A 97,169-nucleotide genomic window follows, 5' to 3' on the forward strand; every position below is an offset into this window, starting at 1 on the left:
CACACCTGCCGTACGGCGATGTTGACGCTCACGAACAGCGGGGGGCGGGAGGGGTGTTCGAGCTGCCAGGCTCTCGCCTGCCGGCAGGCGGTGCGCAGCACCCAGGTGCCGAGCTGGACGATGGAGCCGTCCTCCTCGGCGAGACCGATGAAGCGGTTCGGTGTCAGCCGGCCGAACTGCGGGTGGTCCCAGCGGACGAGGGCCTCCACACCCTTGGGCTCCCCGTCCGTCAGGTCCACCAACGGCTGGTACTCCAGCAGGAATTCACCGTCGTCCACGGCGGGCCGCAGCGTGGACGACAGTGCCTGACGGGTCATCCGGTGCGCGTTGCGCTCGGGGTCGAAGAGCGTCCAGCGCGCCTTGCCGTCCGCCTTCGCCCAGTACAGCGTGGTGTCGGCGTCCTGCATCAGGCCGGTGGCGCTGGTGCCTTCGGCGAGCCGCTCCACCACCCCGATCGACGCGGAGACCGAGAGCCGCTGACCGCCGAGGTCGAACGGCTCCTGGAGCGCGGCCAGTACGGAGGCCGCGAGGCCGGCGAGCTGCTCGGTGCCGGTGGAGTCCTCGACCAGCAGGGCGAATTCGTCCCCGCCGAGCCTGGCCACCAGATGCCCGCTGCCGCCGCTGTCCTGCCCGTGGCCGGACTGGTCGGCGCAGTCGGTCAGCCGGGCGGCGACGACGCCGAGCAGCCGGTCGCCGAAACGGTGGCCGAGCGTGTCGTTGACAGCTTTGAAGCCGTCGAGGTCCAGATAGCAGAGCCCGATCCGCCCGGTGCCCGGCCGCTCACGCGCCGACGGGTCGAGGGCCGCCGACAGCCGCTCGAAGAAGAGGGTGCGGTTGGGCAGCCGGGTCACCGGGTCGTGCATCTGGAGGTGGCGCAGCCTGGCCCGGAGTTCCCGGCGGTCGCTGACGTCGGCGACCGAGAGCAGTACCTGCGAGCTGTCGGGGAAGGGGGCGACGCTGACCTCGGCCCAGAGCGAGTGGCCGTCGGCGTGCTTGAGGCGGCGGGTGCAGCGGAAGCTGGAGCGGCGGCCCCGGAGCACCTCGCGGTACGCGGCCCAGGTGCGGGTGTCCGCCGAGAGGTCCACCAGGCGGGCCGCGGTCTGCCTGGCCAGCGCTGCGGGCTCGGCCCCGAGCAGCCCGCCGAGTGCGGCGTTGGCGGATACGACCAGCCCTTCGCGGTCGACGACGGCCATGGCGAGCCGCGCGGTGTTGAAGGCGGCGCGGTAGTCGTTCAGCTCGGCCGCGGTTCGCCCGATGGCCTGACGCTCCGTGACCGGCGGCCGGACGGACCCCGGCGCCGGGCCGCGTCCTTCAGGGGTTCCGTTCACGGCTGGCTCCCGTGGTGCAGTCATCTCGAAAGGTGGGCTCAGGGTCTGTCGGCCGGGCGGTGGAGAAACGCCGGATGCGCGTGTCCACAGGGGAAAGTGTGCCGATCATAGAGGTTGAAGCAAGGACCGTTCCAGCCTCGTTGGCGCACGGTGGTCGCTCCCGCGCCCAAGGGTGATCGTTTCTGCGCGGCTGTGGTCCGGGGGCTTTCTGACGTGATCGGTTGTGACTTTCCGTAAAGGTCCGGGGTGTCGGCCCGGTCACTCGCCTGGGGCAGCTGGACAGGGCATAAACATATAAATCGGCCCAGGGTGGGTGGGGTGTCCCGCATCCCGAACCCGGAGGTCCACGTGCAGCGTGCGCAGGCGCCTGTGCGAGTGGACCGACGCCGTCTGCGGCAGGCCGGCGCCATCCTGGTCTCCTTCATGGCGCTCGCCGCGACCTCCCTGGTCGCCGGGCCGGCGGTCGCCACCGTGGGCGGCGCCGGACCGTGCGCGCTGCCGCGCGCCGACGTCCACCACTCGGTCGGACTCGACAGCTGGAACTCCGCCTACCCCCGCCCTGTCGGCGCGCTCGACGCCGTCATGATCTTCCTGTCCTTCCCGGGGGCCGTACCGGACACCACCCCGCAGGAGCTGGCGGCCGACTACTTCCCCGCGACCACCACCTTCTTCCGGCGGGCCTCGTACGGGAAGTTCACGCTGCGGCCGCATCCGATGCAGCGGTGGACGATGATGCCGAAGCCGGCCTCCGCCTACGCGATACGGCGCGACTGGAGTGCGGGCGAGCGCGACGCGTATCTGCGGGACGCGGTGGCCGCGGCCGATCCGGCGGTGGACTTCAGCAAGTACGACCTCGTCTATCTGATCGCCGACCCGGACGCACCGGGCGTCGACTCGGACGCCACGAAGGTGGTCAACCTGGATGTCCCCCTGCGCGCCGACGGTACGGACATCCGGCGCTTCGTCACCGGCTTCGAGCGGCATCCGCCGGACCGCAATGTGCTGGCCCACGAGACCGGACACGTCTTCGACCTGCCGGACCTATACCACCGTCCGTCGGACGACAAGGGCGACTGGGACACCTATGTGGGCGACTGGGACGTCATGGGCAGCCAGTTCGGGCTCGCGTCCGACTTCTTCGGCTGGCACAAGTGGAAGCTCGGCTGGCTGGACCGGCGGCAGATCGGCTGTGTACGGGGGACCGCCCCCCAGATGTTCACCCTGGAACCACTGGAGGAGGTCCCGGCGCCCGGTACCGACACGACCGGGACCCGGCTGCTCGTGCTGCGGACCGGATACGAGAGCGCCCTCGTCATGGAGGCGCGCACAGCGGCCGGCAACGACGCCTCGACCTGCTCGGAGGGGGTCCTCATCTACCGGGTGAAGGCGGAGCTGGCCTCCGGTGACGGGCCGATCCGGGTGGTCGACACCCACCCGCACAGCTCGGGCTGCTGGGGGCAGTCGGTCTACCCGCCGCTGGCCGACGCACCGCTCGGGGTCGGTGAGACCTTCACTGTCCCCGGCAACGGGACCACGGTGGAGGTGGCGGACCGTACGCCGTCGGGAGCCTGGACCGTCAAGGTCACACCGGTCGTATGAGGCGTCGGTGGTACGTGCGTACCTCGCCCGCCCCCGTCACAACACCCTCGTCACAACACCCCCGTCACAACACCTTCGGCGCAACGAAGAAGCCCCCCGCTTCCGCGAGGGGCTTCTTCCGTCTGTGCGCCGCCAGGGACTCGAACCCCGGACCCGCTGATTAAGAGTCAGCTGCTCTAACCAACTGAGCTAGCGGCGCCTGCTGACGTCGTAGACCTTAGCACCCTGACCGGCGCGGGGAAAAATCGATAAGCCGCCCGCACGCACCGCCGGAGCCGCGGCCGCGCGCGCCGCGCGGACGCAGGCCCAGAGCAGCACCTCGGGGCCCGGCAGCCAGGGGTGGCGGGTGTCGGGAGCCACCAGCCAGCGGGGGCTCGGCCCGGAATCGGGGGAGGTCAGCGACGGTACGGTCACCGCGTCCCCGGTGCCGTGGCAGAGCAGCGGCGGCACCGCGTCGCCCCACTCCTCCCAGTGCAGCAGGGACGGCAGCCGCTGGGCCGTGCCGGGGGCGGCGAAGAGCAGCGTCCGGCCGCGGTGACCCGCGACCGGGCCCGACCCGGGGCCCTCCGACCACAGGGTGTCCAGCATCCGGCGGCCGAAGATCGCGGGCACATTGACCACGTCGAAGACCGAGCCGCAGTCAAGCACGGTCGGAACGGTGGGCCGGGACTCCCAGAGCGAGAGCGCGCTGCGCGGGTGCGGGGCGGCGGAGGCGAGCCATGTGGCACCGGCCGGGGTGACCGCCGTGGCGTGCTGCCCGTCCTGCTCGTCCAGGATCCGGCTGAGCCCCGCGGCGGCACGGCTTCCGGAGAGACGGATGGCCGAGCCCTGTGAGTCGGCGCCCCCGGCGCCCGGGACCTGGAAACCGAAGCCGCCCCCGGTGCCGGGGCCCCTGCTTCCCGGGCCGCCGCTCTTCGGGACCCTGTTGCCCGTGACCCTGTTCCCCGTGGCCCTGCTTCCCGGGCCCCGGAGGCCCTGACCTCTGCCGGAGGGGTTTCCTGCGCCGTTGTCGTCCCGCTGCCATGCGCTCATGCCGACCAGGTCTACCCGGAGTGAGGGCGCCGCTCCGCTGGGTTGGCGGAAATCGGGACAGGCGGGGGCGGGAAGGCGTATCTTGCCCCACTCCCTTGCCTAACTCCCTTGCCCACCGGTCTTGCCTGCGGGCCCGGTCCACGGGCATATGACCCGGCGGCGCGCTGGGCGTCGGCCTCGCGTGGGGTCGGCCCCGTGCCAGGTCGGCCCCGCGTCAGGGGCGGGGTACCGGCCCCTCGTCAGGTCGGCAGGCCGCGCAGCAGGTCCCGGCCGAACTCGACCATCTTCTTCGCGTAGTCCTCGGTCCACTGCGCACGCTCGGCGATGTCCGCCGCCGTCAGCCGGTCGAAGCGGCGCGGGTCGGCGAGCTGCGCCGCGGCCATCGCCTGGTACTCGACCGCCCGGTCCGTCGCCGCGCGGAAGGCCAGGGTCAGCTCAGTGGCACGGCTGAGGAGCACCGCCGGATCGTCGATCGACTCCAGGTCGAAGAAGTGCTCGGGGTCGGCGGTCGCTTCGGAGGGCTCGAAGAGCAGCGGCGCAGGCCGCGGCTTCCGCTCACGCTGTTCTGGCTCCGCCATAGGTGTCTCCTGCTCTGCCGTGCCGTGCCGTTTCGTGCCGTTCGGTGCCGTGCCGTGCTGTTCCGTGCCATGCCGTGTCTTCCGGCGGCCCAGCGGCCCGGCGGTTCCGGTCTCCGGGTGGTGGTGCGGTGCGCGGTTCTCCGTCGTTGGTTTCCGGCCACCGTCCATTGTCCCGCCCCGCGCAAGAGGCCGTCCCGCATTGACGACAGGCCCAGCACGGCAACACCGGCCCTCAGGGCGCCGCCCACCGCACCTGGTGCTCCGCGAGATGGTGATACGGCTGGTAGAGCATCGCAGTTTGCGCATGAGCCGCCAGGTTTTGAGGGTGGCCATGGCCTGTTCGACGAGTGCACGGATCTTCGCGTGTGAGCAGTTGACGGCCCGCTGACCAGGGTCGGCGGCGATCCGGTCGATCGGCGGCAACGTGCCGTCCAGGATCACGAACGCTTTGCCGGAGGCTGTCCTCACCGGGTCGGTGGGGGTTGGAGCCAGAGCGGCCAGGATGTCGACGGCCTCGGCGACGTACCGGTAGGCGGTGGTGGTGCCCACACCGAATCCGGCGGCGAGCTGGGCATAGATATGGCCGCATCGTAGATGAGCCAGCACGAGCAGCGCCTGCCGTCCGGCGGCCAGCCGGCGCCATCGTGTCCCTTGCGCAAGACGACGTGCGACACCGATCCATTCGTGTCCGCGTCGTGCTCGGCTACCTGTGAGCCGGGCGCGAGCTGGATTCGGCCGAGCTCGCGGCGCAGGGTCGACTCGGACTGCCTCCGGTGTGCTCAGGCGTTCCTCGACCACCCCGCTCCGTTCTTCGACCCCCTGACCACCGTCCGAGTGCCCTCGTGGTCCCGCGGACGGGTCGTACTGCTCGGGGACGCTGCGGCGGCGACAGCCCTGCTGGGCGACGGGTCCAGTATGGCGATGGCGGGCGCGTACGCCCTCGCGGAAGAGCTCGCCGCCCATCCCGGTGATCACGCCCGCGCCTTCGCCGCCTACGAGTCGCGGCTCCGCCGTGAGGTGGGTCCGCGGCAGCGACGCGTCGGTCTGCTCTCCAGGCTCATGGTGCCCCGCACCCGGCCGGGCCTCGCGGTGCGCAACACGGTGGCCGGCGCGGTCGGCCGCACGAACCGGATCGCCTCTCGCGAAACCGCGAACCGGTAGACCGAGCCCGCACCGACCGGTCACCGCTCGGTGCACAGCTCCGCGACAGCTCTCAGCCGGGTCGGCGCCGCCACGCCCGACGAGGGCGGCTCGGCGTGGTAGGTCATCGCCGATGCGGCAGGTCGAGCGTGACTACACACAGCGCGCCACGGTCGTTCGGATTAACGCTTACCGCCCCGCACCCGTTCGGGCCCCCGCACCCGAACCGGCGAAGGGGGCACCCGCTCCCGGCCCCGCCGTTGCGGACAACCCGTTCCGTGCCTTGCTCTGAACCCGGTCGAACAAACCAGAGAACGCCCCTGCTGATTAAGGCGGGGGCGTTCGTTTGTTGCTCAGCGACGGAGCTCCCGGAATGCGTCCAGCGTCCGTAGCGCTGACATACGCATCGGCCGGTATCCGGGGCAGCTTCGCTCAGTTGGCAGTTCCCACACTTTCCAGCACGACAGGCAGCGCGCCACTCCGGAGTGCTCCGGATCGTGCTCCACGCTGCCACCACACTGGGGGCACTGCTGCATGATGACTCCCTACGCGGCTACGTCGAACTCCCCCAGCTTGGCACCGCTCAGGAAGTCGGTCCACTCGGAGGCCGTGAACTCAACAGTCTGGCCGTTCACGGTGCTACGGACTGCCACCTTGCCGGGGACGTTGGTCGCGACCTCCACACAGCGAGGGTCGTTGTTGTTGTACTGGCACGCGCTGGACGTGTGGAACTCGAATACGGGAACGGACATACGTGGTGCCTCTCTTCGTTGGAGTGGTGCATTGCACTTGCGACCGCCCCGGCGGCACTCGGGCTGTCCTGGATCGTGATCCAGCGGGGCGGGGCTTACGCCGCCCCTGCGGGATTCCGAACAGAAACGGGGGAGAGCCCGTTGCGGTTGAATCCAGCAGAGACGGAGAACGGGGTCAGCCGGTCTTCGGAGCGCCGTTGATGCGGTCACGCATCCGGACAAGAAGATCAGCCTTCTGGGCGTGTTGTTTGTTGGTGTTCGCGTCGTCCTTGTCGCACAGGGCGTTGTTCTTCGTGCTTCCCTTGGGCTTACGCACATGAAGCGGCCTGCTCATGACCCTGCGCCTTTCTGCCGAAGGCGAAGGCGGGCCCTGCCGCCCGACCAAGAAGCCATCTCACCATCGGGTCGGATCCAACTCCCCGCCCGCACACACGGGGCAGGCGGCCTTGAATGCGCGGCGGCATGTGGGACATCCCTCGAACCCGCAGCAAACCGGGCACCAGATCGAACGGTGACCCGTGCACACCCCGCAGTAGCTCGCCGGAGCCCTGGAGGGCTCCACAATCCGGAGTGGCTGTCCGGCTTGCCGACGGACACGAGGCTCCTCCGCCGCCTGTGCGAGAGGGGCGGTCACTTCTTCCCCGCCATGCCCCTGTGCGGATGTCGCCGCATCTCCACATTGCAGTCAGAGACTTTCGAGCCATCACCGATCGCGTGAGCCGCTGCCCGTTCCTTTTCCAACGCCTCGCATACGTCGCATCCCTTGGCAGGCTCCGCAGGATCGGAAGGTGGCTGCAAATAGATCGGACCGCTCATCGTCGTGGTATTCATCTGGTCCCCTCGCTTCGCGTGGAAACCATTCTCAACCCATTTCTAAGTGTTAAGCGCCATCAGTCACGTTGTTGCATAAAGTCGTCTGAAGCATTCCTGAGGAACGCGGTTGCTTCAGCATCTCTCAGTGCATGACTAAGGAACAGGTCAAACAAATCGAGGTGTTGGGAGATGTCCCGAGGGTCACGCATGACGACTTCCCCGGAGAATAGTTCGACGGTCACCAGGCGGTCGTCATAGATCACGAACACGTTCAGCGGAGTGCCCGGGACCTCGGCGCTCTGCGGAACAATCGCGATCTCTACGTTCGGCTTCAGGGACACATCCGCCATGTGGGCACACTGCGCGGACATAGCGGCAGGGGTGGCCCGACGCCACCTCACGGCCTGCTCAGTCAGCAGGAATGCGAACGAACGGGAGCGGTCGTCCAAGACCGTCTGCCGTTCCATTCGGGCCTGTACGGCCCTCTGCACGTCCCGAGCGGGATCACTGGAAACAGTCTTGGAAAGGGTTTGTTCTGCGTACGCGCGGACGTGTAGGAGCGCGGTGGGAATCGCGGGGAGGAAATGCCTCATGACCCGCGACGATGCTTCAAGTGCCTTCAGCTCAGCTTGCTTCTGATACAGGCCGACGCGGGCATGCGTACGCCAGGATGCGTAACTGACGTTCGCCCGGCGGGCCATCCGGAGGAGTTCCCCGGCCACCTCCCCGGGCACTTCAAGGGCAGTCAGAATCCGCTCTACGTCGATCACGGTCGGTAGAGCGCGGCCGGTCTCAATCCGGCTGACCTTTGTTTGGCTCATATCGCAGCGAACGGCCAACCGTTCACCGCTCAGGCCGGAAGCCCGGCGGAGCTCCCGAAGGGCCTCCGCCAAGTCCTTCCGCTCTCTTGCTTGATGCTCAGGCTCGATACTCACTGAATGAAACGGCACTTCCCAAGGCAGTGTCCCGCCAACCGATGTACTTACTGATGTCCGGTGATTCGATCAGTTCCCGATTGATCTGCGTTCCATCTTGCCGGTAGTTCAGGTGGACCACGGTGGTTTCGTCGAACATCCAAAAGTCTTGGGCCGGTAGCCCCAAGTCCCGATCTGTGACGTCCAGGACGCGGATGTCCTCCCCGGCATGGATGTTGCCGGGGATGCCCCAGGCGAACTGATATCGCTGGTAATCCGTCAGCGGCTGCCGTACAAGGCGCACCCTACCGAAGGACTTCCCCGCCGCCACGGCCTCCCGAACGGTCGCATGCCACGCCGCGTTGTGGGTCTCCGGCTTGGGCTCCCCCTGAAGGAAGCGCGCCAAGCTTTCCGCCTCTGCGGGCATGGTGTACGTGGGCTGTACCTCGAAGCGCCATGCCGAACGCTTGAAGTCCCGGAAGTGCGCCTGCCACTGGTCACCATCCAAGAGCACGGAATGCCTCCCTCAGTACGTGTTCAGGGATTGTCACGAGCGCTTCCCCGTCCGGGGTGGTGTGGTTGGTCAGGTAGCCCTGTACGGCGATCGTGTTCGGCTGGTCGGTAGTGAAGATGTTGGCGCAGTCACCGGAGTCGCAGTCCGGGTCTTCCCCGGCAATCTTGACCAGCTTCATGTCGTCCACGTGATCCCCTCCCCTTGCTGTCGTCAGCAAGTTACGAAGGGTGTTGCCCGTCTGCAAGGGTGATCAGACCTCCAGTCACGTTCTCGCATAGACCTGTTGCCCCTGGCAGTGGGTTGGCATGTAACCAACACATGACCAATAGTGGCCCGGTGCAGGTCAGGGGCGCCACTTCACGCGATGCGCCTGCCAGTGGTCCCACGTGGACAACATCGCCTCCCAGCCGTCCGGGAACTTCACCGTCACACCCAGCTGCACCGGCTCCGTCGACGGATGCTCGTCGAGCAGCTCGGCCACCCCCTCACGGCACACCACGATGCAGGCATGCCGGTGCCGTGACGCCAGGACGCAGAGCCTGCCCGTCTCCAGATGGAACGCCGTCGCGTCCGGGCGGCCCGACAGCGGATGCAGCACCACCGTGACGTCGAACTCCCGGCCCTGGAGGCGGTTGGCCGTATCGACGGCCACCCCCGCCACCCCCAGCTCCGTGAGCGCCGCGCGGACCGCCGCCGCCTGATCGCGGTGGGCGGTGCCGACCGCGATACGGTCCGCCGTCAGCGGCACCGGGTCCGGCGACTGCTCGCTCACCGCGGCGCCGCCCCGGTCGAGCAGCCGCCGGACCACCAGGGCGACCGCCCGTACCGCATCCGGATCCGTACGCGGGGTGTGCCGCGCGGGCAGTTCGAGCAGGCCCCAGCCCGTCTCGGCCGCCTCGTCCAGCACCCGGTCGGGGCCGGAACCGTCCGACGCCACCCCGAAGGTCAGCCGCCGGTCACCGTGGCCGGTGCCGCTGCGGAACGGTGTGTACGGGTAGAACGCGTCCGAGACCAGCGGCGCCGCCGATGCCGGCAGCCGCCAGGAGACGGGCAGCCGGTGCTGGGGCAGCTCCGGATTGTGCGCGAGCAGGGTGGAAACCGCGCTGGACGACGGGTCGTACGCCAGCCCCGCCCACTGCTCCGCGCCGACCACGCTGAACGGGTCGAGCTGGCCGGGATCGCCCACGAACAGCGCCCGTTCGAAGAGTCCGGCCACGGCAAGCAGGGCGTCCGAGCGCATCTGGTACGCCTCGTCCACGATCGCGTGCCGCCAGGGCTCGACGCCCTTCACATGGGCCCACTTCGCGGCCGTCGAGATCACCACGTCGAGCCCGGCGAGATCGGCTGCCTTGGCGGACTTGCGGACGTTCTCCAGCTCGTCCAGCGCCTTGTCGTACGGGTCGGGGTCGCTGCTGTGCAGCCGGCCGACCGGCAGCTCGGGATCCTTCCCGGCCAGGCGCACGACCAGGTCGTCCACCTGGGCGTTGGTCTGCGCGACCACCATCAGGGGGCGCCCGGCGGCGGCCAGCTCACGGGCCGCGCGCACCACGAGCGTCGACTTGCCCGCGCCCGGCGGTGAGTCGACCACCACTCCGCGGGCGGTGCCGTGCAGCGTGTCGTCCAGGATGGCCCGTGTCGCGCGGGCGGCCTCCGCACCGGGGTCGAAGCTCACAGCAGGTCCTCGGGGGTGACGGGGTCGGGGAGCAGCGCGGGGGCGGCGGTTTCCGGCGGACCGCCGTGCGTCCACGGGGTGTCCTCCTGCGCGGGCAGCTCGGGCCCGCCCCGCGAACTGTGCTCGAACAGCGTCCAGCAGAGCCGGTCGCCCTTCTCCGGCACGGTCCCCGGGGCCGGATCCCTGGCGCGTCCCATGCCGTTGGTCAGCCGCAGCACCAGTGAGCCGTCCTCCTCGTACCGTACGAACTCGGCGGTCTGCGCCTTCGGCGGGTCGCCGGGGAGCGTGCGGTGGACCTTGGCCCGCTCGCCGATGTGCGGTGTGTCGTCGGTGCGGAGCGTCACCAGGGGGCGCGGGCTCGGGCGCTTCGACTCGCTCCACGCCATCACCACATCCGTCACCTCACCGGCGAACGCCTCGCCCGCCAGCCGCCGCCCGGCCATCACCAGCGGATCGTCCAGTGCCTCCTGCGCCTCCAGCTGTGTCTGCGCCGTCTCGCGGGTGGCGAGCTTCTGTGCCGCGGTCACCGCGTCGTCCCGGCGTGGCTGCGGCGGCTCGCCCGCCCGCACCCGGTCCCGGTGGCCGGTGAACGACCAGCGGTCCCGGGTCCACCGTTCAGCCGCCCTGGCCCCCTCGGGCAGTGTGCGCAACAGCCCGACCGACTGCCAGACCGCGTCCCAGGTGGGGCGCAGCTGCCCGGCGAGCAGCCGGTGGATCTCCCGCTCGGCCGCCGTCAGCTCGCCGAGCCGGTCGTCGGCTGCCGGTCCGTCCTCGGCGGCGGCCAGTGCCGTACGCGCCGTGTCGTACCGCTCCACCGCCGGCGCCAGCAGCCGGTTGTCGAAGGCCGGGTCGGTGGCGGGCCCGGCGGGCGGGCAGAGCAGCTGCCCCTCCCGGTCGCGCCCCAGCTCCGCCCGGAGCGCGGCCTCGGCGCCGGACACCCCGTCCGCCGGGTCGATCCAGCCGAGGAGCGCGCCGAGGTGCTGGTCCTCAAGACTGCTCTGGCCGGTGGCCCAGTGACGGTTCAGCAGGTCGGTCGCGGCGAGCAGCAGCGAGGAGCCCGGGACCCGGGCGCGCTCGCCGTAGTGGGTCAGCCAGCGGCCGAGGAGCGGGACCCGGGGCGGCGCCGGGTAGGGCGTCTCCGGATCCTCGTCGGCCGTACGCCGGAAGCGCATCGAACGCCCGAGGAGCCGGACGAAGTCGATGCCCGCCCGGCCCGGCACGATCAGCTGCGGGGCGTCCGCGCACAGCTCGGTCTCGACCTTGACCTTCTTCCCGGTCTCCGGGTCGGTCTCGGAGCGCTCGGCGGCCTCGACGTCGTCCGCGTACCCGTCGATGTACGGCAGTACGGCGTCGGCCAGCTCGGCCAGGAACGCGAACCGCAGATCACGGTCGCGCGGCTGGGCGACGGTCAGGAGCCTCGGGGCTTCCGGGTCCGTCCCGACGAGCGCGCCGAGCGGGGCGCCGGCCTCGCCCGCCGTGGTGAGGGGGACGAGGACCAGCGGGCGCGGGGAGAGATGGCGGTGGCGGACGGTGGCGGTGGGCTCCGCGCGGCCGGACCGCACCGCCTCAAGGCGGGCGAGCGTACTGATCAGTGACATGGCGGCGGACCCTCCTGCCCGTGGGGCACCCGGTCCTGACGCGTCTGCGGCGGCAGCGTCTCGAGCCCTCGCGCCCCTTCCGCCAGTGCCTCCGCCCGCAGCGCCGCGGCCCTGCGCAGCGCGGCCACGGCCGGGTCGGACGGATCGCCCTGCTCGCCGTGGGCCGCGGCCAGCACCGCGTCGACCGTCGTGAGCCCGCCCAGATCGCCGCGGAGCCCACGGCCCAGCGCCTCCACCGCGCCCGTCTCCTTCGCCCGGCCGCGGCAGTGGAAGGCCAGCTCGCAGGCGGCCAGGCACTCCGGTGCGTAGGCCGCGCCCACCGACTCGACCGCCGCCGTGAGCTCGGCGGGCGGCAGGGACGGGTCGAAGGTGGTGCCTTCGGGCAGGGCCGCGGCGATGTCCTCGATACGGGTCAGCCGGGTCAGCTGACGGCGGGTCACCGAAAGCTGCTTGCGTACGTCGACGGCCGAAGCCGTCGGCAGGTTGGAGAAGTCCTTGGGGCAGACGAGCAGGATCCGGTCGTGCACGGAGGCGCGGCCTGCGCCGCGTGCGTCGTGATCCCGGTGCTCGTCGCCCAGGCCGTCTCCGCCGCCTCCCAGGTCTTCGCCGTCCCTGCCGCGTACGCCGTCGTCCCCGCCGGGCACGGCGTCGTCCCCGCCGCGTCCGTCGCCGCCCCCGCCGTTGACATGCGCCGCGATCCGTTCCAGCGCGAGTACGTACACCGCCGACTGCCGGGCGGCCGCGCCCACCTTCGCCGCGTCCGCCGACGCGTCGATCATCGGGAACGACTTGATCTCGATCACCGTCCACCGCCCGGACGGGTCCACCACCACCGCGTCCGGCTCCAGATAGGCCGGGGAGCCCGCCACATCGAGCGCCAGCATCGGATGGTCGAACAGGGTCCACCCACCGGCATCGGTGGCCTCCCGCAGGGCCAGCGAGGTGCGCGCTGCGCGGCCTTGGGGGCCGGCCGCCGTGAGATCGGGGACCGAGACGCCCACCGGCTCGGCCGTGCCCATGTGCTCGGCGAGCAGCCGCATCAGATCGGCTCCGCCATCGGCCTTCACCCTCGCCTCGAAGGCGTTGCCCCGCATGAAGGCGAACTGGGACTGGCCGAAGGCCGAAGGGGAGCCGAGGGCCTGGGCGAGGACCGTCTTGTTCACCCCGGCGCCGTCGAGCAGCGCCCGCCGCTCGCAGCCCGGGTTGGCGGCGAGGGCCGCCAGCGCGCGGGCGTCCAGCGGCTGCGGCGCGACGGACGGACCCCGCAGCTCAGCGAGCCGCTGTCGCAGTGCCGTCGTCGGCGGTGTCGCCCGCCGGCCCGGAAGAGGGCGAGGGGGTGGAGGAGGCGGATGAGGTCCGCTGCCCGGGGAATCGCTCACCCGGGGAAGTCTTGCATCCGGCACCGACAACCGGGGAAGGAACGTCGGCCGTACCGGAGGAGAAACGTGCCCGTACCCTGTCGGCCAGCCGCACCGCGGGCCGGGCGAGCAGCAGCCCCACACCCATCACCGCGACCCCCGCGATCGCGTCGAGCAGATAGTGGTTGGCCGTGCCCAGCACCACGAAGGTGATGGTCAACGGGTAGAGCACCCCGAGTATTCGGGCCAGCGGTGTACGGCCGTAGCGCCACAGCATCACCCCGCACCACAGCGCCCACCCCACATGCAGACTCGGCATCGCGGCGAACTGGTTGGTCATCCCGCCGAGCCCGCGCGGCGCACTCGCGTCATCGCCCCACCAGCCGTACGAGCTGTACTGCGCCATCGTGTCGACGAAACCCTCCGACGACGCGAGCAGCCGCGGTGGACAGGTCGGCGTCAGCGTGAAGCCGATCAGGCCGAGCAGCGTGGACACCATCAGCCAGGTGCGTGCCATCCGGTACTGGGCCGGCCTGCGGCGGAAGAGCCAGATCAGGATGGCCGGGGTGACCACGTAGTGCAGCGAGGCGTAGGCGAAGTCGGCGGGTATCCCGATGGCAGGGGTGTGGGTGAACAGCCTGTTCAGCGGGTGTTCGATGTTGATGTGCAGAAACTTCTCGGCATGCAGCAGCGAGAGCCCGTGCTCGATCGCGTCCTCGGTGTTGCCGCGGGCCAGCAGCCGGCCCGATGAGTACGCGGTGTAGACAACAGCGATCACCAGGAGCTCTGTCCACCAGCGGGGCCGGTCACGGTGCGCGGTGTACGGCATCCGAATGCTCTCCATCGTCAGTTCAAACGGGGCCTGTCACCCGGCGTACCACCATAGGGCGTATGGAATGACAAGTTCAGGCGGCCCCTCTCCGCAGGGGCACGGTAAGGGGGACGCCGGAGCCGTCCGCCGGGTTGCTCCCCGACCCCGTACGCGATGATGGGACAAGCATCACGACACCCCCTGGGAGAGAGCGTCATGGCACCCCGCATGCTGCTGGTCCGGCATGGACAGACCGCATGGTCGCTGTCCGGGAAACACACCGGCAGAACGGACATCCCCCTGCTCGACGAGGGGCGCGAGGGGGCCAAGCTCCTCGGGGAGCGTCTGCACCGGGCTCCGTGGGACGCCGTGCCGGACGCCCGGGTGCTGACCAGCAGGCTGCTGCGGGCGAGCGAGACCTGCGCACTCGCCGGGTTCGCCGGCCGCGCGCGGGAGTGGGACGCGCTCCTGGAGTGGGACTACGGGGCGTACGAGGGAATGACCCCGGCCGAGATCCAGGCGGTCAGGCCGGGCTGGTTCATCTGGCGCGACGGCGCCCCCGGCGGGGAGTCCGTGGCCGATGTCACCGCACGCGCCGACGAGGTGGTCGACCGGATCCGTACGGGCGGCCACGACGTCCTGGTCTTCGCGCACGGCCACATCCTGCGGGCGCTCGCCGCGCGCTGGCTCGGCTACGACCTGACCTTCGGGGCCCGCGTCAGGCTGGCCCCGGCGTCGCTCTCGGTGCTGGGCTGGGCGTACGACGCCCCCGCGGTCGAGCGGTGGAACGACACCGGGCACCTGGAGCGGTAGCCGTGGCTGGAGCGTGGCCGTGAACGGCACCGGGCACTCGGACCGGGCCGGGAGACCCCGCTCGGGACGGGCCCCGCGGCCCCGCCCCCGGTCCGAGGCGGGGCCGCCCTCAGACCAGCCGCGGGACCGACGCGTGCCGCTCCAGGAAGGCCGGCACCCCGGCCGCCCTGCGCTGGGCCAGCAGCCTGCGGGCCGTGCCCGCCAGCATCGCCTGGATACGGGAGGACCGGACCTGGTCCAGCAGGTCGAGCACCTGGTGCCCGGCCGCCGCCGCCCGGTCGGGCGCGCCGGCCCTGGCCAGATCGTCGGCCAGCTGGGCACGGTAGAGCGCCAGATTGCGGGCGAAGTGCGGATCCTGGAGCTCCGCCGCGCGCTCGGCGTGCCGGGCCGCGCGCGGCCAGTCGCTCAGCGCCGACCAGCACTGCGCCTCCAGCATCTCCAGCTCGGCCTCCACGAAGAAGGTCATCCACTCCGGATCATTCTCCGAAGCGCCCTGCGCGAAGAGGGACTTGGCCCGCCCCAGCGTCTCGGAACAGGCCGTACGGTCACCGAGACCCGCCCAGCCGCCCGCCTCCCGCAGGGTCAGCAGCGACAGCAGCCGGGGCGAAGCCAGCTGTTTCGCCGCCCGCTCCCCGGCCTGCGCGGCCCGCACCGCCTCCCGCGGCCGCCCCGCGTCCCGCGCCAGGAACGCCGTATTGCAGAAGGCGTGGGCCTCAAGCGCGGGATCACCGGAGACCCGGGCGGTCGCCAGGGCCTCCGCGTAGTGGGACCGCGCGTCGTCGAAGCGGCCCGAGTCATGGGCCAGCCATCCCACGGAGATGGCCAGTTCACCGGCGCCCGCGTGCAGCCGGTCGGCCGCGGAGCGGCGGGCGGTGCCCGCGTCGAGCAGGGCGTACGCGGCTTCCAGTGGCTGCGCCGCCCGCTGGTAGAGACCGGCGGCGCCGTGCCGGTCGTCGAGCAGCCTGATCTGCCGCACGGCCTCTTCGACGGCGCTCACCTCCGCCTCGCCGACCTGGCGCGGGGACGGTACGGGGGCCGGACGGAGGCCCAGTGAGACGGCGGCCACCGCGGCGGAACCGCCGGCCATGAATGCGCGACGCAGCACGTCGCTCTCCTCGTTGTTCTGGCTGGTGTGGGGCTGGGACGGTGATACGCGACCGGGACAGACACCCCGCCCGCGCACCACCCCCCGGTCGGAGAACCCCAGATCCTTCAGGGTCGAACCGGGGAACATATGCAGGAACACTCGCTCGTACGCGTAGTTGGGACAGCGGATCTCGCCGGCCTCGACACGTCCGACGTACCGCGCGTCGCAGGAGACCTGTTCGCCGATCTCGCGCGCGGCCCGGCGGATCGCCGCCGCGAACTCACCGGGCGAACGCTGTCCGCGCAACTCCCGGAAAGCCGGGTTGCGTACCTCCCGTGACATCGCCATGGCCGAGCCCTCTCTGGCGGATGGTGCTGTCGGACCGGACCGCTCCGGCGCGCAAAACGTACCGTCTGTGATGAGACACACACAGCCGGTATAGCTACAAAACGGATATCTCACCCGCGATTTGCCATGAACTGCCATCCTTTACGGCGGCGATGCGCCGTAGCCCTTGACGTCCGCAGGCGTTGAACCTTGTGGAGAACGAGGAGGGGTTGCCTTGTTGGAGACCGGTACGGAGACGAGCGGTTCGAGAACGACCGCCCGGCACACACCCAGTCAGGAGTGCAGCGCGCCACCCGACGGCGCGGCCGAAGCGTGCGATCTGGTGACGGTCCCGGCGCGGCAGGGGCTGGAGGCCGTGGACATCCTGCGCAGGGGGGCGGACTCGGCCGATGTCGGCCCCGTCCTGCACGACGGCGCCTGCGACACCCTCGGATTCCTGGTGCCGCCCGGTACGGCCGACGGCTGGGACCTGCCGGGCAGCGCGTGTACGCAGACCAACGGACGCGGGCTGCGGATCCCCGACGAGCCGCCGGTCCGGGGCACCGGCTGGCTGCTGCCGCCCGAGACCGCGCCGGTCACCGACCCTTCGGTGCTCAGGGCGGCACTCGGCGAGGCGGCCCGTCTGATCGAGGCGGCGGACAACCGCCGGTGAGCGGCCCGGCGGGCTGGGCGCCGATACCGGCTGGGTCCCGAAGGCGGCTGGGCCCCGGTGCCGGCTGACCTCCGGCACTGGCTCAGCATCGCGCCCGGCTGAGCACCGATACTGGGGGAGTGGCGAAGAACAAGCGGCAGGGCCGTTCCGCACCGGAGTCCGTCGTCGAGCAGGTGGACGGCGGGACCGCCGAACTCAGGCCCGACCGGGACCGCCCGCGCGCCTGGACGCTGCTGATCGACGGCGCCCCGCAGTCCCATGTGGACCTCGACGACCCCACGTACCTCGACTTCGAGTACCAGCGCAGGCTCGGCCATGTCATCGACCTCGTGGCACCGCCCAGACAGCCGCTGCACGTCGTACATCTCGGCGGCGGGGCCTTCACCCTCGCCCGTTACACGGCGGCGACCCGGCCCCGCTCCACCCAGCAGGTCGCCGAGGTGGACGGCCCGCTGGTCCAACTGGTGCGCAGAGTCCTGCCGCTGGACCCCGGCGCCCGGATCCGCGTCCGCTCCACCGACGCCCGCGCCGCACTCGCGAAGATCCCGGACGGCTGGGCGGACCTGGTCGTCGCCGATGTCTTCAGCGGTGCGCGCACCCCCGCACATCTCACCAGTACGGAATTCCTGGCCGAGGTCCGCAGGGCGCTGAAACCCGGGGGCTGGTACGCGGCGAACCTCACCGACGGCCCGCCGCTGACGTATCTCCGCGGCCAGATCGCGACCGCGGCACAGACCTTCCCCGAACTGGCCCTGGCGGCCGAGCCCGCGGTGCTGCGCGGCCGGAGGTTCGGGAACGCGGTGCTGGTGGGGTCGGCGCTCCCGCTGCCCCTCGCCGAGCTGACCCGCCGGGTGGCGGGGGACGGGCACGCCGGGCGGGTCGAGCACGGCCGGGGGCTGACGGACTTCACGGGCGGCGCGAAGCCGGTACGGGACGCCGACGCGCAGGCCCCACCCGCGCCGCCGTCCGCGGTCTTCCGGTAGCGGGGGAGCGCGAGTTCACCGGCCCTGCCGTTGCGGCCCGGCAGCTCAGGTGGTCGTCCCGCTCAGTGGTCGTCGACCTCCACCGACGGCCTGTGTCCGTTCCAGGTGCAGAACAGCGACACCGAGCGCGGCCCCTGCGTGAAGGTCACCCGGATCCACTCCGGCTGCTTCCAGACCCGCATCTGCCAGCCGTCCGCGGGGGTCGCCGAGACCAGCGCGGCCGAGTCCGCCCCCAGATCGAAGACGGACCGGCCGCCCGAGGTCGCATAACTCCGGACATCACCGGACGAACCGCTCGGACTCCCGGACCCCGCCGGGCCGTTCGGCGCGGTGGAGTGCGAGGGCGCGGAGGACGGTGCCGAGGGGGATGGCGAGGAGCGCAGGTTCCGGGACGGGTGGGCCGGGGAGGCGGAAGGCGATCCGCCCCCGGGCCGCCGCCCCGTCCCGGGGGACGCGGAATCCGGCTCCTCGGGCCGGTGGGTGGCCGACGAGAGCAGCTGGGGGCTGCCCGCCGGAAGCGCCCGGGGCAGGTCATAGGCGGTACCCGCCATCACCGAATGCACCCCCCACCAGGTCAGCGTCGTCGCCGCGCAGGTGGCGAGCGACCACGCCAGGGCCTGAGTCAGTCGCCGGATCATCGCGCCATACTGCCTCACCCGCCCCACGGGTGTCGCGACACGGCGACTCACCCACCCGCCGCCCCCGAATGGCGTACGGTGCCGCCCATGGCAAGTGTGCTCGTGGTCGAGGACGACCAGTTCGTACGCTCCGCCCTCATCCGGCACCTCACCGATGCCTCTCACACCGTACGGAGCGTCGGCACGGCTCTGGAGGCGCTGCGCGAGGTGGCCCATTTCGAGTTCGACCTGGTCATTCTCGATCTGGGCCTGCCCGATCTCGACGGGGCGGAAGCGCTGAAGATGCTGCGTGGCATCACCGACGTACCGGTGATCATCGCCACCGCGCGGGACGACGAGGCGGAGATCGTCCGGCTGCTGAACGACGGCGCCGACGACTACCTCACCAAGCCCTTCTCGGTGGAGCATCTGTCGGCCCGGATGGCGGCCGTCCTGCGCCGCTCCCGCAGCCGGTCGGCCGCCGAGCCGCCTCCGCAGCTCATCCGCGTCGGCGGGCTCTGTGTCGACCCGCTGCGCAGACAGGCGGAGCTGGACGGGGCCCGGCTCGACCTGACCCGGCGCGAGTTCGACCTGCTGACCTTCCTCGCCGGACGGCCCGGAGTGGTCGTCGCGCGCAGGGAACTGCTCGCCGAGGTGTGGCAGCAGTCGTACGGCGACGACCAGACCATCGACGTCCACCTCTCCTGGCTGCGCAGGAAACTCGGCGAGACCGCCGCTCGTCCCCGCTATCTGCACACGCTCCGCGGTGTCGGGGTGAAGCTGGAGCCGCCCCGATGAGGTGGGCGCTGGTCAAGGTGGCGCTGGCCGCCACCGCCATGGTCGTGGTGGCCTTCGCCGTACCGCTCGGTCTGGTCATCAAGGAGATGGCCGGCGACCGGGCCTTCGCCGGCGCCGAGCGGAACGCCTCGGCCCTCGCCCCCACCCTCTCCATCACCACCGACCGCCTCCCCCTGGAGAAGGCCGTCGCCTCCACCCCGGCGGGCGCGGCGGGCCGCGTCGCCATCCATGTGCCCGCGCCGGGCGGACCGGGCAGCCGGCCCACCGAGATCGGCCACCGGCGGGCAGCGGCCGAGGACATCCAGGCCGCCCGCAGCCAGGCCATGATCACCGAAGTGCCCGGCGGCTCCGCGCTCCTCCAGCCCACCGCACTGCCCAGCGGGAAGATCGCGGTCGTCGAGGTGTACGTACCGGACGCCGAGGTCTCCCACGGGGTCGGCACCGCCTGGCTGGTCCTGGCAGGTGTCGGTATCGCGCTGGTCGTCGGCTCGGTCGCGGTCGCCGACCGGCTCGGCGCCCGGATGGTGCGCCCCGCGCAGCGGCTCGCACGGGCGGCGCGCGAGCTGGGCGACGGCAGGCTGTCCGTACGGGTCACCGAGGAGGGACCGGCCGAACTGCGCTCGGCCGCAGGGGCGTTCAACTCGATGGCCGACCAGGTCGTCCAGCTCCTGGACAGCGAGCGCGAACTGGCGGCCGACCTCTCGCACCGGCTGCGCACCCCGCTCACCGTCCTGCGGCTCAACGCCGCGTCGCTGGGGGAGGGCCCGGCCGCCGAACAGACCCGTGCGGCCGTCGAGAAGCTGGAGCTGGAGGTCGACACCATCATCCGCACCGCCCGGGAACAGCGCCCGCAGAGCCGGGGCCGGCCGGGCGCGGGCGGGAGCTGCGACGCCTCCGAAGTGATCCGCGAGCGGATGGCCTTCTGGTCGGCGCTGGCGGAGGACGAGGGCCGTACGGTACGGCTGGCCGGTGTGGGCCGGCCCGTGCACATCCCGGTGGCGCGCTCCGAACTGGCCGCCGCACTCGACGCGTTGCTCGGAAACGTCTTCCGCCACACCCCCGAGTCCACCCCCTTCTCGGTGGACGTGCACCAGGCGGATGGCGCCGTCATCGTGCTCGTGTCGGACGCGGGTGCGGGCATCGCCGACCCGGTGGCCGCCCTGGCCCGCGGCAACAGCGGCCGGCGGACGGGCTCCACGGGCCTCGGCCTGGACATCGTGCGCCGGGTCGCCGAGTCGACCGGCGGTGACCTGCGGATCGGCCGCTCGGTCCTCGGCGGCACCGAGGTCCGGCTCTGGATCGCCCTCGACTCCGGTGGCGCCCCGCGCGCCCACGGCCACCGGGTACGGGGGCGCAGGCGCGGGGCGCTCCGGGGGGCCGTGCCGGGGGCCGCGCCGGGCCGGTCCGGGGCCGGCGCGGACGGCCGGTCCGGGGCGGCTCCGGACCCCCGGAATTAACCGCTCCCTTTCTCTTCCTTAAGCCCGCCCTAAGATCCTCGGCTTCTCGCCCGAACCGCCCAATTGTCCGGTTCGCCATCGCTAGCGTGCTGCCCACACCCCCCACTTCCGTCACGCAGAGGCAGGCACGCCATGAGTACGAGGACCCACCGGCGCAAGGTGAGCGGCAGGACCAAGGCGATGGGCGCGGTCGTGGCCGCGGCCGTCGCAGGGGGCGGCGCGTTCGCACTGACCGGTACGGCGCACGCCGCCGACGTGGGCGCCGCCTACACCAGGACCAGTGACTGGCAGGGCGGTTACACCGGCCAGTACGTCGTCAGCAACGACGCGGGCAAGGCACTGACCGACTGGAAGCTGGAGTTCGACCTGCCCGCCGGGACGAAGCTCAGCTCGCTCTGGAACGCCCGGTCGACGGTCGACGGACAGCACGTCACCGTGCGCCCCGCGAAGTGGGACACGGCGGGTATCGCCGCGGGCAAGTCCCTCACCATCGGGTTCGTCACCTCGTCGGGCACCACCGCGGGCGCCCCCACCGGCTGTGTCATCGACGGCGCGAAGTGCTCGGTCGACTCCGGCGGCGCGCCCGCGCCGAGCGGCCGTCCCACCAAGCCGTCGCAGCCGTCCCGGCCCGCGCAGTCCTCGCAGCCCTCGGGCCCGGCGAAGCCGGCAGCGGGCGCGGGAGCGTCCACGGACTCCTCGTCGAAGTCCGGCCCCGCGTCCACCGGAACCACCGCCACCGGGACGGGCACCTCGTCCGGTGCGGGCTTCGCCCCGTACGTCGACACCTCGCTCTACCCCGCGTACGACCTGCTCGGCACCGCGGCCAAGACCGGTGTGAAGGAGTTCAACCTGGCCTTCATCACCTCGGGCGGCAGCTGCGCCCCGCTCTGGGGCGGCGCCACGGGACTCGGTGACGACAAGGTGGCCTCGCAGATCAGCGGGTTGCGGGCCAAGGGCGGTGATGTCCGGGTGTCCTTCGGCGGCGCTTCCGGCACCGAGCTGGGTGCGGCCTGCTCCTCCGCCGAGGCGCTGGCCGCGGCGTACGGCAAGGTCATCGACGCCTACAAGCTCACCAAGGTCGACTTCGACATCGAGGGCGGCGCGCTGCCGGACACGGCGGCCAACACCCGCCGCGCGCAGGCCATCGCGCAGCTCCAGAAGTCCCACCCGGGGCTCGATGTCTCGTTCACGCTGCCGGTGATGCCCGAGGGGCTGACCCAGCCCGGCGTGGACCTCATTGCCAACGCGAAGAAGAACGGCGTGGACATCTCCGCCGTCAACATCATGGCGATGGACTACGGGCCCTCCTACAGCGGGGACATGGGTGACTACGCGACCCAGGCGGCGACCGCGACACAGGCGCAGATCAAGGGAGTGCTCGGGCTCTCGGACGCCGCTGCGTGGAAGGCCGTGGCGGTCACCCCAATGATCGGTGTCAATGACGTCAACACCGAGAAGTTCACGGTGGACGACGCCAAGCAGCTGGCCGAGTTCGCCAAGGCGAAGGGGCTCGGACGGCTCTCGATGTGGTCGGCCGCCCGGGACCAGGAGTGCCCGGGTGGTGCGAAGGACTCGGCCGACCCGACGTGTTCGTCGGTCGTCCAGGACGAACTGGCCTTCACCAAGGCATTCGCCGCCAACAGCTGAGACAGCCAACAGCTGAGACAGCCGACAGCTGACGCCGCCAACGGCTGACGCCACCCACAACTGACCTCACCCACAGCTGACGCCCCCTCAAGACGGACGCCCCGGCCGGTTCACCCCCCACCCGGCCGGGGCGTTTGCCGTGCGCGGACCCACCACCGTCCCGGACAACCCCCACCCCTCGTTCTCCCGGTCGGAGTTCGGAGGAAAAAGGCGTAACCCGCCCCGGGCGCGGCCCCCTTCCAAGCCCCGTTCATCTCCCGGTATGCAGCCGTGATCCAGGCCCCAGCGCGGTCCTCCCCGGATCAGCGGCCGGGTGATACACCACCACCACCCCGCTGATCTGCGGGAATTGACCCGCACCCGGTGCTGCCCGCAAACGGCGTCCCCGGTGGCAAGAGCCGTGCCGGACACGTTCGCGTGACGTGCGGGACACGCTCGGGCAACGGAACCGCCTTCAACTCTTGACACCCACCCCTCCAAGGCAGCAACCTTCCGGCATCGGCGCATGGGAGCGCTCCCACATCGCACGGGTTTTTCCCGTACGGACTGAACGGCCCGTGCCTCCCCCCTTGCACTTCCCGGCACTCGCACTCACCAGCGCGTATGCCGCGCAGTAAGAACGCCAGTCCCACCCTGGAACAAGGAGTAGTGGAATGCGCATCACCCGCACCGTCGGCGGCCGCCGCCGCAGAGCAGCGGTCATCGCCACCACGGGCCTGACAGCGACCGCCCTGTTGCTGGCCGGCTGCAGCAGCGACTCGTCGGACTCGGGCAAGAGCACCGACGCCGACGGGAACATCACCCTGACCGTCGCGGACTACGGGCAGTTCGGCTACAAGGAGGCCGGGCTCTTCGCCCAGTACCACAAGCTGCACCCGAACATCACGGTCAAGGAAGACGTCACCGCTGATGAGAAGGTCTACTACCCCAAGATGCTCCAGGAGCTGAACGCGGGCAGCGGACTGGCCGATGTGCAGGGCATCGAGGTCGGCCGTATCAAGGAGGTCGTCGACACCAAGGCGAACGACTTCGCGGACCTCAGCAAGGTGATCAACGTCGGTGACTGGCTCTCTTGGAAGGAGAAGCAGGCCACCACGTCCGACGGCGCGGTGATCGGCGCGGGTACGGACATCGGCCCCATGTCGCTCTGCTACAACACCGAACTCTTCAAGAAGGCCGGGCTGCCGACCGACCGTGCCGCCGTCGCCAAGAAGGTCGCGGGCGGCTGGAACTCCTACCTCCAGCTCGGTGAGGAGTACAAGAAGAAGGCCCCCGCCGGTACGTACTTCATGGACTCCGCGAGCGCCATGTTCAACGCCGTGGTGAGCTCGAACGCGAAGCAGTACTACGACGCGAGCGGCAAGGCGATCTACAAGGACAGCCCCAGCGTGAAGGAGGGCTGGAACCTGGCCGCCGACGCCGCGTCGAAGAAGCTCACCCAGGGCCTCGCCCAGTTCAACGACCCGTGGGTGGCCGCCCTGCGCAAGGGCACCGTCGCCACGGTGGCCTGCCCCGCGTGGATGGCCGGTCAGATCTCGACCAACGCCGGTGCGGCCAACAAGGGCAAGTGGGACATCACCACGGCCCCCGGCTCGTCGGCCGCCAACTGGGGCGGTTCCTTCCTCGCGGTGCCCAAGAAGGGCAGCCATGTCACCGAGGCCGGCGCCCTGGTCAAGTGGCTGACGGCGCCCGCCCAGCAGGCAGCGGTCTTCAAGGCGATCGGCGCCTTCCCGTCCAACAAGGGCGCGTACGACCTGCCCGAGGTGAAGAACGCCAAGCTGTCGTACTTCAACAACGCGCCGGTCGGCCAGATCTACGCCGACGAGGCCAAGACCATCCCGCTGGCCGTACTCGGTGAGAAGGACGCGGTCATCAAGGACACCTTCTCCACGCAGATCAACAACATGGAGCAGCGGGGCACCAGCCCGGACGACGCCTGGTCCGCCGCCACCAACGCCATCGACAAGGCAATCGGCTAGGCGCTCGGCTAGACACCTCCCGCGCGGATCCGGTCCGATCCGTACGGAAGGCACTGACCACCGCCGGGCGGGTGGCCCGCAACCGCCCGCCCGGCCCCCGCCGTCAGGCCGGCACCGCCACCCGGGCCGGCGTCCCCCAGGAAGGACTCCCGACTGTGTCCCTATCGGCACCCGCCCGGGATGCTCACACCCCGCCCCCCTCCGGTTCTCCGGAGACCTCGGCGGCCGACCGCCGGCAGAAGTGGCGCAGCAGGCTGTGGAGGTTCGACGACAAGGCATCGCCGTACGCCTACATCGCCCCGTTCTTCCTGGTCTTCGGCGCCTTCGGGCTCTATCCGCTGCTCTACACCGGCTGGATCGCCCTGCACCGGGTGGAGATGACCGGTCTCGACCAGATGCAGTGGGTCGGCTGGGCCAACTTCGACCGGATCCTGCACGACGCCGAGTTCTGGACGGCGGTCTCCAACACCTTCCTGATCGGTGTGATGTCGGCGGCCCCCCAGCTGCTCGTCGCGCTGGGCCTGGCCCATCTGCTCAACTACAAGCTGCGGGCCAGCACCTTCTTCCGCACCATCATCCTGACCCCGTACGCCACATCGGTGGCGTCGGCGGCCCTGGTCTTCGCCCTGGTCTTCCGGGCCGACGGCGGCCTGCTCAACTGGCTGCTGCACTTCATCGGCCTCGGTCACACCAACTGGGCCAACGGGCACTGGACTTCGAAGATCGCCATCTCGGTCATCGTCATCTGGCGCTGGACCGGCTACAACACCCTGATCTACCTGGCCGCGATGCAGGCGGTTCCCAGCGATCTGTACGAAGCGGCCTCCATCGACGGAGCCTCGCGCTGGCAGCAGTTCCGCAAGGTGACCATCCCCTCGCTGCGGCCGACGATCCTCTTCACGATCGTCATCTCGACCATCGGCTCCATGCAGCTCTTCGGCGAGCCGCTGCTCCTGGAGGGCGGCACCCTCGGCGCCACCGGCGGCAACGAGAATCAGTACGAGACGCTCAGCGTCTACCTCTACAACTACGGCTGGAATCTGGGGCACCTCGGTCCGGCCGCCGCGGTGGCCTGGGCGATGCTCGCCCTGCTGCTGATCATCGCCGCGATCAACTGGCTCATCGGCCGTTACGTACGCAAGTCCGCGGCCTGACCGGGAGCGAAATCCATGACCATGACCAGCCCCACCCACGCGCCAGGTCTCACCCCCCGGCCGGTCCCCGCACCCTCCGCGCCCCGCCGCCGCTTCCGGCCCGGCGCCGGCCAGCAGCTGAAGGGCGGCCCCTTCTCCTATGTCGCGCTGATCGCCGTCGGTATCGGCTCCATCCTGCCGCTGTACTGGACCCTGGTGGCCGCGTCCCACACCCAGGACGAGGTGCTGGCCAGTACACCGCCGTTCCTGCCCGGCGGCCGGCTCGTCCACAACCTCAACGCCGCCTGGAACCAGGCCCACCTCGGCAAGGCGATCGTCAACTCCGTCATCGTCTCCGGCTGCATCACCGCGGCCACGCTCTTCTTCTGCACGCTGGCCGGGTACGCCTTCGCCAAGATGCGGTTCCGGGGGCGCGGCGGACTGATGACCGCGGTCATCGCCACCCTGACCATCCCGCCGCAGCTCAGCGTCGTCCCGCTCTTCATGATGATGTCCAAGATCGGCTGGGGCGGGAACCTGGAGTCGGTGATCTTCCCGACCCTGGTGAGCGCGTTCGGTGTCTTCTTCATGCGGCAGTACCTACTGGAGGCGCTGCCGTACGAACTGGTCGAGGCGGCCAAGATCGACGGCGCCAACAACCTCCGTATCGTGCGCAGCGTGGTCCTCCCGGCGGCCCGCCCCGCGATGATGGTGCTGGGGATGCTCACCTTCGTCCAGGCGTGGAACGACTTCTTCTGGCCCTATCTCGCCCTCAACCAGCAGAACCCCACCCTGCAGGTCGCGCTCGGTCAGCTGAGCGCCTCCTACACGCCGGACCAGAGCATCGTGATGGCGGGCGCGCTGATCAGTACGCTGCCGCTGCTCGTGGTGTTCGTGATCTTCGGCAAGCAGATCGTCGGAGGCATCATGTCCGGCGCCGTCAAGGGGTGACCTCTGCGTCTCCCGTCCTCCCCGGTGCGTCCCGTACGGCCCGTGCCTGACCGCGAGCCGTACGGGACACCGGAGCCGGACCCGTTCCGTCTTCCCCACCGCCCGTCTTCCCCACCGCCCCTGTTCCGCCCACCCCTGGGAGCGCTCCCGCATGACCGTCGTACGATCCGAGACCACCACCCGTGAGCAGGCGCCCGAGGCGGCGGAATTCCCCGTGGGCTTCGTCTGGGGCGCGGCCACCGCCGCCTACCAGGTGGAGGGCGCCGCCGCCAAGGACGGCCGCACCCCCTCCATCTGGGACACCTTCAGCCACACCCCGGGCAAGATCCGCAACGGCGACACCGGCGACATCGCAGCCGACCACTACCACCGCTACCGCGACGACGTGGCCCTGATGAAGGAGCTGGGCCTCAAGGCGTACCGCTTCTCGGTCTCCTGGTCGCGGGTGCAGCCCACCGGCCGCGGCCCGGCCGTGGAGCGCGGCCTCGACTTCTACCGCAGACTCGCCGACGAACTGCTCGAAGCGGGCATCACCCCGGTCGCCACGCTCTACCACTGGGACCTGCCACAGGAGTTGGAGGACGCGGGCGGCTGGCCCCACCGGGCCACCGCCGACCGCTTCACCGACTACGCGGAGATCATGGCGGGCGCACTCGGCGACCGCGTCGGCATGTGGACCACGCTCAACGAGCCGTGGTGCTCCGCCTTTCTCGGTTACGGCTCAGGGGTGCACGCCCCGGGCCGCACCGAGCCCGCCGCGACCCTGCGGGCGGCCCACCACCTCAACCTCGCCCACGGCCGGGCGACCGAGGTGCTGCGCGGCCGACTGCCCGCCACCGCGCAGATCTCGGTCACCCTCAATCTCCACCAGGTCCGCCCGCTCACCGGCAGCGCGGCCGACGCGGACGCCGCACGCCGGATCGACGCCGTCGGCAACCGGATCTTCACCGGCCCGATCCTGGACGGCGGCTACCCCGAGGACCTGCTCGCCGACACCGCCCATCTGGTGGACTGGCCGGAGCTGGTCAGGGACGGCGACCTGGCCACCATCGCGGCGCCCATCGACGTACTCGGCGTCAACTACTACACGCCGACGCTGGTTTCGACCCCGGAGAGCGGTGCGGGGGACACCCGCGACGACGGTCACGGCAGCAGCGACCACTCGCCGTGGACCGGGTCCGAACATGTCGCCTTCCACCTCGCGGAGGGCAAGAAGCGCACCGCGATGAACTGGGCGATCGACCCCGACGGGCTCTACAGCCTGCTGACCGACGTCAGCAGGGAGCACCCGGGGCTGCCGCTGATGGTCACCGAGAACGGCGCCGCGTTCGACGACTACGTCTCGCCCGAGGGCCAGGTCGCCGACCCCGAGCGGATCGACTACCTGCGTGGCCATCTCGACGCCGTACGGCGGGCGGTGGCCGACGGCGCCGATGTGCGCGGCTACTTCCTCTGGTCCCTGATGGACAACTTCGAGTGGGGGTACGGGTATTCGAAGCGGTTCGGCGCGGTCTACGTCGACTACGCGTCCCAGCGCCGTATCCCGAAGGCGAGCGCCCACTGGTACGCCGATGTGATCCGGCGCCACGCGCTGCCGCCGGTGGACTGACCCGGCCGGACCCCGGCGGACGGCCGGAGCCGGGCAGCGCGCCCGGCCCGGCCCGTTCTGCGGCGGTCCCGTCGCCCCGTACAGTGGGAGCGCTCTACAGTGGGAGCGCTCCCATCGCGTTCTCCTCACAGGCGTGCGCTACGGGACGGGCCGGGCCCCGGGCGGGTCGAGGAGCCGGAGACCGGACTTGGTCCGGTTATCCGACTTGTGAGAAATTGACCGCGAACGGGAGGCAGCCATGACGGCAGCGCGAGTACGGAGCGGCGGGCGGCCCACGCTCGAAGAGGTCGCGGCACGGGCCGGGGTCGGCCGCGGCACCGCCTCCCGCGTCATCAACGGATCGCCCCGGGTCAGCGACCGCACCCGCGAAGCCGTCGAGACCGCGGTCGCCGAGCTGGGATACGTACCCAACCGGGCGGCCCGCGCGCTCGCCGGGAACCGTACGGACGCCATCGCGCTCGTCGTCCCCGAGCCGGAGACCCGCTTCTTCGCCGAGCCGTACTTCTCGGACATCGTCCGGGGGGTCGGCGCCGCGCTCGCCGACACCGAGATGCAGCTGCTGCTCACCCTCGTCGGCAGCGACCGCGAGCGCGACCGGCTCGCCCAGTACCTGGCCGCGCACCGGGTGGACGGGGTGCTGCTCGTCTCCGTGCACGCCGACGACCCGCTGCCCGACCTGCTCCAGCAGCTCGACATCCCGGCCGTGGTCAGCGGCCGGCGCTCCTACCAGGAGACGCTTCCCTCGGTCGACTCGGACAACTACCAGGGGGCGCGCAGCGCTGTCGGGCATCTGGTGGCGCGGGGGAGACGCAGGATCGCGACCATCACCGGGCCGTCCGACATCTACGCCGCGCAGTGCCGCCTGGACGGGTACCGCAGGGCGGTCGCAGCCGCGGGCGCGGACGGTGACGGGGCGCTCGTCGCCCCCGGCGACTTCTCCGAGGAGAGCGGCAGACGGGCGATGGAGCTGCTCCTCGACCGCCGCCCCGATCTGGACGCGGTGTTCGCCGCGTCCGACGTGATGGCCGCGGGCGCCCGCCAGGTGTTGCGCGAGCGCGGTCGGCGGGTGCCCGACGATGTGGCCCTCGTCGGGTTCGACGACTCGGTGATCGCCCGTCATATGGACCCGCCCCTGACGAGTGTGCGCCAGCCGATCGAGGAGATGGGCCGCGCCATGGCCCGTCTGCTGCTCTCGGAGATCGCGGCACACCGCTCGCCGGGGACGGCCGCCGTCGAGCGGTCCCAACTGGTGCTCCCGACGGATCTGGTGCCACGGCTCAGCTCGTAACGGCCTCGCGGCAGCGGCAGCAGCACCCGTACGTGTACCGGCAGCGGCACCCGTGTGCGTATCGGTCGCCGCACCCGTGCCCGCACCCGTACGCGTCCCGGTATGCGCATTCGGGCCGGCCCCCCGGCCCCGCGCTCAGTTGCCGCCCCCGGCGGGCGGGGTGCCCGGCGCGCGCAGCGGTTCGCGCGAGGTCTGGCCCGGAATGCCGCCGTCCGCCGCGCTCTTGCGAGCGTGCGCCGCGAACTCGGGCCAGCTGCCCGGGTCCTGATGGTCGTTCTCCGGCACCTGGGAGTGCCCGTACCAGCCGGCGGCGTGTTCCCAGGTGCTCTCCCTGCGGTGCGAGGTGAAGTCGGCCGGCCGGCCCATCGGCCAGGTGTCGGGCACACCCCAGGACTTGACCCAGCCGTTCAGGTCCGCCCAGCCCTTGCACGGGGTGTCCGTGAGCTTCGCGTAGACCTTGCCGTCCACCCGGCAGTACGGGAAGAAGAGCGCCTCGATCTGGATCACGACCGAGCCCGCCCGGTTGGTACGGGTGCCGCCCTCCCGGTCCACCAGGCTCTTCGCCCGTGAGGTGGCCGGGGTGAACTGGGTGAACCGCCCGGTGAACGGAGACCAGAGCAGATGCGGGGCGGCGGCCTTCCCGGTGGCGGTGCGCCCGAAGTGGTCGGCGAGCCGCTCGTACGGGACGAGGTCGGCGGGTTCGGCTGCGGTGGCGTTCTTGTCCCAGGTGATGTGGGCGACCGCCTTGGCTGGGCCGCCGGCTGTGGGCGCGTGGTCACCGGTGTCGAGGCGCTGGGCGCCGGGCATCCAGAGTTCGGACATGGTCTCTCCACAGCAGGGAGTGGCCCTGGGCCCGGGCGGCGCAGGGCAGGGGCCTGCTGCCAGGTCCAACCGGCGACCGGCGCCGTACGTCACGGAGACCGGGAGGGCGCACGGAGTGACCGGGAGAACAGCGGGAGCGGCGGCGGCGCACACGGCGGCGCACAGACGACGGAGGCCCGGCCTGTACGCGCAGACCGGGCCTCCGTCAGAAGATTCCTACGGGGTAGTGACAGCGGCCCTGCAACCGGCCCGCCTACGGAACCAGCACCACCTTGCCGAACAGGCCGCCGCCTTCGACCAGTTCATGTGCCCGACGCACCTGCGCCATGGGCAAGGCCTCGTGGATGACACCCCGCAGGCGCCCTGCTGCGGCGGCCTCGAACAAGGCCTCGGCGTGTGGTGCGATTTCGGCACCTGGAAGTGAACCGAGGCTGAAAGCAATGAAGGTGGGCGACCGGTGGTAATGCTGCAGCAGGGCCTTGCCGAACCCGGCGTCGGGAGATCCGCCCGCGGCGCCGCACAGGACAAAACGCCCGTTCGATGCCAGCCGACCGACCCATACGCCGATCTCGTCGCCGCCGACTGTGTCGAGCACCACGTCGTACTCCCCGGAGAAGCCGGCCTCGCTGCTGGGCACTACCCGGGATGCACCGAACTCGGCCAGCCGGTCGTCCGGTCTCGTGCGGGAGACGACGGCAGTGACGTCGGCCCCCTGAGCAGCAGCCTGCTGAACGGCCATCAGGCCGATGCCTCCGCGTGCTCCCCTGATCGCCACGGAATCACCGGGGCCGACACCGGCCTTTTCGAGACCGACGCGGGCCACCAGTCCGTTCACGCCGATGGCCACGGCCTCGTTCGCGCTGACGGCCGCCGGCACGGTGGCCAGACTGTCGGCTGCGACCAGTGCCTGCTCTGCGTATCCACCGCCCTGGACCACGGCGAACACGCGGCGCCCGACCCAACCGGCGTCCACGCCCTCACCCGCCGCCGTGACGACCCCGGCTATCTCCACGCCGGGGACGAAGCCCGGTACGGACAGCGGCTGGTACTCGCCTCGACGGGCCATGATGTCCACGAAACCGACCCCGCTGGCCTCCACCTGGACCACGGCTTGCCCTGCACCGGCCACCGGATCGGCCACCTCGGTCAGCCCGAGTGCGTCCGCGCCGCCGAAGGCGTCCACGACTACGGCCTTCACGCCCACCACCTCTGTTCCGTGCCTGTTCCCGTACTGCGCATGGCAACCATCAGGCAGCAACCGTTCATTCCCCGAAACGCGCACCTACGGAACGCCCGAAAGCCGACGAGTGATGGCGGTGGGCCGCAGACTCGGCAAGAAGTACTTGGACCGCAAGCGGGCCGGGCCCGCCGGTCACGCGGTGAACGCCCGCCGACCGCCCCGCGACGAGATCGCTTCAGCGCTCGATGTGGCAGGGAGCCAAACGACTGAGGGCTGACCCGCCTATGCAGGTCAGCCCTCAGTCACTGAGGGTGAGTAACGGGACTCGAACCCGCGACATCCTGGACCACAACCAGGTGCTCTACCATCTGAGCTATACCCACCATGACCGTGTCGTTTCCGACCGGCCGAGAAAAAGTGTACAGGGTCCGGGAGGGTGCTCGCTCCCGCCTTTCGGGCGGGTCCCCGGCGTTTTCCGTGCGCCCGCCCCGATCCGGACGCGCGGCGCTAATCCGCAGGCAGGACGTGCTTGGCCGCGATCTTCTTCGCGGTGTCCGAGTCCGGCCCAGGCTGCGGTACGAAGACCGCCTCCCGGTAGTAGCGCAGCTCCGCGATGGACTCACGGATGTCCGCCAGCGCCCGGTGGTTGCCCTTCTTCTCCGGGCTGTTGAAGTAGGCGCGCGGATACCAGCGGCGGGCCAGCTCCTTGACCGACGAGACATCCACGATCCGGTAGTGGAGGTAGCCCTCAAGGTCCTTCATGTCGCGCAGCAGGAAGCCCCGGTCGGTACCGACCGAATTCCCGCAGAGCGGCGCCTTGCCCGGCTCCTTCACATGCTCGCGCACATACGCCAGCACCTGCGCCTCGGCGTCGGCCAGCGTCGTACCGCCGTCCAGCTCGTCGAGCAGGCCGGATGAGGTGTGCATCTTCCGCACCACGTCGGGCATGGTCTCCAGGGCCCCGGCGGGCGGGCGGATCACGATGTCCACCCCTTCGCCGAGCACGTTCAGCTCCGAGTCGGTGACCAGTGCGGCCACCTCAATGAGTGCGTCGTCCGTCAACGAGAGCCCGGTCATCTCGCAGTCGATCCACACCATGCGATCGTTCATGCGCCCTACCTTAGACCGGCCGGCAAGGGGCGCCGCCGTCCCCCGGCGGCGGTCGGTCCCGAGGGGGCCGAGCTCCGGCCCCCTCGGGCACTCCTAGGTCGCGCTCCGCTGCCCGGGCACCACCGGGCGGCCCGGTGCATAGGTGTCCGAGCCCGGCTTTCCCGGCTCGGGCTGCACGGGGGAGCCGGGCTGTGGCGCCGTGGGCCGGTCGCCGCCCGGCGCCGGGACGCGGCGGGACTGCGGGACGCCCTCCGCCACCGGGACCACGGCCACGGCCTCGGACGGCTGCGGCCTGCGGGCCCGGTACGCCGTCCGGTACGCGGCGGGCGAGGAGCCGAGCTGGCGCCGGAAGTGGCCGCGCAGCGCGACCGGCGACCGGAAGCCGCAGCGGCCCGCGACCTCGTCCACCGAGTAGTCCGACGTCTCCAGGAGGCGCTGCGCCTGGAGCACCCGCTGGGTGATCAGCCACTGGAGCGGCGCACTGCCGGTGAGCGAGCGGAACCGGCGGTCGAACGTCCGGCGGCTCATGTACGCGCGGGCCGCCAGCGTCTCCACGTCGAACTGCTCGTGGAGGTGCTCCAGCGCCCAGGCGACGACCTCCGCCAGGGGATCGGAGCCGATTTCCTCGGGTAAAGACCTGTCGAGGTAGCGCTCCTGGCCGCCGCTCCTGCGCGGGGGGACCACCAGCCGCCTGGCGAGCGCGCCCGCCGCGTCCGCGCCGTGGTCCGTCCGCACGATGTGCAGGCACAGATCGATTCCCGCCGCGGTCCCGGCCGAGGTCAGGACGTCGCCGTCGTCCACGAAGAGCTCACGCGGGTCCACATGGACCGACGGATAGCGCTTCGCGAGCGTCGGAGCGTACATCCAGTGGGTGGTCGCCGGCCTGCCGTCGAGGAGTCCGGCGGCGGCGAGCACGAACGCGCCGGTGCACAGCCCGACGATCCGGGCGCCCTCCTCATGGGCGCGGCGCAGCGCGTCCAGCGCCTCGGGCGGCGGCGGCGAGGTGATCGACCGCCAGGCCGGGACGACGACGGTGCCGGCCCTGCTGATGGCCTCCAGGCCGTACGGCGCGGTGAGTTCGAGACCGCCCGTGGTGCGCAGCGGGCCTTCCTCGCCCGCGCTCACCAGCAGCCGGTAACGCGGCACCCCGGCGTCCTGCCGGTCGATGCCGAAGACGGAGAGCGGAATCGAGCTCTCGAATATGGGGCCGCCGCTGAAGAGCAGTACCGAGACGATCTCCTTGCGGCGGCGCCCGGAGAGCTTTCTTACGGTCTCCGCCACGGCGGTGGAGTCCTGGCCCTGACTCATGGTGCTAAGCCCCCCTCGGTGCTCACGGCTCCCTGATCCTGTCGGGACTGTCGCTCCTGCAAACTGCTTTTAATCGTCACAGCCCCTCGGTCCAGCACGAGATCCCCCGCCTTTTACCCATGATCGAATCTACTGTGTCCCGTGCTTCTGGCGTGACAAGTTCGACTGTCGGCGTTATGTCGACATGGCAACTTGGCGCGAAGCATTCGATCAGGAAGCGTTTCACTCAGGAAGCCCCCAGGGAAGTGGGCAATCCGTGCATGGCCCGTCCCAGTAGGGTGCGTGAGCCGCCGTTGGTCCTTTCATCCCTGGTGGCACGGGGGTTGACGTATCGTTCCGCCAAGGTCGGGGTAGGTCACTTAAGTTGGCTGAAAACGATCGGGCGTGCAGGTGGGATTCAGTCAGTGGACCGGCGTGCGCCTCTCAGGCTGCCACTGGAACCTGTGCGCTCCCGGCACGCCGGGCCCGCGCGCCGCGTGTACGGCGGCCGGACGGCAGCCGTACGGCCCCTGCCTGCGCGACCCGGCCCCTGCGGGCGCCCGGCAGCCGTCCGGCGGGCTGCCGTCCGGGATCCGGCACGCGCGCCGGGGAGCGCGGCGGAGCCCGTACGGGAGGCGCGCCGCGGCCGCTCTCCGGCTCCCGCGGCCCGGCGGGGAAGCTGTAGACACCACCTGGCATTGCCATTTACCGGCCTGCTCGGGCATGCTCCCTGGAACGCCGGACCGGATCGGCGGGCAGTGGGCAGGAGAGGAGTGTCGCCGTACTCTGGAGGGTATGGGCTTGGGAAGATGATTCCCGGACACAGCTCCGCCGGACACGCTCCACCGTCAACTGCCGTTCCCTCCCAAGAGGATCTTCTTCGCCGAGATACCGATGGCCGGTTACGAATTCTCCGAACCCGCGGACCGCAGGCAGATCGCCGATCCATCGGCCGAACTCCATGCGGCGGACGAACCACGTCACGCATGTGATCCCGCTTTCAGACACGGGGTCGTCGTCGGTTTCGACGGCTCGACCTCCAGTGAGCGGGCCCTCGCCTATGCCATCGGCATGGCCGTACGACTGGGCTCCGGCCTGATCATCGTCCATGTCGCCAACCGGCTGCCGACCACGGTCTGGGCGGGCTGCGAGCCCCCCGTCTTCGTGGACGTGCCGGACCACAGAACCGAAGTGCTCGGCCTCGAACTGGCCTGCGCGGACTACCTCGCCGATGTGCCGTGGATCCTGGTGGAGCGCGGCGGCGACATCTGCCACGAACTGGAGGAGGTCGGCCGGGAGTACGAGGCGAACGCGATCGTCGTCGGCTCCACCCACGGCATCGTCGGGCGGATCTTCGGTTCGGTGGCCGGCCGCCTCGCGCGGCGCGCCCAGCGGCCGGTCATCGTCATCCCGTAACGCCTGCGGGTCCGGCCCGTGTGTGCCGTCTGCCCGGAGCCGGTCCCGCGGGCCGTCTGCCCGGAGCCGGTCCCGGGGCCCGTCCACCCGGCCGCCCGGCACACAACACCGGCTGCCCCCGGGGCGGTTGGCGCCGGGAGCAGCCGGGAGCAGCCGGACGCGGTGGACGGCAGCCGGTCACGGCAGGCCGGGGCGTCCGTGACCGGCCGGGCGGCTACTCGACGGTGACCGACTTCGCCAGGTTGCGCGGCTTGTCGATGTCCCGGCCCAGGGACAACGCCGTGTGGTAGGCGAGCAGTTGCAGCGGGATGCCCATCAGGATCGGATCCAGCTCGTCCTCGTTCTTGGGCACCACGACCGTGTGGTCGGCCTTCGGCTGCTCCTGGTGCGCGACCGCGAGGATGCGCCCATCGCGCGCCTTGATCTCCTCCAGCGCCGCCCGGTTCTTCTCCAGCAGATCGTCGTCGGGCACGATCGCGACGGTCGGCATGGCGGGCTCGATCAGCGCGAGCGGCCCGTGCTTCAGCTCCGACGCCGGGTACGCCTCGGCGTGGATGTACGAGACCTCCTTGAGCTTCAGGGACGCCTCCCGTGCCACCGGATAGCCGCGCACCCGCCCGATGAACATCATCGACCTGGCGTCCGCGTACTCGGCGGCCAGCTTCTCGATCTCGTCCTCCCGGTCCAGGATCTCGGCGATCTGGCCCGGCAGCTTGCGCAGCCCCGCGATGATCCGCTTGCCGTCCGCCACCGAGAGGTCACGGATCCGGCCCAGGTGGAGCGCGAGCAGTGCGAAGGAGACGACCGTGTTGGTGAAGCACTTGGTCGAGACGACACAGACCTCCGGGCCCGCGTGCACATACACCCCGCCGTCGGTCTCGCGGGCGATGGCGGAGCCGACGACATTCACCACGCCCAGCACCCGGGCGCCCTTGCGCTTCAGCTCCTGCACCGCCGCCAGCACGTCGTACGTCTCACCGGACTGGGACACGGCGACATACAGCGTGTCGGGGTCCACCACCGGGTTGCGGTAGCGGAACTCGGACGCCGGCTCGGCGTCCGCGGGGATCCTGGCCAGCTCCTCGATCAGCTGGGCGCCCATCTGCCCCGCGTGGTACGAGGTGCCGCAGCCGAGGATCTTCACCCGGCGTACGCCCCGCGCGTCCCGGGCGTCCAGGTTCAGTCCGCCCAGGTGCACGGTGGAGAAACGGTCGTCGATCCGGCCGCGCAGCACCCGGTCGACCGCCTCGGCCTGCTCGGAGATCTCCTTGTGCATATACGTGTCGTGGCCGCCCATGTCGTACGACTCGGCCTCCCACTCCACGGTGGTCTGCGTCGGCGATGTGGTGGAGCCCTCGGTCGTGTACGTACGGAAGTCGTCGGCCTTGAGGGTGGCCATCTCGCCGTCGTCCAGCGTGACGACCTGGCGGGTGTGCGAGACGAGGGCCGCCACGTCGGACGCGACGAACATCTCCTTCTCGCCGACGCCCAGGACGACCGGCGAGCCGTTGCGGGCGACGACGATGCGGTCAGGGAAGTCCGCGTGCATGACCGCGACGCCGTAGGTGCCCTCGATCAGCCGCAGGGCCTCGCGGACCTTCTCCTCCAGCGTCGCCGCGGGGGAGCGGGCGATGAGGTGGGTGAGTACCTCGGTGTCGGTCTCGGAGAGGAACTCCACGCCTTCGGCGTTGAGCCGGGCGCGGAGGTCGGACGCGTTGTCGATGATGCCGTTGTGGACGACGGCGACCTTGTTCTCCGCGTCCAGGTGCGGGTGGGCGTTGTGGTCGCTGGGGGCGCCGTGGGTGGCCCAGCGGGTGTGGGCGATCCCGGTGGTGCCGGTGAACCGCTTGGGGACCCGGGCCTCCAGGTCACGCACGCGGCCCTTCGCCTTGACCATCTTCAGCGCGGCGGACTTGGGCGAGGAGATGACGATGCCGGAGGAGTCGTACCCCCGGTACTCAAGCCGCTGCAGCCCCTCCAGCAGCAGCGGTGCCACATCGCGCTTGCCGATGTACCCGACGATTCCGCACATATCGTTCCTCGGTTTCCTCTTGGTTCCTAGCCGTAGATCATGCGGCGCAGCTGCCGCAGCGAGAGCTCGGGCGGTGCCACTGCACGATGAGGCAGCTCGTCCGAGATCTGCTGGAAGATGTCCGGGTTCGTCTGTCCACGGGCCTGCAGTTCGCGGTGGCGCCTGCGGACGAACTCCTCCGTCGTCTCGTCGAAGTAGGCCAGCACATCGAGGACCACCCGGGCGGCTTCGCCGCGCTGGAGGGCGGAGCTGCGCACCAGGTGGTCGATGAGGTCGTCGTACGACGGACGGGATGCGGACACCTGTTGATATTGGAGTGGTGCGAGGTCATGCGCAATATTTCTGCCCGGTATCGGGCAGATATGGCCCGGTCGGCCGCTACGGAATCAGTTGTTCCGGCCCCATGCGCCCCCAGGAGTGGTCTATACCCTTGACCCTCCCAGGGGCGTGCGGTACCCATGGGGCACGTTCGGTTGCCCAGCACCACAGTTGCGAGACCCTCCGAAGGGAATCCGCTTGTGAGACTGCACAGAACACCCGGATCCAGGTCCCTGCACCGGTCCCTGCCCAGGTCCCTGCCCCGGTTCCTCGGTACTTTCCTGCTCGTCGCGGCCGCCGGGTTCGCCGGCACCGGAGCGGCCCCCGCCGCCGGCCCCACCGCGTCCGCCGCCCCCGCCGTCCGTCCGCTGGGCGCGATCATCCCGGCGCCCTCCTCCGTGCACCCCGGCGGCGCCCCGTACGCGATCACCGCCAGGACCCGCATCCGGGCGGACTCCGCCGAGGCGCGCCAGGCCGGCTCGTATCTGGCGGGGCTGCTCCGCCCTTCCACCGGATACCCGCTGCCGGTCACCGGCGCCGCGCACGGCGGCCGCGACGACATCACCCTGACGCTCAGCCCCCGTGAGCACGGCCTCGGCGACGAGGGGTACCGGCTGGTCAGCTCCGTACGAGGGCTCACCATCACGGCGCGGAAGTCCGCCGGGCTCTTCCACGGTGTCCAGACGCTGCGTCAGCAACTGCCGGCGGCCGTCGAGGCGCACCGGCGGCAGCCCGGACCGTGGCAGATCGCGGGCGGCACCGTCACCGACGTACCCCGGTACGCCTACCGGGGCGCCATGCTCGATGTCTCGCGCCACTTCTTCACCGTCCAGCAGGTCGAGCGGTACATCGACGAGCTGGCGCTCTACAAGATCAACAAACTGCATCTGCACCTCAGCGACGACCAGGGCTGGCGCATCGCCATCTCCACCTGGCCGAAGCTCGCCACCTACGGCGGCTCGACCGAGGTCGGCGGCGGCAAGGGCGGCTACTACACCAAGGCGGACTACCGGGAGATCGTGCGTTACGCGGCCTCGCGCCATCTCGACGTCGTCCCCGAGATCGATCTGCCCTCGCACACCAACGCGGCCCTCGCCTCCTACCCGGAGCTGAACTGCGACGGCGTCGCGCCCCCGCTCTACACCGGCACCGAGGTCGGCTTCAGCTCGCTGTGCGTGCCCAAGCCGGTGACGTACGACTTCGTGGACGACGTGGTGCGTGAACTGGCCGCGCTCACCCCCGGGCAGTATCTGCACATCGGCGGCGACGAGGCGCACTCCACCAGCCAGGCCGACTACAACGCCTTCATGGACAAGGCGAAGGCCATCGTCACCAAGCACGGCAAGAAGGTCGAGGGCTGGCACCAGATCACCGCGGCGGCCCCGGTGAAGGGCGAGATCGCCCAGTACTGGGGATATGACGCGACCGGCGCCGCCGAGCGTGCGGAGGTCGTGGCGGCGGCGAAGAAGGGCACCAAACTGGTGATCTCGCCGGCCGACCGCGCCTACCTCGACATGAAGTACACGGCCGACACCAAGCTCGGCCTGGACTGGGCCGGTCTGGTCCCGGTGCAGCGCTCGTACGACTGGAACCCGGAGACCTATCTGGCGGGCGCGCCGGCCGGTTCGGTCCTCGGGGTCGAGGCGCCGCTCTGGGCGGAGACGCTGACCACCAGCGAGGACATCGACTACATGGCCTTCCCGAGGCTGCCCGGCATCGCCGAACTGGGCTGGTCGCCGCAGTCCACCCACGACTGGGACGCCTACCGGACCCGACTCGCCGCGCAGGCGCCCCGGTGGGACGCGCTCGGGATCGGCTACTACCGGTCGCCCCAGGTGGACTGGCCCGCGGGGTAGCGGTCCCGGGGTCCCGGTGGGCCCGGCGTACGGAGAGGACCGGTCTCCGTACGCCGGGCTGTCCGGGCGACCGGCTCCGGCCGGCTGCTGGTCAGCTGACCTTCTTCGCCGTCTCTATCGCCTTGGCCAGCGCCTCCAGGGCCGGGGCGCACTTGTCGTAGGAGAAGATCGGGTCGGTCGTGGAGCGCGGGATGACCTGTCCGGCCTTGACCGCGGGCAGCTGGCCCCAGGTCGGCTTGGACTTCAGCGCGGACGGCTGGAGGGCGGAGGTCCGGTTGTCCATCATGATGATGTCGGCCGGGTACTTGTCGGCGTTCTCCCAGCTCAGGTCCTCGAACCAGCCGTCCTTGTCGACCTTGTCCGGCACGACGATGTTGACGCCGAGCTCCTTGAAGTACCGCAGGTCGGCCGAGGGCTCCGGGGTCGAGATGTAGAGCAGGTCGGCGCTGGCCGAGCCGATGAGCACCTTGATCTTCGGGTTGGCCTTCGCGGCGGAGCGCAGCCGGGCCGCCGCCTTCTCGAAGCGGGCCTTGGCGTCGGTGACCTTCTTGGCCTTCAGGTCGGCGCCGAGGGACTGGGCGAGCTCGGCGTGGCGCTGGAGCGCGGCGGGCATCGAGGTGCGGGCGACCATGAGCGCGGCGCTCGGGGCGAGCTTGAGGATCTTGGACTTGGACTCGTCGGGCACGTACCAGAGGGCGCCCTTGTCGTACATGCCGGTGATCAGCAACTGGGGGCCGAGCGCCGCGTACTTCTCGACGTTGAACTCGCCCCATACGTTGCCGAGTATCTCGACCTTGCTGATGTCGAGGTCGCCGGCCTGGACGTCGGGCTTGCCGTCCTTGGTCTTGGTCGGACCGAAGACCGCCGCGACCTCGACGCCGTAGTCGTGCAGCGCCGCCGCGGTCCCGGTGAAGGCGACGATCTTGGTGGGGGTCGAGTCGGCCTTGGCGGTGATACCGCGGTCGTCCTTGAAGGACCAGGGGCCCGAGTCCGATTTCGCAGAGCCCGAGCTCTTCGAACCGCTGCCGCCGCAGGCGCTGAGGGCGGCACCGGCACCGATGACGCCGCCTGCGGCGAGGATGCCGCGGCGGGAGAAGTGGGAGGCGCGGGCGAGGGGCATGGCTGGGCTCTGCTTTCCGTACGTGCCGGGACGGCCACTGGTGGCTCCGGATCGGGCGAATCCAGGTCGAGCGATTCCCGGTCAGGCTAGCCTAACCTCACCTTTTGCCCACCGGGTGGGGGCCGTACCTGCTGCCCGGCCCGGACACGGTGCGGGGCGGGGCGGGGTCGTACGAGAGGGGCGCGGCCGGTGTGCGGGGGAGTGGTTACGGGGGCGGTCACGGGGTCCGCTCGGCCAGCCCGGACCGCCAGGCCCAGGCGATCAGCGAACCCCGGTCCTCCAGGGCCAGTTTGGCCAGGACGTGGTTGAGGTGGGTCTTGACCGTCGCCTGGCTGACCACCATCTCCTTGGCCACCTGCCGGTTGTTGAGGCCCTGGGCCACCAGCCGTACGACGTCGACCTCGCGGCGGGTGAGGCCCTCGGCCCCGGGCGGAAGCCCGGCCGCCGCCTCCGCCGTGGGCGCGGCGGGGGCAGGCACTGCGGGCGCGGAAGCGGCCGATTCCCTTTCGTTCACGACGAGTTCGACCAGGCGGCGCTGGACCGCGGGGTCGAGCGCGGTGTGTCCGGCGGCCACATCGCGGACCGCGGCGAGCACCGCCTCGCCGGTGGCGTCCTTCGTCAGATAGCCGGAGGCGCCCGCCCGCAGCGCCGGCATCACCGCGTCGTCGTCCGCGTACGTGGTCAGGATGAGCACCCGGACCCCGATGTCCGCGGCGACGACCCGGGCCGTCACCTCGGCGCCGGTCAGCCCCGGCATCCGCAGATCGACGAGGGCGACATCGGGCCGCTCCTCCGTGGCCAGCCGCACCGCCTCGGGCCCGTCACCCGCTTCGGCGACCACCTCCATGTCGTCGGCCGACGAGAGCAGCAGCACGACCCCGTCCCGCACCACTGCCTGATCGTCCGCCACCAGCACCCGAATCGTCACCCGTCCGCCTTCCCGCCAGGGCGCGGCGTCCGGACGCCGGCCGATGTCTGCACGGCCCCATCCTGCCTGCCCGGCCCGTCGCCCACGGCCCCCGGGACCGGTACCCGCACCTCGGTCCGCCAGCCAGGACCGCCGGGCGCCGGGCCGGCGGACAGCGTCCCGCCGACGGCCTCGATCCGCTCGGCCATGCTCCGCAGCCCGGTGCCGCTGCCCTGTACGCCCGACGGTCCGCGGCCGACCGGGCGCCCGTGGTCGCGGACCTCCACCCGCAACTCCGCTTCCGTCCAGGCCAGATCCACGTCGATGACGCTCCCGGTCGCGTACCGCGCCGCGTTCGTCAGCGACTCCTGGACCGCCCGGTACACCGCATGGCCCGCGTCGGCGCCGAGCGGGTGCGGCCGGCCGGTGACCCGCAGGTGGGCGTCGCCGGGGAAACCGCCGACCAGGCCCTTGAGGTCGTCCACCCCACGGAGCGGTGCGTGGCGCAGCGCGCCGACCGCGGCGCGCGCCTCCTGGACCCCGTCCCGTGCGAGGTCCGCCGCCCGGTCGAGCGGGCCGGTCAGCGATGCGGGGGCGCCGTCCCGGTTCGCGATCGCCCGCACCGCCTGCAGCTGCACGGAGAGCCCGGCCAGGCTGTGCGCCAGTACGTCGTGCATCTCCCTGGCGATACGGCTGCGCTCCTCGACGGCCGCCGCCTCCTGGAGGGCCTGCCGGGACGCCTCCACCTCGGCCAGCAGCGCAACGGCCCGGTCCCGCTCGGTCTGGAGGGCGGTGTGCTCCACGGACCGGTCGGCGAGCAGCCAGACGCCCACCCCGGCCAGCAGCCCGGCCAGGCTGGCGGTGATCACCATGATCGTGATCCCGTACACGGCCGACACCACCGCGACGCCGGTCGTCCGCATGGGCCCCGCGGGCAGCCGCAGAACGAGGACGGCGACGCCCGCGAGCACCGGTACGGAGCCGAGCCCGGTCGGCACGAGGAGCGAGATCGCGAGACCGGCACCGATGGTGACCGTCGCGCCCACGGCGCCCAGGACGGACGGCAGCATCCGCCGGCCCAGCAGCATCCCCAGCTCAGCGAGGACTCCCAGCGCACCGACGACGATCCTGAGGGACGTTCCGTGGGCCGCGAGCACGGTGACCGCCATACAGGCCACCATGGCCGCCGCGCCCCTGAAAGAGCCCCGGTCCAGCGGTTTCCAGCCCGGTGCTTCCCAGACCGGCGTGCTCCAGTCCACCGGGTTCCTCCACCAGCGCCCGTTCATCCCCGCACTCCGTTCTCCGCCGGCCGGTCCGTTCCGGTCCGCCCCGGTCAGACGTAGGTGCCGGGGCGCGGCGCCGGTGCGGCGGACGGCGACTCGGCGTGGGTGGCGTGGTTGTTGCGGGCCATCAGGAGCCCGCCCCGGGCGACGATCGTACCGATCCGTACGACGACCTCGCCGAACGCCATCAGGACGAGGGCCACCACCCAGGCCTGGCCGCTGGTGATGTCATGGGCGACGGAGAAGTGCGCGAGATGGGTCTGGCCGGAGGGGTGGCTCGACCAGATGGCGAAGCCGAGCCGGAAGCCCATGCAGATCACCCAGAGCGCCGCGGCGCTCGCGGTGGCCCTGATGCGCACGTGACCTTCCGCGTAGCGGACGCGGGTCAGCAGGCCGGAGACGAGGCCGAAGACGATTCCCACGCCGGCGAACCCCGCGATCAGCGGCAGGTCGTTCCCCGCGGTCGGGAAGGCGTCCAGGTAGTTGAAGCCGGTCCAGGTGATGATGCCGAGGGGCAGCAGGACGGTGCGGGCGGTGAGCCGCTCCTCCTTGAGCTGCCGGAAGACGATGAGGAGGAGGGCGATGTCGATGATCCAGTCGGTGAGCGTCATGGCTTCGACTATTCGCTCCGGCGCCCCGGATTCCCTCAACCTACGGGTGGAACGCGGGTGGAACCCGGGTGCAGCCGGACCTCCACCCGGGGCGTGAGGCCGCAGGTGGAGCCCGCCCCGTCCGGAGACCTCCCGGTGGCGCCCTGCCGGCCCGGAGCCCGGCCCGTCCGGCGCCCTGCCGGTCCGGATGCGGCCCGCCCGCACCGGCAGAAGGACCCCGTAGCGGACCGCACCGGCAGGAGCACCCCGTAGCGGACCGATCCCGGAGGGCGGACCCCGTAACGGACCGCACCCGGCGGGCGGACCCCGTAACGGCTACAGCACCTTCGCCAGGAAGGTCCGGACCCGCTCGTTCTCGTTCGTGTCGGAGAAGAACTCGTCGGGCGGCAGATCCGCGGCGATCCGGCCGCCGTCGATGAAGACGACCCGGTCGGCCACCTTGCGGGCGAAGCCCATCTCGTGTGTGACCACGACCATGGTCATGCCCTCCTTGGCCAGCCCGGTCATGACGTCCAGGACGTCCTGGACGACCTCCGGGTCCAGCGCGGACGTCGGCTCGTCGAACAGCATCAGCTCGGGGTCCATGGCCACCGCCCGTGCGATGGCGACCCGCTGCTTCTGCCCGCCGGAGAGCCGGTTCGGGTAGACGTCGGCACGCCCGAGCATGCCGACCCGGTCCAGCAGGGCGCGGCCCTTGGTCTCGGCCTCCTCGCGCGTCCTGCCGAGCACGTTCATCTGCGGCAGCACCACATTGCGCAGCGCCGTCATGTGCGGGAAGAGGTTGAACTGCTGGAAGACCATGCCCATCCGGGCACGCAGCCGGTCCAGGTTGGACTCGGTGGCGCTGAGTTCGTCGCCCGAGAACACGACGCGTCCCGATGTCGGGGTCTCCAGCAGGTTGAGACAGCGCAGGAACGTCGACTTGCCGCCGCCGCTGGGCCCGATGACCGCCACCACCTGTCCGGGCTCGACGGTGAAGTCGATGCCGCGCAGGACCTCGTGGTCGCCGAACGACTTGGTGACGCCCTGGGTTTCGAGGAGTGCCATCAGACGTACACCGCCATCTTCTTCTCTATCGCATGGGTCGCGAAACCGATGATGTTGGTGAGGATGTAGTAGAGGAGGCCGATGAAGAGATAGACGGTCAGGGCGTCGAACGTCCTGGATATGACCGTCTGGCCCACCAGGAACAGCTCGCTGATCGTGACGAACGAGACCAGCGTGGAGTTCTTCGTCAGCGAGACGAACTCGTTGCCCAGCGGCGGCAGCATCCGCAGGAACGCCTGCGGTACGACGACATGGCGCATGGCCGACGCATGGGACATCCCGCAGGACCTGGCCGCCTCGATCTGCCCCCGGTCCACCGACTGCACGGCGCCCCGGAAGATCTCGGTGACGTACGAGCCGCTGTACAGGCCGAGCGAGAGCACCCCCGCGACCATGGGCGGCAGTTGCAGCCCGAGCTGGGGCAGACCGAAGTAGATCAGGAAGAGCTGGACGACGAAGGGGGTGCCGCGGATCACGGAGACATAGGCGTTGCCCAGCCAGCGCACCGGCGCGATCCCGCTGAGCCTGGCGAAGCCGCCCACCATGCCGAACAGCAGGCTCAGGCAGAGCGACATGAGGATGACCTCGATGCTCACCAGCAGGCCGTGCCATATCTGGCCCCAGGAGTCGATGATCGTCTGCGGGTTGAGCAGCGCGTGCTTCTTCTTGGCCTTGGCCTGGGCCGCGGCCCCGAACCACTTGTGGGTCAGCTTCCCGTAGGAGCCGTCGCTCTTCATCGCCTTCAGCGCGCCGTTGAACGCGGCGGTCACCGCTGTGTCCGCCTTCGGGAAGGCGTAGCCGTAGTCCTCGCCCGTCAGACGCTTGCCGACCTGCTTGAGGCCGCCCTGCTGGGAGGCGAAGTACTGGCCGGCCGGGGCTCCGGTGACGACGGCCGCGGCCTGGCCCAGCTTCACGGACGAGAACATCTGCTGGTTGGTCTGCACCGTGACCAGCTTGGCCCGCGGCTGGTTCTCCTTGAGCCACTCCACGGACTTGGTGCCGACCTGGACCGCGACCCGCTTGCCCGCGAGGTCGTCCAGGGAGTGGACCGTGTCGTCCTTGTCGGCGGTGAACATCGCGAGCCCGCCCGGGTAGTACACGTCCGAGAAGTCGATGACCTTGGAGCGCTCCTTGTTGATGTAGATCCCGGAGGCCCCGACGTCGATCTGGTGGGCCTGGAGCGCCGGGACGATGTTCCCGAACGGCATCTGCGTGAAGCTGACCTTCTTGATGCCCGCACGCTTGGCGAGCGCCCTGACCAGCTCGATGTCGAAGCCGACCCGGCCGCCCTTGGCGTCGGTGAACTCGAAGGGCGGGAAGGTGGCGTCGGTGCCCACCCGCAGGGTGGCCCGCCCCGAGCGCAGCTGTTCCAGCTTCTGGGACCCCTTGTCCGCCTGCTGAGCGGCGGAGGCGGGTGAGGCCGCGGCCAGCAGAAGGAAGGACGAGAGGAGCCCGGCCAGCACGGCTGCGCCCCTTCGCCCGACGGGTGCTCTTACCATGTTCCACTCCATTCGGGCCTTGCGTTTGTACGAGTTCAGGTGACGGGGCTGTGGCGGCGTAACACCTGGCGCCCGGCGCACCCCTCGTAGCGGGCGGCCCGTGGGCGGTCCCGGGCCGTCACGTCGGCGGCTCATCGAGTCGGCCGATGTCCTGCGCGGCGGCGTGCGTGAGGGTGAGCAGCGCCTGGTGGTTGCGGCGGCCCCGGAACTCAGGGGCCATGGTGGAGACCGTTCCGGTGAGCCGGCCCTCCGGGTCGAGGACCGGGACGCTGACGCCCCAGACGCCCTCGTCGACGGCCCCGGTGCTCATGGCGTACCCGCGGTCGCGGATGCGGTGGAGGTCGGCGGCCAGCGCCTCGGCCTCGGCCGGGCCCAGCCCGTGCGCGGCGCAGACCTCGCTCACGCGTGCGGCCGGGAGGTGGGCCAGGAGCGCCTGTGCGCTCGCCCCGAAGGTGAGCGGCTGGCCGAGCCCCGGTGAGAAGCTGCACTTGATCACGCGTGATCCCTCGGCGGCCTCGACGCACAGGACGTGCTGGCCGCTGGGTATCAGGAAGGCCGCCAGCTCCTCGGTGTCGGCCGCCAGCCGCTCCAGCCGGCGCTTCACGCCCCCGCCGCTGAGCATCTCGCGCCGGTAGTTCACCGCCATCTGCACGGCGAGCGACCCCGCGCAGTACCGGCCGCGCGTCCGCGTCGGGCTGACGAGCCCCAGCCTGGTCAGGTCGCCCAGGTGGCGGTAGACCGCACTGACGGGGATGCCGGTGCGGCGGGAGAGGTCCTGAGCGGTCACAGACGCCTGCTCGGCGAGCACGGCCAGGATGGCACCGGTTCTGTGGGCGGGACCCGGAGCGGTCTTTCCGGTAATCACCCGGCAGACCTTAGGGAACAAATCCAGCCACGACGAGACCGTTGTCTCACCCACTGGGAAGTTGGCTATCAGTCAGTGGGAGATGTGCGATGTGACGGAGTTGGTGACTGCTTTTGTGAATTATCCGTATCTATAGGGATATTCCTTGTTGAGGTCTGTCCGGTTGATGCGCTCTGGGGTCCGGAGGGGAACCTGTCGCACGAGGCTGGAAGACGGCCAAAAATACGGCCTTGACCTCAATCAATCTTGAGGTTCTACGGTGACCGCGTTCCGTCGATGACGACACGGAGGGGTACGTGGGCATGACATTGAGGGAGTACGCGCAAGAGGAGCTGGCTGCTCAACCCATCGGCGCATGGACCGGCGAAGCGTCCCGGCTGGTGGTCGGAGCCATCCGTGCGCAGTTGGCGGTGGAGGGCCTTACGCAGCCGCACTGGTGGACGCTCAACCACGTCGCCGGAGCGCCTGGCACGTGGACTCGCGCAGCTTTGATCGAGCGGCTGGCGAAGTGGGACGACCTCGGGATCGACTTCAACGGTGTCTTCGACGACCTGATCGCCCGTGGCTGGCTGACGGAGGAAGCAGGGTTCATGAAGTTGACCGAGGCGGGGGAGGACGGGCGCGTCCGGGCCACGGAGCGCAGCCTGCGCGTGCACCGGCAGGTTCACGAAGACATTGACACGGCCGACTTCGTGACCACGATCAACGTCCTGCGCCGGATGGTCGCGAACCTGGGTGGTGAGGGCAACCTGCCCGACTGACGGGGTGCCCAGGCGGCTTGACTACGAGTCCGTCGCTCCGGCGAGGTGTGTACTGGTGGGGCGCACGTGCTCCGGGAACGAGAACGGGCAAACCGCCTACCGTCACGCGGTGCTGGTCGTCGTCAATCGCGGCCTCCCCGTCGTCGCCATCGACGGCGGGGAGGGCACGCGTGTCGCGGTAGTGCTCAGGTCAGTGCCGGCTCGACCGGGTCAGTTCTGAGCGGCGTTGTTGTACCCCACCAGATTGACGGTCCCTGAGGGCACGCCCACGTGAGCTGCGGCCTGTGCGGCCCTCCAAGATGGTGACGGCGTGGGAGCCGCCGATGGAGGTGGATCGGATCCGCCATCGCCGGAGCGCAGACGGCGACCTCTGGACCGTAGTCGGAGGGCCGGGCATATTCGCCGTTAAGGCGTGTTTCAGTTGGCGAGTGCGCTGTAGTTGACGAGGCTGGTGGCGATAGCGGTGAAGTGACCATGTAGGACACGCTCCAACTAACTCCACTGGCCAGCAGGCTGTGGATCATATGCGCCAAGCGCCAAATGGAGACGCATTCCGCATCGCGGTGTCGTGCACCCCTGAACTGCAGCGGCCGCCCCTCGGTTGCCTTCCGTCACAACAGTAATTCTGGCCATTGCGTAGATATCTCCGCCGGGAACTTTCGTATGCTGATAGACCAATGGGGCCAAGTCACCCGGTCGAAGGACAAAAATGATCCCCGTTGCACAATCGAGGGCGCATAGATACGGCATCACAGTGCTGGCGCTGCTCGTACTGGCGTCAGTCGCCATGCCAACGTCTTGGGCGCGAGCCGACACAAGTAGAAGACCTGCCGTTCAAAACCGCGTGCTACCCCTGATGTCTCCAGCTCAGATACGGAAGCTGATGGCTGATCCAGCTCGTGTGAATGCCATACGCGAGCTGTCCGTGGGGCAGGGAGGGACGCTCCCGCGTGAGGTTGTCGGCCCCACCGCCGACTACGCTCAGCGGTCTACCCACGCAGCAGCCCAGTACGTGCCAGGTAAGCCTGTCATCCGGCCAACTGCCGTAGGAGCCATCAGCTACCCAGAACCTTCACACACTATGACGTGGAAGGAGTGCGCTGACGGACTCGGAACAACAAATGCCGTCTACATAAAATCGCGCTTTGCCGTCTGCTCTGGTGCGTCGTTCTTCCAGACATGGACTGTCAACGGGCGTCCCAGCGGGGAAAGCGCATTCAATATTCGGGTCGTCGGCACAATCCCGCTTAACAGCCGCACCATCACGTACACCTACTACTACACCGAGTTCCAGATGACAGGTACCACCGGAGCGCCGGCCATGGGTGTAACCACCTCAGGCACGATTCCCTTCATGTATCCGTCGACAGCCAAGTCCAAGCAAGCTGGCACCGCGCTACCCACTACCAAAACCTTCACCCAGCTCAAGACGGCAGGCACCTTCGCGCAGACACAGAACGCCGCTGCGGGCCAGGGCACTTCCGGCAGCACCGACGCGATCTTCGGCGTATATCAGCCCAAGGTGAACCTCACCCCTCCAGCCGGCTACACCATGGAGGGTGCTCGGGAGGGAAGCCCCTTCATGTTCGCTCCCCGCTGGGACAAGGCGTCCTACCTCAACTCTTCCACCACCGGCGCTGCAGTCTTCAGCCTCCTCACGCCTATGCGCTACAGCAAGGCAGCTGGAGCCCCTGAGCGCGCCGTCGCACTCCACATAGAGAAGGCATTCAAGACGCCGAACCTCACCAAGCCGCCCAGCTCCACCAAGAAGGTCCCTGGGAAGACAACCGACGCCCCACTTACGCGCCTATATACTGATACGAAACGCCGTGAAGCCAACCGCTCTGAAGCCATCAAGGCGTGCAAGAAGTACTTCGGAGCCGACTACCCCACCGGTGGTAACGACTGCGACGAATACCCCTTTGCAACTACGTACGAGGGGGCCGCAGGCGCTCTCTACGATCCACACCAACTCACAAACAACTTCAGCGTTATGCCGCTGAATGCTACGCAGAACCAGGCTGCTGGGATCCTCTTAGGCCAGTTCCTCACCAAGGTCCGCCTCATCGACGGCCCCGATGACGGGTTTCTCGTGCAGATCACACCCTGATGCTGCGGCCCAGCGATCATCGCGCAGGCCATAGCTGAACGAGGTATTTTTCCACTCCATGAGGCACGCCCTCCTGGGCGCGACGAGCCACTTCGTCGCGCCCAGCGGCGTACATGCGCGCGCTCCACACCAAAGGTTCGGCCGCCAAGTCAAGAATGTAGGGCATTGGGCCGCCCGCCACCGCCCAGACCCGCACCTTCCCAGACTGGTACGAGACCTCAAATTCGCTCGAAATATCCCAACCCAAGGACAACGTGGGGCAGTTGTCCCATACCTCGACAATCAAATCTGCCGTGTGCGTATGTCCCGCGCTCCGTACATCAATGCGCCCAGGTGAAGCAGAAACAAAATCAACCGACTCAAACCCTTCCGGCCACTGCACAGGAACGGCTGTATCGTCGGCATCCTGCAAACAGAACCCGTAGAAGTCGACCATAACTGGAACTTCATGACGGGTCAGGCGGTGCGCCATTTATGAACCTCCATATTCTCTGAATATAAAGTGCCCTGGCTCGCTGTAACTTCCCCATGCGAAAGGCGCCCCGGGCGACGAGAAGCCGTCATATCTGGTTCTCGGCAGCGCCCCCGGGCTCCGCTCCTGAGGGGGTCAACCCAACTGCGGAGCAAGGGCAATCAAGGGCATGGTGGGCAGGTGAGGCTGTCATGAGGTGACCGTAGCCGGTGTCGCGCTCCTCCAGCGCGGTCCACAAGTTTCGGGTTGCCTTCGTGGACCGCGTCGCCCGCCACCCACATGGCCTGGTGGTCGACAACCGGAAAGGGAGTGACTGACCTCGGGCTTTCTGCGACTGGGTGTCCGATACATGATCGGAAACGCGAAGAACGCTCCTGACCTGCAACGATAGGGCTTGTCTAGAGTCCAGGGCGTCGCATGTAAGAAGCACTCATCAGGTAAAGCAGCGTATCGGTTTCTATCCACATGTCCGCATCAAGGGCGGTGGCCGGTCGGTGGCTCCCGGGCCGGAGGAGCGCTGCTGGTCGAGACCGTCCGCAAGAGCGGCCGGGACACCGCGATATCGGCGGCGCTCTCGCCGTGGTGGCGTCTCCGGGCGTTGCATGATCCGGGCAGGATCCTGCTGAACGTGGCCCTGACGGTCGCACTGGGCGGGGACTGCCTCGCGGATGTCGGGATGCTGCCGGCCGTGTTCGGGCCGGTGGACTCCGATCCGACCGTCTCCCGGCTCATCGACAAGCTCGCCGCGGGCGGACCGAAAACTCTGACGGCGATCAGGGCGACGGACGGGCGACGGATGTCTCGGCCTGCTTCATCGTCCAGGCTGGCCTCTTGGTGAGGTCCCTTGGGGCCGCGGGTGGGGATAGCGGCTCAGGGCGCGGGTTGGCGGGCCGTCATCGCCACGGCGATCACGGCCAGCAGACCACCGACGCTGCCGACCATGAGCACCCCGCCCCAGAACGCACCGTCCGACGTCACTTTCCAGCCGTCCGTCCGCCGTGCGCGCCGATCCGGGCGGCGGGCGTGACGGCTCATGTGCGGTGCTCCTGCTCCTGGTGACGCCGGAGCAGCACACTGGAGTCGGTCTCCGCGCTGCCGTCGAACCGCGCGCGGGCGCGGTCACGTTGCCCGGCGAGATCCGCGCAGGTCTCGCAACCCGGTACGGGGAGCGGCGGGCGGCCCACGTCGAAACGGGGCAGGGCCGACGCGTCCCGGGTGCGGTCGTTGGCGGCCCGCACCCCGGCGCTGATCCGTTCCGCCGGGGTGGCCGGACGGATGTGCTCCGGGTCGGCCTGCCACACGGGTCCGCCGCCCAGGGGGCGCAGTGTCGCGTACGCCACGTTCTCCCGGAACTCCCCGACCCGCCCTGTCGCCGGGTCGTAGACGAGCGCCCCGCGCGCCGGAGGCGTCACCCCTGCCGCCTCGTCCGCCTGCCGTGCCATATGTCACTCCGTAGGCTATTTCTGCTGATTTGTTCGTTTGCGCTCGCGTGGCCTGGTCCGCCAACTACTGTGCGTAGGGAAAGCGTTGCCCGCTGGAGTGAGCGGACGCAATGCTGATCGCGTGCCACTGGGCAACTGTCACGAAGCGCGGAGGGGGACGGCGTGAATCGACGGAACGCGGCGGGGGGTACGGCCGCGACCACGGCGGCAGTCTTCGGTGAGGTGCTCAAACACTTCCGCGAGGCGGCGGGGCTCACGCAGGAGGGGCTGGCGCGCGAGATCCCGTGCGACCGTTCGCACGTGGCACGCGTGGAGGCGGGCACGCGGGTGCCGCAGCGGGATTTCGCGGAGAAGTGCGACCGGCGACTCAACACCGGCGGGGTGTTGTCCCGCATGTGGGAACGGATCGACTGGTACGCGGAGGTGGAGCATCCGGACTGGTTCCAGCGCAGGGCTGACATGGATGCCGAGCTGGTCTCGCTGCACGCCTACCAAACTCAGGTCATGCCGGGCCTGTTGCAGACCGAGGAGTACGCCAGGGCGCTGTATTGCCGTCGAGTCGCGGACACCGAGGAAGTCGAGAAGCTTGTGAAGGCACGAATGAGCAGGCAGGCGCGTTTCCTTGCTCCGGACGCGCCTTTGTACGTCGCCGCGCTCGATGAGAGCTGCCTACGTAACGTGATGGGAAATACAGCCGTCATGCGTGATCAATGCGCTCACCTCCTGGGAGTCGGACGGCACCCCACTATCCGCATCCAGATTGTTCCGGCCGGCGTGCCGGAACTCGGGCGGCCCGACACCTCCATGTCCTTGATCAGGCTTTCCGACGGGCACGAGTGGGTCTACTCGGAATCCCTGGACCGGGGCCATTTCACCGACGATCCGGCCGTCTTCGCGCGGCACAGGCAGACCTATGATGTGCTCAGGGCAGACATCTTGTCGGCTCAGGAGTCCGCTGCTCTGATCAGTGAAGTGATGGAAGGGTACGGGAGCCATGAACAGGCACGACCTCAGCGCGGCGACGTGGGTGAAGAGCAGCTACAGCGGCGCCAACGGCGGCGACTGCGTAGAGGTGGCCCCCGGATTCGCCCGCGTCGTCCCCGTCCGGGACAGTAAGCGCCCGGACGGCCCGGTCATGGTCTTCGAGCGGGCGGCCTGGGCGGTGTTCGTCTCAACATGGAGCGGCTGATGTGGGTCAAGAGCAGCTACAGCGACAACAACGGCGGCGACTGCGTAGAGGTGGCCCCCGGATTCCCCGGCGTCATCCCCGTCCGGGACAGTAAGAACCCGGACGGCCCGGCGCTGGTGCTTGGGCAGCGCGCCTGGGCCACGTTCGTATCAGGCGTCCAGTGCGGTGAGTTGAAGCACTGACCTTCACGTCTGTGTGCCCCGCCCATCGGCGGAGCCCCGTACGAACAGGGCGGCGACCACCGCGGCGGCCACGAAACCTGCTGCCCCCACCGACACCGCGGTGTGCAGGCCGCCCAGGAAATCTCCCGCGACCAGCGTGCCGAAGACCGCGACGCCGATGGCGCTGCCGAGCTGGCGTGCGGCGTTGAAGGCCGCGGCCGCAGCCCCGCCGCGGCTGTCGGGAACGGTCTCCATCACCGCCGCAGTGGAGGCCGGCATGGTGAACGCGGTGCCGAATCCCGCGGCAGCCATCGGGGCGACCAGCGCCGGGTACGACGTCTGCGGACCGGCGACAAGCCAGCCTGCCAGGCCCGCGGCTCCCGCCGTCAGACCCGCCACCATGGGCAGCCGCGGCCCGGTGCGTGCCGTGATCCGTCCCGCCACAGCGGAGGAGAGGGCGACGACCCCCACCAGCGGCAGCAGCGCGAACCCGGTGCGCAGGGCGCTGTAGTGATGCATCCGCTGGAAGTACAGCGGGGCGAGGAACAGCAGCCCGTAGAAACCGATGTTGAGCAGCACGCCGATGGCCACCGACGCGCTGAAGTCCCTGCTACGGAAGAGCGAGAGGGGCAGCATCGGCGCGATGGAACGCCGCTCCAGCAGGACGAAGGCCAGGCCGCCCGCGAGGGACGCCGCGAAGGCGCCGAGGACGACGGGGTGCGTCCAGTGCAGCGCCCCCGCCTCGATGAGCCCGCCGGTGAGGCAGGCCAGCCCCACGGCCATCGCGGCCTGCGCCAGTACGTCCAGTCCCGGCCGGGCGGCGGAGCGGGCGGTCCGGGTGTGCGTGGACGGTACGTACCGCACGGTCAGGGCGAGCGCGACCGCCCCGACGACGATGTTGACGAGGAAGATGGACCGCCAGCCGAACCCGGCGACGAGGACACCGCCGACGACAGGCCCGGCCCCCGCGGCGAGACCGGAGACCGCAGCCCAGACGCCGAAAGCTCGTGCGCGTGCGGCCTTGTCCGGATAGGCGGACTTCAGCAGCGCCAGCGAAGCCGGGACCATCAGCGCCGCTCCGATGCCCTGCACCAGCCGCGCAAGGATGAGCCCCGACGCGGTGGGAGCGGCGCCGCAGCCCGCGGAGGCGAGTGTGAAGACCAGCAGTCCGACCAGGACGACCGACCTGCCGCCGAGCTTGTCACCCAGCCCGCCGCAGAACAGCAGCAGCCCGGCGAACACCACGCTGTAGCCGTCCACCACCCACTGCAGCCCGGTCACCGAGGTGTGCAGGGCGGTGCCGATGACCGGTACGGCCACGGAGACCACCGTGACATCCAGGATGACCATGAAGTAGCCGAGGCAGATGGCCACGAGGGGCAGTGCCGCGTGCCGCGCTCTGCCCGCCGGCTCATCCGCCGGCCGATCGTTTGTCGCCATACGGCCAGTGTGGTGCCGGATCATTACGCCCATGGGCGAAACGTCCTCGACATACCCTGGACGACATGGACAAGGCCCGTACCGAAACAGATGTGGCGCATGTCGCGGCGGCGATCGGCGACCCCTCCCGGGCCAAGGTGCTGATGGCCCTCGCGAGTGGCGGCGCTCTTCCGGCCAGTGCGCTCGCAGCCGAGGCCGGGGTCAGCAATTCCACCATCAGCCGCCATCTCGCCAGGCTCCGCGAGGCCCGGCTGCTGACCGTCGAGCTGGACGGACGCCACCGCTACTACCGGCTGGCCACCACCGATGTCGCCCGTGCACTCGAACAACTCGCCCGCCTGGCACGCCCGTTGCCACCGAACTCGCTCAGCGCGGACACTCGGGCGAAGGCATTGCTGCGCGCCCGGCTCTGCTACGACCACCTGGCCGGACGCCTCGGAGTCGCCCTGATGGACGCCCTGCTGGAGCAGGCCGTTCTCACCGCCGATGAGACACAGCGCGGTGATGGTTCCACGGACGTCAGCTATCTGCTCACGCCCCGAGGCCGACGGGAACTCGGCATCGTCGGCGTCGACGTGGATGCCCTGCCCCGGCGGCGCGCCACGGTCCGCTACTGCGTCGACTGGTCCGAACAGCGCCACCACCTGGCAGGGGCACTCGGTGCCGCGATCACCGGCCGCCTGTTGGCGCTCGACTGGCTCCGCCGTGGAAAGTACCGCCGCGTCGTCCGTCTCACCGACACGGGCCGGGAGCGGCTGGAGACGGCGTTCGGTGTGCGGGTCGACCAGGTCGGGTGACCGGCCTCCCCGGCACACCGGCCGCACCACAGGACCCCGTCACGAGCCCGAGGGCAGCCCCAACTCCCGTGCGATCAGCATCCGCTGGACCTCGCTCGTGCCCTCGCCGATCTCCAGGATCTTGGAGTCGCGCCACATCCGGGCCACCGGGTACTCGTTCATGAAGCCGTACCCGCCGTGGATCTGGGTCGCCTCGCGGGCGTTGTCCACCGCCACCGTCGAGGAGTACAGCTTCGCCAGCGCCGCCTCCTTCTTGAACGGGTCGCCGCTCACCAGCCGCGAGGCCGCGTCGCGCCACGAGACGCGGGCCGTGTGGGCCTTCATCTCCATGTCCGCGATCTTGAACTGGATGGCCTGGTTGTCGCCGATCGGGCGGCCGAAGGCGTGGCGCTGCTTCGCGTACGCCACCGACTCGTCCACGCAGCCCTGCGCGAGGCCCGTCGCCAGGGCGGAGATCGCCACCCGGCCCTCGTCGAGGATGCGCAGGAACTGGGCGTAACCGCGGCCCTCCTCACCGAGCAGGTTCGCCGCGGGGACCCGTACGTCCGAGAAGGACAGCTCACGGGTGTCCGATGCGTTCCAGCCGACCTTGGAGTACGGGGCCGCCACCGTGAAACCGGGGGTGCCCGAGGGGACGATGATCGCGGAGATGCGCGGGCGGCCGTCCGGCTTGCGGCCGGTGACCGCGGTGACCGTGACCAGGCCCGTGATGTCCGTACCGGAGTTGGTGATGAAGCACTTGGAGCCGTTGATCACCCAGTCGTCTCCGTCGCGCACCGCCGTGGTGCGGGTGCCGCCCGCGTCCGAGCCGCACTCCGGCTCGGTCAGGCCGAAGGCGCCCAGGATCTCGCCCGAGCACATCCGGGGCAGCCACTCACGCTTCTGCTCGTCGGTGCCGAAGAGGAAGACCGGCATCGCGCCCAACGAGACGCCTGCCTCCAGGGTGATCGCCACCGACGAGTCGACGCGGGCCAGCTCCTCAAGGGCGATGCCCAGGGCGAGGTAGTCGCCGCCCATCCCGCCGTACTCCTCCGGGAACGGCAGCCCGAACAGGCCCATCCGGCCCATCTCGCGGACGATCTCGTACGGGAACTCGTGGCGCTCGTAGAAGTCGCCGATCTTGGGGGCGATCACATCGTGCGCGAACGCCTCGACCGTGCGGCGGAGTTCTTCGTGTTCGGTGCTGAGTCGGTGGTCCATCGTTACTGCTCCTGGTGGGAGAGGGCGCGTACGGTGCGGGACGGGCTGGGTCGGCCCAGTTGTCCGGCCATCCACACGCTGGTGGCGGTGAGGCGGCCGAGGTCGACACCGGTCTCGATGCCGAGTCCTTCGAGCATCCAGACGAGGTCTTCGGTGGCGAGATTGCCGGTGGCGGACTTCGCGTACGGGCAGCCGCCGAGGCCGCCCGCCGACGCGTCCACCGTGGTCACGCCGTACTGGAGCGCGGCCAGCGTGTTGGAGAGCGCCTGGCCGTAGGTGTCGTGGAAGTGCACGGCGAGCGCGTCGGTGCCGACGCCCGCCTCGTTGAGGCCGGTGAGCAGGGCCCGTACGTGGCCTGGTGTCGCCACTCCGATGGTGTCGCCGAGGCTCAGTTCGTCGCAGCCGAGGTCCCGCAGCCGCCGGGTGACCGCGACCACCCGGTCGACCGGGACCGGGCCCTCCCAGGGGTCGCCGAAGCACATCGAGAGATAGCCGCGCACCTGGAGCCCGGCGTCGCGGGCCTTCGCGACGACCGGTTCGAACATGGCGAGCGACTCGTCCACCGTGCGGTTCAGATTGGCCTTGGCGAAGGACTCGGTGGCGCTGCCGAAGACCGCGATCCGCCGGGCGCCCAGCTCCAGGGCGCGGTCCAGGCCCCGGCTGTTGGGCACCAGGACCGGCAGGTCCACCCCCGGGATGTCGTCGAGCTGTGGGAACAGCTGCCCGGCGTCGGCCAGTTGGGGCACCCACTTCGGGTGGACGAAGCTGGTGGCCTCGATGGTCGTCAGGCCCGCCGCCGCCAGGCGGTGGATGAACTCCGCCTTCACCTCGGTCGGTACGACCGTCTTCTCGTTCTGCAGCCCGTCGCGCGCACCGACCTCGTGGATACGGACCCGGGGCGGCAGCCCCTCCGCCGGTACGGGCATGGGCAGACCGTCGGTCATGACTCCTCCTGCGGGATTCCGGCCGGGGCGCCGGTCGGGTCGCCGGTCTGGTCGCCGACCGGGATGCTGCCCGGGAGGACATCGGCCGGGGCCGCGGTCGGGACGTCGGCGGGGGTCCCCGCCGGGACATCTGCCGGACTCGCGGCCGGGACGTCCAGGGCGTCGGCCGGTGTCACGACCACCAGCACCTGGTCCATCGCGACCGTCGTGCCGGGGGCGACGTCCAGCTCCGTGACGGTGCCCGCGTGCGGTGCGGTGATCAGGTGCTCCATCTTCATCGCCTCGACCACCAACAGGCCCTGACCGGCTACTACTTCGTCCCCGGTGGCGACCTTGACCAGGGTGACAGTGCCCGGCATCGGCGCGGTGAGCGAACCGGCCCCGCCCCGCCCGGCCGCCGCGTCCAGCGTGGTCTGTACGGGGTCGTGGTCCTGGACGTGCCAGGCGTCGCCGTCCCGGCCGAGCCAGTCCCCGGCGCGGTGGAAGGTGTGCACGGTCCCGTCGACCGTGACCGACACCGTGTCCGGCGTGACCCGGCCCGAGCCACCGGCCCGTACCGCCTCGTGCCCGGGGATCTGGAGCCACTGCGCCACCGGCAGCGGGTCGCCGCCCAGCCGCCAGCCGCTCGGCACCGAGAACGGGTCGGTCCAGCCGGAGGCGTCCGGCCCGGGGGCCAGCCGGGCGGCCCTTACCGCGGCCGCCGCCGTGTACACCTCGGGCGGCACGGTGTCCGGCACCAGACCGTCCGCCTCCCGCTCCACCAGACCGGTGTCCAGCTCGCCCGCCACCACCGCCGGATGGGCGAGCAGTCGCCGCAGGAAGCCCGCGTTGGTCGGGACGCCCAGCGTGACCGTGCCGGCCAGCGCCGCCCGCAGCCTGCGCAGCGCGGTGGGGCGGTCGGGGCCGTACGCGATGACCTTCGACAGCATCGGGTCGTAGCGGCTGCCGACCTCCACCCCTTCGCTGAGGCCCGAGTCGGTCCGTACGCCATGGCCCTGCGGCTCGCGCAGCGCCAGCACCGTGCCGCCGGACGGCAGGAAGCCGCGGGCCGGGTCCTCAGCGCAGAGCCGCGCCTCGATGGCGTGCCCGGTGAGCGTGATGTCCTTCTGCCCGTATGGCAGTTGCTCTCCGGCGGCGACCCGCAGCTGCCACTCCACCAGGTCGATACCGGTGATCAGCTCGGTCACCGGGTGCTCGACCTGGAGACGGGTGTTCATCTCCATGAAGTAGTACGAGGAGGGGTCGTTGCCGGGGACGATGAACTCCACCGTGCCCGCGCCCGTGTACCCGCAGCTGCGCGCGGCCTGGACCGCCGCCTCGCCCATCGCGGACCGGGTTGCCTCGTCCAGCAGGACCGACGGCGCCTCCTCGATGATCTTCTGGTGGCGGCGCTGGAGGGAGCACTCGCGCTCACCGAGGTGCACGACGTTCCCGTGGGCGTCCGCGAGTACCTGGATCTCGATGTGGCGCGGACGGTCGATCCACCGCTCCACCAGCAGGGTGTCGTCGCCGAACGAGGACCGGGCCTCGCGCCGGGCCGATGCGATCTCGTCGGCGAGCAGCGCCTCGTCGCGTACCAGGTGCATGCCCTTGCCGCCGCCGCCCGCCGACGGCTTCAGCAGCACCGGCATCCCGATCTCCCGTGCGGAAGCGGCCAGTTCGGCGTCCGAGAGGCCGCTGCCCGACGAGCCGGGGACCACCGGGACCCCTGCCGCCCGCACCGTCGCCTTGGCCCGGATCTTGTCGCCCATCAGGGAGATCGCGGAGGCGGGCGGCCCGATGAAGACCAGGCCCGCATCGGCGCACGCCTGCGCGAACTCCGCGTTCTCGGCAAGGAATCCGTACCCGGGATGGACCGCCTGCGCGCCGGAGCGCGCCGCCGCGTCCAGCAGCCGCTCCACCGAGAGATAGCTCTCGGCTGCGGGCGCCGGACCGAGCCGGACCGCGGTGTCCGCCTCCCGTACGTGCCGGGCGTCGGCGTCCGCGTCGCTGTAGACGGCGACCGAGCGGATGCCCAGCTCCCGCAGCGTACGGATGACGCGTACGGCGATCTCGCCCCGGTTGGCGATCAGAACGCTGTCGAACATGTCCACCCTCATCAGATCTGCCGTCGTCACCGCATTCGCCACCCTCGTCACGTCTGCCACACCCCTCGCATCCGCCACACGAGCCACACCCATCACATCCGGAAGACGCCGTAGCCGGGCGCCGTACGGTCCTTCTCGGCCAGCGGGGCGTTGGCGCAGGCGGTCAGCGCGAGGCCGACGACCTGGCGGGTCTCCAGCGGGTCGATCACCCCGTCGTCCCAGAGCCTGGCCGTGGCGTAGTAGGCGTTGCCCTGCTGCTCGTACTGGGCGCGGACCGGGGCCTTGAACGCCTCCTCGTCCTCGGCGCTCCAGTCGTCGCCCAGCTGGTCGCGCTTGACCGTGGCCAGGACGGAAGCGGCCTGCTCGCCGCCCATCACGGAGATCTTGGCGTTCGGCCACATCCACAGGAAGCGCGGCGAGTACGCCCGCCCGCACATCGAGTAGTTCCCCGCGCCGTACGACCCGCCGACGACCACCGTCAGCTTCGGCACCCGGGTGCAGGCCACCGCCGTCACCATCTTGGCGCCGTGCTTGGCGATGCCGCCCGCCTCGTAGTCACGGCCGACCATGAAGCCGGAGATGTTCTGCAGGAAGAGCAGCGGGATGCCGCGCTGGTCGCACAGCTCGATGAAGTGCGCGCCTTTCTGGGCGGACTCGGCGAAGAGGATGCCGTTGTTGGCCACGATGCCGACCGGATGGCCGTGGATCCGGGCGAAGCCGGTGATCAGCGTCGTACCGAATTCCGCCTTGAACTCGGCGAACCGGGAGCCGTCCGTGATCCGGGCGATCACCTCCCGTACGTCGTACGGCGTACGGGAGTCGACCGGCACCGCGCCGTACAGCCCGGCCGGGTCGACCGCCGGCTCCTCCACCGGCTCCACGGACCAGGGGAGCGGGGTGCGCTCGGGCAGGGTGGAGACGATGGTCCGGACGATGCGCAGCGCGTGCGCGTCGTCCTCGGCGAGGTGGTCGGTGACTCCCGAGGTCCGCGCGTGCACCTCGCCGCCGCCCAGTTCCTCGGCCGTGACGACCTCGCCGGTCGCGGCCTTCACCAGCGGCGGGCCGCCGAGGAAGATCGTGCCCTGGTTGCGGACGATCACCGCTTCGTCGCTCATCGCAGGGACGTACGCGCCGCCCGCGGTGCAGGAGCCGAGCACGGCGGCGATCTGCGGGATGCCCGCGCCCGACATCCGGGCCTGGTTGTAGAAGATCCGGCCGAAGTGGTCACGGTCGGGGAAGACCTCGTCCTGCATGGGCAGGAAGGCGCCGCCCGAGTCGACCAGGTAGACACAGGGCAGCCGGTTCTCCAGGGCCACCTCCTGGGCGCGCAGATGCTTCTTCACGGTCATCGGGTAGTACGTGCCGCCCTTGACCGTGGCGTCATTGGCGACCACGACCACCTCGCGGCCGCTCACCCGGCCGATACCGGCGATGACCCCGGCGGCGGGCGCCGATCCGCCGTACATGCCGTCGGCGGCCAGCGGTGCCAGTTCCAGGAAGGGCGAGCCGGGGTCGAGCAGGGTGTCCACACGGTCGCGCGGCAGCAGCTTCCCGCGCGCCACATGGCGGGCCCGCGACTTCTCGCCGCCGCCGAGGCGTGCGGTGGCCAGCCTGGTCCGCAGCTCGTCGGCGAGCGCTCCGTGCGCCGCCTCGTTGGCCTGCCAGGCCTCCGAAGCGGGATCGGCCGCGCTCGTCAGGACTGGTGCCTGCCGCATGGGTCGGGCCCCCTCTGCTCGCTCGTGTTCTCTTCTGGTTTCTCTTCTGGTGCTTCTCTGACCGAGTTCTCACCGATTGGGTTGATCGGTTCGGTCCGACCATCCCTACCCGGTCCGGGCGGTTAGTGATCGTTAACTCCTGCGGTCAGGTTAACGCTCGCTAACCCCGCTGTCTAGAATGGAGCCATGAGCAGCAGGACGGACGCCCCGACGCGGCGCGAGCAGATCCTCAAGGAGGCGGCGCGCCTCTTCGCCGAGCGCGGTTTCCACGGCGTGGGCGTCGACGAGATAGGGGCGGCGGTGGGCATCAGCGGCCCCGGCCTCTACCGCCACTTCGCGGGCAAGGACGCGATGCTCGCCGAGCTGCTCGTCGGGATCAGCGAGCGGCTGCTCGACGGCGGCCGGATGCGCGCCGGGCAGGCCGTGGGAGGCCCGGCGGCGGTGCTGGCCTCGCTGATCGACGGGCACATCGACTTCGCGCTTGACGACCGCCCGCTGATCACCGTCCACGACCGGGAGCTGGACCGGCTGCGCGACAGCGACCGCAAGGCGGTCCGCAGGCTTCAGCGGCAGTACGTCGAGCTGTGGGTGACCGTCGTACGCGAGCTGTACCCGCACACCCCGGAGCAGGAGGCCCGCGCGGCCGTGCACGCCGTCTTCGGCCTGCTGAACTCCACCCCGCACCTCGGCACCGGCGGCCTCCCCGGGCGTACCGCCACCGGGGTACTGCTGCGCCGCCTGGCCCACGGGGCTTTCGAGGCGCTGGATGACCAGGCACCGGAGCAAGTGGCGGGCGCGGCCCCGGACCGGACTCCGGCGGCGGGCTGACGTACGCGCCGGAGCGGGTGAGCGGGGCCGGCCGGCACTGTCCGTCGTCGTCGCCACGCCCCCGCCCGCCGCCGACACCGAGGTGTCGCCCCCGATACCGGACTGACGGGGAGAAGCCCTGACGGCACAATGGGCTCATGCCGATACCCAGCCGCGCCGAACTCGTCGACCACCTCGTCCGCACCCGCATCGCCGGGAACGTCGCCACGCCCCGGGAGAACAACCTCTCCCACTACCGCAAGCTCTCCAACGGCGACCGGCACTTCTGGCTGGGGCTCGAACTCGGTGACCGCTGGGCGGACGAGCAGGACGTACTCGCCGTCATGGCCGAGCGCTGCGGCGTCAACGACGACCCCGGCCACCGGCAGGGCCAGGACACCATCGACCCGGAGCTGACGGTCGACGCCCTGGACCGGATGGCCGCCCGACTGCGGAAGGCCGCCGAGGGCAACGAGAGCGTGCTGTTCGCCACCGGCCACCCGGGGGGCCTCCTCGACGTCCACCGGGCGACGGCCGACGCGCTACGTGCGGCGGGCTGCGAGATCGTACGGATCCCGGGCGGGCTCAGCGCCGACGAGGGCATGGTCTTCCAGTTCGCCGACGTGGCCATGCTGGAGCGCGGCGCGACCCTCTGGCACACCCACTCGCCCGAGCCGATGCGCGCCATCCTCGACGGCCTGGAGCGCGCCGGCCGACCGCTGCCCGACCTGGTCGTGGCCGACCACGGCTGGGCAGGCTGCGCGGGCCAGCGCGGCCTCGACTCGATCGGCTACGCGGACTGCAACGACCCGGCCCTGTTCCTGGCCGAGGCCGAGGGCACCCTCCAGGTCACGATCCCCCTGGACGACCACGTCATGGACCCGCGCTTCTACGACCCGATGACGGCGTATCTGCTCGATGCGGCGGGGCTGGGCGGCTGACTGGGGCGTGAGGGGCGGCGCTTGGTGCAGTCTGCCCGGTGGGCAGACGCGCCGTATTTCTCAATTCGAAGGCGGTGGTGTCCCCTGCGGCCAGATGCAGGGCGACGAGACACCGATCGACAACCATCCGTTGTCGCTGGGCTCAAGGGCGATAAGGAAGTCGTCCGGTTTGCTGCCGCCATGGATTTCTGGCCTGTCTGTACCGATCTCGGTGGTTGATGTGATCAGGTCGCCCTTCTTCTTCCACAGCCGGAGAATCTGCTGCCCGATACTCCGGTTGTCAGCCTTGCTGATCCCGCGCAGCCAATAACCACGTGAGACCACAAGGCGCTTCTCCGAACCCCCGTCGGTGGGGTCCAGGCACTGAGTATCGGCAGAGCCGGGCTGGTAGATTTCCAGCCTTGGCCTGGGTGTGAGCTCGTCGACGGTCTCACGGACAATTTGCTCCGCACGAGCAACAGCCTGCTTGTGCGTGATCGTCTCATGACTCTTCGGCCGAACTGTTTCGCTCCGGGAGCACCCCATGAGGGCGAGCGCGAGGAGCACCATCGTGGAGGCGATTCGTCGGGTTGTTCCCGCCATGAGTGCACCGTGGACCGGCTCCACGACTTCAAACACCTCCGCATCCGCCGGGAGTTGCCGAGTCGACATCCACGAAGTCTCCCTCAAGCTCGCCTGCTGCCTGATCACCCACCGCCAGATCAACTCATGATGTTAGCCGTCGTAAGAATCATCGGTTCTGGTAGTGGCGAAAACGACGATCACGAGGCCACCCAAGAGGCCCGCGCCGGCGAAGAGCAGAGCCGCCTGGGCAAGGGTGCCATCGAGCAGCCCTACAGCCGTAGCTGTTACCCCGAGGACGGCAGTCGTCACGGCTGTGCCGACTATTGTGGTAAAGGCCCCCTTCTTACCCCTTCTGCGCATTTTGGTCTCCTCGACTATTTACCCGAAAAAGATGGAGTCAACTGACCCTGACCTAAGCAGTGAGCGCGTCCGGCACGGCTCATCAACACCTACAGAGACAGCGGGACCTACAGAGACAGCGGGTGGGTCATTTTTTAATGCTCTCGGCAGATCCAAAATATTTCTCGGGAGCTACGGATACCGAGCTGTCGCAGCAGTAAATTGTCTCACAAACGGTCACTTTGGTTTGTTCGCTTGATGTACGAATAAATCAAAAATCCCGCAGATGCCAGCATGAAAATTCCCAGCCCTATAAACATCCCTCCGCGTGACCCTCCTCCTGCCCAACCTTCGAGAATCGAACCAAATCCTATCGCCAGTATGATCAGGATGAAAATTATGTAGTTTCTCTCTGGTGCTTTCATTGTTTGCGTCCTTCCAAGGTGCCTCGGTAAGGGTGTCTACCGGTGTCGGGCCTTTATCGGCTCGGCACCGGTAGACCGGAGTTTCATTTCTCCCGTAGGGGTGGCCCGCCATGAGCCGACAAGAGGGAGAGTTCGGAACCTCTAAAATCCTAATCGGCTGACTACCCCTGGAAGATTGTGTTGGATTCAGCCGTAGGTATAAACCTGGGCTGAATTCTCACTCTCGGCGCCCGGACTTATCTGGAGTCAGGGGCCGCTCAGTGCGGTCCTCGACGTTTCTTGGATCGATATAGCAAGAAAATTACACCAGCGCATACGAGCAGAACAAGAAATATCAGTGGTGCCAGAGTGAGCAAGAGATGTCCGAAACCATCAGGATCGGCGGATGAGAGGTTCATTCTCTTCTCTTTCGCTATTCATGATTTACACTTGCTGCGAGTTCCTGTGGTTTGCAGACCATGTGACCCGCCGTAACTTAAATGCCTGATTCTTGCAGCCGAAAACACAGATTTCTGCTGAGAGTTCCCAGGTTTTTGTGCCCGTAGGGTTGGTGTTGTTGATAAGCTTGTCGTCAGCGTAAGCGTTTCGGTTTCCGTTGCCTGGGGCAGATAGGTGCCGCCGACAAAAAAGTAGGAGTTCTGTGGCCCGGTAATTCCGCCTTTTTCAGTGCGGCAGTTACTTAAGGCATCGATCGCAAAGTGGGGAACTAATACAGGAATCCAGTCACGTAAAGGATTCTCCAGTATTGCGCTAGTCGACCCGATGGTCAAGAATTCTGTTTGATTCGAAGATTCGAATAATATTGAGGAGGAGGGTTGCCCAGCCTCCCCCTCGGGTTAGCTGCGCCTCTTGATGTACGCCACAGCGATGATGATCGCGAAGAAGACGAATATCCCGATCGCTGCATACGGGGTCCAGGAAGGGCCGTCGGGGCGGTCGCTCTGGGCCAGCAGCAGTGCTCGCATTATTTTCCTTCCGGCTCGAATTCAGAAGGTGCACTTAGCGCTTGCGGAGCACTTGCCGGAATCTCCTCCAGTTCCGATGCTTTCCGAACCGTCGGTTGCGACAGCGAGTTCGGCTGGGCTGAGGCCGTCCCCACATGTGACGACGCGCCCCCTGGCACGTCGTCACATGCTCATCACAGATAACTCACGGAAGCTAACGTTCCGTCAATACTGGCTGCGAGTAACTGATCTAACTGAGCGTTAATGAAGGAGTTTGATACATGGAACCTTCGATAGCTGCCTCAGATCCGCATGGGCCCTTGTAAATGCCTGTTGCTGTACGGCAATTATTGTCATGTGAAAGCTTCTGGCGCTTGTGTGATTCATGCCACGTGCATAGTTCCCCGAAGGGCGGTAACACCCCTCCAGATCTGCTCAGAACCTCCACGAGACGCAAAGAAGTCGTATGACCACCACGTTCATCGTCCTCGGGGCCTGGGTCGTGCTCTCGGTCCCTCTCGGGCTGCTCCTCGCCCACCACACGCACCGCAGACCCCAGGCGCCTCCACCGGAGCCTGACTCATCCGGCTTCCCCGACGAGCCAGCCCTATCACTGGGACACAACTTGGGTTCCCCGTAGTGGCCCTGATGCGGCATCGAGCCGTGCTTGCGGGATCTACGAGCGCACCTGCGATGAAGACCGGTTACGGACCGCTCCGCGTGTGCCTCCGCAAACACCGACGCTGTAGCGTTTGGCGCAGCCGTTCGCCCCCCGCCCGGCTTGTACTCACCGATGGGCAACCAGCCGGGCGCAACACCGTGTGAGGAGCAGAGAGTCATGACACGACCCATGACACGACCAGAGTCCGGTAAGAGGGGGATGGGCTACGCAGCCGCGGCCGCGTTGCTGGCGGCGGTGCCGCTCGTGGCGGCGTGTTCGGGCGGTTCGCATTCCTCCTCCGCCTCGCACAGCGACAGTCCTTCCCCGTCGGGAAGCCCGACGGACAGCTCTGGCGGCTCGGCGGGTGGCGGTGCCGGTGCCGGTGCGCAGAAGGGCAGCCAGTCCACCGTGTCCTCCGCCGTCGGTGCCTGGGTCGGCGCGATCATCGAGAAGGACGCGAAGCAGGCGTGTCTGCTCTCCGCGGCGCCCGGTAGCGATTCGGCGCCGAAGGCTACGACTCCCCAGATGTGCGACGCGGCGACGTTGAAGAAGATGGCCCCCGGTCTGAACGCCATGAGCAAGGCGTTCACACCGCAGAACGCCTCCGGCAAGCCGACCGTGAAGGTCGACGCGCCCACGCCCAAGGCCGACAAGGCCGTCGTTCCTACGGCCAAGATCACCGTCGACGGGAAGTCCTTGCGGGCCAGCATCCTGGCCCGCTCGCACAACGTGGACCCGAAGTCCTTCACGGCCAAGGTGATGGCCGACCGGATCGACGGGAAGTGGTACGTCGGGGACTTCGACGTGCACTCCGGAAACCAGACACTGCGGCCCGAAGGGCAGTAGCCGACCCGACCGGGTGCCTGGCGCCTGCTGATCCGCCCCGGGTGCCCTGACGGCTGCCGACCCGCCCCCGGGGCCCAGGGTCTCCGGGCCCTCACCTCGGGACCCGGATCACGCCCTCCTGGATCACCGTGACCGCCAACTGCCCGTCCTGGGTGTAGATCCGGGCCTGTCCGAGGCCGCGGCCACCGGACGACGACGGGGACTCCTGGTCGTACAGCAGCCACTCGTCGGCCCGGAACGGGCGGTGGAACCACATCGCGTGGTCCAGGCTGGCGCCTACCACGTCGCCGACCGCCCAGCCGCCCCGGCCGTGCGCCAGCAGCACCGAGTCGAGCAGCGTCATGTCGGAGACGTACGTCGCGAGGCAGACATGCAGCAGCGGGTCGTCCGCCAGCTTGCCGTTCGTGCGGAACCAGACCTGCGAGCGCGGCTCGCGCGGGGTGCCGACGCTGCCGAACGGCGGGGCGTCCACGTACCGCAGATCGACCGCGGCGCGCGCCTCGATCAGCCGGTCCACGACCCCCGGCTCCAGGAAGCGGTCCGCGTACCGGGGCAGCATCTCGGCCGCCGTGGGCAGCGTCTCGGGGGCGGGCGCGGCCGGCATGGCCAGCTGGTGGTCGAGCCCCTCCTCGTACGTCTGGAACGATGCCGAGAGGTGGAAGATCGGCTGCCCGTGCTGGACGGCGACCACCCGGCGCGTGGTGAAGGAGCGGCCGTCGCGGATGCGGTCGACCGTGTACACGATCGGTGCGCCCGGGTCGCCGGGGCGCAGGAAGTACGCGTGCAGCGAGTGCGCGGTCCTGTCGTCGGGCACGGTGCGCCCGGCGGCGACCAGGGCCTGGGCGGCGACCTGGCCGCCGAAGACGCGCGGCACGACGGCGGAGCGGCTCAGACCGCGGAAGATGTCCTGCTCGATCCGCTCCAGGTCGAGCAGATCGAGCAGGGACTCAAGTGCCTGGTTCATGGGGCCATTTCTACAAGTTCTACAAGCTCTGCACCTTCTACAAGGTGTTCTCTGCCGCTTGTCGCCGGCTGTCCCGGCCGGTCTAGAGGCCCATGTTCTTCGCGATGATCATCTTCATGACCTCGCTGGTGCCACCGTAGATCCGGTTGACCCGGTTGTCGGCGTAGAGGCGGGCGATCGGGTACTCGTTCATGTAGCCGTAACCGCCGTGCAGCTGGAGGCACTTGTCGATCACGCGGTGTGCGACCTCGGTGGTGAAGAGCTTCGCGGAAGCGGCCTCGGCCGCCGACAGCTCGCCCTGGTCGTGCGCCTCCAGGGCGCGGTCGCAGACCGCTTCGGCCGCGTCCACCTCGGCCTTGCAGGCGGCCAGCTCGAACTTGGTGTTCTGGAAGGAGGCGACGGTCTTGCCGAAGACCGTGCGGTCCTGGACGTACTCCTGCGCGAACCGGACGGCCGCGGCGGCCTGCGCGTACGCGCCGACGGCGATGCCGAGACGCTCCTGCGGCAGGTTCTGGCCGAGGTAGGAGAAGCCCTTGTTCTCCTCGCCGAGCAGATCGCCGACCGGGACCTTCACGTCGGTGAAGGAGAGCTCGGCGGTGTCGGAGGTCTTCAGGCCGAGCTTGTCCAGCTTGCGGCCGACCGCGTACCCCTCGGACTTGGTGTCGACGACGAGCAGGGATATGCCGTACCTGCGGTCCTCCGGGGTCGGGGCGGCCGTGCGCGCGCAGACGATCACGCGGTCGGCGTGCACACCGCCGGTGATGAAGGTCTTGGCGCCGTTGAGCACGTAGTGCGTGCCGTCGTCCGAGAGCTTGGCTGTGGTCTTCATCCCGGCCAGGTCGGAACCGGTGCCCGGCTCGGTCATGGCGATGGCGTACATCGAAGCGCCGCTGACGAAGTCGGGCAGCCAGCGCTTCTTCTGCTCCTCGGTGGCGTACGCCTTCAGATACGGCAGACAGAGCGCGACGTGCACACCGGAACCGCCGAAGGAGACACCGGCGCGTGCGCACTCCTCGGAGATGATCGCCTGGAACTTGAAGGACTCCTCGCCCGCACCGCCGAACTCCTCGGGCACCTCGATGCCGAAGATCCCCAGCTCACCGAGCTTGTAGTAGAACTCGCGCGGCGCCTGGCCGGCCGCCAGCCACTCGTCGTACACGGGCACGACCTCGGCCTCGATGAAGGCCCGGATGGTGTCCCGGAACGCCTCGTGGTCCTCGTTGTAAACGGTACGGCGCACGGAAGGCTCCTCTGCGGTTCTGGCGTGGCCCCGGGGTCTGGTCGGCCCGGTCGGCCGCTCCTGCTAAGCGCTTGCTCAGTCGAAGTTACCGGGAGGTCACCGGGGCTGTCCAGGGTGAGACCGAGCACGCTGCGGGGCGGGCGTCCGGTGCGGTAGGCCCGTGTGCGCCGCGTCGGGGACCGTCGGGCAGCAGCCGGAACGCCTGGTGGCCGGTCAGCGGCCTCACGGCCCTGAAGTCCCGGCGGTCCAGGGTCAGGACGCAATCGGTCTCGTACGCCTCGGCGAGTACGACGTTCACCGCGTCGGCGAGATCCAGCACCAATGCGCTGTGGCGGTTCTGGACTCCTCGCGCCTTGCGCAAGGTCTCGGCGGTCACCTCGGGGATGGGCACACGCAGGGTGCGGGTGTTCTTCGTACCCTCACCCCCGCCGCAGCGCGAACCACAGCTCCGTCCGTACGTCCATGTCGTCCAGGTCCGAGCCGAGCAGGGCGGCGCAGCGGCCGATGCGCTGGCGGACCGTGTTGCGGTGGATGGAGAGCGCCACCGCCGTACGGTCCCAACTGCCGTGCAGGGAGAGCCAGGTGCGCAGTGTGCCGAGCAGCGCGGCGGGCGGCGGGTCGCCCAGCGGCGCGAGGAGGGCGCGGGCGTGGGCCGCCGCCTCGGCCGGGTCGATGAGGGCGGCCAGGCCCGTGGCGTCGTGCCGGGACAGCGGGGTGCGGGTTGCCTCCGCGTGGCGCAGGGCCCGTTCGGCCTGGGCGTCGGCCGCCGGGAGGTCCCGCAGCGCGGCCGGGGCGCTCACCCCGAGGGTCCAGCCGGGGTGGCGGGCGATCTCGCGGTCGGCGGGCAGCAGGATCCGTACGGTGTCGGACGACGTGTCCACCAGCGGGCTGCCCAGGGCGGGCGGGGCCCCCGCGCCGTGGGCGTGCACCACCCTCCAGGGGCCGTCGCCCAGCAGCGGCGCCAGACCGGCGGGCGCGGCGCCGAGCAGCAGCCGTACCAGGGCGGATGAGCGTGCCGCCTCGTCGGCGCCCTGCCGGGGGGCGGTGAGCAGCGAGAGCAGGACGACGGCGACTCCGGCGATGGTGTGGTCACCCGGTTCGCGTGACGGGGTGGCCACGCCGAGCACCAGGCCCTCGCCGCCTGCCACGGCATACGCGGCGAGATGCGTGGAGCCGACGGTGTCGGTGGCGGACGCGGGGGCGGGGCGGGAGGCGCCGGGACCCTTCCCCGGTGTGTCCCGGCCGGCGGTGGGTCCCGCTCCTGGTGTGTCCCGGCCGGCGGTGGGTCCCGCTCCCGGTGTGCCCCGGCGTACGACCCGGGCCAGCGCCGTCAGTGCGCCGTCCACCTCCCGGTCCGGCGTGCGCCCCGCCGACTGGAGCGCCGTGCCGTCCGGGGCGAGCAGTGCGGCACGGCCGCCCAGCCGGGTGGCCAGCTGGCGCAGCACCGCGGGCACCGGGTCCGGGCGGGCCGCCGCCGCTGCCAGACCCTGCTGGGCCTGGGTCACCCGGCGCAGCTCATGGTGGCGTGCCTCCGCCATCAGGCCCCACACCGCGCGGGCCACCGCCGTGAAGGGCGTCCTGGTCGGGACCTCAAGCAGCGGCAGACCATGGCGGTCGCACGCGTCGGCCAGTGCCTGCGGCACCGTGTCGTAGACCGGCGCCAGGCCGAAGCCGAGTGCGGCGCCGCCTGCCGCGACGACGCGTGCCGCGTACCGGTCGGGGTCGTCGGCGAGCTGCACCCCGGCGGTCAGCAGCAGCTCACCGCCGAGCAGATACGGATAGGGGTCGGCCATCTCACTGGTGTGCACCCAGCGCACCGCGGTCCCGCTGCCCTCCCCGGCCGGCGGGCCCGCGACCTGGCGCAGCCCGAGGTCGCGGCGGGCCAGCAGGTCCGCCAGCTGGACGGGCGAGGTCGGTGGAGCGGCCGGATCCGGCATGGATGATCCATCCATCGGCGCAACAGGTCAGTGGAGGGAACGTACACTTCAACGTCTCTTTCCGGCCACCTAGGGTCAACGTGCGAAAGCAGTCGGGCGCAGTGGCGCAGATGGCAGAGGCGCGACGGCCGCCCCCGCGAGAGAGGGCGCGACGGCCGCCCCCGCGAGATGAGGGAGGGCGCATGGCAGTCGACTACGCGGTGATCGTGGCCTATCTGGCGGGCATGCTCGCCATGGGCTGGTGGGGCATGCGCCGCGCCAGGTCCAAGTCCGAGTTCCTGGTGGCGGGCCGCCGGCTCGGCCCCGCCATGTACTCCGGCACCATGGCCGCCATCGTGCTCGGTGGTGCCTCCACCATCGGCGGGGTGGGCCTCGGGTACCAGTACGGGCTCTCCGGCGCCTGGATGGTCGTCACCATCGGCCTGGGGCTCCTCGCGCTGAGCGTCTTCTTCGCCGGGCGCATCGCCCGGCTGAGGGTCTACACCGTCTCCGAGATGCTCGACCTGCGCTACGGCGGCCGGGCCGGGGTCATCTCCGGCGTCGTCATGTGGGCGTACACGCTGATGCTCGCCGTCACATCGACCATCGCCTACGCCACGATCTTCGACGTCCTCTTCGACATGAACCGGACGGTGGCGATCGTCATCGGCGGTGCGATCGTCGTCGCGTACTCGACGCTCGGCGGGATGTGGTCGATCACCCTCACCGACATGGTGCAGTTCGTCGTCAAGACGATCGGTGTGCTGCTTCTGCTGCTGCCGATCGCGATCGTCAAGGCCGGCGGCTTCTCCGCGATGAGGGCCGAGCTGCCCACCTCGTACTTCGATCCGCTGGGCATCGGCGGCGAGACGATCTTCACCTATGTCCTGATCTACACCTTCGGCATGCTCATCGGGCAGGACATCTGGCAGCGGGTCTTCACCGCCCGCGGCGACCGGGTCGCCCGGCTCGGCGGGACCGTCGCCGGTACGTACTGCCTGGTGTACGCGGTCGCCGGGGCCGTCATCGGGACGGCGGCCAAGGTCCTGTACCCGAAGCTGCCGAGCGCCGACTCCGCTTTCGCCACCATCGTGAAGGACGAACTGCCCATCGGCGTCAGAGGACTGGTGCTCGCCGCCGCGCTGGCCGCGGTGATGTCCACCTCGTCCGGGGCGCTGATCGCCTGTGCCACCGTCGCCAACAACGACATCTGGTCGCGGCTGCGCGGCCTGCGCGGCGGCGGCAGCGCCCGCGACGACGACCACGACGAGGTGCGCGGCAACCGGGCCTTCATCCTCGCCATGGGCATCGTGGTCATCTGTATCGCCATCGCGCTGAACAACGTCGTCGAGGCGCTCACGGTCGCCTACAACCTGCTGGTCGGCGGGTTGCTGGTGCCGATCCTGGGCGGTCTGCTGTGGAAGCGCGGCACGGTGCAGGGGGCGCTGGCGTCCGTCGCCGCGGGCGGGATCACCGTGCTCGGTCTGATGGTGGCGTACGGCGCACTCGCCAACGAGCCGATCTACTACGGGCTGCTCTGCTCCCTGGTCGTGTACGCCGTCGTCTCGCTGGCCACGAAGCCGACGGACGCGGCGGTGCTCGCGGCCTGGCGGGAGCGGCTGGCGGGGCGGGGCGGGACGGGTACGGAAGCGACAGGTGCCGAAGCTGCGGGTGCGGAAGCTGCGGGCGGGCCCGGCTCCGGATCCGGCTCGGACTCCGTACCCGCCCACCGTTAAAGTTCCCACCGGCCCACAAAGCATCGAACTCGCGCCAAAAGCGCAGAAATAAAGAGAAGAAGGGCACACCCATGAGCAGCACCGAACAGCCGCGCGGCCCCGTCGATTCGTCCCGCGTCCCCCGGTACGCAGGCCCCGCGACCTTCGCCCGGCTGCCCAGGCTCGACGAGGTCGGCACCGCCGATGTGGCGGTCGTCGGTGTGCCCTTCGACTCCGGTGTCTCCTACCGGCCGGGCGCCCGCTTCGGCGGCAACGCCATCCGTGAGGCGTCCCGGCTGCTGCGCCCGTACAACCCGGCGCAGGACGCGTCGCCCTTCGCCCTCGCGCAGGTCGCCGACGCGGGTGACATCGCGGCCAACCCGTTCCACATCAACGAGGCCGTCGACACCATCGAGGCCGCAGCCGACGACCTGCTCGCCACCGGCGCCCGCATGATGACGCTCGGCGGCGACCACACCATCGCGCTGCCGCTGCTGCGCTCGGTCGCCAAGCGGCACGGCCCGGTCGCGCTGCTCCACTTCGACGCCCACCTCGACACCTGGGACACCTACTTCGGCGCCGAGTACACCCACGGCACGCCCTTCCGCCGGGCCGTCGAGGAGGGCATCCTCGACACGTCCGCGCTCTCCCACGTCGGCACGCGCGGCCCGCTCTACGGCAAGAAGGACCTGGACGACGACGCGAAGATGGGCTTCGGCATCGTCACGTCGGCCGACGTCATGCGGCGCGGCGTGGACGAGATCACCGACCAGCTGCGCGCCCGCATCGGCGACCGGCCGCTGTACATCTCCATCGACATCGACGTACTCGACCCGGCGCACGCCCCCGGCACCGGCACCCCGGAGGCCGGCGGACTGACCTCCCGCGAACTGCTCGAAATCGTCCGCGGGCTCTCCTCCTGCCACCTGGTCTCCGCCGACCTGGTCGAGGTCGCCCCGGCGTACGACCACGCCGAGATCACCTCCGTCGCCGCCTCCCACACGGCGTACGAACTCACCACGATCATGGCGCGCCAGATTGCCGAGGCCAGGGCGAAGTGACGCACGACCACCACCACGACACCCCGAGGCTCACCGCCGAACAGACCGCCGCCGCACTGAACCCTCCGGCCGGGCGCAACGGCGGCGACCTCGTCGTGGAAACGCTCCAGGGCCTCGGCGCAACCACCGTCTTCGGGCTGCCGGGCCAGCACGCGCTCGGCATGTTCGACGCGCTGCGCCGCTCCGCGCTCTCGTACGTGGGGCTGCGCGTCGAGAACAACGCGGGCTTCGCCGCCGACGCGTACGGCCGGATCACCGGCGAGGCCGCCCCGCTGCTGCTCTCCACCGGCCCCGGCGCGCTGACCTCGCTCGCCGCCCTCCAGGAGGCGGCCGCGGCCAGCGCGCCCGTGCTCGCGATCTCCAGCCAGGTCCCGACGGCCGGGCTCGGCGGCGGCCGGCACGGATATCTGCATGAACTCCGCGACCAGCAGGCGTCGTTCCGCGACATCGTGAAGTCGGTGCACACCGTGCGTACGGCGTCCCAGATCCCCTCCGCCGTCGCGGCGGCCTGGGAGTCCGCGCTGACCGCGCCGCACGGCCCGGTCTGGGTGGAGATCCCGCAGGACGTCCTGCTCGCGGAGACCATCCTGCCGCCGGTCACCGCGCCGGACGCGACCCCGCGCGAGCTGGAACCGCGACCCGAACTGACCGCGGTGGCGGCGCATCTGCTCTCGCACGCCGAACGCCCGGTGATCATCGCGGGCGGCGGTGTCGTACGGTCCGACGCGGCCGGCAAACTGCGCGCGCTCGCCGAACGGCTCGACGCTCCGGTCGTCTGCACGGTCGGCGGGAAGGGCGCCTTCCCCTGGGAACACCCGCTCTCGCTCCAGTCCTGGATGGAGGACCGGCACACCACGGACTTCCTGGAGGCGGCGGACGTCCTGCTGGTCGTCGGCTCAGGACTCGGTGAACTCTCCTCGAACTACCACACGTTCAAGCCGCGCGGCCGGGTCATCCAGATCGAGGCGGACCTCGGCAAGCTGGAGTCCAACCACCCGGCGCTCGGCATCCACGCGGACGCCAGGGCCGCGCTGTCCGCCCTCATCGAAACGGTGGAGGAGCGCACCGACCCGGGTGCGGCCGACTCCGTACGCACGGTCCTCGCGAAGGTCGCGGAGCGGATCGCGGGCCAGGACCTGGACCTCGAACAGCAGATCCTGGCCTCGGTCAGGGCCGCGCTGCCCGCCACGTCCCCCAGCTTCTGGGACATGACGATCCTCGCCTACTGGGCCTGGTCCGCCTGGCCCGGAGCCCTGCACTGCGCCCAGGGCGCGGGCGGCCTCGGCTACGGCTTCCCGGCCGCGCTGGGAGCCGCGGTCGCCGACCCGACCACACCGGTCCTCGCGGTGTCGGGCGACGGCGGCGCGATGTACTCGCTCGCGGAACTGGCTACCGCCAAGCAGTACGGCCTGCCGGTGACCTGGCTGATCGTGGACGACGGCGGCTACGGCATCCTGCGCGAGTACATGGAGGACGCCTTCGGCGAGGCCACCGCCACCGAACTCACCCGCCCGGACTTCGTGGCCCTGGCGGAGTCCTTCGGGGTCCCGGCGGTCCGTACGTCCCCGGAGAGGCTGACGGAGGACCTGGCCAAGTCTTTGGCATCGCCGGGCCCCTCGGTGGTCGTGCTGCCCGCGGTACTGAAGATGTTCGCGCCGACGCATCTGGGGTGAGGCGCGGGGCGGTGCACGGTTCAGGCGGCCGTCGTACGCGCCCTGAACGCCACGTTGGACACGTCGTCGACCAGCTCCAGCTGGAGCGACGCGTCCAGGGCCCGTGCGAGGCGGGCGAGGAGCGGGAGCGTGGGCACCGTACCGCCCAGCTCCAGCTTGGAGATCTGCGGCTGGGTCATCTCGGCCCGCCGGGCCAGCTCGGTCTGCGAGATGCCGAGCTCGGCCCGGCGGTCGTAGACGGCCTGGCCGAGGTCGAAGGCGAGCCTGAGCTCCTGGCGTCGCTTGATCTTTTCCGGGCTTTCGGTGATGCCCTCTGCGACCTTTCGATCACGAGAGAGCTTCCATTGCGCATGACCGACCATGGGGCCGAACGTACATATGCCTCCGCGCGGGGCGAGAGGGGTTCTTACCCGGGATCACCCGGCCGGGTGACGGACGCAACGATTTTTCGTGCGGCGGTCCGGTCTCCGGCGGGCCGTCCGACCTCCGGCGACCGGCTTCTCTCCGCATGTGCCGGACCTAGGTCCGCGGACCGGCCCCCCTACGCCCTTCGGACGGCCTTGGGCCCCCGATTGTTGCGGCGGGATGAAATCGCCTGGTCGCCGCGTTGGGTCCTTCCGGTGGTATGAGACAACGGGAGGCACCAGTGGCGGACGCCGCGCAACAGGAGAGTATGCAGCAGGGCGGTGCGCGGCAGGGCTGGGCGCGGCGGCTCGTCGGGTATGCCTGGCGGTACCGGCGCGATGTGCTGCTCGCCCTCGGGTCGTCCCTCGCCGGGATGGCCGTCATGGCGCTCGTACCGCTGGTCACCAAGGTGATCATCGACGACGTCATCGGCGACGGCACCCGCTCCCTCGCCGTCTGGACGGGGCTGCTGATCGGCGCCGCCGTCGTCGTCTACGTCCTCACCTACATCAGGCGTTACTACGGCGGCCGCCTCGCGCTCGACGTCCAGCACGACCTCCGTACCGAGATGTACGGGACGATCATGAGGCTGGACGGGCGGCGGCAGGACGAGCTGTCCACCGGGCAGGTCATCGGCCGCGCCACCAGCGACCTCCAGCTCATCCAGGGGCTGCTCTTCATGCTGCCGATGACCCTCGGCAATGTGCTGCTCTTCCTGATCTCGCTGGCCATTATGGCCTGGCTCTCCCCGCTCCTCACGCTGATCGCGGTGGCCGTGGCGCCCGCCCTGTGGATCATCGCCAAGCGCAGCAGGACCCGGCTCTTCCCCGCCACCTGGTACGCCCAGGGGCAGGCGGCCGCCGTCGCGGGCGTCGTCGACGGGGCCGTCACCGGGGTCCGCGTGGTGAAGGGGTTCGGCCAGGAGGACCAGGAGACCGGCAAGCTCCGCGCGGTCAGCCGCAGGCTCTTCGCCGGGCGGCTGCGCACCATCAGGCTGAACTCCCGCTACACGCCCGCCCTCCAGGCCGTCCCCGCCCTCGGACAGGTGGCGATGCTGGCACTCGGCGGCTGGCTGGCCACCCGGGGCGAGATCACCCTCGGCACGTTCGTCGCCTTCTCCTCCTATCTGGCCCAGCTCGTCGGCCCGGTCCGGATGCTCGCCATGGTGCTCACCGTCGGGCAGCAGGCCCGCGCCGGTGTCGAACGCGTCCTGGAGCTGATCGACACCGAACCCTCCATCCCGGACGGTACGAAGACGCTCCCGGCGGACGCCGCTGCCACCGTCGAGTTCGACGATGTCTCCTTCGGATACAGCGAGGACCGGCCGGTGCTCGACGGCTTCTCGCTGACCATCGCGCCCGGCGAGACCGTCGCCGTCGTCGGCTCGTCCGGCAGCGGCAAGTCCACCGTCTCGCTGCTCCTGCCGCGCTTCTACGACGTCTCGCACGGCGCGGTCCTCATCGGCGGCCACGACGTACGCGAACTGACCCTGGAATCGCTGCGGGCCGCCATCGGCCTGGTGCCCGAGGACAGCTTCCTCTTCTCCGACACCGTCCGCGCCAACATCGCGTACGGCGTCCCCGACGCCACCGACGAGCAGATCCGCACCGCGGCGCGCGCCGCCCAGGCCGACCGCTTCATCACCGAACTGCCCGCCGGTTATGACACCACGGTCGGCGAGCACGGCCTCACCCTCTCCGGCGGCCAGCGCCAGCGCATCGCGCTCGCCCGCGCCATCCTCGCCGACCCCCGGCTCCTCCTCCTGGACGACGCCACATCCGCCGTGGACGCCCATGTCGAGCACGAGATCCACGAGGCGCTGCGCGGCGTGATGGCGGGCCGCACCACCCTGCTCATCGCGCACCGCCGCTCCACCCTCAACCTCGCCGACCGCATCGCGGTCATCGAGGGCGGCCGGCTCGCGGACATCGGTACCCACGCGGAGCTGGCGGAGCGCTCGCCGCTCTACCGGCGGCTGCTGACCGACCCGGACGAACTGGGCGGTGTCTCACCCGGCCACACCGGGCCCCCGGCGGACGAGCCGGAGGACATGTCCGTACGTGCGGAGCTGGACGCCGAGTTCGACGTCGAGCGGGGCATTACCCCGCAGCTCTGGGTCCGCAGCGAAGCCCCCGGCACCGGCACCGGCACCGGAACCGGCACGGGACCCGACGGTGCCGACCGGGCGACCGCGCCCGGCGGGATGCCCGCGACACCCGAACTCCTCGCCCAGGTGGCCGCGTTGCCGCCCGCCACCGACACCCCGGACGTGGACGAGGCGCACGCCGTCGCCGCCGAGACCTCGTACGGGCTGCGCCGTCTGCTGCGCGGCTTCGGACCCGTGCTGCTCGTCAGCCTCTTCCTGGTCGCCGTCGACGCGGGCATGGGGCTGCTGCTGCCCGTCCTGATCCGGCACGGCATCGACCAGGGCGTCACCCGGCTCGCCACCGGCGCGGTGTGGACGGCGGCCGGGCTCGGCCTGGTCACCGTGGCCGTCCAGTGGCTGGCGCAGACCGGCGAGACCCGGATGACCGGACGCACCGGCGAGCGGGTCCTCTACACCCTGCGCCTGAAGATCTTCGCGCAGCTCCAGCGGCTCGGCCTCGACTACTACGAGCGTGAGCTGTCCGGCCGGATCATGACCCGGATGACCACGGACGTCGACGCGCTCTCCACCTTCCTGCAGACCGGTCTGGTCACCGCCTTCGTCTCGGTCGTCACCTTCTTCGGCATCCTCGTGGTGCTGTTCGTGATCGATGTGCAGCTGGCGCTGGTCGTCTTCGCGACGCTCCCGTTCCTGGCCGTCGCCACCTATGTCTTCCGCAGGAAGAGCGTCCGGGCGTATGAGCTGGCGCGTGAGCGGGTTTCCGCCGTCAACGCCGATCTCCAGGAGTCCGTCTCCGGGCTGCGGATCGTGCAGGCGTTCCGCCGCGAGTCCACCGGAGCGGTCCGCTTCTCCGGGCGCAGCGACCACTACCGGCAGGCGCGGGTCCGCGGGCAGTGGCTGATCTCGGTCTACTTCCCGTTCGTCCAGCTGCTGTCGTCGGTGGCCGCGGCGGCCGTGCTGATCGTCGGCTCGCACCGGATCGAGGCCGGGACCCTCACCACGGGCGCGCTGGTCGCGTACCTCCTCTACATCGACCTGTTCTTCGCCCCCGTACAGCAGCTCTCGCAGGTCTTCGACGGTTACCAGCAGGCCACCGTCTCGCTCCGGCGCATCCAGGAGCTGCTCGTCGAGCCCACGTCCACCGAGGCGAGCGCGGTGCCGGTGGAGGTCGGGGCGCTGCGCGGGGACATCGCCTTCGAGGGTGTCTCGTTCGCGTACGGCCCTGCCGAGGTGGCCGATCCGGCCGCCGGAGCCCTCGGGCCCGGCGGCCCTGCCGAGGCCGAGACGGCGCTGAGCGGTATCGATCTGCGGATTCCGGCCGGGCAGACGGTCGCCTTCGTCGGGGAGACCGGCGCGGGCAAGTCCACGCTGGTCAAGCTGGTCGCACGGTTCTACGACCCCACGGCGGGCCGGGTCACGGCGGACGGCACCGATCTGCGGGACATGGACATGACGTCGTACCGGCACCGGCTCGGGGTCGTCCCGCAGGAGGCGTACCTCTTCGCGGGTACCGTCCGCGACGCCATCGCCTACGGGCGGGTGGACGCGACCGACTCCGAGGTCGAGGCGGCTGCGCGGGCGGTCGGCGCGCACGACATGATCGCGACCCTGGACGGCGGCTACCTCCACGAGGTCGCCGAGCGCGGCCGGAACCTCTCGGCGGGCCAGCGCCAGCTGATCGCACTGGCCCGCGCCGAGCTGGTCGACCCGGACATCCTGCTGCTCGACGAGGCGACGGCCGCACTCGACCTGGCGTCGGAGGCCCTGGTCAACCAGGCCACGGACCGGATCGCCGGCCGGCGGACCACGCTGGTGGTCGCCCACCGGCTGACCACGGCGGCACGGGCGGACCGGGTCGTCGTGATGGACCACGGCCGGGTGGTCGAGGACGGTACCCACGAGGAGCTGCTGGCCCTGGACGGAAGCTACGCACGGCTGTGGCGGACCTTCGTGGGGGAGCCGGCGGAGGTGGTGGCGTAGGGCGCGCGGCCCGGCCGCGAGCCCGGGGCCCGGGTGCGGCACAGGGCGTGCGTACGGAACCCGCGCTCCCGCCTCCCGGCAGGGCGTGCGTACCGGCCCGCGCCCCCGCCCTCAGCAGGGCGCGCGCCCGCGTGCGAACCCGCCGAACCGGGCCCCGGCAGGGACCTCATGAGTGCGCTGTGAGCGCGGGATGAGAGCGTTGGCGGGGCCGCACGTCCGCCGCCGGGACAACTTTTCCTCCCGTTCGGCCCTCTTACGGACCGGGATGTGCAGCCCCGACAGCGCACACACCGGAAGCGGGAGCTGAGATACGGTGCCGACGATCAGTCAGCGGATGCACTTGGTGCTGCTCACCGTCTGGACGGTGCTGTGGTTCGCCGTGGTGGAGCCGCACGGCGGCTTCTCCTGGCACTATCTGCACACCGGCGGCGAGCTGATCTACCAGGGCGGTGGCGGCACCGGAGGCCTCAACCTCTACGCCCACCACCCCGAGCTCCAGATGGGCCCGATCAGCTTCCTCGCCGCCGGGCTGTTCAACCCGTTCCCCGAGGCCACCGGACAGTTCCTCGCCGCCGCGCTGATGTCCCTGCTCGGCCTGGTCATCGTCGTACTGGCCGGGCGCAGCGCCGCCCACCACCTGCTGGGCACCGGCACCAACCACCAGCGGCTGCGCCAGCGGGTGCTGATCGCCGGGCTCGCCTTCATCCCGATGTGGATCGAGGTGGCGGTCCGCTTCGGGCACCTGGACGACGTACTGGCGCTGTTCTTCACCGCGCTCGCGGTCCGGGCCGTCACCCGGGGCAATCCGGCGGCCACCGGCGCCTGCCTCGCCCTGGCGATGGACTCCAAGCCCACCGCGCTGGCCTTCCTCCCGCTGCTGCTGGCCCTTCCCCGGCGGCACTGGCTGCGGGCCGCCCTCTGGTGCGCGGGTCTGGTGGCGGTCGCCTGGCTGCCGTTCTTCGTGGGCGACCCGCAGTCGTTCGCCGCCGCCAAGTTCGCCATCCCCAACCATCCGGCCTCCGCCCTGCGCTGGCTCGGCGTCGGTGACCCGGAGACGCCCGGCTGGGACCGCCCCGCGCAGGCCGCGCTGGGCCTGGTCCTCGGCACGGTGGCGGTCTGGCGGGGCCGCTGGCCCGCTGTGGTGCTCCTCGGGGCCAATGCCCGGATCGTGCTCGACCCGAGCGTCTACACGTACTACACGGCGTCGGTGCTGCTCGGCACCCTGCTGTGGGACGTCATCGGGCAGCGCCGGCTGGTGCCCTGGTGGAGCTGGCTGGCGCTGCTGACGCTGTACGGCAGTGTCTTCGTCGTCCCGGACGACGCGGTGCGCGGGCTGCTGCGGCTGGGCTTCGTGGCGGTGTCCACGGCCTATGTGCTGCTCTGGCCGGTCCGTGAGCGCGGTGGCCGGGGCGGGGTCCGCGGCCGCCGCCGGCCCCGGGCCCGTGCGGCGTCGGCCCCGGCTGACCCCGCCCTGTCCCAGCCGAACCCCCTGGGGCTGTGAGGGCGGCCCCCGGGCGGGGGCCGCACCGAACCTGTCACCATCTGTCCGGTTCTGCGGCGCAACCGGCCGACTGCCCCATGCGTCCGTACACACATACGTCCGCACAGCCAAAGGGGAAGAAGTGTTCGAGTCGTGGCGAAAGCCGGAGCGCGGGGCGGAGCCCGCGCCGGCGCGTCCACCGGCGCGCGGATCCGTCCGCACCCCGGCCACCGGTCGCTGGGCCGTCCGCACCCCGGCCGCCCGCCGCCGGGCCGCAGGTCTGACGGCGGCGGCCGCGGTGGCGCTGGCCCTGGTGGTGCCGGGCGCACACGCGGCGAGTGCCGCGTCCGGGTGCCCCGGACATCAGGTCAGAGCCGTGGGCTTCGCCACCGGTCAGCTCCGGGTCTACCGGACGGGCCCGTACGTCTGCGCCGTCACCCTCGCCAAGCACCCCGGCGCAAGGAGGCAGATGTCCGTCGAGCTCCAGGTGCGCGGGGGCCGGCCGGTCTCCGACAGCGGGCGTTTCACCCGACTGGCGGGGCCGGTGCGGGTCCGTGCCGTGCACCGCTGTGTCCGTGCGGTGGGCGCGGTCTCCGGCAAGAAGGGGGCGTCCGGCTGGTTCCTGTGCTGAGCGGCCGCTCTCCCCGGATGGTCAACTGGGTCTGGCGTGCTTGGTGTTACCCCGGCTAGGTTCGCGGCTACTCGTTGTGATCCCCAGGGGAGGGCTGAATGCGCAAGGCGCTCAGATGGCTACTGGCGTTCGTGGTGCTCATAGGCACCGTGAGTGCGGCGGGAGCCTCAGCCGGCGCGGCCACCGCCGCGATACCGGACACCTCGGACATCAAGGCCCGGATCCTCGCGATCCCCGGCATGAGTCTCATAGAGGAGAAGCCCTACACGGGCTACCGCTTCTTCGTCCTCCAGTACACCCAGCCCATCGACCACCGGCACCCGTCGAAGGGCACCTTCAACCAGCGCTTCACGCTGCTGCACAAGGACACCAGCCGCCCGACCGTCCTCTACACCGGCGGGTACAACGTCTCCACCACCCCCAGCCGCACCGAGCCGACGCGCATCGTCGACGGCAACCAGGTGTCCCTGGAGTACCGCTACTTCACCCCGTCCAGGCCGCAGCCCGCCGACTGGTCCAAGCTGGACATCTGGCAGGCCGCCAGCGACCAGCACCGGCTGTTCACCGCGCTCAAGAAGATCTACACCAGGAACTGGCTGACCACCGGCGGCTCCAAGGGCGGCATGACCGCCACCTACTACGAGCGCTACTACCCGAAGGACATGGACGGGGTCGTCGCGTACGTCGCGCCCAACGACGTCGTCAACGACGAGGACTCGGCGTACGACCGGTTCCTCAGCACCGTCGGCACCAAGGAGTGCCGCGACCGGCTGGAAGGCGTGCAGCGCGAGGCGCTCATCCGCCGCGAGCCGCTGGAGAAGATGTACGCCAGGTACGCGAAGGACAACGGCTACACCTTCACCACCGTCGGGACGCTCGACAAGGCGTACGAGGCCGTGGTGCTCGACTACATCTGGGGCTTCTGGCAGTACAGCCTGCTCTCCGACTGCGACACCGTCCCCGCAGACGCCCCGCACGCCACCGACCAGGAGATCTGGGACTCGGTCGACACCATCTCCGGCTTCTCCTTCTACACCGACCAGGGGCTTGAGGCGTACACGCCGTACTACTACCAGGCGGGCACCCAGCTCGGCTCGCCCACCATCCGGCAGCCCTGGCTCGGCAGGCTGAGCCGCTACGGCTACCAGCCGCCGCGCCACTTCGTCCCCAGCTCCATCCCGATGCGCTTCCAGCCGGGCGTGATGGCCGACGTGGACCACTGGGTGAAGCGCCACGCCCACCACATGCTGTACGTGTACGGACAGAACGACCCCTGGGGCGCCGAGCGCTTCAGCGTCGGGAAACACCCCGACGACAGCTACGTCTTCACCGCGCCCGGCATGAACCACGGCGCGAACGTCGACGGTCTCGCCCCCGCCGAGAAGGCGAAGGCCACCGCCCGCATCCTGGCCTGGGCCGGGGTCGCCCCGGCGTCGGTGCAGGCCGACCCGCAGCGGGCCAAGCCGCTCGCCCCGTACGACGCGACGCTGGACCACAGGGGCCTGGAGCGCGAACCGTCCCTGCGGCCCTGACCCCGGCTCCGGACGCCAACCACCCCTGAAAGCAACCGGATTGAGCAGTGCCCGCCGCGAAGTCGCGCGGCAGGCACTGTCTCTGTCGGAGGGTCAGTAGGTCAGACCGTGCCCCACCGGATACAGCACCTTCGTGGGGTCGTCCGCGCGCTGGACGGGAACCGGCAGCAGACCGCGTGGCGTGACCCGGCCCGCGATCACCCGTGCCGCAGCCCGGAGTTCGACATCCGTCCAGCTGTACGTCGCGAGCGCGGCCCGGACCCCGGGGAGCTGCGCGATGTCGTACGGATTGCGCACCGCGATCTGCACCACCGGGACCCCTGTCGTGACCAGCGCCGCCACCAGCTTGGTCTGGGCATCGCCCGCGACCACGTCGTAGGTGCCGACGATCACGGCGTCCTTGCCCGCGGCGGCGGCCACCGCGCTCTTGATCAGGGCCGCGGTGGGCGCGGTGCCGGTCGGCAGCACCGCGGTGGTGAAGCCGAGACCGGTCAGCTCCTTGCCGAGCACCGTGGTGGGCGGGCCGGTGGTCCCCGAAGGCGAGGCCGGGTCGGGGCCGACGACCAGCAGACTCCTGGTGCGGCGCCGGGAGAGCGGCAGCAGCCTGTCCTGGTTCACCAGCAGGGTGGTGGTCCGCTCGGCGATCCGGTCGGCCGCCGCCAGATGGAGCCGGGTGCCGACCGTCCGGTCGATCCGGACACCGGGCACGTACGGGCTGCTGAGGAGAGCGCGCCGCTCCTTGAGCCGCAGGATCCGCAGGATCGATTCGTCCAGCCGCTCCTCGGTGAGCTCGCCGCTGCGTACCGCGCTCAGCACCGCGTGCCAGGCGGTGTCCAGGTCCGGCGGGTTGAGCAGCTGGTCGACGCCGGCCTTGAGGGCCAGCACCGGCACCCGGTCGTCGCCGTACTTGTCCCGTACGCCCTGCATGCCCAGCGAGTCGGTGACGACGACGCCGTCGTACTTCAGCTCCTCGCGGAGGATGCCGGTGAGGATCGGCCGCGACAGGGTGGCCGGATCGTTGCTCGGGTCCAGCGCCGGGAACTGGATGTGCGCGGTCATGATCGAGTCGATCCCGGCGGCGATGGCGGCCTTGAAGGGCGGGGCGTCGATACGCTCCCACTCCTCGCGGCTGTGGGTGATGACCGGGATCCCGGTGTGGCTGTCGACCGCGGTGTCGCCATGGCCGGGGAAGTGCTTGGCGGTGGCGGCCACCTGCGCGCTCTGGTACCCCTGCACCTCGGCGGCGACCAGCCGGGCCACGGCGGCCGGTTCGGAGCCGAAGGAGCGGACGCCGATGACCGGGTTGGCGGGGTTCACATTGACGTCGGCGTCCGTCGAGTAGTCCTGCCGGATGCCGATCGCCCGCAGTTCGGCTCCGGAGATCCGGCCGACCGTACGGACGTCCTCGCGCGAGCGCCCGGCGCCCAGCGCCATCGCGCCGGGGAACAGCGCGGCCGGGTAGCCGACCCGGCAGACGATGCCGTGCTCCTGATCGGTGGCGATCAGCAGCGGTACGGGGGTGGGCTGGGCGAGACCGGCGCGCTGGATGCCGTTGGAGAGGGCCGCGATCTGGTGCGGGTCGCGGGTGTTGTGCGCCCAGCTGAAGTAGATGATGCCGCCGACGTGGTACTTGGCGATCAGCTCGGCCGCGGTGCGGACGCCGATCTCCTTCAGGTTGGCGTCGATGTCGGCCTGGTCGGGTGCGGTGGCGGAGTGTCCGTAGACCCGCATCACGAAGAGCTGGCCGACCTTCTCCTCGATGCTCATCCGGCCGATGAGCTTCTTGAGCCGCCGGTCGAGAGCGCTGGGGTCAGCGCCGGGACGGCGGGGACCGGCGTGTGCCGTGGTGCCCGTGGCTGCCGCGGCGACCGCGGCGGCGGTGGCGGTGAGCAGGGAGCGTCTGGAGGTGCGGTACTGCACTGGTGCCCCTTCCGGCCATGCTGCGCAAGGAATCTGAGGCCGGCCGGCACAGGGACGACAGTGCACTCCCCGCGCCGGCCGGCCTGAAGGAAACTTCCAAGCAGCACCGATATCCGGAAACTAACTGCCAGGTCAAGGGTGCGGGCCGGATCGGGGCGGCATTGGCCCATTTGCCCAGGGGCGGCGGCGCGACCGGGGCCCGGACTGCCCGCGTGTCTGGACTGCCCGCGTGCCCGGACTGGCCGAGGTGCCGACTGCCTGAGTGCCCGGACTGGCCGAGGTGCCGACTGCCTGAGTGCCCGGACTGGCCGAGGTGCCGACTGCCTGAGTGCCCGGACTGGCCGAGTGTCCGGGCTGACCGCGTGCCCGGGCTGACCGGCTGCCGGGGCTGATCGCTCGGGTCCCGCCGTCTGCCGGGTTCCGGGTGAGCGCTGCCCGCCGGGACCCGGCCGGGCCACCCGGGCGAGCGCTACGCGGCGGAGCGCCACCCGGCCGTGTGCTGCCCGGCGGAGCGCCACCAGGCCGTGTGCTGCCCGGCGGAGCGCTACCCGGCGGAGCGCTACCCGGCCGTGCGCTACCCGGCCGGGGGCGCGGCCGCCGCCGCTGTCAGCCGCTCCAGGTGTTCCCGACCCGCCGTCAGCAGCCCCGGCAGCTCCGCCGCCTGGGGGTACCAGCGCTTCTCGTACTCCCAGCAGAGCCACCCCCCGTCCGGCGCGAGCAGCTCCACGCACTCGCCGAGCGGCAGCACCCCGGCGCCGAGCGCGAGCGGGGTGGTGTCCTCGGCCGACGCGACATCCTTGACCTGGGTGTAGCCGAGGTGCGGGGCGAGCACGGCGTGGCTGGCCGCGGGGGTCTCGCCGCCCAGCCAGGTGTGCATCACGTCCCAGAGCGCGCCGATGTTCCGGTGGCCGACCGGGCCGAGCACCCGGGCCGCGTCGGCGCCCGTGCGGTGCGAGTCATGGGTTTCGAGGAGGATCCGTACGCCCTTGTCGGCGGCGACCTCGGCGGCCGCTCCCAGCCTGCGGGCGGCGGCCGCGTCGGCCTCGGCCGAGTCCTGGCCGCCACCGCCGGGGAAGACCCGGACGAACGGTGCGCCGAGGTCGGCGGCGAGGAAGACCAGTTCGGCGATATCGCCCTCGATCTCCTTGTCGTCACCGGGTGCGGCCACCCTCACGTATCCGGCCACTCCGAGGATCTCGACCCCGTTGCGGGCGAACTCATCGGCCGCAGCGGCCCGTTCCCGCAGTCCGGTGCCGGGGTGCAGGACCTCCTCGGCGTGGGCGCGCAGTTCGACCCCCTGGTAGCCGTTGTCCGCCGCGAGCCGTACCACGTCCGGGACGGTGATTCCTGGCACTCCGAGGGTGGAGAACGCGAATTTCAACGCACTGTTCCTTCCTGAAGGCTGAGCCGCCGGGCCTGGCTTCCGGCGCCCCGGCAGTTCCGTCCGATCCGGCCGGTTCCGTCTGGTCCGACCGGTTCCGTCTGATCCGTTGGCCCGTCCGGGCCCTGGTCTCCGTTTGCCCCGGTTCCCGCGGATCCTGCCTGCTGATGCCAGGTCATCATTGGTCCACGGGACCCGTCCCCGGCAATCCGCCTCGCGGTCGGGGCCGCCCATCGCCCCGGCCGGCGCATGGCGGAGGCACGGCGGGACCTGTCACCGGCCGGGCGGAGCCGTCGACGCGCGGATCACCAGCTCGCCCCGCACCACCGCGACCCCGCCCTTCGGCGCCGCCTCCCGGCCCATCGCGAGCCGCCCGGCCCGCGCCCCCGCCTCGTACAGCGGAAGCCGCACCGTCGTCAGGGCCGGCGACGCGTCCACCGAGAACGGCAGATCATCGAAACCGGCCACCGAGACGTCATCGGGAATCCGCAGCCCCTGGTCCCGCAGCGCCGCGCACGCGCCCAGCGCCACCGTGTCGTTGGCCGCCACGACGGCCGTCAGCCCCGGTTCCCTGCGCAGCAGTTCGAGGGTGGCGTCATAGCCGGAGCGGCGGTCGTAAGGCCCGTGCACCGTGAGCCCGTCCGATCCGTCGGACAGCCCGGCCGCCGCCATGGCCAGCCGGTGGCCCGCCAGGCGGTCGCGGGTGGTGGTCCGTTCGGCGGGACCGGCCGCATAGCCGATCCGCCGGTGTCCGAGCGTCAGCAGATGTTCGGTGAGCCGCTGCCCGCCGCCCCGGTTGTCGAAGGGCAGCGCGGTGACCGCGGACTCGCTGCCGGGGACCGGCGGGCGCCCGCAGAGCACCACCCGGGTTCCGGCGCCGGCGAGTCTGGTGAGCTTCGCGGAGACGGCGGCGGTGTGCTCCGGATCCTCGATGGCGCCGCCGGTCAGCACGACCGCGGTGGCGCGCTGGCGCTGGAGCAGCGTGAGATAGGTGAGTTCGCGCTCCGGGGAGCCGCCGGTGTTGCAGACGACCGCCAGCTTCTCGCCGCCCCCGCGTCCGCTGCCCTCCTGGCCGCTGATCTCCGACTGGGCCGCCCCCGCCATGATGCCGAAGAACGGGTCGGCGATGTCATTGACCAGGACGCCGACCAGGTCGGACGTGGCGGCTGCCAGGGAGCTGGCCGGGCCGTTCAGTACGTAGTCCAGCTCGTTCACGGCCGCCAGTACGCGCTCCCGGGTGGCCGCCGCCACCGGGTAGTTGCCGTTGAGCACACGGGACACCGTCGCCGGGGAGACCCGTGCGCGGGCCGCGACGTCCGAGAGCGTCGTTGTCATGTCTGCCTCCGTGCCACTCGCCCGCATCTCCTGTCACATGATCCCGCTCGGCTGACCGCCCCGCGCGGCTGCCCGCGCCCGTTGCCGCGGGCCCGCCTCTTGTCGGGGCCGGTGTCCGCAGGTTAGCTTCATAGCGCGTAGAAAGCGCTTGCTATCGCTCGCTTCCTACCGCACGCTTGCCATCGCCCGGTGCGGGCCGTGTGCACGGCCTGTGTGCAGGACCGCGTGCGTCACCCTGTGGAGGGACCTTTCGTGACACGTAAGACAGTGCGGATCGCCATGAACGGCGTGACCGGCCGGATGGGCTACCGCCAGCACCTCGTCCGCTCCCTCCTCGCGATCCGCGAGGAGGGCGGCCTCGACCTCGGCGACGGCACCCGGCTCTGGCCCGAGATCGTCCTCGTCGGCCGCCGTGAGCAGGCGCTCAGGGAGATGGCCGAGAAGCACGGGCTCGACCAGTGGTCCACCGACCTCGACGCCGTACTCGCCGACCCGGCCGTCGACATCTACTTCGACGCCCAGGTCACCTCGGCCCGCGAGGAGGCGCTGCGCAAGGCCATCGCCGCCGGGAAGCACATCTACACCGAGAAGCCGACCGCCACCGGCCTGGAGGGCGCCCTTGAGCTGGCGCGACTGGCCAGGACCGCCGGAATCAAGCACGGTGTCGTCCAGGACAAGCTGTTCCTGCCGGGGCTGCTGAAGCTCAAGCGCCTCATCGACGGCGGCTTCTTCGGGAAGATCCTGTCCGTCCGGGGTGAGTTCGGCTACTGGGTCTTCGAGGGCGACTGGCAGGAGGCCCAGCGCCCCTCGTGGAACTACCGCGCGGAGGACGGCGGCGGCATCGTCGTGGACATGTTCCCGCACTGGGAGTACGTCCTGCACGAGCTGTTCGGCCGGGTCACCTCCGTACAGGCCCTCGCCGCCACCCACATCCCGCAGCGCTGGGACGAGCGGTCCGAGCCGTACCCGGCGACCGCCGACGACTCCGCCTACGGGATCTTCCAGCTGGAGAGCGGAGCGGTCGCCCAGATCAACTCCTCCTGGGCGGTGCGGGTCAACCGCGACGAGCTGGTCGAGTTCCAGGTCGACGGAACCGAGGGCTCTGCCGTCGCGGGGCTCCGCAACTGCCGTGTCCAGCACCGCAGTTCCACACCCAAGCCGGTCTGGAACCCGGACCTGCCCGCCACCCACGCCTTTCGCGACCAGTGGCAGGAGGTCCCGGACAACGGCGACTTCGACAACGGCTTCAAGGTCCAGTGGGAGCTCTTCCTGCGTCACATCGCGCTCGACGAGCCGTACCACTGGGACCTGCTGGCGGGCGCCCGCGGTGTGCAACTCGCCGAGCTGGGGCTGAAGTCGTCCGCCGAAGGCCGCCGTCTCGACGTCCCGGAGATCACGCTGTGACGATCCTGCTGCCACGCGCCGACGGTGCGGGCCCCGGCGGTACGTACGCCTACACGCCCCGCACCGAACCCGCCGCCTTCACGGCCGGCGGCGCCCCGCTCGCCTCCCGTACGGTCTTCTCGGCCGCCCATGTCGTCGCCGACCCGTACGCCGATGTGTCGCCGGACGGGCCGCCCGCCGTCGACTGGGACGCCACCCTCGCCTTCCGCCGCCACCTCTGGTCCCACGGGCTCGGCGTGGCGGAGGCCATGGACACCGCGCAGCGCGGCATGGGCCTGGACTGGCCGGTCGCCGCCGAGCTGATCCGCCGCTCCGCGGCCGAGGCCAGGGCGGCCGGCGGCGCCATCGCCTGCGGTGTCGGCACCGACCAGCTGGCACCCGGCGATGTGACGCTGGACCAGGTCACCGAGGCGTACGAGGCCCAGCTCGCCGTCGTCGAGGAGACCGGGGCGCAGGCCATCCTGATGGCATCGCGCGCGCTCGCCGCGACGGCGAAGAGCCCCGACGACTACCTGGAGACCTACGGCCGACTGCTGCGCCAGTCCGCGGAGCCGGTCATCCTGCACTGGCTCGGGCCGATGTTCGACCCGGCGCTCGACGGCTACTGGGGCTCGCCCGACCTGGACGCGGCGACCGACACCTTCCTGGAGGTCATCGCGGCCCACCCGGACAAGGTGGACGGCATCAAGGTCTCGCTGCTCGACGCGGAGCGCGAGGTACAGCTGCGCCGCAGGCTCCCTGACGGGGTCCGCTGCTACACCGGGGACGACTTCAACTACCCCGAGCTGATCGCGGGCGACGAGCGCGGCTTCAGTCACGCGCTGCTCGGCATCTTCGACCCGCTGGGCCCGCTCGCCGCCGAGGCGGTCCGGGTCCTGGACACCGGCGACGCCCAGGGCTTCCGCGACCTCCTGGACCCCACGGTCGAGCTGTCCCGGCATCTCTTCCAGACCCCGACCCGCTTCTACAAGACGGGTGTGGTCTTCCTGGCCTGGCTGGCCGGGCACCAGGAGCACTTCACGATGGTCGGCGGCCTCCAGTCGGCCCGCTCGCTGCCGCATCTGGCGCGGGCGTACGAACTGGCGGACCGGCTCGGCCTCTTCCCCGATCCGGCGCTCGCCCAGAGCAGGATGACGTCCCTGCTCCATGTGTACGGAGTCGCACAGTGACCGCAGACCTCGCCCGCTTCAGCATCAACCAGATGACCGTGAAGCAGCTCTCCCTGCCCGAACTCGTCACCGCCTGCACCGACCTGGGCGTTCCCGGGGTGGGCCTCTGGCGCGAGCCTGTCCAGCGGTACGGGGTGGAGGCGGCCGCCGCACTCGTACGGGAGGCGGGACTGCGCGTCACCACCCTCTGCCGCGGCGGTTTCCTCACCGCGACGGAACCGGCCGAGCGGGCGGCGGCGCTGGCGGACAACCGTACGGCGATCGACGAGGCCGTGACCCTGGGTACCGACACCCTGGTGCTGGTCTCGGGCGGACTCCCGGCCGGCTCCAGGGACCTGCACGGCGCCCGCGAGCGGATCGCGGACGCCCTGGCCGAACTCGGCCCCTACGCGGCCGAGCGCGGGGTGCGCCTGGCGATCGAACCGCTGCACCCGATGTTCGCCGCGGACCGCTGTGTCGTCTCGACCCTGACCCAGGCCCTGGACCTGGCGGAACGCTTCCCCGCCGAGCAGGTGGGCGTCGCCGTGGACACGTACCACATCTGGTGGGACGACCGGGCGCCCGCGCAGGTGGTCCGGGCGGGCGAGGGCGGCCGTATCTGCACCTTCCAGCTGGCGGACTGGACCACCCCGCTGCCGGCGGGCGTCCTGAACGGCCGCGGACAGCTCGGTGACGGGTCGGTGGACCTGCGGGAGTGGCGCGAGCGGGTGGACGCGGCCGGGTACACCGGGCCGGTCGAGGTGGAGTTGTTCAACGAGGAGCTGTGGGCGCGGGACGGTGTGGAGCTGCTGCGGGAGACCGCCGAGCGGTATGTGAAGCACGCGCTGTAGCCGTACGGGAGCCGTAGGGGAACTGCCGGGAGCCGTACGGAACCGCGCACGGAACGCGCTCCTCCGGGGTGACGTCAGGAGGCGGGGACGCGCTGGGCGAGGAAGAGGGCTGCGCGGTCGAGTGCCTGGTCGGCCTCGTCGAGCGTCCCGCCCGCGAAGGCCTGGAAGACGTGCGGTGCGTCCGCGGTGATGTCGAGGATGACGTCGACTCCGGCGTCCCTGGCGCGGGTGGCGAGGCGGGTCGAGTCATCGAGCAGGATCTCGTTGCCGCCCACCTGGATGAGAAGCGGGGGGAAGCCGGTCAGGTCGGCGAAGAGAGCCGGGCTGAGCAGGGGCTGCTCGGGGTCCTGGCCGGCGAGGTACATGGCCCCGGTGTGCAGCACGGCGTCGCGGGTGAAGACCGGGTCGACGCCCTCCTTGGCCGTCATGCTCCCGCCGGTCCTGGTGGCGTCGAGGCCCGGCGAGAAGGCCACGATCGCGGCGGGCAGCGGCAGGCCCGCGTCGCGGGCGGCGAGCGAGGTGGTGACCGCGTAGCCGCCACCGGCGGAGTCTCCGGCGAAGGCGACAGATGACGGGTCGAGGCCGCTGTCGAGAAGGGCGCGGTAGGCGCTCAGATTGTCCTCAAGACCCGCCGGGAACGGGTGCTCGGGGGCCAGCCGGTACTCCACCGAGTACGAGGCGAAGCCGGTCTTGGAGACGAGCTGCGCGGTCAGCGGGAGCGCGGTCTCCGGTGAGCCGAAGACGAAGCCCCCGCCGTGGAAGTACAGGATGGTGCCGGGCCGGGCCCCGCTCTCCGGTGTGACGTGCAGGGCGGGCCGGTCGCCGAGCGTGGTCGGCGCGGTGCGCACGTCGTCCGGCACGAACATCGTGTCCATGAGGGCCCTGAACCCGGCGCGCAGTTGCCCGACGGAGCGCGGGCCGTCGGGCCGGGGCCGGCGGAGCATCGCGTCGACCTCGGCGAGCTGTTGCTTGCTCATCTGCTTCCTCCCGTGTGCTGCATGCTTTCCACTACACTATATTCCATGGCATATAAATCGGCTGAAGGTCCCGTTGACCTCCCCGCGTTCTTCGCGGATCTCGTCCGCTGCGAGACGCGCCTGTACAACGCGCTCAACGACCACCTGCGCGAGCGGCACGGGATCGTGACGTCGCAGTTCGAGTTCCTGCGGTTCCTCCGGGAGCATTCGGGGGCCCGGGTGGCCGACGTCGCCGCGGAGTTCGCCATCGGCGCCGGCGCGACCAGTAAGAGCGTCGACCGCCTGGAGCAGCGGGGCTTGATCGTCCGCCAGGCCAACCCGGCGGACCGCAGATCCTCATTGCTGGCCCTGACCGGCGACGGCTCACAGCTCCTCCACGCCGCCGAGGTCACCTTCACCGCACGCCTGGGCGAGCTGGTCGAAGACACCCTCGACCAGAACGCGACAGCGGCCGTCGGCCGGGCCCTTCGTCAGCTGCGGTCCGCGCTCGAACGCGACGGGGTCGGCACCCCCACCGGCTGAGAGGCCCGGCCCCCGCCGCCTGCCCGGTGCGCGGCCGCCTGCCCGGCGCGTGGCCGCCGGGGGAGCCGATGGCCGGGATGCCCCTGGCCTGTTACGGCCTCCAGGGGGCGGTGCGGTGGCCACCCGGGGACGGTGGTGTGCGAACTCCGCTGACCCGAAGGGCGGTTGACCAGGGGCTGAAAGTCGTCGGTCAGCCGGATAAACCTGATGCGGGGCGAGATCGCTGCATCGAAGTAACTCCTCCGCTGCTCCGGGCGAGTTGGGCGGACCGGCGGTTAGCGTTCCGGTGGTCCTGGGGGGATTGCCGGTGATGTCGCCGTCTGTTCTCTCTTCCACCGTTTGGTGCGCCGACGCCGATCACCGCCGTCACAAAGGAGAACGCGACTGATGACCGTTGAGACCGGCCCGGAGACCGGAGTGCGGCCGCCCGCGCAGTCCAGTCTGAGCACGGCAGCCGCCCGTAACCTCGCCACCACGACCAAGTCCGCCCCGCAGATGCAGGAGATCACCTCCCGGTGGCTGCTGCGGATGCTCCCCTGGGTGGAGACCAAGGGCGGCGCCTACCGGGTGAACAGACGGCTGAGCTACACCGTCGGGGACGGGGTCATCGAGTTCGTCCAGGACGGCTCAGGTGTCCGGGTGGTCCCGCGCGAGCTCGGCGAGCTGGCGCTGCTGCGTGGCTTCGACGACGTCGAGGTGCTGACCGCCATCGCCGACCGGTGCGTCCAGCGCGACTTCCGGGCCGGTGAGGTGCTGGCCGAGCGCGGCAGCCCCGCCGAGCAGATCCATCTGATCGCCCACGGCCGGGTCAGGCAGACCTCCATCGGGAAGTACGGCGACGAGACAGCGGTCGCCCTGCTCGCCGACGGCGACCGGTTCGGCGAGAACGCCCTGCTGGACACCGAAGCGACCTGGGACTGCACGGCCAAGGCCGAGACCGCGGGCACCCTGCTCACCCTCTCCCGCGCCGACTTCGACGCCGTGCTCTCCGAGGCGCCGGGCCTCCAGGCCCACATCCGGGAGTTCGGCTCGCTCTCCGGCAAACCGCAGACCCGGCACGGCGAGGCCGAGATCGCGATGTCGGCCGGGCACACCGGCGAGGCACAGCTGCCGGGCGCCTTCGTCGACTACGAACTCCGTCCACGTGAGTACGAACTCTCCGTGGCGCAGACGGTGCTGCGGGTCCACAGCAGGGTCGCCGACCTCTTCAACGGGCCGATGAACCAGACGGAGGAGCAGCTCAGGCTCACCATCGAGGCGCTGCGCGAGCGCCAGGAGCACGAGCTGATCAACAACCGCGAATTCGGGCTGCTCCACAACGCCGCCTTCAAGCAGCGCATCCAGACCCAGTCGGGCCCGCCCACCCCGGACGACCTCGACGAGCTGCTGAGCCGGCGCCGCGGCACCAGGCTCTTTCTCGCCCACCCCCGGACGATCGCGGCGATCGGGCGCGGCTTCAACGCCTACGGGGTCTATCCGGACCATGTCGACCTCGGCGGCCAGCAGGTCCCGGCCTGGCGCGGGGTCCCGATCCTGCCCTGTAACAAGATCCCCGTCAGCGAGGAGAACACCAGCTCCATCCTCGCCATGCGCACCGGCGAGGACAACCAGGGCGTCATCGGCCTGCACCAGACCGGCCTGCCGGAGGAGTACGAACCGGGGCTCTCGGTGCGCTTCATGGGCATGAACGAGCAGGCGATCATCTCGTACCTGGTCACCGCCTACTACTCCGCGGCCGTCCTGCTGCCCGACGCGCTCGGCGTGCTGGAGAACGTACAGATCGGCCACCGCGCCTGAGTCCTGGCGGGCCCGGCCACCTCACCAAGGAGCTAAGGATGCCCGATCCCGGGCCTTCACCCCGGCAGCCGAGCGCTGCCCTGCAACGGATTCTGTGCGGCCCCAGCGGACTGGGCACGGCGGGCCTGCACCTGGGCCGGCGGGCGGAACTCCTGGAGCACACTGAGACCCTGGAGCACCCCGGACCCCCGGAACTCGCGGCGCATCCGGAATCCGCGGTGCACCTGGAGCCCCCGGCGCACCAGGAAGCCCTGGTTTCACCGGCGCCCCCGGTCCTCCCGGGCCCCCTGGTTCCACCGCAACACCTGGCTCTCCCGGGGCGCCCGGTTCCGCCGGGACCCCCCGCCTTCCCGGTCCCCCCGGCCCCTTCGGCGTCCCGGTCGGCGGACCCGGTGGAGGGCACGCCGGTCCCCGGTCTCTACCACCATCCGGTGGCCCACCCCGACCCGGTGCGGGTGGCGGAGGTCAGCCGGCGGATCAAGGCATGGGCGGTGGACGAGGTCCAGGCGTTCCCCCCGGAGTGGGAGGACCAGTTCGACGGCTTCTCCGTCGGCCGGTACATGGTCGCCTGCCACCCGGACGCGCCCAGTGTCGACCATCTGATGGTCGCCACCCGGCTGATGGTCGCCGAGAACGCGGTCGACGACTGCTACTGCGAGGACCACGGCGGTTCGCCCATCGGGCTCGGCAGCCGCCTGCTGCTGGCCCACACCGCCCTCGACCCGCTGCACACGACCCAGGAGTACCAGCCGGAGTGGGCCGAGTCGCTCCTCTCGGACGCGCCCCGGCGCGCCTACCGCTCCGCCATGGAGTACTTCAGCCGCCAGGCCACCCCCTCGCAGACCGACCGGTACCGGCACGACATGGCCCGTCTGCACCTGGGATACCTGGCCGAGGCCGCCTGGTCCCAGACGGACCACGTACCCGAGGTGTGGGAGTACCTGGCGATGCGCCAGTTCAACAACTTCCGCCCCTGCCCCACCATCACCGACACCGTCGGCGGCTACGAACTCCCCGCCGACCTGCACGCCCAGCCGGCGATGCAGCGGGTCATCGCGCTCGCGGGCAACGCCACGACGATCGTCAACGACCTCTACTCGTACACCAAGGAACTCAACAGCCCCGGCAGACATCTGAATCTGCCCGTGGTGATCGCCGAACGTGAGGCCGTCTCCGACCGGGACGCCTATCTGAAGGCGGTCGAGGTCCACAACGACCTCATGCACGGCTTCGAGAGCGAAGCCGCCGCGCTGGCTGCCGAGTGCCCCGTCCCGAGCGTGCTGCGTTTCCTCCGGGGCGTGGCCGCGTGGGTCGACGGCAACCACTACTGGCACCGGACCAACACCTACCGATACAGCCTGCCCGATTTCTGGTAAGGAACGGACTCCACCATGACCAGCACCGAGCTCACCACCGACGCCCCCGTCTTCATCCCCAGCCCGGCGTCGCCGTACCAGGGTGACATCGCCCGGTACTGGGACCGCGAGGCCAGGCCCGTGAATCTGCGTCTCGGTGACGTGGACGGGCTCTACCACCACCACTACGGCATCGGCGACGTCGACCACGTGGCCCTGGGGGACCCCCGCGACAGCGAGTACGAGAAGAGGCTGATCGCCGAGCTCCACCGGCTGGAGTCGGCGCAGGCCGAAGTCCTCCTGGACCAGCTCGGATCCATCGGGCGCGACGACACGCTCGTGGACGCGGGCTGCGGCCGGGGCGGTTCGATGGTGATGGCCCACCAGCGGTTCGGCTGCAAGGTCGAGGGGGTCACCCTCTCCGCCAAGCAGGCCGACTTCGGCAACGAGCGTGCGCGGGAACTGGGTATCGACGACCATGTCCGCGCCCGGGTGTGCAACATGCTCGACACGCCCTTCGATGCGGGGCAGGCCGCGGGCTCGTGGAACAACGAGTCGAGTATGTACGTCGACCTGGACGACCTCTTCGCCGAGCACTCCCGCATCCTCGGGACCGGTGGCCGCTATGTGACCATCACCGGCTGCTGGAACCCGCGTTACGGCCAGCCGTCGAAGTGGGTCTCCCAGATCAACGCGCACTTCGAGTGCAACATCCACTCCCGCCGGGAGTATCTGAAGGCCATGGCGGACAACCGCCTCGTACCGCAGACCATCGTCGACCTGACGGCCGCGACCCTGCCCTACTGGGAGCTGCGGGCCACGTCCTCTCTGGTCACCGGGATCGAGGAGGCGTTCATCAACTCGTACAAGGACGGCTCGTTCCAGTACCTGCTGATCGCGGCCGACCGCGTCTGACCGGGCGGCCGCGTCCGACCCTCCCGGACGCGGCCGCCCCGCTCCACCGGGGAACGCGTCGGGGCCCGGTCCACCGGACCGGGCCCCCACCCCGTCGGAGTCGGAACCCCGTCGGGTCAGAAGAAAAACCCCCACCGCAGCAGGACCTTCGCGTAAGGACGCCCCTCGCCCCTGCGGACCACCAAGCGGGC

84 protein-coding genes, 2 tRNA genes and 4 pseudogenes (1 of these 90 cut by a window edge) are annotated in these 97,169 nt (G+C 70.4%); 41 read left to right on the top strand and 49 right to left on the bottom strand.

The features are described from left to right. On the bottom strand, positions 1-1,352 hold the 5' portion of the coding sequence (locus ACWGKJ_RS16005) for a putative bifunctional diguanylate cyclase/phosphodiesterase (RefSeq protein ID WP_385029840.1). The gene continues 493 nt to the left of window position 1, outside the view; 1,352 of the gene's 1,845 nt are visible here — the first part of the coding sequence; its start codon is at positions 1,350-1,352; its stop codon lies off the left edge, out of view. A 351-nt stretch (positions 1,353-1,703) separates the two neighbouring features. On the opposite strand from ACWGKJ_RS16005, the gene ACWGKJ_RS16010 reads away from it, so the two are divergent. Continuing rightward, a complete protein-coding gene (locus ACWGKJ_RS16010; RefSeq protein ID WP_385029843.1) occupies positions 1,704-2,927 on the top strand; it encodes a M6 family metalloprotease domain-containing protein in 1,224 nt (407 codons plus the stop codon). A 125-nt stretch (positions 2,928-3,052) separates the two neighbouring features. On the opposite strand, the gene ACWGKJ_RS16015 is transcribed toward ACWGKJ_RS16010, so the two are convergent. The 4 genes and pseudogenes from ACWGKJ_RS16015 to ACWGKJ_RS16030 form a co-directional block, all read right to left on the bottom strand. After that, a tRNA-Lys gene (locus tag ACWGKJ_RS16015) sits at positions 3,053-3,126 on the bottom strand. Beyond that, a complete protein-coding gene (locus tag ACWGKJ_RS16020; RefSeq protein ID WP_385029922.1) occupies positions 3,117-3,704 on the bottom strand; it encodes a bifunctional DNA primase/polymerase in 588 nt (195 codons plus the stop codon). Before ACWGKJ_RS16020 ends, ACWGKJ_RS16015 begins: the two co-directional genes overlap by 10 nt. A 494-nt stretch (positions 3,705-4,198) precedes the next feature. Next, positions 4,199-4,537 (bottom strand): hypothetical protein, encoded by a 339-nt coding sequence (locus ACWGKJ_RS16025; RefSeq protein WP_385029925.1) that lies wholly within the window; start codon positions 4,535-4,537, stop codon positions 4,199-4,201. Positions 4,538-4,807: 270 nt separating this feature from the next. Further along, a pseudogene (locus tag ACWGKJ_RS16030) lies at positions 4,808-5,203 on the bottom strand (transposase family protein); the annotation flags it as partial. A gap of 168 nt (positions 5,204-5,371) precedes the next feature. Between ACWGKJ_RS16030 and ACWGKJ_RS16035 the strand changes: the two are divergent. After that, positions 5,372-5,698 carry a Rossmann-fold NAD(P)-binding domain-containing protein gene (locus ACWGKJ_RS16035; protein ID WP_385029846.1) on the top strand — a complete coding sequence of 109 codons (327 nt, stop codon included), beginning with the start codon at positions 5,372-5,374 and terminating at the stop codon, positions 5,696-5,698. Between the two features lie 524 nt (positions 5,699-6,222). On the opposite strand, the gene ACWGKJ_RS16040 is transcribed toward ACWGKJ_RS16035, so the two are convergent. The 9 genes from ACWGKJ_RS16040 to ACWGKJ_RS16080 form a co-directional block, all read right to left on the bottom strand. Continuing rightward, positions 6,223-6,429 carry a DUF397 domain-containing protein gene (locus ACWGKJ_RS16040; protein ID WP_385029848.1) on the bottom strand — a complete coding sequence of 69 codons (207 nt, stop codon included), beginning with the start codon at positions 6,427-6,429 and terminating at the stop codon, positions 6,223-6,225. 175 nt (positions 6,430-6,604) lie between these two features. Next, complete coding sequence (locus ACWGKJ_RS16045) at positions 6,605-6,763, bottom strand: hypothetical protein (protein WP_385029851.1); 159 nt, start codon at positions 6,761-6,763, stop codon at positions 6,605-6,607. A 556-nt stretch (positions 6,764-7,319) separates the two neighbouring features. Then, positions 7,320-8,177 (bottom strand): helix-turn-helix domain-containing protein, encoded by an 858-nt coding sequence (locus tag ACWGKJ_RS16050; protein WP_385029854.1) that lies wholly within the window; start codon positions 8,175-8,177, stop codon positions 7,320-7,322. After that, positions 8,161-8,670 carry a DUF6879 family protein gene (locus tag ACWGKJ_RS16055; protein ID WP_385029857.1) on the bottom strand — a complete coding sequence of 170 codons (510 nt, stop codon included), beginning with the start codon at positions 8,668-8,670 and terminating at the stop codon, positions 8,161-8,163. Before ACWGKJ_RS16055 ends, ACWGKJ_RS16050 begins: the two co-directional genes overlap by 17 nt. Continuing rightward, positions 8,654-8,848 (bottom strand): hypothetical protein, encoded by a 195-nt coding sequence (locus tag ACWGKJ_RS16060; RefSeq protein ID WP_385029928.1) that lies wholly within the window; start codon positions 8,846-8,848, stop codon positions 8,654-8,656. Before ACWGKJ_RS16060 ends, ACWGKJ_RS16055 begins: the two co-directional genes overlap by 17 nt. Before the next feature lie 165 nt (positions 8,849-9,013). Continuing rightward, entirely contained in the window at positions 9,014-10,342 is a 1,329-nt protein-coding gene (locus tag ACWGKJ_RS16065; protein WP_453315753.1) for an AAA family ATPase, read from the bottom strand. Continuing rightward, the gene (locus ACWGKJ_RS16070; RefSeq protein WP_385029866.1) at positions 10,339-11,940 is read right to left on the bottom strand and encodes a hypothetical protein; all 1,602 of its coding nucleotides are present in this window, start codon (positions 11,938-11,940) and stop codon (positions 10,339-10,341) included. The genes ACWGKJ_RS16065 and ACWGKJ_RS16070 overlap by 4 nt, the downstream gene beginning before the upstream one ends. Further along, positions 11,931-13,319, bottom strand: a complete 1,389-nt coding sequence (locus tag ACWGKJ_RS16075) for a hypothetical protein (RefSeq protein ID WP_385029869.1) — start codon at positions 13,317-13,319, stop codon at positions 11,931-11,933. The genes ACWGKJ_RS16070 and ACWGKJ_RS16075 overlap by 10 nt, the downstream gene beginning before the upstream one ends. Beyond that, positions 13,210-14,127 (bottom strand): phosphatase PAP2 family protein, encoded by a 918-nt coding sequence (locus tag ACWGKJ_RS16080; protein WP_385029871.1) that lies wholly within the window; start codon positions 14,125-14,127, stop codon positions 13,210-13,212. Before ACWGKJ_RS16080 ends, ACWGKJ_RS16075 begins: the two co-directional genes overlap by 110 nt. 198 nt (positions 14,128-14,325) lie before the next feature. Here ACWGKJ_RS16080 and ACWGKJ_RS16085 point away from each other — a divergent pair, with 198 nt between their 5' ends. Next, entirely contained in the window at positions 14,326-14,922 is a 597-nt protein-coding gene (locus ACWGKJ_RS16085) for a histidine phosphatase family protein (protein WP_385029874.1), read from the top strand. 109 nt (positions 14,923-15,031) lie between these two features. On the opposite strand, the gene ACWGKJ_RS16090 is transcribed toward ACWGKJ_RS16085, so the two are convergent. Further along, complete coding sequence (locus ACWGKJ_RS16090; RefSeq protein ID WP_385029877.1) at positions 15,032-16,357, bottom strand: tetratricopeptide repeat protein; 1,326 nt, start codon at positions 16,355-16,357, stop codon at positions 15,032-15,034. 214 nt (positions 16,358-16,571) lie between these two features. Between ACWGKJ_RS16090 and ACWGKJ_RS16095 the strand changes: the two genes are divergently transcribed. Together ACWGKJ_RS16095 and ACWGKJ_RS16100 are read left to right on the top strand one after the other, a co-directional pair. Next, positions 16,572-17,009: a hypothetical protein gene (locus ACWGKJ_RS16095; protein ID WP_385029880.1), complete on the top strand. Its 438-nt coding sequence runs from the start codon at positions 16,572-16,574 to the stop codon at positions 17,007-17,009. A 119-nt stretch (positions 17,010-17,128) separates the two neighbouring features. Then, on the top strand, positions 17,129-17,992 hold the full coding sequence (locus tag ACWGKJ_RS16100) for a spermidine synthase (RefSeq protein WP_385029883.1): 864 nt from the start codon (positions 17,129-17,131) through the stop codon (positions 17,990-17,992). A 62-nt stretch (positions 17,993-18,054) separates the two neighbouring features. On the opposite strand, the gene ACWGKJ_RS16105 is transcribed toward ACWGKJ_RS16100, so the two are convergent. Then, complete coding sequence (locus tag ACWGKJ_RS16105) at positions 18,055-18,630, bottom strand: hypothetical protein (protein WP_385029886.1); 576 nt, start codon at positions 18,628-18,630, stop codon at positions 18,055-18,057. Positions 18,631-18,717: 87 nt separating this feature from the next. Here ACWGKJ_RS16105 and ACWGKJ_RS16110 point away from each other — a divergent pair, with 87 nt between their 5' ends. The 8 genes from ACWGKJ_RS16110 to ACWGKJ_RS16145 all read left to right on the top strand — a co-directional run bounded on the left by ACWGKJ_RS16110 (position 18,718) and on the right by ACWGKJ_RS16145 (position 29,471). Further along, positions 18,718-19,407 (top strand): response regulator transcription factor, encoded by a 690-nt coding sequence (locus ACWGKJ_RS16110; protein ID WP_385029889.1) that lies wholly within the window; start codon positions 18,718-18,720, stop codon positions 19,405-19,407. Beyond that, complete coding sequence (locus tag ACWGKJ_RS16115; RefSeq protein ID WP_385029892.1) at positions 19,404-20,864, top strand: HAMP domain-containing sensor histidine kinase; 1,461 nt, start codon at positions 19,404-19,406, stop codon at positions 20,862-20,864. The genes ACWGKJ_RS16110 and ACWGKJ_RS16115 overlap by 4 nt, the downstream gene beginning before the upstream one ends. 132 nt (positions 20,865-20,996) lie before the next feature. Then, a complete protein-coding gene (locus ACWGKJ_RS16120; RefSeq protein WP_385029895.1) occupies positions 20,997-22,511 on the top strand; it encodes a glycoside hydrolase family 18 protein in 1,515 nt (504 codons plus the stop codon). 653 nt (positions 22,512-23,164) lie between these two features. Then, entirely contained in the window at positions 23,165-24,490 is a 1,326-nt protein-coding gene (locus tag ACWGKJ_RS16125; protein WP_385029898.1) for an ABC transporter substrate-binding protein, read from the top strand. Between the two features lie 155 nt (positions 24,491-24,645). Then, positions 24,646-25,644 carry a carbohydrate ABC transporter permease gene (locus ACWGKJ_RS16130; RefSeq protein ID WP_385029901.1) on the top strand — a complete coding sequence of 333 codons (999 nt, stop codon included), beginning with the start codon at positions 24,646-24,648 and terminating at the stop codon, positions 25,642-25,644. A gap of 15 nt (positions 25,645-25,659) precedes the next feature. Continuing rightward, complete coding sequence (locus tag ACWGKJ_RS16135; protein ID WP_385029904.1) at positions 25,660-26,574, top strand: carbohydrate ABC transporter permease; 915 nt, start codon at positions 25,660-25,662, stop codon at positions 26,572-26,574. A gap of 151 nt (positions 26,575-26,725) precedes the next feature. Then, complete coding sequence (locus ACWGKJ_RS16140) at positions 26,726-28,183, top strand: GH1 family beta-glucosidase (RefSeq protein WP_385029907.1); 1,458 nt, start codon at positions 26,726-26,728, stop codon at positions 28,181-28,183. Between the two features lie 238 nt (positions 28,184-28,421). Then, positions 28,422-29,471 carry a LacI family DNA-binding transcriptional regulator gene (locus ACWGKJ_RS16145; RefSeq protein ID WP_385029910.1) on the top strand — a complete coding sequence of 350 codons (1,050 nt, stop codon included), beginning with the start codon at positions 28,422-28,424 and terminating at the stop codon, positions 29,469-29,471. A 135-nt stretch (positions 29,472-29,606) separates the two neighbouring features. On the opposite strand, the gene ACWGKJ_RS16150 is transcribed toward ACWGKJ_RS16145, so the two are convergent. The 5 genes from ACWGKJ_RS16150 to ACWGKJ_RS16170 all read right to left on the bottom strand — a co-directional run bounded on the left by ACWGKJ_RS16150 (position 29,607) and on the right by ACWGKJ_RS16170 (position 33,891). Continuing rightward, the gene (locus ACWGKJ_RS16150; RefSeq protein WP_385029913.1) at positions 29,607-30,293 is read right to left on the bottom strand and encodes a peptidoglycan-binding protein; all 687 of its coding nucleotides are present in this window, start codon (positions 30,291-30,293) and stop codon (positions 29,607-29,609) included. Between the two features lie 253 nt (positions 30,294-30,546). Then, positions 30,547-31,491, bottom strand: coding sequence for a quinone oxidoreductase family protein (locus ACWGKJ_RS16155; RefSeq protein WP_385029916.1), 945 nt, complete (start codon positions 31,489-31,491; stop codon positions 30,547-30,549). A gap of 292 nt (positions 31,492-31,783) precedes the next feature. Then, positions 31,784-31,856: transfer RNA gene (locus ACWGKJ_RS16160), tRNA-His, on the bottom strand. 124 nt (positions 31,857-31,980) lie between these two features. Continuing rightward, on the bottom strand, positions 31,981-32,583 hold the full coding sequence (gene orn / locus ACWGKJ_RS16165) for an oligoribonuclease (protein WP_385029919.1): 603 nt from the start codon (positions 32,581-32,583) through the stop codon (positions 31,981-31,983). 93 nt (positions 32,584-32,676) lie between these two features. Further along, complete coding sequence (locus tag ACWGKJ_RS16170) at positions 32,677-33,891, bottom strand: helix-turn-helix domain-containing protein (RefSeq protein ID WP_385023730.1); 1,215 nt, start codon at positions 33,889-33,891, stop codon at positions 32,677-32,679. A gap of 873 nt (positions 33,892-34,764) precedes the next feature. On the opposite strand from ACWGKJ_RS16170, the gene ACWGKJ_RS16175 reads away from it, so the two are divergent. Then, a complete protein-coding gene (locus ACWGKJ_RS16175; RefSeq protein ID WP_385023732.1) occupies positions 34,765-35,286 on the top strand; it encodes a universal stress protein in 522 nt (173 codons plus the stop codon). A gap of 214 nt (positions 35,287-35,500) precedes the next feature. Here ACWGKJ_RS16175 and glmS read toward each other — a convergent pair whose 3' ends face one another. Both glmS and ACWGKJ_RS16185 read right to left on the bottom strand, forming a co-directional pair. Then, positions 35,501-37,318 carry a glutamine--fructose-6-phosphate transaminase (isomerizing) gene (gene glmS, locus ACWGKJ_RS16180; protein WP_385023734.1) on the bottom strand — a complete coding sequence of 606 codons (1,818 nt, stop codon included), beginning with the start codon at positions 37,316-37,318 and terminating at the stop codon, positions 35,501-35,503. Between the two features lie 26 nt (positions 37,319-37,344). After that, on the bottom strand, positions 37,345-37,620 hold the full coding sequence (locus tag ACWGKJ_RS16185) for a hypothetical protein (protein ID WP_385023736.1): 276 nt from the start codon (positions 37,618-37,620) through the stop codon (positions 37,345-37,347). Between the two features lie 216 nt (positions 37,621-37,836). Between ACWGKJ_RS16185 and ACWGKJ_RS16190 the strand changes: the two genes are divergently transcribed. Further along, positions 37,837-39,492: a beta-N-acetylhexosaminidase gene (locus tag ACWGKJ_RS16190; protein ID WP_385023738.1), complete on the top strand. Its 1,656-nt coding sequence runs from the start codon at positions 37,837-37,839 to the stop codon at positions 39,490-39,492. 91 nt (positions 39,493-39,583) lie between these two features. Here the strand turns inward: ACWGKJ_RS16190 and ACWGKJ_RS16195 are convergent, their stop codons facing one another. From ACWGKJ_RS16195 to ACWGKJ_RS16225, 7 genes are all read right to left on the bottom strand, one after another. Beyond that, positions 39,584-40,612: an ABC transporter substrate-binding protein gene (locus tag ACWGKJ_RS16195; RefSeq protein ID WP_385023740.1), complete on the bottom strand. Its 1,029-nt coding sequence runs from the start codon at positions 40,610-40,612 to the stop codon at positions 39,584-39,586. Between the two features lie 217 nt (positions 40,613-40,829). Beyond that, complete coding sequence (locus tag ACWGKJ_RS16200; RefSeq protein WP_385023742.1) at positions 40,830-41,540, bottom strand: response regulator; 711 nt, start codon at positions 41,538-41,540, stop codon at positions 40,830-40,832. Continuing rightward, positions 41,537-42,778, bottom strand: a complete 1,242-nt coding sequence (locus tag ACWGKJ_RS16205) for a sensor histidine kinase (RefSeq protein WP_385023744.1) — start codon at positions 42,776-42,778, stop codon at positions 41,537-41,539. Before ACWGKJ_RS16205 ends, ACWGKJ_RS16200 begins: the two co-directional genes overlap by 4 nt. Before the next feature lie 74 nt (positions 42,779-42,852). Continuing rightward, on the bottom strand, positions 42,853-43,413 hold the full coding sequence (locus ACWGKJ_RS16210) for a hypothetical protein (RefSeq protein WP_385023746.1): 561 nt from the start codon (positions 43,411-43,413) through the stop codon (positions 42,853-42,855). Positions 43,414-43,728: 315 nt separating this feature from the next. Further along, entirely contained in the window at positions 43,729-44,460 is a 732-nt protein-coding gene (locus tag ACWGKJ_RS16215; RefSeq protein WP_385023748.1) for an amino acid ABC transporter ATP-binding protein, read from the bottom strand. Next, a complete protein-coding gene (locus ACWGKJ_RS16220) occupies positions 44,460-45,959 on the bottom strand; it encodes an ABC transporter substrate-binding protein/permease (RefSeq protein ID WP_385023750.1) in 1,500 nt (499 codons plus the stop codon). The genes ACWGKJ_RS16215 and ACWGKJ_RS16220 overlap by 1 nt, the downstream gene beginning before the upstream one ends. A 118-nt stretch (positions 45,960-46,077) precedes the next feature. Continuing rightward, positions 46,078-46,824, bottom strand: coding sequence for an IclR family transcriptional regulator (locus ACWGKJ_RS16225; protein ID WP_385023752.1), 747 nt, complete (start codon positions 46,822-46,824; stop codon positions 46,078-46,080). 296 nt (positions 46,825-47,120) lie between these two features. On the opposite strand from ACWGKJ_RS16225, the gene ACWGKJ_RS16230 reads away from it, so the two are divergent. Both ACWGKJ_RS16230 and ACWGKJ_RS16235 read left to right on the top strand, forming a co-directional pair. Next, entirely contained in the window at positions 47,121-47,585 is a 465-nt protein-coding gene (locus tag ACWGKJ_RS16230; RefSeq protein WP_385023754.1) for a MarR family transcriptional regulator, read from the top strand. Positions 47,586-48,666: 1,081 nt separating this feature from the next. After that, positions 48,667-49,695, top strand: coding sequence for a NucA/NucB deoxyribonuclease domain-containing protein (locus tag ACWGKJ_RS16235; RefSeq protein WP_385023756.1), 1,029 nt, complete (start codon positions 48,667-48,669; stop codon positions 49,693-49,695). 16 nt (positions 49,696-49,711) lie between these two features. Here ACWGKJ_RS16235 and ACWGKJ_RS16240 read toward each other — a convergent pair whose 3' ends face one another. Continuing rightward, a complete protein-coding gene (locus ACWGKJ_RS16240) occupies positions 49,712-50,167 on the bottom strand; it encodes a hypothetical protein (protein WP_385023758.1) in 456 nt (151 codons plus the stop codon). 449 nt (positions 50,168-50,616) lie between these two features. Here ACWGKJ_RS16240 and ACWGKJ_RS16245 point away from each other — a divergent pair. Further along, positions 50,617-50,948, top strand: a pseudogene (locus ACWGKJ_RS16245) (transposase); the annotation flags it as partial. An 89-nt stretch (positions 50,949-51,037) separates the two neighbouring features. On the opposite strand, the gene ACWGKJ_RS16250 reads toward ACWGKJ_RS16245, so the two are convergent. Both ACWGKJ_RS16250 and ACWGKJ_RS16255 read right to left on the bottom strand, forming a co-directional pair. Further along, positions 51,038-51,202: a hypothetical protein gene (locus tag ACWGKJ_RS16250; RefSeq protein WP_385023760.1), complete on the bottom strand. Its 165-nt coding sequence runs from the start codon at positions 51,200-51,202 to the stop codon at positions 51,038-51,040. After that, positions 51,199-51,609: a hypothetical protein gene (locus ACWGKJ_RS16255; RefSeq protein WP_385023762.1), complete on the bottom strand. Its 411-nt coding sequence runs from the start codon at positions 51,607-51,609 to the stop codon at positions 51,199-51,201. Before ACWGKJ_RS16255 ends, ACWGKJ_RS16250 begins: the two co-directional genes overlap by 4 nt. Before the next feature lie 162 nt (positions 51,610-51,771). Here ACWGKJ_RS16255 and ACWGKJ_RS16260 point away from each other — a divergent pair, with 162 nt between their 5' ends. From ACWGKJ_RS16260 to ACWGKJ_RS16270, 3 genes are read left to right on the top strand one after another with little or no spacing between them, the layout of a single operon-like run. Continuing rightward, positions 51,772-52,725 (top strand): helix-turn-helix domain-containing protein, encoded by a 954-nt coding sequence (locus tag ACWGKJ_RS16260; protein ID WP_385023764.1) that lies wholly within the window; start codon positions 51,772-51,774, stop codon positions 52,723-52,725. Further along, the gene (locus tag ACWGKJ_RS16265) at positions 52,682-52,798 is read left to right on the top strand and encodes a DUF397 domain-containing protein (protein WP_385023766.1); all 117 of its coding nucleotides are present in this window, start codon (positions 52,682-52,684) and stop codon (positions 52,796-52,798) included. The genes ACWGKJ_RS16260 and ACWGKJ_RS16265 overlap by 44 nt, the downstream gene beginning before the upstream one ends. Further along, entirely contained in the window at positions 52,798-52,980 is a 183-nt protein-coding gene (locus ACWGKJ_RS16270; protein ID WP_385023768.1) for a DUF397 domain-containing protein, read from the top strand. The genes ACWGKJ_RS16265 and ACWGKJ_RS16270 overlap by 1 nt, the downstream gene beginning before the upstream one ends. A 3-nt stretch (positions 52,981-52,983) precedes the next feature. On the opposite strand, the gene ACWGKJ_RS16275 is transcribed toward ACWGKJ_RS16270, so the two are convergent. Then, positions 52,984-54,399 carry a DHA2 family efflux MFS transporter permease subunit gene (locus tag ACWGKJ_RS16275; protein ID WP_385023770.1) on the bottom strand — a complete coding sequence of 472 codons (1,416 nt, stop codon included), beginning with the start codon at positions 54,397-54,399 and terminating at the stop codon, positions 52,984-52,986. Positions 54,400-54,464: 65 nt separating this feature from the next. Between ACWGKJ_RS16275 and ACWGKJ_RS16280 the strand changes: the two genes are divergently transcribed. Next, positions 54,465-55,196, top strand: a complete 732-nt coding sequence (locus tag ACWGKJ_RS16280; protein WP_385023772.1) for an ArsR/SmtB family transcription factor — start codon at positions 54,465-54,467, stop codon at positions 55,194-55,196. 39 nt (positions 55,197-55,235) lie between these two features. Here ACWGKJ_RS16280 and ACWGKJ_RS16285 read toward each other — a convergent pair whose 3' ends face one another. From ACWGKJ_RS16285 to ACWGKJ_RS16300, 4 genes are all read right to left on the bottom strand, one after another. Beyond that, a complete protein-coding gene (locus tag ACWGKJ_RS16285) occupies positions 55,236-56,396 on the bottom strand; it encodes an acyl-CoA dehydrogenase family protein (RefSeq protein WP_385023774.1) in 1,161 nt (386 codons plus the stop codon). Between the two features lie 2 nt (positions 56,397-56,398). Further along, positions 56,399-57,340, bottom strand: a complete 942-nt coding sequence (locus ACWGKJ_RS16290; protein ID WP_385023776.1) for a hydroxymethylglutaryl-CoA lyase — start codon at positions 57,338-57,340, stop codon at positions 56,399-56,401. After that, positions 57,337-59,427, bottom strand: coding sequence for an ATP-binding protein (locus tag ACWGKJ_RS16295; protein ID WP_385023778.1), 2,091 nt, complete (start codon positions 59,425-59,427; stop codon positions 57,337-57,339). The genes ACWGKJ_RS16290 and ACWGKJ_RS16295 overlap by 4 nt, the downstream gene beginning before the upstream one ends. A gap of 92 nt (positions 59,428-59,519) precedes the next feature. After that, positions 59,520-61,142 (bottom strand): carboxyl transferase domain-containing protein, encoded by a 1,623-nt coding sequence (locus ACWGKJ_RS16300; protein WP_385023780.1) that lies wholly within the window; start codon positions 61,140-61,142, stop codon positions 59,520-59,522. Between the two features lie 186 nt (positions 61,143-61,328). On the opposite strand from ACWGKJ_RS16300, the gene ACWGKJ_RS16305 reads away from it, so the two are divergent. Next, on the top strand, positions 61,329-61,970 hold the full coding sequence (locus ACWGKJ_RS16305; protein WP_385023782.1) for an SACE_7040 family transcriptional regulator: 642 nt from the start codon (positions 61,329-61,331) through the stop codon (positions 61,968-61,970). A gap of 137 nt (positions 61,971-62,107) precedes the next feature. Then, positions 62,108-62,890: a phosphatase gene (locus ACWGKJ_RS16310; protein ID WP_385023784.1), complete on the top strand. Its 783-nt coding sequence runs from the start codon at positions 62,108-62,110 to the stop codon at positions 62,888-62,890. A 60-nt stretch (positions 62,891-62,950) separates the two neighbouring features. Here the strand turns inward: ACWGKJ_RS16310 and ACWGKJ_RS16315 are convergent, their stop codons facing one another. Further along, positions 62,951-63,472, bottom strand: a complete 522-nt coding sequence (locus tag ACWGKJ_RS16315; protein WP_385023786.1) for a hypothetical protein — start codon at positions 63,470-63,472, stop codon at positions 62,951-62,953. Between the two features lie 18 nt (positions 63,473-63,490). On the opposite strand from ACWGKJ_RS16315, the pseudogene ACWGKJ_RS16320 reads away from it, so the two are divergent. Then, a pseudogene (locus tag ACWGKJ_RS16320) lies at positions 63,491-63,602 on the top strand (IS5/IS1182 family transposase); the annotation flags it as partial. Then, positions 63,599-63,859 carry a hypothetical protein gene (locus ACWGKJ_RS16325; protein ID WP_385023788.1) on the top strand — a complete coding sequence of 87 codons (261 nt, stop codon included), beginning with the start codon at positions 63,599-63,601 and terminating at the stop codon, positions 63,857-63,859. The pseudogene ACWGKJ_RS16320 and the gene ACWGKJ_RS16325, both read left to right, overlap by 4 nt. 1,195 nt (positions 63,860-65,054) lie before the next feature. Here ACWGKJ_RS16325 and ACWGKJ_RS16330 read toward each other — a convergent pair. Continuing rightward, complete coding sequence (locus ACWGKJ_RS16330; protein ID WP_385023792.1) at positions 65,055-65,183, bottom strand: hypothetical protein; 129 nt, start codon at positions 65,181-65,183, stop codon at positions 65,055-65,057. A gap of 859 nt (positions 65,184-66,042) precedes the next feature. Here ACWGKJ_RS16330 and ACWGKJ_RS16335 point away from each other — a divergent pair. Further along, positions 66,043-66,669, top strand: a complete 627-nt coding sequence (locus tag ACWGKJ_RS16335; RefSeq protein WP_385023794.1) for a hypothetical protein — start codon at positions 66,043-66,045, stop codon at positions 66,667-66,669. A gap of 91 nt (positions 66,670-66,760) precedes the next feature. Here ACWGKJ_RS16335 and ACWGKJ_RS16340 read toward each other — a convergent pair whose 3' ends face one another. The 4 genes and pseudogenes from ACWGKJ_RS16340 to ACWGKJ_RS16355 form a co-directional block, all read right to left on the bottom strand. Then, positions 66,761-67,633, bottom strand: coding sequence for an acyl-CoA thioesterase (locus ACWGKJ_RS16340; protein WP_385023796.1), 873 nt, complete (start codon positions 67,631-67,633; stop codon positions 66,761-66,763). Between the two features lie 82 nt (positions 67,634-67,715). Continuing rightward, positions 67,716-68,873 (bottom strand): acyl-CoA dehydrogenase family protein, encoded by a 1,158-nt coding sequence (locus ACWGKJ_RS16345; RefSeq protein WP_385023798.1) that lies wholly within the window; start codon positions 68,871-68,873, stop codon positions 67,716-67,718. Between the two features lie 181 nt (positions 68,874-69,054). Further along, positions 69,055-69,267: pseudogene (locus tag ACWGKJ_RS16350) on the bottom strand (VapC toxin family PIN domain ribonuclease); the annotation flags it as partial. Between the two features lie 25 nt (positions 69,268-69,292). Further along, a complete protein-coding gene (locus tag ACWGKJ_RS16355; RefSeq protein WP_385023800.1) occupies positions 69,293-70,810 on the bottom strand; it encodes a PucR family transcriptional regulator in 1,518 nt (505 codons plus the stop codon). A gap of 182 nt (positions 70,811-70,992) precedes the next feature. Between ACWGKJ_RS16355 and ACWGKJ_RS16360 the strand changes: the two genes are divergently transcribed. The 3 genes from ACWGKJ_RS16360 (at position 70,993) to ACWGKJ_RS16370 (ending at position 75,238) form a co-directional block, all read left to right on the top strand. After that, positions 70,993-72,525 carry a sodium:solute symporter gene (locus ACWGKJ_RS16360; RefSeq protein ID WP_385023802.1) on the top strand — a complete coding sequence of 511 codons (1,533 nt, stop codon included), beginning with the start codon at positions 70,993-70,995 and terminating at the stop codon, positions 72,523-72,525. Between the two features lie 71 nt (positions 72,526-72,596). Continuing rightward, entirely contained in the window at positions 72,597-73,565 is a 969-nt protein-coding gene (speB, locus tag ACWGKJ_RS16365) for an agmatinase (RefSeq protein ID WP_385023804.1), read from the top strand. Continuing rightward, positions 73,562-75,238: a thiamine pyrophosphate-binding protein gene (locus ACWGKJ_RS16370; RefSeq protein WP_385023806.1), complete on the top strand. Its 1,677-nt coding sequence runs from the start codon at positions 73,562-73,564 to the stop codon at positions 75,236-75,238. Before speB ends, ACWGKJ_RS16370 begins: the two co-directional genes overlap by 4 nt. A 20-nt stretch (positions 75,239-75,258) precedes the next feature. Here the strand turns inward: ACWGKJ_RS16370 and ACWGKJ_RS16375 are convergent, their stop codons facing one another. Further along, on the bottom strand, positions 75,259-75,600 hold the full coding sequence (locus tag ACWGKJ_RS16375; RefSeq protein WP_385023808.1) for a helix-turn-helix domain-containing protein: 342 nt from the start codon (positions 75,598-75,600) through the stop codon (positions 75,259-75,261). A gap of 311 nt (positions 75,601-75,911) precedes the next feature. Between ACWGKJ_RS16375 and ACWGKJ_RS16380 the strand changes: the two genes are divergently transcribed. From ACWGKJ_RS16380 to ACWGKJ_RS16395, 4 genes are all read left to right on the top strand, one after another. Continuing rightward, the gene (locus ACWGKJ_RS16380; protein ID WP_385023834.1) at positions 75,912-79,730 is read left to right on the top strand and encodes an ABC transporter ATP-binding protein; all 3,819 of its coding nucleotides are present in this window, start codon (positions 75,912-75,914) and stop codon (positions 79,728-79,730) included. Positions 79,731-80,043: 313 nt separating this feature from the next. After that, on the top strand, positions 80,044-81,231 hold the full coding sequence (locus ACWGKJ_RS16385) for a hypothetical protein (RefSeq protein WP_385023809.1): 1,188 nt from the start codon (positions 80,044-80,046) through the stop codon (positions 81,229-81,231). A 121-nt stretch (positions 81,232-81,352) separates the two neighbouring features. Further along, the gene (locus ACWGKJ_RS16390; protein WP_385023811.1) at positions 81,353-81,841 is read left to right on the top strand and encodes a hypothetical protein; all 489 of its coding nucleotides are present in this window, start codon (positions 81,353-81,355) and stop codon (positions 81,839-81,841) included. A 98-nt stretch (positions 81,842-81,939) separates the two neighbouring features. Next, positions 81,940-83,373 (top strand): S28 family serine protease, encoded by a 1,434-nt coding sequence (locus tag ACWGKJ_RS16395; RefSeq protein ID WP_385023813.1) that lies wholly within the window; start codon positions 81,940-81,942, stop codon positions 83,371-83,373. Positions 83,374-83,466: 93 nt separating this feature from the next. Here the strand turns inward: ACWGKJ_RS16395 and ACWGKJ_RS16400 are convergent, their stop codons facing one another. The 3 genes from ACWGKJ_RS16400 to ACWGKJ_RS16410 form a co-directional block, all read right to left on the bottom strand. Next, the gene (locus tag ACWGKJ_RS16400; RefSeq protein WP_385023815.1) at positions 83,467-85,293 is read right to left on the bottom strand and encodes a glycoside hydrolase family 3 protein; all 1,827 of its coding nucleotides are present in this window, start codon (positions 85,291-85,293) and stop codon (positions 83,467-83,469) included. A gap of 574 nt (positions 85,294-85,867) precedes the next feature. After that, positions 85,868-86,674: a sugar phosphate isomerase/epimerase family protein gene (locus tag ACWGKJ_RS16405; RefSeq protein WP_385023816.1), complete on the bottom strand. Its 807-nt coding sequence runs from the start codon at positions 86,672-86,674 to the stop codon at positions 85,868-85,870. Positions 86,675-86,947: 273 nt separating this feature from the next. Further along, positions 86,948-88,009, bottom strand: a complete 1,062-nt coding sequence (locus ACWGKJ_RS16410; RefSeq protein WP_385023818.1) for a LacI family DNA-binding transcriptional regulator — start codon at positions 88,007-88,009, stop codon at positions 86,948-86,950. 252 nt (positions 88,010-88,261) lie between these two features. Between ACWGKJ_RS16410 and ACWGKJ_RS16415 the strand changes: the two genes are divergently transcribed. Genes ACWGKJ_RS16415 through ACWGKJ_RS16425 form a run of 3 tightly spaced genes read left to right on the top strand, consistent with a single transcriptional unit; the run spans position 88,262 to position 91,412 of the window. After that, on the top strand, positions 88,262-89,413 hold the full coding sequence (locus tag ACWGKJ_RS16415; RefSeq protein WP_385023820.1) for a Gfo/Idh/MocA family protein: 1,152 nt from the start codon (positions 88,262-88,264) through the stop codon (positions 89,411-89,413). Further along, the gene (locus ACWGKJ_RS16420) at positions 89,410-90,582 is read left to right on the top strand and encodes a dihydrodipicolinate synthase family protein (protein ID WP_385023822.1); all 1,173 of its coding nucleotides are present in this window, start codon (positions 89,410-89,412) and stop codon (positions 90,580-90,582) included. Before ACWGKJ_RS16415 ends, ACWGKJ_RS16420 begins: the two co-directional genes overlap by 4 nt. Before the next feature lie 32 nt (positions 90,583-90,614). After that, a complete protein-coding gene (locus ACWGKJ_RS16425) occupies positions 90,615-91,412 on the top strand; it encodes a sugar phosphate isomerase/epimerase family protein (protein ID WP_385023836.1) in 798 nt (265 codons plus the stop codon). A gap of 74 nt (positions 91,413-91,486) precedes the next feature. On the opposite strand, the gene ACWGKJ_RS16430 is transcribed toward ACWGKJ_RS16425, so the two are convergent. Further along, on the bottom strand, positions 91,487-92,389 hold the full coding sequence (locus tag ACWGKJ_RS16430) for an alpha/beta hydrolase (RefSeq protein WP_385023824.1): 903 nt from the start codon (positions 92,387-92,389) through the stop codon (positions 91,487-91,489). Positions 92,390-92,434: 45 nt separating this feature from the next. Between ACWGKJ_RS16430 and ACWGKJ_RS16435 the strand changes: the two genes are divergently transcribed. The 4 genes from ACWGKJ_RS16435 (at position 92,435) to ACWGKJ_RS16450 (ending at position 96,978) form a co-directional block, all read left to right on the top strand. Then, the gene (locus tag ACWGKJ_RS16435; protein ID WP_385023826.1) at positions 92,435-92,911 is read left to right on the top strand and encodes a MarR family winged helix-turn-helix transcriptional regulator; all 477 of its coding nucleotides are present in this window, start codon (positions 92,435-92,437) and stop codon (positions 92,909-92,911) included. A 387-nt stretch (positions 92,912-93,298) separates the two neighbouring features. Beyond that, on the top strand, positions 93,299-94,708 hold the full coding sequence (locus ACWGKJ_RS16440) for a family 2B encapsulin nanocompartment shell protein (RefSeq protein ID WP_385023828.1): 1,410 nt from the start codon (positions 93,299-93,301) through the stop codon (positions 94,706-94,708). Then, complete coding sequence (locus tag ACWGKJ_RS16445) at positions 94,705-96,084, top strand: family 2 encapsulin nanocompartment cargo protein terpene cyclase (RefSeq protein ID WP_453315755.1); 1,380 nt, start codon at positions 94,705-94,707, stop codon at positions 96,082-96,084. Before ACWGKJ_RS16440 ends, ACWGKJ_RS16445 begins: the two co-directional genes overlap by 4 nt. A 15-nt stretch (positions 96,085-96,099) precedes the next feature. After that, a complete protein-coding gene (locus ACWGKJ_RS16450; protein WP_453315754.1) occupies positions 96,100-96,978 on the top strand; it encodes a geranyl diphosphate 2-C-methyltransferase in 879 nt (292 codons plus the stop codon). Positions 96,979-97,169 lie beyond the last annotated feature (191 nt).

It is taken from the genome of Streptomyces sp. NPDC054757 (genome assembly GCF_053612185.1).

Coding starts and splice junctions, on each gene's coding strand:
- ACWGKJ_RS16150 (WP_385029913.1), bottom strand. CDS start 30,293: ATGTCCGAACTCTGGATGCCCGGCGCCCAGCGCCTCGACACCGGTGAC.
- ACWGKJ_RS16135 (WP_385029904.1), top strand. CDS start 25,660: ATGACCATGACCAGCCCCACCCACGCGCCAGGTCTCACCCCCCGGCCG.
- ACWGKJ_RS16335 (WP_385023794.1), top strand. CDS start 66,043: ATGGGCTACGCAGCCGCGGCCGCGTTGCTGGCGGCGGTGCCGCTCGTG.
- ACWGKJ_RS16145 (WP_385029910.1), top strand. CDS start 28,422: ATGACGGCAGCGCGAGTACGGAGCGGCGGGCGGCCCACGCTCGAAGAG.
- ACWGKJ_RS16310 (WP_385023784.1), top strand. CDS start 62,108: ATGCCGATACCCAGCCGCGCCGAACTCGTCGACCACCTCGTCCGCACC.
- ACWGKJ_RS16325 (WP_385023788.1), top strand. CDS start 63,599: ATGATGTTAGCCGTCGTAAGAATCATCGGTTCTGGTAGTGGCGAAAAC.
- ACWGKJ_RS16120 (WP_385029895.1), top strand. CDS start 20,997: ATGAGTACGAGGACCCACCGGCGCAAGGTGAGCGGCAGGACCAAGGCG.
- ACWGKJ_RS16435 (WP_385023826.1), top strand. CDS start 92,435: ATGGCATATAAATCGGCTGAAGGTCCCGTTGACCTCCCCGCGTTCTTC.
- ACWGKJ_RS16285 (WP_385023774.1), bottom strand. CDS start 56,396: ATGGACCACCGACTCAGCACCGAACACGAAGAACTCCGCCGCACGGTC.
- ACWGKJ_RS16040 (WP_385029848.1), bottom strand. CDS start 6,429: ATGTCCGTTCCCGTATTCGAGTTCCACACGTCCAGCGCGTGCCAGTAC.
- ACWGKJ_RS16250 (WP_385023760.1), bottom strand. CDS start 51,202: ATGAGCCGTCACGCCCGCCGCCCGGATCGGCGCGCACGGCGGACGGAC.
- ACWGKJ_RS16090 (WP_385029877.1), bottom strand. CDS start 16,357: ATGGCGATGTCACGGGAGGTACGCAACCCGGCTTTCCGGGAGTTGCGC.
- ACWGKJ_RS16300 (WP_385023780.1), bottom strand. CDS start 61,142: ATGCGGCAGGCACCAGTCCTGACGAGCGCGGCCGATCCCGCTTCGGAG.
- ACWGKJ_RS16395 (WP_385023813.1), top strand. CDS start 81,940: ATGCGCAAGGCGCTCAGATGGCTACTGGCGTTCGTGGTGCTCATAGGC.
- ACWGKJ_RS16255 (WP_385023762.1), bottom strand. CDS start 51,609: ATGGCACGGCAGGCGGACGAGGCGGCAGGGGTGACGCCTCCGGCGCGC.
- ACWGKJ_RS16125 (WP_385029898.1), top strand. CDS start 23,165: ATGCGCATCACCCGCACCGTCGGCGGCCGCCGCCGCAGAGCAGCGGTC.
- ACWGKJ_RS16375 (WP_385023808.1), bottom strand. CDS start 75,600: ATGGTCGGTCATGCGCAATGGAAGCTCTCTCGTGATCGAAAGGTCGCA.
- ACWGKJ_RS16340 (WP_385023796.1), bottom strand. CDS start 67,633: ATGAACCAGGCACTTGAGTCCCTGCTCGATCTGCTCGACCTGGAGCGG.
- ACWGKJ_RS16025 (WP_385029925.1), bottom strand. CDS start 4,537: ATGGCGGAGCCAGAACAGCGTGAGCGGAAGCCGCGGCCTGCGCCGCTG.
- ACWGKJ_RS16380 (WP_385023834.1), top strand. CDS start 75,912: ATGCAGCAGGGCGGTGCGCGGCAGGGCTGGGCGCGGCGGCTCGTCGGG.
- ACWGKJ_RS16290 (WP_385023776.1), bottom strand. CDS start 57,340: ATGACCGACGGTCTGCCCATGCCCGTACCGGCGGAGGGGCTGCCGCCC.
- ACWGKJ_RS16070 (WP_385029866.1), bottom strand. CDS start 11,940: ATGTCACTGATCAGTACGCTCGCCCGCCTTGAGGCGGTGCGGTCCGGC.
- ACWGKJ_RS16425 (WP_385023836.1), top strand. CDS start 90,615: ATGACCGTGAAGCAGCTCTCCCTGCCCGAACTCGTCACCGCCTGCACC.
- speB (WP_385023804.1), top strand. CDS start 72,597: ATGAGCAGCACCGAACAGCCGCGCGGCCCCGTCGATTCGTCCCGCGTC.
- ACWGKJ_RS16275 (WP_385023770.1), bottom strand. CDS start 54,399: ATGGCGACAAACGATCGGCCGGCGGATGAGCCGGCGGGCAGAGCGCGG.
- ACWGKJ_RS16280 (WP_385023772.1), top strand. CDS start 54,465: ATGGACAAGGCCCGTACCGAAACAGATGTGGCGCATGTCGCGGCGGCG.
- ACWGKJ_RS16330 (WP_385023792.1), bottom strand. CDS start 65,183: ATGCGAGCACTGCTGCTGGCCCAGAGCGACCGCCCCGACGGCCCTTCC.
- ACWGKJ_RS16195 (WP_385023740.1), bottom strand. CDS start 40,612: ATGCCCCTCGCCCGCGCCTCCCACTTCTCCCGCCGCGGCATCCTCGCC.
- ACWGKJ_RS16210 (WP_385023746.1), bottom strand. CDS start 43,413: ATGACGCTCACCGACTGGATCATCGACATCGCCCTCCTCCTCATCGTC.
- ACWGKJ_RS16240 (WP_385023758.1), bottom strand. CDS start 50,167: ATGGCGCACCGCCTGACCCGTCATGAAGTTCCAGTTATGGTCGACTTC.
- ACWGKJ_RS16085 (WP_385029874.1), top strand. CDS start 14,326: ATGGCACCCCGCATGCTGCTGGTCCGGCATGGACAGACCGCATGGTCG.
- ACWGKJ_RS16440 (WP_385023828.1), top strand. CDS start 93,299: ATGACCGTTGAGACCGGCCCGGAGACCGGAGTGCGGCCGCCCGCGCAG.
- ACWGKJ_RS16235 (WP_385023756.1), top strand. CDS start 48,667: ATGACGTGGAAGGAGTGCGCTGACGGACTCGGAACAACAAATGCCGTC.
- ACWGKJ_RS16110 (WP_385029889.1), top strand. CDS start 18,718: ATGGCAAGTGTGCTCGTGGTCGAGGACGACCAGTTCGTACGCTCCGCC.
- ACWGKJ_RS16315 (WP_385023786.1), bottom strand. CDS start 63,472: ATGGCGGGAACAACCCGACGAATCGCCTCCACGATGGTGCTCCTCGCG.
- ACWGKJ_RS16295 (WP_385023778.1), bottom strand. CDS start 59,427: ATGTTCGACAGCGTTCTGATCGCCAACCGGGGCGAGATCGCCGTACGC.
- ACWGKJ_RS16170 (WP_385023730.1), bottom strand. CDS start 33,891: ATGAGTCAGGGCCAGGACTCCACCGCCGTGGCGGAGACCGTAAGAAAG.
- ACWGKJ_RS16450 (WP_453315754.1), top strand. CDS start 96,100: ATGACCAGCACCGAGCTCACCACCGACGCCCCCGTCTTCATCCCCAGC.
- ACWGKJ_RS16215 (WP_385023748.1), bottom strand. CDS start 44,460: ATGGCACTCCTCGAAACCCAGGGCGTCACCAAGTCGTTCGGCGACCAC.
- glmS (WP_385023734.1), bottom strand. CDS start 37,318: ATGTGCGGAATCGTCGGGTACATCGGCAAGCGCGATGTGGCACCGCTG.
- ACWGKJ_RS16270 (WP_385023768.1), top strand. CDS start 52,798: ATGTGGGTCAAGAGCAGCTACAGCGACAACAACGGCGGCGACTGCGTA.
- ACWGKJ_RS16430 (WP_385023824.1), bottom strand. CDS start 92,389: ATGAGCAAGCAACAGCTCGCCGAGGTCGACGCGATGCTCCGCCGGCCC.
- ACWGKJ_RS16045 (WP_385029851.1), bottom strand. CDS start 6,763: ATGAGCAGGCCGCTTCATGTGCGTAAGCCCAAGGGAAGCACGAAGAAC.
- orn (WP_385029919.1), bottom strand. CDS start 32,583: ATGAACGATCGCATGGTGTGGATCGACTGCGAGATGACCGGGCTCTCG.
- ACWGKJ_RS16410 (WP_385023818.1), bottom strand. CDS start 88,009: ATGACAACGACGCTCTCGGACGTCGCGGCCCGCGCACGGGTCTCCCCG.
- ACWGKJ_RS16105 (WP_385029886.1), bottom strand. CDS start 18,630: ATGATCCGGCGACTGACTCAGGCCCTGGCGTGGTCGCTCGCCACCTGC.
- ACWGKJ_RS16355 (WP_385023800.1), bottom strand. CDS start 70,810: ATGCCGGATCCGGCCGCTCCACCGACCTCGCCCGTCCAGCTGGCGGAC.
- ACWGKJ_RS16175 (WP_385023732.1), top strand. CDS start 34,765: ATGGCCGGTTACGAATTCTCCGAACCCGCGGACCGCAGGCAGATCGCC.
- ACWGKJ_RS16140 (WP_385029907.1), top strand. CDS start 26,726: ATGACCGTCGTACGATCCGAGACCACCACCCGTGAGCAGGCGCCCGAG.
- ACWGKJ_RS16360 (WP_385023802.1), top strand. CDS start 70,993: ATGGCAGTCGACTACGCGGTGATCGTGGCCTATCTGGCGGGCATGCTC.
- ACWGKJ_RS16060 (WP_385029928.1), bottom strand. CDS start 8,848: ATGAAGCTGGTCAAGATTGCCGGGGAAGACCCGGACTGCGACTCCGGT.
- ACWGKJ_RS16305 (WP_385023782.1), top strand. CDS start 61,329: ATGAGCAGCAGGACGGACGCCCCGACGCGGCGCGAGCAGATCCTCAAG.
- ACWGKJ_RS16080 (WP_385029871.1), bottom strand. CDS start 14,127: ATGCCGTACACCGCGCACCGTGACCGGCCCCGCTGGTGGACAGAGCTC.
- ACWGKJ_RS16220 (WP_385023750.1), bottom strand. CDS start 45,959: ATGGTAAGAGCACCCGTCGGGCGAAGGGGCGCAGCCGTGCTGGCCGGG.
- ACWGKJ_RS16115 (WP_385029892.1), top strand. CDS start 19,404: ATGAGGTGGGCGCTGGTCAAGGTGGCGCTGGCCGCCACCGCCATGGTC.